Here is a 115,343-nt window from a genome sequence, read left to right on the forward strand (position 1 = left end):
CAGGTAAGAATATCGGCTTTGGGGCAACTTCAGCCGATGTGGTAGTCCCTAAGAAAATCGGTTCGGCCTCAAGAGGAAACTACGATGTTTTAAATAAGGTTGTCTATCTCGATGCTGGTCATGGTGGCTATGATCCAGGAGCTTCTTACTTTGGTATCTCTGAAAAGAGCTTGACCTTGGCTATCCAAAGCCGCGTGAAAGCTAAACTAGAAGCAGAAGGTTATCAAGTTGTAACCACACGCACCAGCGATACCTATGTTGACTTGACGGATCGTTCCCGTGCAGCTAATGCCTCTGAATCAGATATCTTCGTAAGTATTCACATCAATGCTTCAGGAAGTTCTGCAGCACAGGGAATCGAGACTTACTATTACCAACCTTATGCAGAATACCCATCACGCATTAATGCTACCTACCACGCTAATCCAACTCGTTTGAGCATGAGTGATACCTTGGCCAATGCCATCCAGTCTAGCTTGATTAATGCGACTGGAGCCCAGAATCAAGGTGTGAAACGTCAAACCTTTGCGGTCTTGCGTGAGACAACAGCTCCGGCAGTCCTTCTTGAACTTGGTTTCTTGTCAAATCCACAAGAAGCAGCTCGTTTGAATACCTCTGCTTATCAGGAGACTTTAGCTAATGCAATTGTGGCAGGGATTAAGCGTTACTATTCTATTTATAATTAATAGATTGAGAGAATCTTATGGTTCTCTCTTTTTTAATTTTTAAAGAGAGAAAACGCTTGCATAAATGAAAGCTAAATGGTATATTAAAAAACATGAAAACGTTAACAAAAGGAGTTTTTATGAAAAGAAATACTCAAGCTAATGATGAAAAAGTTCTTCGTTATAGTCTTCGCAAGTACAAGTTAGGGTTGGCTTCTGTAACCATTGGAGCTGTTTTTTTGAGCTTTGCTGCTACTAATGGAGTCAAGGCAGAAGATGTAGTGTCAACACCTGCCTCAAGTACACAGGTAGAGTCAGCTGATTCTAGTCTTACCACCAGTGGTCTAGTAACTGAATCGCCAACAGCTCCTCTAACAGCTGAGAATGGCACAGTGTCCAAGGAAAATGAGCCAGTTTCTCTTCCAGCAGAAAATACTAGCCGTACTGAGCCTTCCAAGCTAACTGAAACTAGCGAAAACACGCCAAAAACAGTAGGTACTAATAATAGTCAAACTCTTACGAATGCGTCTGAGGATCCTATTGCTGAGGGGACTATTCGCTTGCATTTCCAAGAGTTGCCAAGTCAGGATAAGGCATCACTTGGGCTTTGGACTTGGGATGATGTGGAGACGCCATCATCTCAGAAAGGTGCTTGGCCAACAGGGGCAACCTCATTTGCAGAAGCGAAACAAGATGATTATGGTGTTTACCTGGATGTGAAGTTGTCTTCAACACCTAAAAAACTTAGCTTCCTTATTAATAATGCCGCTGGAACGAACCTTTCAGGGGATAAAGCAGTAGAAATTCTTAGTCCTCAAATGAATGAGGCTTGGATTGACAAGGATTTTCAAGTTTACAGTTATCAACCTATCCCTCAAGATCACATTCGTATCAATTATTTCCGTACGGATGGCGACTATGGCAATAAGTCTGTATGGTATTGGGGAGATGTAAAGGATGCCCCAAGTAATTGGCCTGATGGTGTCAATTTCCAACCAAATGGTAAGTATGGTGCCTATTTAGACATTCCGCTAACCGAGGCTGCTAAATCTATAGGATTTTTACTTTTAGATGAGAGTAAAACAGGAGATGATGTGAAAATTCAACCAAATGATTATAAATTTAGTGACTTGAAAAAAACTCGTCAGCTTTTCGTACGAGATACTGATACGACAGTCTACACCAACCCTTACTTTGTCAAGGATGTGCGTTTGACTGGGGCTCAGCAACTTAGTCCAAGCCAAATCGAACTTAGCTTCACCAATTTAGAAGATATTTCATCTGAAGATATTCTCAAAGACCTAAAGGTGACAGACAAGGATGGTAACAGTGCAACTCTTAAACAGCTTGAGTTGGATGCTAAACTAAAAAAAGCTACATTAACAGGTGATTTTGCTGCGAAAAATCTGCCTTACAAGGTCACTTTGGGCAATGATAGTTTTAAAACGTCTGAGAGTTGGCAATTGAAGGATGCGCTCTACAGTTACGATGGTGAATTGGGTGCCCGTCTTCAAGAGAATGGTACTAAGGCACATGTGACACTTTGGTCACCAAGTGCAGATCAAGTAGATATCATTGTCTATGATAAGAATAATCAAGACATGGTTCTTGCTGAACATGCCCTAAGCAAAGGACCTCGAGGGACTTGGCAAGCTGACTTGATTGCGACTGATCTTGGTTTGGAAAACTTAACAGGTTATTTCTATCAGTACCGCATTAAACGTGGTGATCAGTCTGTAATCGTTTTGGATCCTTATGCTAAGTCTTTGGCTGCTTGGAATAGTGACGATGCCAGCAAGGGACCTGAACACAAGATTGCCAAGGCTGCCTTTGTAGATCCTGCTAATTATGGACCAAAAGATCTTGACTACGCTAAGATTCCAAACTTTAAATCTCGAGAAGATGCCATCATTTATGAGGCTCATGTCCGAGATTTCACCTCTGATAAGGCTATCTCAGCTGAATTGAAACACCAGTTTGGGACTTTCGCAGCCTTTGCAGAGCGTTTGGATTATCTTAAAGATCTCGGTGTTACCCATATTCAGCTTTTACCAGTATTAAGCTACTATTTTGTCAATGAAATGCAAAATGGGAAGCGTTTGGATGCCTATGCATCAAGTGATAGTAACTACAACTGGGGCTATGATCCACAAAACTATTTCTCTTTGACGGGTATGTATTCTGAAAAGCCAAGTGAACCAGCTAAACGTATCGAAGAATTCAAGAATTTAGTTGCTGCTATTCATGCCCACGGTATGGGCGTTATCTTGGATGTGGTCTATAATCATACAGCCAAGGCAGCTATTTTTGAAGACCTTGAGCCAAATTATTATCACTTTATGGATGCTGATGGTACTCCTCGTTCGAGTTTTGGAGGGGGGCGTCTAGGCACGACTCACTATATGAGTCGTCGTGTCTTGGTTGATTCGATTGCTTATCTTACTAAGGAATACAAGGTGGATGGTTTCCGTTTTGATATGATGGGTGACCATGATGCTGAAAGTATCGAGCAAGCTTATCATGCTGCACGTGCCCTTAATCCAAACCTTATTATGCTTGGTGAGGGCTGGGTGACTTATACTGGCGATGAAAATAGCCCTGTTCAGCCTGCCGATCAGTCTTGGATGAAAGACACAGATACCGTAGCTGTATTTTCAGACGATATTCGAAACACCCTCAAATCAGGTTATCCAAACGAGGGGACACCTGCCTTTATCACAGGTGGCAAACGTGATATTAATAAGGTCTTTGACAATATCAAGGCACAACCAACTAACTTCGAGGCTGATTCTCCAGGTGATGTGATTCATTATATTGCTGCTCACGATAATTTGACCCTTTTTGATATCATCGCCCAATCAATCAAGAAGGATCCAAGCAAGCCTGAGAATAATGCTGAAATTCATCGTCGCTTGCGTCTAGGAAACCTCATGGTATTGACTGCTCAGGGAACACCATTTATTCACTCTGGTCAGGAATACGGCCGCACCAAACAGTTCCGTGATCCTGTCTACCGTTATCCTGTGTCTGAGGACAAGGTGCCGAATAAGTCACATCTCTTAGTGGATGAAAAGGGCAATCCATTTGACTATCCTTACTTTATCCATGATTCTTATGATTCTAGTGATGCCGTCAATCATTTTGATTGGACTAAAGCAACTGATAGTCAGGCATTTCCAGAAAATACGAAAACTCGCGCCTTTACCAAAGGGTTAATCGCCTTACGTAAGTCGACAGATGCCTTCAATTTCAAATCAAAAGCAGATGTAGATGCACGTCTAACGCTATTGACAGTTCCTGGTCAGGACAATGTCGCTCAAGAAGATTTGGTATTGGGATACCAAACTGTTGCTTCGAATGGAGACCGTTACCTTGTCTATGTCAATGCTGATAGCAAGGCTCGTCAGTTTGATTTGAGCAAGATTACAAATGGCCTATCTTATCTGGTTTTGGCAGATGGCAGTCAAGTCAATTTATCTGGAATTAGTGAGTTATCAGGTGTTGCAATCAACAATCATATCTTGACCTTGGACCCACTAACAGCGACTATTATTCGTTTGACTAATGCTCAGACGCCAACTGAGGCAGTAGATCAGCCTTCTGAGAAGACTGAGTCATTTGGTGGAAAAGAGACTGAGGTAACTAAAACAAGAGTCCAGACCTCAAGTCAAGAGGACCTTGTCGGAGATGCTGAGCTTGTTAACCATGGCAATGGTCAGGCTAAGACTGAAGCTAGTCGTCAAACTGATAAGCAACTGCCATCTACTGGTGAAAAGACAAATCGTGGACTCTTTGTAGCAGGTCTGCTAAGTATTCTTAGCCTAGGATTCCTTCGAAAACGTCGTCCAAAATAATAAGTAACAACAGGTTATTTCCTGTTGTTTTTCTTTTATTTAGAATCATTCTTATCTGCTCTTTAGAATAGTTCTTAAATAGCCTAAAACCGTTGACAGTGCTGGTTTCTTCTGTTAGTTTAGAATATGTTCTCTTACATATGAGAGACCATTATTGACTTATCATCGTTCGTTTTTCATATCGAAATAACAAACGATTCACATATATAACGACAAATGTCGAACACTATCTTGAAAATAGGAGACATTCATGAAAAAACTTAACAAACTTGGTGTTGTTCTTTTGGCATCAGGACTTTTATTGACGGCTTGTGCCAAATCTGGTAATTCAAGTAATTCTAGCTCATCTAGCTCATCTAGCTCAAAACTCACAGCTAGTGAGCAAAAACAATTGAAGCAGGCTACAAGTGATTACAAGACTTTCGTTGAAGGCGAAATCGATCAGCTTTTGAAAGATACTGAAGGATTCAGTGAAACCCTCAAGTCAGGAAATCTTGAAGAAGCCAAGAAACAATACCCATTGGTTCGTATGGCTTACGAACGTTCAGAACCAATTGCCGAAAGCTTCGGTGAGTCTGATGTGAAAATCGACTACCGTTTGGTTGATTACATGGACGAAAATAAATCAGAAGATGGCTGGTCAGGTTTCCACCGTATTGAACGTATCATGTGGCAAGACAACACGACTGATGGAACAGCTGCCTATGCAGATCAATTGGTCAACGATATCAAGGAACTCAAGGCTAAAATTGCAACTGTTAAAGTCACTCCAGATATCATGTTGACTGGAGCTGTAGACCTTCTTAACGAAGTTGCCACTCAAAAGATTACAGGTGAAGAAGAAGTCTTCTCGCACACTGATCTTTACGACTTCCGTGCCAATATTGAAGGGGCAGAAAAAATCTTTGAACTCTTCAAGCCGTTGATCCAAAAGAAAGATGCTAAGCTTGTTAAGACTTTGGAAACAGAATTCAAGAATGTCAATGGTCTTTTGGACAAACACATGACTGATGAGAAAAACTATAAATCTTATACAGATTTGAGTGAGGCAGATACTAAGGAATTGGCCGAAGCTGTAACTAAACTTGGTGAACCATTATCACAAATGGGTGTTATCCTAGATGGGAAATAAGAAAAATGACTGACGAAAAATTTTTGGATAAAAAAATGGACCGTCGTGAATTTCTTAAAAAAGCAGGTATTGGAGGGGCTGGGCTTGCGCTTGGTCTTTCTGGTGCATCTGCTTTTTTCGCTAATCAGGATAGTTCAACAAAAAAAGCCCTTGATGGGGATGAAGATATTAGCTTCTATGGTAAGCATCAGGCTGGGATTACGACTCCCATGCAGAAGGCTTGCTACTTGGTGGTTCTAGATCTTCATACAACTGATAAAAAAGAAGTGATTCAGCTTTTTAAAGACTGGACAGATTATAGTAGTAAATTGGTCGAAGGGGAGCTAGTCAAAAAAGATGGCTCCAATGCCCTCTTACCTCCAACAGATACAGGTGAAACAGTGGGACTCAACCCCTATCGCTTGAGCCTGACTTTTGGCGTTTCGGCTGATTTTCTTAAAAAACTTGGCTTGGAATCTAAGCGTCCTAAGCTCTTTCGTGATTTGCCTCCATTTCCAAAGGAGCAGTTGCAGGACAAGTATACTGGTGGAGATATCGTCATCCAAGCCTGTGCGGATGATGAACAGGTAGCCTTTCATGCTGTTCGAAATCTGATCCGCAAAGGTCGTAATAAAATCACCATGAAGTGGAGCAAATCTGGTTTTGCAGCTATCGGAGACCGTAAGGAGACGCCGCGAAATCTCTTTGGTTTCAAGGACGGTACTGCCAATGTTACGACGGAAAAGGAATTCGACAAGGTTGTCTGGACTGATAGTAAAGATTGGATGAAGGGTGGTTCTTATATGGCTCTTCGTCTGGTACAGATGCACTTGGAGACTTGGGATCGTACCAATTTGCAGGAGCAGGAAAACACCTTTGGTCGCTATAAAGAATCAGGTGCTCCCTTTGGTAAGAAAGATGAGTTTGACGAAGTAGATCTCTCAAAACTACCAGTCGATTCGCATGTCCGTTTGGCTAAAGAAGTAGATCTTCCTATCTTACGTCGTTCCTATTCTTATTCTGATGGCATTGATGAGAGAACTGGTCAGTTTGATGCAGGCTTGATATTCATTGCCTACCAGAAGGATCCAGACCGTTTTGTCAAAATACAGACCAACCTTGGTGCTGTAGACAAGATGAATGAGTACATCACTCATATCGGAAGCGGGCTCTTTGCTTGCTTTGCTGGGGTGGAGAAAGGAGGCTACCTTGGTCAAGCACTCTTTGAATAAACTCATCGTTTTACTTGGGCTTTTAGCCTTATTCTGGACCTATCCAGTAGCTGCTGAATCATACAGTGACCTCTATATCAAAATTACAGATGCGACAACAGCTGTTCAAAATAAAGATCAAGCTAAAGCTAAGGAATTGGTTGCTGAGATTAAGACTGATTTCGAAACAAAAGAAAATCACGATTCCAAGGGGGGTAAAAAAGTTAGCAAGGCTCTTGATATTAAGGGTGACGTGACAGAAGAGGACCTAACCTCTATTTCGTCAGCCCTTCTTAAATTTGAGAAAGAGCAAAATCCTGTTGATTTAGATGCCGAAAAGGAAAAACTTGAAACACGCCTAGAGCCTTATTTCAAAAACTTACAGGATGCCATTACGGCCAAAGACCTGGCTGCAACACGCAAAACTTACAGTGAATTAAATAATGCTTGGACGAGAAATGAAGCTGTTGTCCGTGACCACAGTACTGCCTACTACGGCAAGATTGAGACGGCCATTTCACTTTTGCGAAGTAGCATTGAGACGGAGCCTACTGATTTCACCAGCATCCAGTCATCTTATGATGATCTCAAGAGTGGGATTGATGACTTTATCAAGGGTGTCCCTCTTGATAGCACAAGCTCAAGTTTAACCCTAAAAGATGGTATTAAGCTCTTGGAAAAGGCTCTCGGTCAATTCCAAGCAGGTGATGAAAAAACGGCTGCGGCAACTATGAAGAAGTTCATCACTATCTGGCCAACCATTGAAGGCGATGTAAGCACAACTAATCCAAGCCTTTATACGCGTGTGGAAAGTGAAACACCTGTTATCATGGTTAAGGGAAAAGAAAAAGCTTATCAGGACAAACTGCAAGCCTTGATCACAGACTTATCTGCTATTGATACAAGTGCTTCTTATAATGCCTTTGATGCCATGTTGATTCTCTTACGTGAAGGGGTTGAAGCCCTCCTCATTGTTATGGCACTTGTGACAACTCTTAAGGCAGCCAAGATGCGTAAGGGACTCAAATGGGTTTATGGCGGAGCCATTGCTGGTGTTCTTGCTAGCGCAGTTATAGCTGTTATCTTACAAGTTGTCTTTCCAGCTGTGACCTCGGGGGCTAACCGTGAAATTATTGAAGGTGGCGTTGGTATCTTTGCAGTTGCGATGATGATTCTGATTGGAATTTGGCTCCATAGCAAGTCTTCAGTCAAACAGTGGAATGACTTTATGGATCGCCAGATGAAGACGGTGACGGCTACTGGAAGCTTTGTGTCCATGTTTGCACTCAGTTTCTTGGCTGTCTTCCGTGAAGGTGCCGAGACTATTCTTTTCTATGTCGGTATTGTCCCACGTATCACGACAGCTAATTTCTTGATTGGTATTGCTTCAGCCATTGCAGTTCTTGTTATCATTGCTGTGGCTATGACTAAAGCGAGTCACTATATTAAACCGCACCGCATTTTCTTTATTTTGACTTGGTTGATTTATGCCTTGGCCTTCAAGATGCTCGGTGTCAGTCTTCATGCCCTTCAGTTAACTAATATGATGTCTAATCATTTGATTAGTGGTTTCCCAACAATTGATTGGGCTGGTATCTATCCAAGCTGGGAAGTCTTGATTCCACAACTTATCTTTATTGCTATTATTGCCTTTGTGACGGTGAAACAGCATGGCAAGAAATAAAGATGAGATGACTATTGTTGAGCATCTGGTGGAATTTCGGAGACGTTTCATTGCAGTAGTGTTATGCTTTTTCCTAGTTTTTTGTATTACTCTGTTGTTTGCTGGGCAACTCTATGCTTATCTAACCAGAGGATTTGACAAGCCTTTATTAGTTCTAGGGCCTAACGATATTCTTTGGATTTACATTAACCTAGCAAGTCTTATGGCTTTTACGGTGACGCTGCCTTTTACCACTTACCAGATTTGGCAGTTTGTGAAACCAGGTTTAAGGGACAATGAAGCGCGTGCTATCTTTGCTTATATCCCAGCAACTTTTGTCTGTTTTGTATTGGGCTTGGCTTTTGGTTATTATTTTGTGAGTCCAGCTATCTTAGAAGTGCTTTTAAAACTAGGCGAAGGGCTCTTTGATACACAAATTACAGCACAGAACTACCTTAGTTTTTTACTGCATACGACAGTGCCTTTGGCTGTTCTCTTTGAACTTCCCGTAGTTGTGAGTTTTTTGACATCTATCGGCATAATAACACCAGTTTTTCTGACACACTATAGACGCTATGCTTACTTTATTCTCTTGGTTTTGGCGGTCATTCTAACACCAGCTGACTTTATCAGTGACCTGGCCATGACGGCACCCTTAATCTTGCTTTATGAAGTTAGCGTAACTCTAAGTAAGCTCATTTATAAACGTAAACAAAGAAAATATAAAGATAAATAGAAAGGAAATCTCATGGGAATTCTACGTGATATCGGAGCCCCAGGACTTATCATTATTGTTCTAGGAGCCCTCCTCATATTTGGTCCTAAACGCTTGCCAGAACTCGGGCAATCCATCGGTAAAATGCTAGCCGAATTTAAAGCAGCTGTAAATAAGACTGATGAAGATAAAAAGGATCAAGAGACTGGGAAGAAAGACTAGTTTCTAGATACTCTATTTTCTTGACAATTCTAAGCTTTTGTGACATAATACACTTGTATTGAATAGTAAGTCTATATCATAGGCAAGAAAAGACCCCAAGCTAACTTCCACATAAGCTCGGGGTCTTTTTTAGCACTATCTATCCTTGTTTAACCACTTGTCGATCAGACGAAGGATAACACCGACCACAATAGGTCCGATGATAGTTTTGAATAGTAAATCCATCATAGGCAAACTCACCTCCCTTCGTAGGCGGTGTCGAGGTGCCAAGGGATATTATATCATAGATTGAGAGAGTTGTTTAGTGAGTGTCAGGAAGTAAAAGTTAAAAGGTAGTTTGATCATGCCATACAAAAAAATCAGCCTTCTTGAGCTGATTTTTTTATTTTACAAACTGATACGTTTTTCTGTCTCAGCGTCGAAGAAATGACCTTTTGCAACACTGAAAGTAAGATTTACTTTTTCACCTGGATTGTGGAAGTCACGCGCATCAACACGGGCAGCAAATTCAGTTTCTCCAAGTTTTAGGTAAAGCATTGTTTCTGCACCAAGGAGCTCTGAAACGACGACTTCAGCATCTACATTGGCATCTGGATATACTTCTTGAACGATTGGACGGCTTGAAACATCTTCAGGACGGATACCAAAGATAACTTCTTTGCCTTGATAACCTGTTTCTTTCAAGATTTTAGCTTGACCTTCAGAAATTGCAATATCCAAGCCTTCAGAGTTAGTGATACGGTTGCCATCAACCTTAACATTGAAGAAGTTCATAGCAGGACTTCCGATAAATCCAGCAACAAATTTGTTGGCTGGTTCATTGTAAAGTTCCTGAGGTGTACCAATTTGTTCGATACGACCGATAGTACCAGAACCATCAGGGTTTTTAGTAGAACTCATGATAACGATACGGTCAGCAAGAGTCATGGCTTCTGTTTGGTCGTGAGTAACATAGATAGTTGTTGCGCCAATATTACGAGTAATTTTAGCAATTTCAGCACGCATAGTGACACGAAGTTTAGCATCCAAGTTTGAGAGAGGTTCATCCATGAGGAAGACTTTAGCATCACGAACGATGGCACGTCCCATAGCTACACGCTGACGTTGACCACCAGAAAGATCTGCCGGCTTACGATCTAAGAACTCAGTCAACCCAAGGCTAGCAGCAGCTTCACGCACACGTTTGTCGATATCGTCTTTTTTATATTTACGAAGTTTAAGACCAAAGGCCATATTTTCATAGACAGTCATGTGTGGGTAAAGTGCGTAGTTTTGGAATACCATGGCAATGTCACGGTCTTTTGGTGATTTGTCATTAACCACTTCACCATCAATATAGAGTTTACCTTCAGTGATTTCTTCAAGACCAGCAACCATACGGAGAGTTGTTGATTTACCACATCCTGAAGGACCTACGAAAACGATGAATTCCTTGTCTTTGATGTCGATACTGAAATCTTCAACAGAGTAGTGAGTTGCATTTGGGTATTTTTTGTAAATTTTATCCAGTTTAAGAGTTGTCATATCATTTATCCTTTATTATTTAACTGATCCGCCGGTTACACCTTCAACATAGTATTTCTGCATGAAGATAAAGAGAAGGGTGATTGGGATGGCGATGATAATAGCACCTGAGGTAAATGGAAGGAACCATTCATTGATAGCGTCTTGGTTAAGCATTTGGTAGAGTCCAAGGGCAACGGTATATTTATCTTTAACGTCACCAAGGATAACAGATGCAAAGATGAAGTCTACCCAAGGTCCCATGAAGGCCATGAGGGCAGTGTAGACGATGATTGGTTTAGAAAGTGGCAAGGTAATCTTAGTGAAGATTTGAAGACGAGTTGCCCCATCAATCATTGCTGATTCATCCAAAGAGTAAGGAATGGTATCAAAGAAACCTTTCGCAATGTAGAAACCAAGAGCTGCCCCAGCAGAATATACCAAGACCAAAGATGTCAGGGTTTGTGTCAAATTGAGGGCCTTCAAAATGTAGTAGACCGCAATCATTGACATGAATCCAGGGAACATGTTAAGTACAAGTGCCAATTTCAAGAAGCCATTTCTGTGTTTGAATTTAATACGGCTAAGTGAGTAGGCCATACCTACGGTAATCAAAGTTGAGAGGATACATGTACATGTGGCAACGATGAAAGTATTGATGAACCATTTTCCAAATGGATAAGCATCGCTGGTAAACAGTTTAATGTAGTTATTAAAAGTGTAAGTCTTAGGGAAGAAGTAAGGCACCGCATTAGCTCCTTCACCACGGAAACTTGTAAGGAAGATCCAGATAATAGGGATCAACCAGATAACAGCTAGAACTGTCAATAGAATATAAGTACCAGTTAGGTAAAGATTTTTCTTACGTTTCATTATTTAGCAGCCCCTTCCTTGAATGAAGATGATCTTGTGTAGGCCAAGAGACTGAATGTTGCAGAGATGGCGAAAATCAAGATACCGATAACAGATGCCAAGTTATAGTCTTTAGCGCTAACAGTCAGTTTGTAGAGCCAAGTTACCAAGAGGTCAGTTGAACCCGCTTGATAGTATTCAGAATTTTTAGGTCCACCACCAGTAAGGAAGTAGATAACGTTGAAGTTATTGATATTACCGATGAATTGTTGAATCAATGATGGTGCCATAATCAAGAGAATTTGTGGGAAAGTGATACTCTTGAAAATTTGGAATTTACTTGCTCCATCAATTTCAGCTGCTTCAATCTGCTCAGTTGGCAAGTTCATGATGATACCAGTTGCAACCAACATTGTGAACGGAATACCAATCCACATATTAACAAAGATAATAGAGAACTTAGCCCAGAGAGGGTCAGTCAAGAATGGAATTGGTCCATTAGTGAGATGCAAGGTTTGAAGCAAACCATTCAAAGGACCATGGTCATTAAGGAAGTTACGCATCAAAAGAAGGGATACGAACTGAGGAACGGCGATAGTGATAACAAAGAGTGTACGCCAAACTTTCTTGAATTTAAGCCCCTTAGTGTTGAGCAAGAGAGCAAGGACAATACCGAAGAAGAAAGTTGTTGCTGTTGCAGCAACTGCCCAAATCAAGGTCCATGTCAAAAGTGGGAAGAAAGTACCAGCCATACGACCTTGTAAAACTTCACCAAAACTTGAGAAACCAACCCAGTCAAAGAGTGATTTAGGTGCTGGGTGATTGTGGTCAAAGTTAGTAAAGGCCAAACAGATCATGTAGATCAAAGGCAAGATTGTGAAGAGCAAAACTCCAATCAATGGTACAGTCATAAGTCCCATGTGGAAACGACCATCAGCCAAGGTCTTGAAGTCTTCGACAAAGTTGGGAACTTTACGTCCAGACTGTTTGAGAGCCATGAGATGACGAGCACTCTTAAGATTACACCAGTAAATATAAGCGAAAACTGCACAGAAGATTAATGATGCAAGTCCAAAAATCAACAAGAGCATAGAGTTATCTCCAGCGACCTGAACAGTAAGCTTAACCCCATTAACCTCTTTAATAGCTTCACCCTGTTCTTGAGTCCCCAAGGTAATCATCCCTTTAAGTGCAGGAATAATTTGGATAACGAAGGCTACTAAGAAGGCAATCTCAGAAAGGAGGAAGAGCAAGCCCTTAGTGAACTGTTTGTTGACCAAGTTTGCCAATCCCATTACCAGAAAGGATAATTTGACATCCCATGTACCTTCTTTGAAGACCTGGCGCATAGGAGTTGTGTCGTAGATTGTTTGTGACATAGATATCTCCTCAGATAAATGTTTAATTAGTGATAGATAAAGAGGCTAGGAACTTGACCTGCCTCTTTACCTTCTCATAGTTAGGATTCTTATTTAGCTGCTGCCAAATCTTTATCAAATTGTTGTAATTTAGTAAGGAATTGGTCTTCCTTGATTTTACCGTTATATGCATCACTCATAAGAGCAGCACTTTCAGTCCAGAAGACTGACATTTGACTAAGTTTAGGCATAACAGTTGTGTACTGATCAGATGAACCCATAGTAATTACAGCTTGTGCAAGTGCATCCTTTTGAACAGCTTCAGAAGCTTGAACTTCTTTGTTAGCTGGGATGATGTGACGGTCTTCATTAGTGAATTGGTTATTTTGACTGTCTTTGCTTGTCAAAGCTTGTGCCAATTGGTAAGAAGCAGCGATACGTTCTGCGTTACCTTTAGATGGTGTTTGGTTAACTGCGTAAAGTTTAACACCCATGAAGGCTTTTTGTTGAACGTCTTGACCACCGATATTAACTGTTGGGTAAACAGCAACACCAAGATTGTCTTTACCAACAGCTTTAGCAGCTGCAGCGTAGTCCCATGGTCCTGATTGGAAAGCATCAACAGAACCATCTTCGAATTTAGCCATCATATTAGCTGAATCGACATTAACAAATCCTTTATTGTCTTTTTGAGCTGCGATGAATTTAAGAACATTCACACCAGCTTCGTTACCCCAGTTAGTACCTTTCACATCTTCACCGTTAGGACCAAAGAGTGTGTCACCAACTGAAAGGAAGAGAGGAGCAGTTACATAAGCGTTAACTTCTTTCAAGTTGCTACCAAATTTAGCTTTAGAAGTGATTGTTTCATATGATTTCACATCTTCTTCATTAAGTTTAGATTTGTTGTAGTATGTAACTTGTGTTTCGATACCGTATGGGAAGGCGTAAGTTTTACCTTTGTATTGAGCACCTACAGCAGCTTGTTCAGTATCTTGCTCAGCAATTTCTTTTGAGTATTGCTCTGGAATTTCTTGGATAGCTCCAGCGTCTACCAATTTACCGAGTTGGTCATGTGGAAGTGAGAAGACATCTGCAGCAGTAGAAGCGTCCTTAGTCAAGTTTTCTTGAGCATTTGGATCTTCCATTTCAACCATATCAACTTTGTAACCAGATTTCTTTTCAAACTGTGCTACTGTATCTGAGTATGATTTCTTAGCACCAGTTGGTACCCAAAGTTTCAAAGTCTTGCTATCTGAGCTTGAGCTCTTGCTTGAGTTTGAGCCACAAGCTACCAAGAGCGATCCAGCCACAAGTAATCCAGCACTACCAAGTAATACCTTTTGCCATTTTTTCATTTCTATTTCCTCCAGAAATTTAGTTTACGATAAACATTATGCAACCGTTTCCACAATCTGTCAAGTATTTTATAAAAAAATTTTTAACTTTGTGCAAACGATTGCAAAACTAAATTGTTTCGGTTATAATTGTTCTTGTATTTTACGACTATAAATATTTATGAGAATGAGAGGAAAATAATGGCTACAATTAAGGATGTTGCCCAAAAAGCAGGAGTAAGTCCTTCAACGGTTAGTAGGACCTTAAAAGATAATCCAGCCATTTCTGAAGAAACAAAAAACAAGGTGCGGGCGGCTATGGATGAATTAGGTTATGTCCCCAATCTTGCAGCTCAGATGTTGGCAACTGGCTTAACTCATAGTTTAGGTGTGATTCTTCCTCCTTTGGCGAATAGAGAAAATATCAGTCAACCCTTCTATATGGAAATTCTAACGGCTATCAATGAAGAAGCAAGTCGCAATTCTCAGGTCGTCAGTATTGCCACAGGTGCTAGTTTGGATGAATTGGTTAAACAAGTCGAACTCATGCATCGCCAAAAACGAGCTGATGGTTTCATTATTCTCTACTCTGAGAAGAATGATCCTGTTAAATCCTATCTCCTAAAAGAAAAAGTTCCTTTTGTCGTCATTGGAGCTGCAGGTGATACAAAAGATAAGGTTACCTACATCGATAATGACAATAAGGCCTTAGGTAAGGAAGCAGTGACTTATTTATCATCTCATGGTCATAAAAAAATAGGTTTTATTACGGATGACCTTTTTGGTCAAGTAGGACAGGAACGTTATCGAGGTTATAAAGAAGCAGCAGATGAACTAGAATTAGAAATCTTACCTGAACTTGTATTTTCATCTAAAACAATCGATAAGCTAAAGAAGGAATTAGATAGATTTTCTCCGACAGCTTTGATTGTCAAGGATGACCTTATCGCCCTTCGTCTCATTCAATGGCTAAACAATCAAGGGATTAGAGTACCTGAAGATTATGCTATCATTTCCTTCAATAATTCTACTTTTGCAGAAATCATGCATCCGTTCTTGACCACTTTTGATATTAATATCCAAGAACTTGCTAAAGAAAGTGTACAAAGTCTTATGGGACTCCTTAAGTCAACTAAGAACAAGTCACAGAAAGTCATCATTCCATTTAAACTTATAGAAAGAGAAAGCGTCTTAACGCATTCATAATATCTTAAGGAGAATCTAAGTAGTTGGTTAGTAAATTAGCCGGCTACTTTTTTATTTTATGTAAGATGACTATTTTCCGGAATTCACTAGAAGCCTCGGCTTAAAAACACTCTCTCAAATTGTAAGCGTTTGTTTTGCGAACAATTATTCCAGAAAAAATAAAAAAAATTTCTATTTTTTTGCTAAAAATTCTTGACTTGTGCAAACGTTTGCATTATAATCATAAGTGTAAAAAATAATTTGAGGTAAACTTTATGAACAAACGAGCAAGCGGTGTATTGATGCACATCACATCACTTCCAGGTGACTACGGGATCGGATCTTTCGGTCAAGCAGCCTATGACTTTGTTGATTTCTTGAAAGAAACAAAACAAACTTACTGGCAGATCTTGCCACTTACTACAACAAGTTATGGGGACTCACCTTATCAATCATTCTCTGCGGTAGCGGGGAATACACACTTCATCGATTTGGATTTCCTTATTCGTGACAAGTTTCTAACTAAAGCTGATGTTAAAGGCGCTGACTTTGGATCAGATCCAGAGTTTATCGACTATGCTAAAGTTTATGAAGCACGTCGCCCAATCCTTGAAAAAGCAGTAAAAGCTATCTTGGCAGATAAAAAAGAAGCTAAAAAATTCGAAGCTTTTAAAACTAAAAATGCTAACTGGTTAGCAGATTATGCTGATTTCATGGCTATCAAAGAACACTTTGATAACAAAGCGCTTCAAGATTGGGATGATAAAAAAGCGGTTAAACGCGATGAGGCGACTCTTGAAAAACTTCGCAAAGAACTTGCTGATGTCATCACTTACCACCAAGTAGTGCAATACCTCTTCTTTAGCCAATGGGCAGAACTTAAAGCCTATGCTAACAAAAATGGTATTCAAATCATTGGTGACATGCCAATTTACATCTCAGCTGATAGTGTTGAAGTTTGGACTCAACCACACCTCTTCAAACTAGATGCCGAATGTAAACCACGTTACATTGCCGGAGTTCCACCAGATAACTTCTCAGCTACTGGTCAACTTTGGGGTAACCCAATCTACGCTTGGGATAAACACAAAGCTGAAAATTATGCTTGGTGGGTATTCCGTATTCAAGAATCATTCAAACTTTATGATTACTTGCGTATTGACCACTTCAAAGGTTTCTCTGACTTCTGGGAAATTCCTGGTGGAGATGAAACTGCTGAAAATGGTGAGTGGGTTCCAGGACCTGGTTACGATCTTTTCAAAGTGGTTAAGAAAGAATTGGGTGACCTTAACATCATCGCCGAAGACCTTGGAAACATTGATGATAAGACACGTAAACTTCTTTCAGACTGTGGTTACCCTGGAATGAAGATTGTTCAATTTGGTTTCTACGATACTACTGGAAACAGCATTGATATTCCACATGTATACACACAACATTCAGTTGCTTACACAGGTACACATGATAACGAAGTAATCAACGGTTGGTACGACAACTTGACGCAAGAGCAACGTGATTACACTGATGCTTACATTAACCGTCGTCAAGGTGAGCCAATTACACGTGCTCTCCTTCGCACACTCTTTGCTACAGTAAGCAACACAGCTATTGCGACTATGCAGGATATCCTTGATAAACCTGAAAATAGCCGTACAAACTTCCCTAACACAGTTGGTGAAAACTGGAAATGGCGTATGCTCCCAGGTGAAATCACTGTAGACAAGAAAGAATTTTTGACAGACATTACAGAAAGATATAATCGAGGTAATAACTAAAATGGCTACATTTACACAATATGTTGAAGCAAAAAACAAAAATCTTAAGGACCTTTCAAACGAAGAAATCTACTACCTTTTGTTGGAATTCGTAAAAGAAGCAGCTGCTCCAAAACCTAAAAACGATAGCAAACGTAAAGTTTACTACATCTCAGCTGAGTTCTTGATTGGTAAACTTTTGTCTAACAACTTGATCAACCTTGGCATCTACAAAGATGTTAAAGCTGAATTGGCTGCTGCTGGTAAATCAATCAGCGAAGTTGAAGACGTTGAACCAGAACCATCTCTTGGTAACGGTGGTTTGGGTCGTTTGGCTTCATGTTTCATCGACTCTATGGCAACACTTGGCATCAACGGTGAAGGTGTTGGGCTTAACTACCACTGTGGTCTTTTCAAACAAGTCTTCAAAGATAACAAACAAGATGCAGAACCAAACTACTGGATTGAAGATCAATCATGGTTGGTACCAACTGATATCTCTTATGATGTTCCATTCAAAAACTTCACATTGAAATCACGTTTGGACCGCTTGGATATCTTGGGTTACAAGAAAGAAACTAAGAACTACCTTAACCTCTTCGATATCAACGGTTTGGATTACGATTTGATTGAAAAAGGAATCACTTTTGATCAAGACGAAATCCAAAAGAACTTGACACTTTTCCTTTACCCAGACGACTCAACTCGTAAAGGTGAGCTCTTGCGTATTTACCAACAATACTTCATGGTATCAAACGCTGCTCAACTTTTGATTGACGAAGCTATCGAACGTGGTTCTAACCTTCACGACCTTCCAGATTACGCTTATGTACAAATCAACGATACTCACCCATCAATGGTAATTCCAGAATTGATCCGTCTTTTGACAGAAAAACATGGATTTGAATTTGATGAAGCAGTAGCTATCGTAAGCAAAATGGTTGGTTACACAAACCACACTATCTTGGCTGAAGCCCTTGAAAAATGGCCTCTTGACTACCTTGAAGAAGTCGTTCCACACCTTGTTGTTATCATCAAGAAATTGGATGCTATCATTCGTGAAAAATACGAAGATCCACGTGTTCAAATCATTGACGAACACAACCGTGTTCACATGGCTCACATGGACATCCACTTCTCTACAAGCGTTAACGGTGTAGCAGCACTTCACACAGAAATCCTTAAAGCTTCTGAGTTGAAACCATTCTACGACCTTTACCCAGAACGATTCAACAACAAAACAAACGGTATTACATTCCGTCGTTGGTTGGAATTCTCAAACCAAGAACTTGCTGACTACATCAAAGAATTGATTGGTGATGGTTACCTTACTGACGCAACTCAATTGGAAAAATTAGCTGCCTTTGCTGATGATCCAGCAGTTCACAAACGTTTGGCTGAAATCAAATATGATAACAAGTTGTCACTTAAACGTTATCTTAAAGCCAACAAAGGTATTGAGCTTGATGAAAACTCAATCGTTGATACACAAATCAAACGTTTCCACGAATACAAACGTCAACAAATGAACGCTTTGTATGTCATCCACAAATACTTGGAAATCAAAAAAGGAAACCTTCCAAAACGTAAAATCACTATCATCTTTGGTGGTAAAGCAGCTCCTGCCTACGTTATTGCTCAAGACATCATCCACTTGATCTTGTCACTTTCTGAACTCATCAACAATGATCCAGAAGTAAGCAAATACCTCAACGTTCACTTGGTTGAAAACTACAACGTAACAGTTGCTGAACACCTCATCCCAGCAACAGATATCTCAGAACAAATCTCATTGGCTTCTAAAGAAGCTTCAGGTACAGGTAACATGAAATTCATGCTTAACGGTGCCCTTACACTTGGTACAATGGACGGTGCCAACGTTGAGATTGCTGAATTGGTAGGACCAGAAAACATCTTCACATTTGGTAAAGATTCTGATACAATCATCGACCTTTATGAAAAAGAAGGTTATGTACCACGTGATTACTACGAAAAAGATGCTAACATCAAAGCAGCTGTTGACTTTATCGTAAGCGAAGACCTCGTTAAAGTTGGAGATAAAGAACGCTTGGAACGTCTCCACAAAGAACTTATCTCTAAAGACTGGTTCATGACGTTGATTGACTTGGCTGAATACATCGACAAGAAAGAAGAAGTATACGCAGCTTACGAAGATCAAGATGCATGGAACAAAAAAGTTGTTTACAACATTGCTGAAGCAGGATTCTTCTCATCTGACCGTACAATCGAACAGTATGACAAAGACATCTGGCACACAAAATAATATTCTAGTTGCATAGAAGGAAAACAAGATCAGAAATGGTCTTGTTTTTTTGTATGAAAAAAACAGCCAATAGATAAATTAGCTGTATTTACATAAATAATGTTATGTTACCTATGAGTGATAATTCAGTATATCATTCATATAGGCTTCTTTATTTGATGAATCATAAGTTTTAGATGTTGAGTATTTTAGATAATGGATTTCATTTTTTGCATTTCTGGATTCTTCTTGTAAGTAAGAATCTGTAATGGTAATCTTAAAATCCTCGCTCTTACCTGTTAGATCAAGGCTTAGCGGGAAATTTGTAAATTCATCTGAGTAAAAGGCCATTTTATAAAAGTTGTACCTGTCACCTCTAAATGAATTTAAGTGAGGGAATTGTATATGGTAGATGCCATTCCAATAATTTCCATACTCTCTAATTTCGTAGTCATCGAAGAATTCCTGAATTCTTTCTTTGTTAGCAAAATCCTTATCAAAGGTAACAAAGGGAGCCTGCCAATCCCAGAGTGGGATGTCTCCTTCATTTCCGTAGATAATATAGCTTTGCATTTTTCCTGATTTAGGATTTTTCAACTGAAAGTGGTATTCACTGACACCATCTTTCACAGCCCCAGTTTGATAAAGGGTATCGCCAGGAACTATCATAAACAGGAAGTCCCTTAGATATAACTCGAAGTCGGCATCCATTGTTTTATCATGTAATCCAGGGAAACGTCGAATCATTTGTCTGTAATTCTCTGCATTCGAAAACCATTCTTCATCAAAACCCGGACCAACCTCAAAAACTTTACGGTCAAAATAGCGTTCATAACGGTCGAAAAAGTTTTCAGTAGAAGTCACCTGTCCAAATGGTAAAATGATTTTGGTCTTATCAGTAAAAGTGATATGCAATAAAAGTCTGCGGGGATCAATTCCTTTATCAATATAATGGCCGACCTTATATGTAGACAGATTATCAGGGAAATCGTCTTTTCCGAAGTGTAGGACCTCAATCTCAATATCTTTGACAACTTTTCTTCGAGGTATTATCTTCTTGACGCTGTAATTATAGGCTTTGTAATAGTAATTGTTTTTATCGTAGAGATAAGGCTTATAAGCTCTTTGGTAGGCATTATAGAGAAACATTCCAAGAGCAACAAAAAGAAGCAGAGCAAATGCTATTTTGACCTTTTTATTTATTTTACTGGTTACCCTCGAGAAAAAGAGACTTAATTTACTAGGATTTTGTATCATTCCAAAACTCCCCATATATTTTTTACTATTATATCATGAAAATCCTTATACCTAAGGCGTCTTCGTGTACTTTGTCACCGTTTTCCTTTATAATATAAGTATCACATTACAAGAGGAGACCTCATGAAATATATTGTAAACACATCAAATGATCCTGCCTATAATATTGCTTTGGAAGCCTATGCCTTTCGTGAATTGGTGAATGAAGATGAACTGTTCATTCTTTGGATTAACCGTCCAGCTATCATTGTTGGTAAACACCAAAATACCATTCAAGAGATTAACAAAGAATATACAGATGCTCATGGTATTAAGGTCGTTCGTCGTTTGTCTGGTGGTGGCGCTGTTTATCACGATTTGAATAACCTCAACTATACTATCATCTCTAATAAGGCAGATGAAGGGGCATTTGACTTTAAGACTTTCTCTCAACCTGTAATCGCAACACTTGCTGATTTGGGAGTTAAGGCTGAGTTTACTGGCCGTAATGACCTTGAAATCGATGGTAAAAAGTTCTGTGGAAATGCTCAAGCATACTATAAAGGTCGTATGATGCACCATGGTTGCTTGCTCTTTGACGTTGATATGTCAGTTCTTGGCCAAGCCCTCAAAGTCAGCAAAGACAAAATTGAATCAAAAGGTGTTAAATCTGTACGTGCTCGTGTGACAAACATCGTAGACGAATTGCCAGAAAAAATCACTGTAAATGAATTCTCAGATAAGATCTTGGAAAAAATGAAGGAATTTTACCCTGATATGACTGAATACGTCCTTTCTGAGGATGAATTAGCTAAAATCCAAGAGTCTTATGAGAAGCAATTCAATACTTGGGACTGGACATACGGTCAATCACCAGAATACACAGTAGAGCGTAACGTTCGTTACCCAGCTGGTAAGATCTCAACTTACGCCAATGTTGAGAATTCAATTATTAAATCTGTTAAGATTTACGGAGATTTCTTTGGTATCGGGGATGTATCTGATATTGAAGAGTTGCTGGTCGGTGTACCTTACGAGTACGAAGATGTCTTGGCTAAACTTAAAACCATTGACACAACACATTATTTCTCACGTATGACAACTGAGGAGGTTGCAAAAGCTATCGTAGCTTAATCATTGTTTGAACAATCTGGAAAACTCCAGGTTGTTTTTTCTTGGGAAAAATTCTATAAGTAAATAATACGTTATAAAGATTTTTAAAAATCAAAGAACGATAAAGATATTTTCAAAAGTTGGTTTAGGATTGATTTAGTGTGGTTTTTATATATTCGGACATTAAACCTAAAACTAAAAGTTTATGTACAATTGACTAAACAAGACTTAAACCATTGATATAACTGAATTAGAAGCATAAAGTACATTATTTAAAAAGTGTACTTTATTTTTGTTTTGTACATTATTTTGGAGTGGTATTTTGTATGTTTTGTAGTACGTAATATTCTCTAATCTAAGAAATTGATTTGTACATTTTTTACTCTAATTGGTGTAGAAGAAGTGGTGGTTCAATTGTACATTTTATTTAAAATATTTATGGTTATAAGATTAGTATTTGAAGCATAAATAAAGTAGATACAGTGGTATAATAGTGTCAAAAGACTTTCAGGAGAAATGAGATGAGATCGCATACAGTTATTCTAGGCGCTGGTGCTACTATTGCAGCAATACCAGATGGTGATAAAAACGGCAAAAGTTCTTCAGTTATGAATGGATTGCTAAAAAAACTAAATTTAGAAGAAATTCTTGCTGGTGTTGAATTACAGACAAAGAGCGAAAATTTAGAGGATATCTACTCAGAATTATTTGAGAGAGAAGAGTGCTCCGAAATAGTTAGAAAGCTAGAAGAAAGACTCTATGATTATTTTGCTTCGTTGGAGTTACCTGATGAACCAACAATTTATGATTTTTTAATATTAAGTTTAACTAATAAAGATTGTATAGCTACGTTTAATTGGGACCCTTTACTTATACAGGCTTATATTCGCTGCTCAAAAATTACTCTGAACTTGCCAAAAATTCTTTGTTTACATGGGAATGTAGCTGTTGGGTTTTGTGAAGAACATATTGAGTTTGGAGGAGTAGATTGCTACTGCCCAACATGTTATAAAAAATTAAATCCAACAAAATTATTGTATCCCGTAAAAAACAAAGACTATTCTTCCGATGGATACATAAATTGGTGTTGGAAAGCATTAGATTACTTTGTCGATCATTCATATATGTTAACTATTTTTGGATACAGTGCTCCTAAGAGCGATGTAGATGCTGTTAATTTAATGAAAAAAGCATGGGGAAATATTGAAGACCGACCACTTGAAGAAGTTTCCGTAATAGATATTATAGACGAAGAGACTATGCTAAATACATGGAAAGACTTTATTCATAGCCATCATTATAGGTATTCAAATTCATTTTTTGATTCTTACTTAGCAAAATTTCCAAGAAGAACTTGTGAAACCGTATTTGCAACATTTTCATTAAATGTTCCTTCTGATGGTAGTAGAGGATTTAAAGAGAATTTTAATTGGGACATGATAAAAGAGTTTTTATCTGATATGTTAGTTGAAGAACAGGAAAATAAAGGAAAATCAAATTTAAAATCGAAATATTTAGTTTGGGGTGAAGATGTTAACAAATAATCCAATTAATCATAGTGTACTTAAATTGTCAATGGATTTCGATAATGCTTTTAAACATAAAAATATAAAGGAAATCCATAGACTAATAGAATTTGGAAAAAATATGGAAAACACTATTGATGATATTTCCAAAATTCAATTATTTTATTCTATTGGGACAGCATACGCTGATATATTTGAACTAAGTGATAACTTAGTTTTCAACATAGATACCGATTTTACAGTTCAACAAATTTATTACTTTAGAAAAGCTATAGAAATTTCAAATAAAGTTGATATAAATTCTGAGAACAGTAGGTTTGTTTTCCCATTATTATGTTCACTTTACACTAATTACGCAAATTTATTAGATGCTTGTGGTAGAAAGCAGTTAGCTATTAAGATGTATTGTAAATGTATACAAATCAATCCAAGATTCACAATGGCTAGTGGTAACTTAGCTATTTGTCTAGATCATTATCGTAATTTTTTGAATGATAACGAACACCTCCACTTTATTAAAAAAATTAAAAATTTAACAGAAACAAGCATAACTGTTTCAGATCCAAACAGAGTTGATTATGCAGAAAAGCGATTTATTGAACTTTACGAACAATATCTTGATTATAAAGATATAGATGAATGTTCTTGTAAAACAATCGATTATAATCCTAATTCACAAAAGTATCGTGAATGGTGTTGGAACAACGGGCTGTATCTTAATCCACTTAATGACTTACAAGCTGACGATATAAATAGATATGATGATAATCTTTTACTACCAAGTTTATTATTTCAATCGGATAAAGATTTAAACAAATATATTTCTATGTTTAATCAAATTAAGCAAGAATATGTTTATGCCCGTTATCTCTGTTTTAATAGCATTGAGAGTGATTCGGTTCATTATGCTGACGAGAATGTTGATCTTATTGATTGTCTAGACTACGTACAATACTCTATCCGAGTTGAAGGATTAAAAGCATCTTTTAAAACACTATATTCATTATTAGATAAAGTAGCTATGTTTATAAATGAATATTATTCTTTAAAAATTGAAACTCGAAAAGTAAATTTCCATTCAATTTGGAGATCAAATAGTGATTTAAATAAAATGTTGGATAAGAATATTGGTCTGTCATCTATATTTTGGATAGAGAAAGATTTTGATAATGGTGATAATTCTTTAACAGCTAATCCAAACTCAAAGCGATTGAAAATTATTAGAAATTATTTAGAGCATAGATTTACTAATATAACATTGAATATTTTTAATGGAAGTGAAGATAATGAAGATAATAATGAAACCAGACTGTATCTAACTGAATCTGAACTTCAAGAGTTTGCATTAGATTTATTAAATCTTGTAAGAGAAGTTATTTTTTCACTCAAAAATGCCATTCAAATAAGTGAAAATGAAAAACAATCTACTCTAAGCAGTGAAGTTGCTTTAATTCCGATAAATTATGAAGAAGTAGATTTGGAAGATAAATTATAGCATTGAGCATACAATTTATAGTCGTTATAAAAAGCAATAGTCTAAATTCATTTAACTAATCGACTTAACTAGAGTTAAACCATTGATAAAACTGAATTAGAAGGATAAAGTACACTCATTAAGCAGTGTACTTTATTTTTGTTTTGTACATTATTTGTTGATTGTTTAATCAATACTACATCTCTATCAGGCAATTCAGACTCCATTTAGTCCTCTAAAACCCATGTTGAGGCGGTAAGTTTGCTAGTCAAGGAGTAAAACGACGAAGATTAGCATTTACTTCCGCCCATGCGATAGCTGTCCGTGATTGACAAGTGCTAGCACGCAGACAGAACGGAGATAGCGAACCGCTGAGTGTGTCGCTCTGCTCGTAAAAGCTTAGAAACCTTTGAACGAAAGGGATAATGAAAGCCTTGATTGCAAGGCTTTTTGCTTTATGGTGGGGAAGTATCAGAGTGAGAAAATTTTTGGAATGAGTAGAAGTGATAGCTAGAAATTATCAGTTTCTATTTCCATTTACCCTGTGGGTACGTGTTTGTTTCCATTGACAAGGAGTTTGTGGGAATAGAAATGTACCCACCTTGTTTGAATCAAGTGAAGTGTAGTTGAAGGAAATCTGTTGAAAGCAATACTTCATTTTACCGAATAAGTAATAATTTAGGCAACTTCAAATCGATTAAAAAAAACTATTTTAAAGGTTAAGAGTAGACAAAAATTGTCAACTCTTTTTTGCAAACTCAATTTATCAATAAATGAAATGAGGGAATGTAAAATGAAATATTTTGAGGTTGAGTTAGAAAATCCTGATGAATTTTTAAAACTACAAACAGAAGATTTTGTGAAAGCTAATCGCTTGCTACTAAGGAAGATAATCCAGAGCGTTACAGTCTATGAAGAAAACTTCGTCATATCCTTTAAATCTGGCATCGAATTGGAAGTATGAGTCTCATTCCATAACTTTTATATTGAACATATCATCTTGTTGTGTTATACTATAAATTGATATAAACAAAGATGTAGGAGGAACCGAAACTATGACAGCCTCAATGCGTTTAAGATAAGCTGGCAATAAAAAAAGCAGAATCTATACCCGATGATAGGCTTTTTTGTTGTGCTTATTTATACGATATTGAGCATTCATTAGTTACGGTGAGGATATTGGTTATTTAACTATACCTTTATTTAACTATGTCTTTAATATGAATGTTTCCAAATTGTATGTATGCAGACCAAAAGCCACATTGTGGGGTTTGGCCTGCATTTTTTATTGCCTAGAATGCTATTCAAAATAGAAATTCAAGCAAAATAATATGCAGGAGATAATATAAATGGAAAAATACAACAATTGGAAACGAAAATTTTATGCAATATGGGCAGGGCAAGCAGTATCATTAATCACTAGTGCCATCCTGCAAATGGCGATTATTTTTTACCTTACAGAAAAAACAGGATCTGCGATGGTCTTGTCTATGGCTTCATTAGTAGGTTTTTTACCCTATGCGATTTTGGGACCTGCCATTGGTGTGCTAGTGGATCGTCATGATAGGAAGAAGATAATGATTGGTGCCGATTTAATTATCGCAGCAGCTGGTGCAGTGCTTGCTATTGTTGCATTCTGTATGGAGCTACCTGTCTGGATGATTATGATAGTATTGTTTATCCGTAGCATTGGAACAGCTTTTCATACCCCAGCACTCAATGCGGTTACACCACTTTTAGTACCAGAAGAACAGCTAACGAAATGCGCAGGCTATAGTCAGTCTTTGCAGTCTATAAGCTATATTGTTAGTCCGGCAGTTGCAGCACTCTTATACTCCGTTTGGGATTTAAATGCTATTATTGCCATCGACGTATTGGGTGCTGTGATTGCATCTATTACGGTAGCAATTGTACGTATACCTAAGCTGGGTAATCAAGTGCAAAGTTTAGAACCAAATTTCATAAGGGAGATGAAAGAAGGAGTTGTGGTTCTGAGACAAAACAAAGGATTGTTTGCCTTATTACTCTTAGGAACACTATATACTTTTGTTTATATGCCAATCAATGCACTATTTCCTTTAATAAGCATGGAACACTTTAATGGAACGCCTGTGCATATTTCTATTACGGAAATTTCCTTTGCATTTGGGATGCTAGCAGGAGGCTTATTATTAGGAAGATTAGGGGGCTTCGAAAAGCATGTATTACTAATAACAAGTTCATTTTTTATAATGGGGACCAGTTTAGCCGTTTCGGGAATACTTCCTCCAAATGGATTTGTAATATTCGTAGTTTGCTGTGCAATAATGGGGCTTTCGGTGCCATTTTATAGCGGTGTGCAAACAGCTCTTTTTCAGGAGAAAATTAAGCCTGAATATTTAGGACGTGTATTTTCTTTGATCGGAAGTATCATGTCACTTGCTATGCCAATTGGGTTAATTCTTTCTGGATTCTTTGCTGATAAAATCGGTGTAAATCATTGGTTTTTACTATCAGGTATTTTAATTATTGGCATTGCTATAGTTTGCCAAATGATAACTGAGGTTAGAAAATTAGATTTAAAATAAACAATATTGGAGGAATATTTATGTATCTTATTTTCATGTAACTCTTCCTGCTAAAATCGCAGGGTTTTCCCTGCATACAAGCAAATGAAAGCATGCGATTATAGACAGGAGGAAATGTTATGGAATTAATATTAAAAGCAAAAGACATTCGTGTGGAATTCAAAGGACGCGATGTTTTAGATATAAATGAATTAGAAGTATATGATTATGACCGTATTGGTTTAGTAGGAGCAAATGGTGCTGGAAAAAGCACTTTACTCAGGGTACTTTTAGGAGAATTAACTCCCCCAGGATGTAAAATGAATCGTCTGGGTGAACTTGCCTATATTCCCCAGTTGGACGAAGTAACTCTGCAGGAGGAAAAAGATTTTGCACTTGTAGGCAAGCTAGGTGTTGAGCAATTAAATATACAGACTATGAGCGGTGGTGAAGAAACAAGGCTTAAAATAGCACAGGCCTTATCGGCACAGGTTCATGGTATTTTAGCGGATGAACCTACGAGCCATTTAGACCGTGAAGGAATTGATTTTCTAATAGGACAGCTAAAATATTTTACAGGTGCACTGTTAGTTATTAGCCATGACCGCTATTTTCTTGATGAAATAGTAGATAAAATATGGGAACTGAAAGATGGCAAAATCACTGAGTATTGGGGAAACTATTCTGATTATCTTCGTCAGAAAGAGGAAGAACGTAAGAGCCAAGCTGCAGAATACGAACAATTTATTGCGGAACGTGCCCGATTGGAAAGGGCTGCGGAGGAAAAGCGAAAACAGGCTCGTAAAATAGAACAGAAGGCAAAAGGTTCTTCAAAGAAAAAAAGTACTGAAGACGGAGGGCGTTTAGCTCATCAAAAATCAATAGGAAGTAAGGAAAAAAAGATGTATAATGCTGCTAAAACCCTAGAGCACAGGATTGCGGCCTTAGGAAAAGTAGAAGCTCCGGAAGGCATTCGCAGAATTCGTTTCAGGCAAAGTAAAGCATTGGAGCTCCATAATCCATACCCTATAGTCGGTGCAGAAATTAATAAAGTATTTGGGGATAAGGCTCTGTTTGAAAATGCATCTTTTCAAATTCCGTTAGGAGCAAAAGTGGCGTTAACTGGTGGTAATGGAATCGGAAAAACAACTTTAATCCAAATGATCTTAAACCATGAAGAAGGAATTTCTATTTCGCCTAAGGCAAAAATAGGTTACTTTGCACAGAATGGTTACAAGTACAACAGTAATCAGAATGTTATGGAGTTTATGCAGAAGGATTGTGACTACAATATATCAGAAATTCGTTCAGTGCTAGCATCTATGGGGTTCAAACAGAACGATATTGGAAAAAGTTTATCTGTTTTAAGCGGTGGAGAAATTATAAAATTGTTGCTTGCTAAAATGCTCATGGGTAGATATAACATCCTAATAATGGATGAACCCAGTAACTTCCTTGACATACCAAGTTTAGAGGCTTTGGAAATACTAATGAAGGAGTACACCGGAACTATCGTGTTTATCACCCACGATAAACGATTACTCGAAAATGTAGCAGATGTAGTTTATGAAATTAGAGATAAGAAAATAAATCTGAAACATTAAATTTAAGGTAGTCGCTGGTCAGTATAGTCTGTTCTGGTTGGCGACTCCATTGTTAAAGAGTATAAAGACTTTAGATTTTATGAATATTAAAAATAGGAACAGTCAATTGAACTGCTCCTATTTTTCTGCTAAATATATTGTAGTTTTCTTATATGTATAATGATAGATTAGCGGATTCTCATCTACGGTACTTACTTCAAATATGAAGAAGTGATCGCGGTTATCTCTGGACTTTTCCTTATTGAGGACAAAGTAATTCTTACGTGAAGTCGCCATTGTTTTTAGGATATCATCAGTTAGGAAGGTCAATGGAATATTCATGTTAGAGTAGCGGTAGAAGTCACGTTCAAAATCTTGGTAGCTCTCGCTATAATAGTCCATTTGTAGGTGATTACGCTGAAACTCAAGCTGATTCATAGAGCACCTCCTCGACAAGTTCAATACTAATAATGTCTTTTAATTTCAAATTGATGTGACCTGTTGTAGTTTTTATCAAAATGAAATCTTTGGTCAGACTTGGTATTGTTCCAGTGTAGGAAACACGCTTGTTTTTTTCAATCACTTGAATGCGTGTGCGTAGCTGCCCGGCGTATACTTGACTGAGGAGTAATAATTTCTTCTCTAGTGATAAGTCAGACATGTACGTTACTTTGTTTGTATCATCAGAGAGTGCTGATGCATGTTCAGATAGGAAAAAGCCCATCCATTTTTGCATCTTTGTATCCTGGTACTCTCTTGCTGATTGAAATGGTAAATATGAACGGTCAATCATATCAAATCCTTTCTATGCAGAGGCAAGGGTATTTTTATCAAATTGAATCGTAAAACCTTGAATTCCCCCACCTGTGTAACATTCTTTAAAGCGATTGATTACCTCAGTATAGATTATCACAGATGAGCTTGTTGGCTTAATGCTAAATGTAAATTCCAATGGTAATCGGTTTTCAGATTTAGCATGTACTAGTCGTATCGATATTTCAGTTGTTTTGAGTTTTCTCTGACGAAGTTTTGAAGTTGCTGTTTCAACGATTCCATGTAAAAATCTTTCAAGCATTTCAATATCATTACATCCTTTGCTACGGATTTCTGAAAATTGTACTGTATTTTTTTCTTGTTTCATTTTAATCCCTCCAATCCACCCGCGGAATGACCACCGATAAGTTTACTGCGTTCAATATTTCTGGAACCTTCAGTTAGGACGGTTCCTTTTTGTATGGCTAAAAAACCAAACTGTTCTCTGACAACATCAATAGCTGTCTGAAGTCTATTATCTTTTTCAATTTGTTCTACATCATCAAAGAGTGATAGTAGAGTATAGCTTTCATCTACGAAGCCACTATAAGATACACCAATTTGTCTCACTGCACCAGAGGTGTATTTTTTCGGAATAATACAAGTACATGACTCACCATTGTTTTGGGGAGATTTGCGGGTTCAATTTTATTCTGAGCATTTATAGATTTTTTCATCTCAGTCCTAGAATAGCCAATATGAATAGAAACGACAGTAGTCAATACTAGGGCTACTGTTCCGTTCCACAGTATCATTTAAAAATCATTTTCACACCCTTTCGTCTATTAGTATAGAAGAAAGCTCTCAGCACATGTTGAGGCAGCATCACTGCTTGTACGAGCTTAGAAAAAATGTTAACGAAAAAGCCTTAGTGTCAAGGTTTTTTTGGTATCCTCAAAAAGGTAATTTTATAATTGACAATTTGTCAGTAGAGTAGTATAATTTATAAGCAGGAGGAATAAAATGCGAGATGTAAAAGATCCGGAAATTCGACGGGCTGAGATTATGGACGCTGCTATGCTCCTCTTTATGGAGAAAGGATATGCGAACACAACAACTCAGGATATAGTCGATAAGGTAAATATATCACGAGGTTTGCTATACTATCACTTTAAGAATAAAGAAGATATTCTGTATTGTCTCGTGGAACGTTATTCAGAGAAATTATTGAGTGTTATTCACGTGATTGTCTATGATGATGACAAAACTGCTATTGAAAAAATAAGAGCCTTTATAGATGCCACAATAATCTCTACAGATAACGTTTCAGCGGAAGGAACTGAGTTACAAAAGACGGTTGATCTTGAAGAAAATCGTTATATGTTAGATAAGTTATCTCATAAGCTCATTGAAAAACTGACTATATATTTTGAGAGGATAATAAATCAAGGCATCTCAGAAAAAGTATTTTCTGTAAAATATCCATCAGAAACAGCAGAATTTCTGATGACAGCCTATGTTTTTGTTTCAAATAACATAGGTATAAAAACTTCAAAGAAAGAAACTGTCAAAGATTACTTGAATGCATTTAAGATAATGCTGGAACAAAATCTAAATACAAAAGGACTCTTTAGCAATTAAAAAAGATAGAATGTTTGTAAAGAGAACTATGTACCGATAGCTAAATCAAAACAAGCTATCGGTATTATTTCAAAATATGACTGACAAATTGTCAATAGAGGTGAAAATATGTTAGAGATAAAGAATTTTAGTAAAAGTTATGGGGACAAGAAGGTTGTGGATAACCTATCTATTTCAGTACAGCCTGGAGATATTTATGGTTTTATTGGAGCAAATGGTGCAGGCAAAACGACAACGATAAAGGCAGTTGTCGGTATCCATGATTTTGAAGACGGAAGTATAATTATCAACGGTCATTCTATTAAAGAAGAACCTGTTATTTGTAAAAAAATGATGGCGTATATCCCAGATAATCCAGATTTGTATGAACATATGACAGGACTTCAATATATTAATTTTATTGCTGACTTGTTTGAAATTCCTACAAAAATACGCAAGGAGAGAATACAAAAATACGGTGATTTATTTGATATGACTGATCATCTTTCGGGGATAATTTCTTCATATTCACATGGAATGAAGCAACGAACAGCCATTATTTCTGCACTTGTACATTCTCCCAAACTGTTGATTTTAGATGAACCTTTTGTTGGGCTAGATCCCAAAGCAACTTTCCTACTAAAGAAAATTATGCATGAGTGTGTTTCAGATGGAGGTGCTATTTTCTTTTCAACCCATGTATTGGATGTTGCGGAAAAATTATGTAATAAGATTGCCATTATCAAAAATGGAAAGTTAATTGCAAGTGGCAATACAGGAGACGTCAAAGGTGATGAATCATTGGAGGCATTTTTCATGGAGGTGCAGAACAATGAGTAACATTTGGATACTGCTTAAAGCGCAATTGATTAATTTCTTTCCTATTAACGTGATTAGAGATTCACGAAATAAAAAACAAAGTTCAATGGCTATTGCGAGTTTTGGCATAATAACTCTTTCCTTATTTTGCTTTGTTTATAATATAATAACAGCGAAAACATTGGTACACGTCGGACAGCAGAACTTGATTCCAGCATATATGGTCTCTGTCTCAAGTTTTTCAATATTATTTTTGACAGTATTTTATTCGAATGGCATTTTATTTGGCAGTCGAGATATGGAAATTCTCCAATCCTTACCTGTTAAAAGTTCGTATATTATCACCAGCAAGTTCATGTTTATGTACTTATTGAATTTTTTAATAGGCTTGATGTTTATGCTTCCGGGTGGAATTATATGGGGCTTGAACGGAAGTTTAAACCTCCTACAGATTATATTGTATTTTACTTCTATAATTTTTGCCCCTTTGATCCCCATGTGTATAGCGGCATGCATGGGACTCGTTATTGTTGTCGCTTCATCTTTTTTTAAAAGAAAAAATGTTATCTCTCTTATTTTTTCATTTGCGATGCTAGGTATAATTGGATATTTTGCATTATCAGCTTTGCAATCAGGTGATGAAAGTAGTATTGGGGTTACTCTGGCTAAGCAAATTACTGGACTGTATCCAATTTCTAGACTATTTATGTCATACTACAATTTTCCAATGTACTATGGGATGGGATTTTATATAGTTCTTTCAATAGTCGTCTTTTATCTATTTGTCAAAATTGCTTCGTTGAAGTATGGACTACTTAATACACTTGCCAATACAAAATCAAGTTATGCTAATGACAAAGTATCTTATGAAAGAAAATCGGTATTTTTTTCCTTGTATCAAAAAGAGCTTGGACGATTTTTAAGTTCTTATATGGCAGTCTTGAATGCTGGGCTTGGAGTGATTCTTTTATGTGTCTTTAGTATATGTTTCCTGTTTAATTCTGTAGGTCAAATAGGAAATTCTGCAGGAATTGAAAATATAAATGAGTATCTTTCAAACTTAGCTCCCGTCTTTATTGCATCTATGCTTTCACTCAGTTGTCCAGCAGCTTCATCTATATCTTTAGAAGGTAAAAATATTTGGATTTTGAAAAGTTCTCCAGTTGAAGTGAAAACGATTTTAAATGCTAAGATAGCTGTCAACCTTACACTTCATTTGATTGGATATATGATTTCTGTATCTGTATTTATGCTGAAACTTGATATGAATCCTATTCAAGTTATGAATCTAGTTATTGTTCCTATATGTTACTCCCTTTTTATAATGGTAATCGGAATTTCATTAAATAAAAAATATCCTAACTATGATTGGGACAGTGAGATGATAGTTGTCAAACAAAGTCTTCCTGTTATTGTAACTGGAATTATTAGTATGATTACGCTTATTACGCCTATTTTGCTTAATTGGTTTTTTAATCTTCCGATTATATTTGTTTTGCAAGCAGTATCAGTAATTTTACTGGCTATTTCGTTTAGAGTTTATATAAAAATGACCAAGTTAAATTTTATCTAGTTAAAGGAGGAAAATAAGATGAAAAATAGACTGTTAAAAGATATTTTGGTTTTGTTGGGAATGATGGTCATCATAGTCATTATTTGTGGGTTTCTCCCTGAGACAGTTCCTATTCATTTCAATGCAAAAGGAGTAGCAGATATGTTTGCAAATAAATACTATCTTCTACTAGCTACAGTCATCCCTTATTCTGCATATTGGAAGTTTGTTAGGGAAAGTGATAATAAAAAGATTAAATGAAACACCATCTATATTTACAAATTGCATCAAAATTAAGAACGACTATTTTAAGAGGTGATTATGCACCTGAACAACAAATTACTTCAATAAGGAGATTAGCAGAAAACGAGAAGTGTAATCCGGCAACTGTCCAAAAAGCAATGAAAGTTCTCGAAGAACAGAATTTGGTTACTAGCTGTGGAACATTAGGATATTTTGTCATAGCAAGCGAGCAAGAAATAAAAGAGATAAGATATCAAGAATCTAACAAGCTAGTTAAAATTTTGTTTGAAAAACTTAGTGAGCTAGGCTTTTCAGAAGATGAGATTGTCAATTTATTTTTTAGAAAAGATGCTTAGAAGAAGTTGAATGGAAATTTATTAGGATTATTTGTGAAAGTATAGAAAAGCCTTGATTTTAAGGCTTTTTTCATTTTCCAATAAAGAACTTGACATTATTAGTTACTTCCACTTCTTCAAGTAATCCTGAAGAATAGACGACAACTTTAAAATCAAATAAGCTAAAAATGCTCTAAAATCATTAAATTGATATTAAAGTATTTTTTTGTCAAAATAAACAATTGAAAAAATTTCCAGTTTTTTTAAAATCACTGTCTCAGATGACAATTCAATCAAAATATGATATAATACAGAAAAAGTAAAAATAACAAAAGTAACTTACCAAAGTAAAAGAAAAAAAGTAAATAGATAGCCACGGTGGATATTCCTTTCATTGTTTAGAAGGAGTTGCTGTGGTTATCGTTGTTGCTGAGCTAATTAATTGCTCTTATTACTTAGATGAAGTTACTTTTATTATTGAATTAATTTAAATAATAATAACGATCAATGAAAGTACTCATCGATATTCCCTTTATGCAGTTTAGAGCACAAAGGAAAATGGTACTGATTTGATCGTTTTTTTGTGTATTGACATCATAAAACACAGTCAGAACCTTCAGTCATAATAAACAAGGAGATAACATGAGATTTGTTGTATATAAACATTCGCTAATTCTAGGCGATAATAATATCGTTACAAAGCAATTGATTGCACTCAAACATGATGATGGTACATTACAATTCACTGATTTTCATAGATATGTAAAATCTGCCACAAAGATTAAATCTATTTCAGACGATGGAAACAAACGATTTTCATACGTTGTTAAGTTTTTGAATTTTATATACGGAACAGTTGGGGTTAACAATCTTGATCAACTAACTTTAGAAATGGTCAAGGAGTTTTTTATGCTTTATGGTTTAGGACAACTTCCAGAAGATAGAAAAAATAGAAAGAAAAGTACAGTCGAAAAATGTGTAAATGCAGTTCTTGATTTTTTAACTCTATACTTGAATGAACGAAAAGGAAAGGTTAAATTGAAGCCAAAAGACCTTTATTCTATCAATACGTTTACCAATAGACGAGGCAGAGTCATCAAAAGAAAAGAGTTGAATTTTGAGGTATTTGTTGATGGAAGCAACACACAGAAGTCAATTTTTAGGGATATGCCAAACAGCGCCTTTGAAATGCTTTTTGCTCACATTGCTCAATATCACAAGGATTTACTTATGGTTGTTGCTTTGGGAGCATTTGTTGGTTTAAGACCATCAGAAGCTTGTAATGTAAGGCGTGAAGATAGCCCTTTGGGGGCAGGTATCATATTTCACCAAAGTGATAATCAAGTATTTAAAATTGAGATTGATCTGCGAAAAGAAATGCCCCTTAGAAGCGATTTAAAGCCAACTGGACGAATTAAAAAGGAAAGACTTCAAGCTGTACCTTATATCTTCTTAGAGGTCTTTTTAGACACCTACAATGACTATATGAGCTACCTAGAAGGTAAAAGGTATGAGAGAGATTATGGTCCATTAAGCCTTAACAAGCAAGGGAAAGCATTGTCATACGATGTGTACTATCAACGATTTCGTAAGATTATTCGCGAAGAAATGATTCCAATATTTCTTAAATCTGATGACCCAGAGGTTGTCTTTTTTGGTCAACTCTTGCAAGAAAATAATATTTCACCCCATATCTTTAGGCACTGGTACACCACACAATTGGTTTTGTCAGGTGTTAATGAAGTTAGTGAACTGATGTCTGCTAGAGGGGACAATTCACCAGAAAGTGCTTGGGTTTATTTACAAAATAAAGGAGAAATTGCAAAACAATATGGTCAGGTTAATAATGGTGTTTTTGAATATATGAACTGGCAAGCAGAAAAATTGTTTGGAGAAGATTAAAAGGAGTAGCTATTGGTAGTAGATTTAAAAAATTATCTTGAAAGAATATTAGTCGAGTTAGGTGCTGCTACAATAAAACACCGTGAGAAAGTCAGTGGATTCTTACTAGACAATGAATGGTTTGGTGTGTCTATAAATCTTGATGATTATACTATTTCTGAAAAAGATGCTGAAGTTCTTAAAAATCACATCAAAGACTATCTAACAACACCTCCTGGAATTAAGAGTATGGAAGGAATCTTTTCAAAAAAATTTCCTTCTACAAGTGAATTATTCGTACAATTTGCTGAAGAAGAAAAGCTGAGTGAAACAAATCGTTTCTATCTACTTGATTTTTTAGCATACTACTTAACAAAAGATTTGTTTCTATATAGTGATGCTGAAGTAGAGACCTTAGTAGAAGTAGCAACAGAAGTTCTTACGAAGTCACAAGGCAATATCCTCATTCAATTTATTAAATGGCTACTCAATAAAGGCGTTACTCGTTATCGAGTAAGTTTTGAAATGACAAAGCGTTACACGATTGAGAGTGCAAATGGAGCGTATGAATTAGATGAATACCTTGAATTAATGTACTACCTATTCAACGAAAACTACATCATAAAAAATGATATGTTGTGTAAAGCAGCAAATTCAAAAAACTATGCAGATACATGGTTGTATCTAGGGTTACATTTTATTTGCGCACTAAGATCAACAGACTTAGAAAGATTAGGACATCCTAAATTAACAAGAGAACCATTAGAAGTTTTAGAAGCAGTAGTAGATGGAACTTGGAGTAGTAGTGAAGCTAGAAGGACTTTACTAAGTATTACAACAAGATTGACTTATTTAAACTTAACACCTAATAAAACCAAAAACGCTTCTAATGTTGCTCAGTTAAAGTTTCATGTCCCAGAAAGTTGTCAGGTTCTTATTGGAACGTTATTGGCTATCTGTGAGGCACATTTCCAACTTCAAATACCATACAATGCAGAAAATCCATTGATCAGACAAATTAAAACTTATGAAAAGATTACTAGTTATATGGGGGAGGAAATCGGAAATTTATTTTTAGAGCGTAACTTTAGTAGTCGTTCTGCAAACAAGTCCTACTTACAATCTGTCGCAATGTTAGCAGATGATGTTCTTGAAGAAAAGTCAGAACTGAATATTAAAGGTTATTTTCTAGCAGCATTAGCTCGTAGCCATAAAGGAGATTTTAATGAATTTGCACAAACTACAACAACGTATCTAAAAGATGCCCAACTCGGACAACTAAAACCTGAAATGGTTGCAAAAGAGCTATTTGAACGAGGCGTATTATCCATGATTCCGTCTATGCTCTTGACCATTGTAACTAGAGGAAAGTATAAAAAATTAAGTCCAAGCCAACAAACTCAAATGATTAAAAGTTTAGATTTAACGCCAATTGAAATTGAAAAAACGTTGGAATTGAGTATTAGGGCTGATTCACGTTCGCAACAAGCATTAAAAACTCTAGTTGAAAATAATGTTGATCCTGAACAATTACTGACGATCTGTCATCGAATTGGTAACGGAGAAGCTTTTTCTAAGCAAGGAGAGAGTATGTGTCTTTTATCTGCACTAGGGAAACTATGTTCCTATGATGACCGTCAGCATTGCGTCGGCTGTCAGTATGAATTACAAACAAAATCTACCTTGCTTTTGTTAATTGGTGAGTTTAATCGACTCAATAAACAATATCAAAAATTAAAGAATGAACTTGAACGAGGAAAGGTTCGAGCCATTCTTGAGAAGCAGATTAAACCATGTCTTACAGAAATGTTGCAAGCTTTATCAGAACAGTATGGCGAAGCTGTATTGTCTGATTATGAGGATATTATTAAGGAGTTAGTCAGTTGAATAATCAATCAAAATTATTTCGTAAAGTAAATGAAATTATCCTGTTTGATGACAATATGATTGAGAGCGCAAAAGAATGTTTTCAAGACTATGTTGAAAAAGGGATTATTCTAACCACCAATTTTGAAGAAAATAAATGGGAAACGACTAATGAATATTCTAACGTTAGCTTCATTTTTAACTTGAATAAATTCCAATATAAAAGGTTTTATGAACAAGTATTTCAATTATCTTTTGATGATTTTGTTACCTACTTAAAGAGTTTTATAGTGCTATCTATGGAACATCATGTTTTAATCACTCTCCAAGCCTTTTTAAGAGATATAAAGAAATTAGTCAAAGAACTAAAAGTGAACGAAGTCTTCTCATTAGCAAATATGAAGATTTCCAACCCCTCAGTATGTATAGATTTTCTTTCTACACTACCATGTTTAGAGAGTAACGAATTAACCCAACTGATTGAGCAACTAGATGAACTTTTAAATGTTAGTTATCAACTGAACACTAAAAAACAGCGAAAGTTAGCCCAATTTCAATCCTATTTTTTATTTAATGATATTTTAAACGACTATTGGGTTAAATCATTATCAGATGAGGAAAGATTGTTTTACTACCCTCTTTACTTATGGTGGCAAATAACAGCAGTAGTACCACTTAGACCAAGGGAGTTTTTGCTCACTCAGAGAAATTGTCTCACAGAAAAAGACGGAAAATATTACTTAACTCTCAGACGAAATAACTTAAAAGGAAAAGACAAGGGAGTATCCCATAAAATTTCAGAGGATTATTATTTAACAACTTACGAAGTACCATTTAAGCTTGCGAGTGAGATTTTAAATTATTTAGAGCTAACCAAAGACTTATCATCTACACAGTTAGATACCCTATTTGTGACAGACTCTCATTATCGGAAATGGAAACGTATTGCTAGTACTAAAAACCGTTTCTTGACGTACAGTAACTTAAATACAATTTTAAAATATTTCTTTAATGAGATTGTATCTCAACAGTATGGGTATTTTGTCCATCATATCAATTCCCCAAATCAATTAGACGATCATGAGATTAATTTCATTCATATTGGAGATACTAGACACATTGCAATGATCAATCTGATAGCAGAAGGAGCTAGTCCAGTAACAGCAATGCTCTTAGCTGGACATGATAGTATCACAACATCTTCACATTATTTTTCAAATCTGAGTCAGTTTATTGAATGTAGGAGCTATCAGCTTTATCGTAAATTAACAAACTCTCAAACGTCTTACGCTATAAGTAAAACTCAACATAAATACACCATTAATAAAAACTATGTTCCTCTTGATAATAAGGGCAGATGTTATTCACCTCGATTTGCGGAAGGTGATTATTCAGACTGTCTTAAAGTCATTAGCTCACATGCAGAGCTTGGTGCTTGTACTAGTTGTCCATTTTACAGAAAAGCTGGAAAAGATTATTTCTCTATGGATAAATCCTTTAAGAAATCAATCGACGAGGAAGCTTTAATTGTAGATGAGGCTATAAAAAGAGTTCGACAAGGAAAGGGGAATATAGAAGATATTGGTGAGGCGTTATTAAAACTTAAAACAGTTAGTCATTCTTATCAAGAATATCTAACTGAAAAACATTTATCCTTACAGGAGTTCTCAAATGGCGAGAAAGAAATATATTGATAATCAAGAATTGCTATTATTATTTGAACATTATTTACTGGAACATTGTTCGAATAATCCTAGACTATTCAAAATTCCACAGTTTGGAAATTACCTTAGAAGCAACGGATTTCCGCAGGTTGCAGACACAACGATTAGAAGAAACAAAGAATTTAGACAAACCCTTAATGATAGATTGGAACTATTTGAAGACGACACTTATCAAACAGTTATAACGTATAAAACTCTAGATGTAGAACGTTTCTTAATAACCAATAGAACCCCTAAAGCAATCAAAGCAGCATTGATGGAACTTAACAATTATTATAAAAGAGTTGTTGATGCAGCAATAGAATATAAGGAAGAAGCCAGTAAGCTCAAAACAAGAGTTTCAGAGTTGAAAAATGAGGTAGCACAACTTAATGAAAAGAATGCTGAAATAAAGGAGCAGACAGCGTTAAACAAAGAATTATTAGAGGAAAACAAAAAGTTAAGGAATCTTCTTAAAACTAGTTTGTATCCTGATATTGCGAATGAATTGTTAAAAGAAGAGGGCTTGTTAAAATCTGATCAGCAACTAGTAACTAAGAAGTATCTTAGTGAGAATGTTATTACTTCAGACACAAAAATATCTTTTGAAAAACATACTCATACTGAAAAGCAAACAAGCAAAAGTAAGATTTTGGAAATAAAAGACTTACTGGATAATAAGACTAAGTATTAGGAGGAGAAAATGTCAGACTTAATCACTGATTTTCCAGCCTTATTGAACTATTGGGACTTTGACAAGAATATCAAAATAGATGTAGAAAAAATAACAATTACCAGTAAAAAACACATTAACTGGAAATGTCCTACCTGTTCTTATGAATGGAAAGCAAGTACATCAAAATCTTATAAGAATATTCAAAATCATTCAAAAATCTGTCCAGTATGTGAGCTTGGAAAAGTGTTCATAAAAGGGGAAAACTCTATATCTGCAAGGATTCCTAACTTTCTAAGGTACATAAACTTTCATTATGAAAATATAGAAACCATTCAGGAAGAGATTGATAATTTATCTTTTTCTTCAAAGAGGTTATTTCACTTCAAATGTCCTACCTGTCATGTTGGTTGGAAAGATGTAGCAAACACTTCTAAATTAATCAATAAACATAATCAAGAGCTTGTTCATGTTGGATGTAATGAAAGTACACATTTTGTACCTTACACTAAAGCATACCCTAATCTTCGGAAAATTTATCTTCCAGGGGAGCAAAACAATGTAGAGTTTAATGATTTGAAGTTAAATGACAATGTTACAATCCCTAGAAATTGGAAATGCGACAAATGTGACCATATCTTTAAGTTGTCTATTGATCGGCTAATTTCAAGAATCAAAAGAGATGGTTTCTATTGTAATAACTGTAAAGCAACATTTGATACCGTAATTAAAGTGAAAGCCAACCCCCTATTGCATACAGATAGAAATCTTTTTAAGCAATTTATTCCAACTCTTGTAAAAAGTAATATGATTGATAGCTTATCCGACATCTTAGTAAGATGGCAGTGTTTTAAGTGTTATGGTCAATATGACTGTAGTGTTGTTAAAAGGCATCTCGAAGGCTGCCCTTATTGTGATGATAAGTTGATGTTAAAAGGGTATAATACTTTACAAGAAACTCATCCTTATTTAGAGAAATTTTGGGATAAAAGTAATGATAAATCTATTTCTGAATACTGGCATAAGTCTTCTGAATGTATAAATTGGATATGTCCTTGTTGCAATGTCAATTTTCATTGCAGTCCTAATGAAATGATTTCAAGAACCGACTTAGAGAATAGTAATTTTCAAACTTGTCCTAATCATTGTGATTGGGATACACTTGTTTTTAACAATGATATACTCTATAATTTCCCAAAATTACAGGAAGAATGGAGCGATAAAAATGGATTGCCTGTTCATTTAGCATTGAGCCACATTGAAACAAAAAAATATTGGTGGAAGTGTTCTGTTTGTCAAGGTGAATACCTTTGTTCAATTCCAATAAGAAAAGAAGTTATAGATAGCTGTCCATATTGTAATGATGAACAAGCATTAAAAGGTTATAATACAATTGCAGATACTTATCCTGAGTTGTGTGACCTTTGGAGTAGCAAGAATGTAGAAAAACCTGATGAGGTGACGAAATCGTCAGAAACCGAGAATAAAATATTTAATTGGATTTGTGATTGTTGTGATTTAGAATTTCAGGAGAGATTAGGGATTGTTCTAGGTGTGTTTACAAACAATAATTCTAATAGTCTCAATTCTATATGTCCTTACTGTAATAAAAAAATTCCTAAACCAAATGAAACACTAAGCTATGTTAAACCGTACTTAAACAATGAATGGGTAAAAGAACTGAATGGTGATATTGATACCTTCTTTTATGATTCAAATGCTTTAACCAATTGGATTTGTCGAAAATGTCACAGAAGTTTTAAAGCAAAAATTTCTGATCGCCACAAAAACGACCAATGTTGTCCATATTGTTCTTTTAAGAAGACTGCAAAAGGTTATAATGATCTTGAAACAACACATCCTTGGTTAATTAAAGAATGGTCATCATTAAATAAACAAGAAATGTCTTCAGTAAGGGCAAATTCAACATATAATGCATGGTGGAAATGCCCTGTATGTACTGGAGAATATCAGAAAATTATTAAAGAAAAATTTTACAGAGAAAATTCTTGTCCATACTGTAGAAATCAAAAAGTATTAAAAGGATTTAACGATTTAGCAACAACGCAACAAAGTCTAATGAATGAGTGGGATTATCTAAATAACTCCTTGATAGTAAGTCCAACTGAAATTACAGAGTTGAGTATTCTGCCTGTATGGTGGATATGTCAAGAAAATCTTAATCACCGTTACAAAATTCAAGTAAAAGAAAGAATGGCATACAAAAAACGCAAGAAAAGGTCGTGTTCCATTTGCAAAGGCCACAGAAGAAAGCAAGAACACTTTGTACAGTTTGAAAAAATATAGATAAATAAAAACACTCTAAATTTCATTAAATTGATATTAGAGTGTTTTTTTATTGTCAAAATGTACATTTGAAAATTTTTTAGTTTTCACTTAAATAAAGTACATTTTCAACTGAATTGAGAGTAGTAAAAAATTCCAGTGTTCACTTAAATAAAGTACATAATTGAGTATAATTGGCTTAAAAAATTTTTTTGGTTATGAAAGAGTAAAGCCTTTAAGTGAAAAACAGCTTATAACATCTTTCCGAAAAACTGTAATTTTCTTGAAAGAAAAATAAGGGTATGATATACTTCTATTAAGTAACATTGGAGAAAAAACAAATGAAACGTGAACTCTTGCTCGAAAAAATTGAAGAATACAAAGCTCTTATGCCCTGGTTTGTCTTGGAGTATTATCAGTCTAAACTTTCGGTACCGTATTCTTTTACAACCTTATACGAATACCTTAAGGAATATAAACGCTTTTTTGACTGGTTGATTGACTCAGGTATTTCAGATGCTGATGATATTGCCTCAATTGACATCAAAACCTTGGAAAATCTAACTAAAAAAGATATGGAGTCATTTGTGCTTTATCTACGTGAACGTCCATCTTTGAATACCTATTCAAAGAAACAGGGTGTCTCTCAAACGACCATTAATCGTACACTTTCAGCTCTATCTAGTCTCTATAAGTATTTAACCGAGGAGGTCGAGGGTCCTGACGGTGAGCCATATTTCTATCGAAACGTCATGAAAAAAGTTTCGACTAAGAAAAAGAAAGAAACCTTGGCTGCACGTGCTGAGAATATCAAACAGAAACTCTTTCTTGGCGATGAAACCATGGAATTTCTTGATTATGTAGAAAATGAATACGAAGTCAAGCTCTCAAATCGCGCAAAATCTTCGTTTTATAAGAATAAAGAACGTGATTTGGCTATCATTGCCCTGCTGCTGGCTTCAGGTGTTCGACTTTCCGAGGCTGTTAATTTAGACCTTAAAGATATCAATCTAAAAATGATGGTCATTGATGTTACTCGAAAAGGTGGCAAACGAGACTCAGTTAATGTAGCAAGTTTTGCAAAACCTTATCTTGAAACTTATCTCAGTATACGTGATAAACGCTATAAGGCTGAAAAGCAAGATGTTGCTCTCTTTTTAACGGAATATCGAGGGGTTCCCAACCGTATTGATGCTTCGAGTATCGAAAAGATGGTTGCCAAATATTCTCAGGATTTCAAGATACGTGTGACTCCTCACAAGCTTCGACATACTCTGGCAACACGACTTTATGATGCTACCAAGTCTCAAGTTTTAGTGAGTCATCAACTTGGCCATGCTTCCACTCAGGTTACTGATCTATATACGCATATTGTTAATGATGAACAAAAAAATGCTCTAGACAATTTATAATTGGCTATCCCAACCATTCCTATTTGGAGTGGTTGTTTTTAGTTTACATAAATTTAATTATGCCAAAACCTTTTCTTATTCTTTTAAATACATAACTATATTTATGTAAAATATCGTACACAAAAACAAACTCTCCTTCATGGAAAGCTTGTTTTTTTCTTATTAATAATCTTTAAGAGCAGATTCGACAGCTGCTTTTTCTTTTTTAATCAAGTTTACTCGAGCAGCAATGGTCTTAATTCCCATCAAGATATTACGTTCCAGGGCTTTATCACTCGTTTGTGGCTCAAAGAATGCAATATATTGATCAAGACGTTCTTGTGTTTTAAAGATTCCTGCTGGGATATTAACAAAGCTATCAAAGCTCATATCGCCACCAAGAGCTGCCTTAATCCAATCCCAATTATCTTTTGCCCAGTTCCAAACGCTTTCTTGAGCAAATGATTTGTTGAGGAAGTTCATATACCAGAGATACAAGTCTTGAGGTTTAACAACATGTTTGTCTTTAAGCTGACCTAGCACGTAGTCGAGGCCTTCTTGGTTTTTAAGATATGAAACTGCTTGAGTCAATTGACGACGGAAGTTACTATCGTTTGTTGCTACGTAAGCATTGACATAATCTTCAACAAGAGTAAGACTGTTTTCTTGTTTCATTTGATTAATGAGAACGAGTCCACGGACACTTGCTGGGATGCTTTCGATGTTTTCTTTATGAGCTTGGAAAACACTTACAGCTGCTAGGACCGCTGGTTGATAGTCTGCTTGGATCAAGTAGCTGAGGGCTGTTTGGCGAACCATTTCATCTTCATCAGACTCACCATCTTTGGCATCGAAACCAAGGCGTTCAAAGTCGTTTTGGAATTGACGGCGTACCAAGGCATTGTAATGCACTTCTGCTTCTGTGTCTTCATCAATAAAGCGTTTCAAACCAGCTAGAATTTGAGACTTAGCTTGTGCAATCAAGAAGCTTTCTTCTTTTTCGACAAGATCAAGAAGAGCCACTAGGCTTGCGTAGGAGATACGGCCACTTTCAGCAAGAAGACGACGTTCTTGTAAGATTTGAAGTTTACTTACCGTATCAAGGTTAGCAAATTCCTCTAAGAGTTGGTCCAAGAGTTGTCCTTGGTAGTCTGTGATGTAATGTGCCGTATTTGCTGTATTAAGGCGAAGAGCTCCTTTATTTTCAGCAGCAAGCTGGCTATAATTTGGAATCTCAATACGCTCTTCTGAGAGTGTGTCTGGGAGTCCTTTCCAATTTGTGTTCAATGGAATTTCCCAAAGACGCCCTTTATCTTCATGTTCACCAATGAAGAATTGTTTTTGACTAAGAATAAGAGTGTCATCAACAACTTCTGCACTAACAACAGGGTAACCTGGTTGCTCCAACCAAGTATCCATGAAACTAGAGACATCTTTACCAGAAGCATCAGAGAGTGCATTCCAGAGGTCACGTCCAATAGTGTTGTTGTACTGGTGTTTTTCGAAGTAAGCTTTAAGTCCTTTGGCAAAGGCTTCATCGCCTAACCAACGGCGAAGCATATGCATGAGACGGCTACCCTTAGCATAAACGATAGCACTATCAAAGAGGGTATTAATCTCATCTGGGTGATTAACTTCCATGTGGACTGACTGAACACCATCTGTAGCATCACGCTGGAGGGCATGAGGCACACCAGTTGTTTGGAAATCTTCAAAGATGTTCCAGCTAGGTTCAATGGCATCTACTGAAACATACTCCATCATATTGGCAAAGCTCTCGTTAAGCCAGAGATCATCCCACCATTTCATCGTTACAAGGTTACCGAACCATTGGTGAGCCAATTCGTGGGCAACCACGAGAGCTACTTGTTGACGACTTGCAGCTGAGCTATTTTCGTCTACTAGTAGGTAAACTTCACGATAGGTAACAAGTCCCCAGTTTTCCATGGCACCTGCTGAGAAGTCAGGAAGAGCCAGATGGTATGACAATGGGATAGGATATTTGACTTGGAAGTAGTCTTCGTAGAAATCAATGACACGAACGGCAATATCAAGGGCAAAGTCAACGCTGTTTTCAGCTTGTGCAACTGTAGCGAAGACACCAACTTCAGTTCCGTTTTGCGTTTTCGCTGTCTTACCTTGAAGAGCTCCAAAACCAAAGGCAAGGAGGTATGTTGACATACGAGGGGTTGTCTCAAATGTCCAAACCCCAGTTTCTTCACGCAAATGGCTATTGATTTCAGGCATGTTTGACAAAGCGATATCGCCTTCTTCAGCATCAAATTTCAATGAGAAATCAAAAGTAGCTTTGGCTTCTGGTTCATCAACAGATGGGAAGGCTTCACGCGCAAAATGAGATTCAAACTGCGTTGAAATAATCTCTTTCTTCTCACCATTGTAGGTGTAATATGATGGGTAAATCCCTGTCATATTATCTGTAATACGACCAGAGAATTCAATGACAAGCGTCAAAACACCGGTCTCTGGAAGTTCAATATGGAAGGCTTCGTTAGCATCATCCATTTGGAAGTTCAATGATTCATTATCCAAGAGAACGGAACTAATGGTAAGGTCTTTTTGGTGAAGGGAGATATGGTTATCAAGGGCTTCACCTGTGATGGCAACATTCCCTGTAAAGGTCTTTTCAGAACGATTAATGTCCAAGAAAAGATTGTAGTTTTCAGGGATGAAACTTTCGATAAAACGAGCAACAGATGCTGTCATACGTATATACTCCTAATCTAACTTTTCGTATCGAAACAGACTGACATATGTTTCGATATCAGACTCTTTTGCAAAAGAAAAGGGTCTGAATTATTCAATACAGACCCATTATAACATAGATTGGAAGCTTTGCCTACAGTTCTATGATTTTCCCAGACTTGAGGTAGACAACCCACTCACAGAGATTGCGGGCATAGTCACCAATACGTTCCAAATACATAAGTACTTGGAAATATTCTTTGGCAGCGAAGGCAGCATCAGGATTCTTGCGAACACCTTCTACTGTCATGGCTTGAATATCACGGAAATAGTTATCAATGATTTCATCTGAAGCTGCGATTTCATAAGCGCGTTTTTCGTCACTGTTCAAGTAAACATCTAGAGCATCTTCGACCATGTGGCGAACTGCTTTCCCCATTTTCTTGATTTCAGCTTCAATTTCAGTTAGGCGTTCTTCACCTTTAATGCGGATAGTTGCTTGAGCAATAGCAACGGCATGGTCACCCATGCGTTCAACGTCACTAGATGCTTTGAGCGCTGTGATAACTGTTCGCAAATCACTTGATACAGGTTGCTGAAGAGCGATAATTTCAAGCGATTTTTTCTCAAGTTTGGTTTCGTAGTTATTGACGATTTCGTCATTTTCAATGACTTCCTTAGCCAAATCACGATCATGGCTGATAAAGGCACGTACAGCTTTCTTAAGCTGAGCTGCAACCTCTGTACCCATAGCGTAAAATTGGTTGTGGAGTTTTTCTAATTCTTCTTCGAAGGGTGTTCGTAACATCATAATTGTTTTAGTAATCTGTCCTTTCTTAACCGAATTTACCGGTAATATAATCTTCTGTTTCTTTATGTTGTGGATTTAGGAACATGTCTTTCGTTGATGAATACTCAATGAGTTCTCCATCGAGGAAAAAGGCTGTTCGTTGTGAGATACGGCTTGCCTGTTGCATAGAACGTGTGACGAGCAACAAGGTATATTGGTCCTTAAGGTTATATAGGGTTTCCTCAATCTTACCAGCGGAGATAGGGTCGAGGGCAGACGTTGGTTCGTCAAGAAGGATAACCTTTGGAGACGTGGCAAGAACCCGTGCAATACAGACACGTTGTTGTTGCCCTCCTGAAAGTCCAAGTGCTGAGTCATGGAGACGGTCTTTGACTTCTTCCCAGATTGAAGCACCTTTTAGTGACTCTTCTACTGCTTTGTCAAGGACAGCCTTATCTTTGATACCATTGATACGAAGCCCATAAACCACGTTTTCATAGATAGACATAGGAAAAGGATTGGGTTGTTGGAAGACCATTCCGATTTCTTTACGGAGCTCAACGGTGTCTGTTCGAGGACTGTAGACATTGTGACCATTGTAGGAAACAGCACCAGTAAGTGTCCACTCGGGATTTAAATCTCCCATTCGGTTGATAGAACGGAGCAAGGTTGATTTTCCCGATCCTGAAGGTCCGATAAGGGCCGTGATTTCATTTGGATAGAAATCCATTGTCACGTTATTGAGGGCTTTTTTCTTATTGAAATACACCGATAAATCATTGATTGAAATGATAGGTTCAGTCATAAGTGCTCCTTTCTATCCAAAGCGTCCTGATACATAGTCATTAGTTGACTGTAGGGCAGCATCTTGGAAGATTTTCTTGGTCTCATCATATTCGATAAGATCACCAAGGTAGAAGAATGCTGTATAATCACTGGCACGCGCTGCCTGCTGCATATTGTGCGTCACGATGATAATAGAGTAATCTTCCTTAAGTTCGAACATGGTCTCTTCTAGTTGCATAGTAGCTACAGGATCCAAAGAAGCTGCAGGTTCATCCATGAGAAGAATCTGCGGTTTCACGGCAATAGCTCTAGCAATACAAAGACGTTGCTGCTGACCACCTGAGAGGGTAAAGGCAGATTTATGAAGATCATCTTTAACCTGATCCCAAAGACCTGCTTGCTTAAGCGATGTCTCAACAATCTCGTCCAAAGTTTGCTTATCTCTGACACCTTTACGTTCGTGAGCAAAGGTAATGTTTCTGTAGATAGACTTGGCAAATGGATTTGGACGTTGGAAAACCATTCCAATATGTTTACGCATTTCATAAACATTGATATTACTTGCATTGACATCGACGCCTTGATAAAGGATTTGTCCAGTAACCTTAGCAATATCAATCGTATCATTCATTCGGTTTAGGCTACGAAGAAAGGTTGACTTTCCGCATCCTGAAGGCCCAATAAGAGCCGTAATTTTATTTTTTTCGAATTGCATGTCGATACCTTTGATGGCTTCTTTTTGACCATAATAGACATGCAAGTCCTTTGTTTCAAGAGCGAGCTCCTTCTCTGGGAAGGTGATAATATGACGCTCGTCCCAATTGTATTTTGTCATGATAACTCCTTTAAGCGGATGTTAATTTCTTATGGAGGTATGCTCCCAAACGACGTGCACCAAAGTTGAAAATCAAAATGAAAATCAAGAGTACTGCTGCTGAACCAGCAGATACTGCAGTGGCGTCAGGTGTCGTACCTTCTGAGTTGACCTTCCAGATGTGAACAGCAAGTGTTTCTGCTTGGCGGAAAATCGAGATTGGACTAGAGATACTAAGCGGATTCCAGTCGCTCCAGTTAAGTGCTGGTGCAGATTGACCTGCTGTATAGATAAGCGCTGCTGCTTCCCCGAAAATACGGCCAGAAGCGAGAACGATACCAGTAACAATACCAGGTAAGGCCTCTGGAACAACAACGTGTAAGATCGTTTCCCATCGAGACAAGCCTAGAGCTAGCCCAGCTTCACGTTGGGTATGGTGGACTGTTCGCAAACTATCTTCAACCGTACGAGTCATTTGTGGTAGGTTAAAGACCGTTAAAGCCAAGGCACCAGATAGGATTGAAAATCCATACTGGAATTGGACAACGAAAATCAAATAACCAAAGAGTCCGACAACCACTGAAGGTAGTGAAGAAAGGATTTCAATACAGGTACGAACAAAGTTGGTAAGACGTCCTTTTTTTGCATATTCTGATAAGAAAATTCCAGCTCCCATAGAAAGAGGCACAGAAATAATCAGGGTAATAACCAAAAGGAAGAATGAATTGTAGAGTTGAACCCCAATTCCTCCACCAGCTTTGTAAGATGATGATCGACTAGTCAAGAATGACCAGCTGATGTGTGGTATTCCGCGAACCAAGATATAGAGAATCAAGGCTGCCAGGATTGTTACAATAATGCCAGCAATCACATAGAGTGTGCTGATGGCAATTTTATCAATTTTTTTAGCGTTCATAATTTCTCTTTCTCTCACGGGTAATGAATTTCACCAACATATTGAAACCAAGACTCATCAATAAGAGAACCAAGGCGAGAGACCAAAGGACATTGTTTGAAACAGTACCCATGACTGTATTCCCGATTCCCATAGTCAAGACAGATGTCAATGTTGCTGCTGGTGTCGTTAAAGAAGTTGGAATCACTGCGGAATTTCCGACAACCATTTGGATGGCAAGAGCCTCACCAAAGGCACGGGCCATACCAAAGATAACGGCCGTGAAAATACCTGGTTTAGCCGCGTTAAGTGTCACACGCCAAATCGTTTGCCAGCGTGTAGCTCCCATGGCAAGACTAGCTTCACGATAGTGACGAGGCACTGCACGAAGCGTATCTGTTGTCATAAAGGTTACGGTTGGTAGAATCATAACAAACAAGACGAAGGTACCTGAAAGGATACCAAAACCTGTTCCACCAAAAATTAAGCGAACAAACGGAACCACGACTTGGAGACCAATGAATCCATAAACAACAGATGGAATCCCAACCAAAAGTTCAATAGCTGGTTGTAAGAATTTAGCCCCTTTCGGAGAAATTTCAGTCATAAAGATGGCTGCTCCAATGGCAAATGGCGTTGCTACCAAGGCTGAGAGCAAGGTAACTACGAATGACCCTAAAATCATTGGAAGAGCTCCGAACTTGCCTTCAGACGGTGACCAATCGCCACTAAAAAGGAACTCGACCAAGCTGACTTTATTAACAAAGAAAGTCGCCAGCCCCTTTTGAGCAACGAAAAGCAAAATCATGGCTACGATAAAAACAATCAAAGCAAGGCAAAGGAAAGTGATTGTTTTACCAAACTTCTCGAGGCGTGAATTTTTAGAGGGTGATGTTAATTGTTTCACCAATTCTTCATTTTTCATGCTTACTCCTCACTCTTCTTTGAGACTTTACCATCAGCATCCTTTGTAACTTTCATGCTATGGATGGAAATGTAACCCATTTTTGCGACGACGTTTTCTTGGACTTCGTCGCTCATCATGTAATCTAAGAATTGTTTGGTATAGCTATCTGGTTTTCCCTTGGTATACATATGCTCGTAAGACCAAATAGGCCAATCGTTAGTTGCAACATTTTCAGCTTTTGGTTCAAATCCATTTAACTTCAATGTTTTAACAGAATCATCAAGGTAAGCAAATGACAGGTATGAAATAGCACCTGGTGTCTGAGCAACGATTGACTTAACCATACCATTAGAATCTTGCTCTTGGGTACGGATTGGCAATTTGCCGTCCATAATCACTGCATCGAAAGTTGCGCGTGATCCTGAGCTAGCTGCACGGTTAATAATAGTAATCTCTAGGTCTTTACCACCAAGCTGTTTCCAGTTTGTGATTTCCCCAGTGAAAATCTTGCGAAGTTGTTCGCTTGTCAAGTTATCTACGGAAACTTCCTTGTTTGTAATCACTGCAATTCCAGCAACGGCAACTTGATAGTCAACAAGCTTACTGGCATCGATTCCAGATTTTTCCTCGGCAAAAAGGTCACTGTTACCAATTTGAACGGCACCGGATTGTACCTGAGAAAGTCCAGTACCAGAACCGCCACCTTGGACGTTAACGATATTCTCAGGGTTCTTTTCAGCGAACCCATCTGCTGCCGCCTCCACTAAGGGTTGAAGGGCCGTAGAACCAACTGCTGTAATGGACTGGCCACGGTCAATCCAAGAGGCACAGCCAGTTAAGACTAGCATGGCCATTGCCAGTGACATAATCACTGCAAGGACTTTTGTTTTTTTCATTTTTGTCCTCCGACATTTTGTAACTTAAGTAAGAAAGTGTCTTATATATATGCTGTAAAAAGACATCTATCTAATTATACCAAGTATAAGATAATTAAGTCATATTAAAGTTTGATTACAGGCCCTTATACATGGAATCTCAATCCCTTAGGATAGTAGTTTTTAACCGTGTTTCCAACGATTTTGGCAAATCCAAATCCATTGCCATCCACTAAAAGCTGATACCAACCGTTTGGTTGCGCTTGATCTAGAGTGACCACATTACCAGAAACGTATTGGGCAAACTGGTCTTGAATTAGCTCTATACTTGAAACAACTTCATCTGAGGTTAACGCAATTCCAAGAGCAAAACTTGGTTCAAAACGTTTTTTCTTAAAGACACCAAGATGCAGTCCATTACGAGCGATTTTAACTTTAGATAGGTCTGGAAGTCCCTTAGGAAGCAGATAGAGATTGTCCCCAAAAACTTGGAGTAAACCATCTAGACGAGTCTTAAGGTGTTTTTTTGCAAAATCTTCCCAGAGTTGCTTCTGCTCCTTGTTTAGGTTAGATTTTCCCTCTTTGATACGTGCCTGCTCAGCCACGCGCTTATCCTGGAATTTTGCCACAAACTGACCTTCACCTTTGAAATGGTGCGGATACATTCGAGCTGTTTCTGGAAAATCAATCCCACCTTTCATGCCGTTCCATTTAGGGATTTCCACCAATTCGAGATCAGGATAATTTTCTAAAATCCAAGCGACAACCCCTTCGTTTTCCTCAGGAGACCAGGTACAAGTTGAGTAGATCAATTGACCACCAGGAGCGAGCATCTTCAAACCGTCTGACAAGATATCCTTCTGCAATTGTGCCAGTTCACTAGGGTACTCCTTGTGCCAATATTGGATGGCATCAGGATCCTTGCGGAACATTCCTTCTCCAGAACAAGGTCCATCAAAGACAATCGTATCAAAGTAATTTTTGAAAACTTTGGCTAGTTTATCAGCTGATGTGTTAGTCACAACAACATTTCTAGCTCCAAAACGTTCAATGTTTTCAACCAGAATTTTGCTACGCTTTGGATTGATTTCATTACTGACGAGCAGACCTGTATTATCTAAGTAGCTTAGAAGATGAGTAGATTTTCCACCTGGAGCAGCTGCCAAGTCTAAGACTCGACTTCCCTTGGCCGGAGCTGCCACTTGAGCAACCATTTGAGCAGCTGGTTCCTGAGAATAAACTAAACCAGTTGCATGATCGGCAGATTTTCCAGAAATTTTACCGTAATGGCCCCACGGTGTTTCAGGAATGGCATCAGGAAAGTCCTTCTGTTGCTTTTTCAAAGGGTTGGTACGGTAGGCGGACACGGCTTCTTGATCAAAAGATGCAAAGAATTCCTCTGCTTCATCTCCAAGGAGCTTATTATATTTTTCTATAAAGTCTGATGGAAATTGCATAGTTTCCTTTCTATCAAAAAACTGGACTAACCAAGAGAACTTACTGTTCTGATTTGTCCAGTATGGTTTTTTGTTTTAAATTAATTTTCTGAGCCCATAATATCCTTGATTTCTTCAAGTCTATCTTTAGGCACAAGCATCACAGCTTGACGACTAGAATAATCCAGTGGTTCTCCGGTAATGGTCTCAAGGTGATAACCCAATTTTTCTCCCATAATACTTGCTGCAGCATAGTCCCATGGGTAAATAACTGAAAAGTAAGCTAAAATTTGACCAGATAGGACTTTTGACATGCTTAAACCGGCACCACCGTAGACACGAACACCCAAGGTCTTATCAATAAGGTCTTTTAAGCCGTGAAAATTTTTAGCATACATGGCTCCATTGCTAGCGACTAGGCACCGGTCTAATGGTCGATTTTTATAGGCAGGAAGCAATTTGTCATTGCAATACACATCAAACTGGCCACCACCATAGAAAAGTTGATCAGCCATGACGTTATAAATGAGACCAAATTTTCCTTGCCCCTCTTCATAGTAGGCAATCATCACACAAAAATTATCTTGTTGGACAATAAAATTGACCGTTCCATCAATAGGATCCAAGACCCAGACGTTTCCATCCTTGATATTATGCACCAAGCCATTTTCTTCAGCGAAAATATTGTCTGATGGAAAGGCAGATTTAATACGTGCCACGAGTAAATCTTGTGTTTGTTTATCAATATTAGTGACTAAATCATCAAAAGCTGTCTTTTCTTCGACCGTGATTGTTTTACTTAAACTTTCTTTAATAAAAGCACCAGCTTCTTTGATGATTTCTTTGGCGAAAATCAGTTTATTTTCCAAGTGATACAAATCCTTTATCTTTTGCTTTAGCAGCTTTGACAGCTTGGTAGGTTGAAAAACCGCTAGCTTCTTCAAAGGCCTTGTCTAGTTGCTTTTCAGGTGCTTTGCCTGGGACAACTGTTTTATATGCCTTATAGGCTTGCAAGAGTTGGTCACGGTCAACCTTGCTCTCGTATGCTTTTTCTACCTGACTCAAAAAATGAAGCACTGTGGTGATTTCCTCAGTGCTCCATGATGGATTGAGTGGGTAGGAATAATTTCCTTTAGTCATTGTTACCCTCAATTTCAGCTCGAATGGTCGCTTGACGCAATTCTTGCTTTCTATAATCACGAGGCAAAAAGGCACGAATTTCATCTTCGTTGAAACCGATTTGCATGCGTTTGTTGTCCATAATGATAGGTCGACGAAGAAGATTTGGATATTCAGAAATCAATTGAATGAGTTCCTTGATGGTCAAATCATCCACATCGATATTCAGCTTCTGAAAGACTTTTGAACGGGTTGAAATGATATCTTCGGTACCATTTTCCGTGTAAGACAAAATCTTCATCAACTCATCGTGAGTTAATGGGCTCGTGATAATATTGTGTTCGTCAAAAGCAACTTCATGATTTGTCAACCAGGCTCGTGCTTTCCTACAGCTGGTGCAGCTAGGTGATAAAAATAAAGTTACCATGCAAACACCCCTTTCACTTTAACATTCCTAATCATTATACATTATTTGATTAGTTTTGGCTACGCTTTCTTAAAATTTTTCTGCGATTTTTTTATCGGCCTCCAGTTGAGCGCAAAGTTCCTCTATATTATTGAACTTAATCATATCACGGATATAATCTAGCCAAAAAACTTCAATTGTTTTACCATAAATATCGCCTTCAAAATCAAAGATATTGGCTTCAAGACGGAGTTCTGTTCCCCCAAAGGTAACGTTTTTTCCTAAGCTGGTCATGGAACGATAACGTTTGCCATCAATCACCACATCGGCAACATAGACACCATCAGCAGGTAGAAAGGTTCTGTCGATTGGTGCTAAATTAGCAGTTGGAAAACCAATGGTACGTCCACGTGCATCACCATGTACCACGATTCCACGTGTCGAGAATTCGTGGCCAAGAAGTTTATTGGCTTCTTTAACCTTACCTTCTCGTATCAATTGACGTACACGTGTTGACGAAATCTTTTCACCATCGCTTTGTTGTTCCTCAATAACATGAACATTACCAGAAAAATTACGGGCTAAATAGTCCGCATCCGTTCGATGGTGTCCAAACTTGTAATCAAAGCCCACAACAACCTCTTGAGCTTTTAACCGATTAATATAGTGGGCAATGAAATCATCTGAACTCGTTCGGGCAAAATCACTATTAAAATCTGTCAAATAAAGCTGATCTGTACCATAGGCTTCAAAAAGTTCACACCGTCTCTGAGGTGCTGTGATATGAAGAAGTAAATCATCCGTAAAGCGTTGGAAAGTTAGCTGAGGACTCTCATTAAAGGTAAGAACAGCTACTTCAAGCTCTTCCTCATCAGCAATCTGACGAGCCTTATCAAAAAGAACCTTGTGACCACGATGAAGCGCATCGAAATAGCCTAAGACAAGGACTGTATCCTTTTCTTGATGGATATCTTTATAATCGTTAATAGAAGTTATTTTCATTGACTTAATACTTTTCTAGGTTTATAAACTTGATTTCGCTTTTCCATGATGGCTAGAACTTTGTATCCTAAAAAGGCCGCAACCAAGGGTTCTTGGCTATCAATAGCAATAAAGCGACCAAATGAGATTTCTTTAGCATCATCTTCAGTGACCTGTACTGCTGGCAGATCCTGAACACCAAATTCGATGGGAAGGAGGAAGGATGTATCCCCTGCTTCTACCATTTCTGAAATTTGTGAGAGAGTTAGTGCCTTATCTAAGGTTAAACCAGCTGAGGCTGTTCGACGAAGAGCAGACATATGACTCGCGTAGCCGAGTTTAGCACCCAAATCAACAGATAAGGTACGGACATAAGTTCCCTTGCTACAAGCAACACGGAAGCTGAATCTCGCAGTGTCGTTTTCTAGCTCGATGGGTGAGGTACGGACAAATTCGGTAATGGTCACTTGACGTTGTGGACGTTCTACTTCTTCTCCAGCGCGTGCGTACTCATAAAGTTTCTTTCCGTTGACCTTAACTGCTGAGTACATAGGGGGAATTTGTGTGATTTCTCCCTCAAAACTAGCCATTGCTTTGTCAACGGTTTCTTCGTCTAGCTCCCTTATCGGAGTAGTTTGGACGACTTCACCACTTGCATCCTCGGTCGTTGTTGAAAAACCAATGGTAATTTCGCCTTCATAGACCTTTCCTGCTTCTGTCATGTATTCAATGACACGAGTCGCTTTTCCGACTGCAATAGGTAATACGCCGGTCACATCAGGATCGAGAGTGCCACCATGTCCTATTTTTTTCTCTTGTAATATTTTACGTAGCTTAAATACAGCATCATGACTGGTCATACCAGCCTCTTTTTTTAGATTAATAATTCCTGAAATCATAATTCTAATTATATCAAAAGCAATCATAAAGAGCTAGATGGAAACATAAAGAGGCAGAGAACAAAGACTCTAACCTCTCACGGATTATAGTCATAAGCAGTCGCAGGACTGCTAGCTTTTTAATCAATATCTCTTTTAAGATCGCTTTCTAGTTCAAAGAAAGGTTTAATATCTTGCACATACTCTAGGACACCTTGAAAGTCTCCCTTGTCATCTCTAACAGCTGCATAGGTAACATAGACGAATTTTCCTAAACGTTCAGATTTGAACCACATTGGAACTTGGTCACGCTCTCCACTTCTTAGTAATTCAAAGATTTTATTGACCTTATCAAGCACTTTGGGCGGATGACAAAGTTCAACGTTTCGTCCAATTTGGCTAGGTGTTCGTTTAAAAACCATTTCACTAGCAGGAACATTATCATTATAGTATTGGAAAATATCGTCTTTATTGACGAAAGTGATTTCCAAAGGGAGATGGTTAAGAATGAGATTGGCCTGCTCCACAGAAAGATAACCATTGCCAAAAGGTTGCGTTGTTTCTCTATCTACGACAGTTTCAGTTTTTGGTTTTGGGGTGAAGCTGATGGTAAATTGTCCTTCCGGGGTATCAATAATTCGGGTATTGCCCGTATGTTCGTCAGTGCTCAGACCAGACTGTTCTTGCAATGTCTCCGTATTGTCTTCCTCAAAACGCTCACGCTTAGGTTTCCAAACGGCTGTAGGTTTTATAATTGCATAGCCATAGGCATCACTTTCTTCGGCAATTGAAAGCCAATCATCCTGCGTGAAGGTTTCAAGCAGAATCATAAGTAAGATAGCTTCTTCCTTGAAAATCATAGCTTCAAATTCTTCTGAAAAAGCTTCGAAGGACTTTGAAAATTCTTCTAAATCAGCATCTGGAAGTTCTTTTAGTTTAGCTTCTGCCGCTCTAAAAAGTTTTCGGATGTCATCGTCTACACCCCACATAACCTTTGGAGGAGAATCATGACCATAACGCTCCATTATTGGAAAGAAGAGCTTTTCTTTACGTGTGTAATGGTTATGAAATTGTCCCAATAAAGACATCTGATGTCTAAGCCCATTGAGTAGGTCAGATTTGAAATCTTCATTTTCAGGCTTACTAATGTTTTCGATGATACGTCGAATACGTAGGATAGCTGAACGTAGGGCTAAATTCTCTTGTTTAAACACATAGACAGGGTGGCCCTCTTGATCAGCGTCCGCCACTTCCACATCTGCAATAGCTCCTTTAAAGAGGTTAGCGTGGACATTACAAAGGCTCATAACATCTTCAAAGGTAACTCCATCTTCAGAAGACATCAATTCATGCTCCATCATAGAGATTTCAAGGGCAGATACTCCCCTGAAGTGTTGATTGAAGCGCTCTTGAACACTTTCGGGACTAGCTCCATGATGTAAATCTAGGAGAATTTCTTTGAGTATTTGAATACGATTGTTTTCCATATTAGTCTCCGATGACATCATAACCATTGAACAGTAAAGTTTGCTTGATTTTATCTAGGGGAATATTAGCTAACTTAGAACCAGCTTTTAGACTGGTTACCTTACCGACAGTATTTAGCATAGCTGGGTTAGACAAGGGCTTAAAACCAAGGTCAATCAGTAAATCCTTAACCTCTGGATGCTCTTTTATGATTGTTGCGACTGGTTGTGATAAATCTATGGTGTTGGTAGTCATAATGACCTCCTAATAACATATTTACTACTACCATTATACACGAGAATAATAAAAAAAGACCAACAAATCCAAGTTTGCTGGCTTTTGATTAATTTCCAAATAGAGCTTCTGTAACATTATGCTGGATATTTTCCCACTCTTGCTCTGCACGAACCATCTTACGGTGGAAATCGGCACGCCCACGTAGGTAGGCCGCAATTTGGTAATCTTGCTTAACAATCGGTATCTCAGGAATTTTGATGTCCAAGAGGTCAGCTGTCGATAAATTGAGGACAGCCTTTCCCTTATCAGCATAGTCCAAATAGGCACGACCAATTTCGGTCTCAAGAAAGAACTTGATGTAGAAACCACGGAGTTTTTCCTTAGGTCGTAATACTGTGATATTTGATGAGGCAACAACTTCACGCTTGCCCTGATTTTCGAAAACAGCAACTTTTTGAACAGTTCCCTTAGAGGCAATAAGCACATCTCCATCTTCTAAGAGAAAGCGTAAAAGTTTGCGGCGTTCCTCAGAAAATGTTTTTAGGTCATCGTAGGCAATGCCGTTGGGTGTCATATCCGATAGATTAATGACAGCAAATTCACCGGGTTCTGCCTTAGCTGGAACAGCTTTTCCTTTAAATTGATCGACAACATCGCCTAAACGAACAAGTTTGTCTGTGTTAGCTTCGTAATCGATAATCAGTTGAGGTCTTTCTTTTTCAGACATTGAATCTCCTTTTTTATATTTCACTATCCACATTGAGTATTGCTATACAATAATAGCAAGAAGCTAATACTTTTGCAAGTAAAAACTGTAAGAAAGGCAAAATAAAAAAGAGACCTGGGCCCCTTTTTATAAGCTTTTAGCTGCTGCTACTGCTGCTTCATAGTTTGGATCAGTATTGATATTGTCCAAATATTCGACATAAGTAATCTTGTTGTCAGCGTCTGCCACTAAAACGGCACGCGCTAACAAGTGCCATTCTTCAATAAGGACACCATAGTCTTTACCGAAACTATTATCATAGTAGTCAGAGAGCATGATGGCATTTTCAAGGCCTTCAGCACCACACCAACGAGCTTGCGCAAATGGTAGGTCCACTGAAATAGTAATAACTACAGTATCATCTAGTTCTGACAATTCCTTGTTAAAGGTACGTGTTTGAGTTGAACAAATACCAGTATCGATTGATGGAACGATAGAGATAACTTTTTTCTTTCCATCGAATTCTGAAAGTGATTTTTTCGTCAAATCTGTTGTGGTCAAGTTAAAGTCACGCAAGGTATCTCCAACTTGAAGTTGTTTGTCTTCTGCTACTGTAACTGGTTTTCCAATAAATGTTGGCATGTTAGTCGTCCTCCAATACTTTTTTTACTATTGTACTGTAAATATAGCAATAAGCCTAAACATTTGTTTAGAACTTTTCAAACAGAAGTTTAATTTTTTCAGCAATAACTGCATTAATTGCAGGAATAACCTCATCCGCAAAGTTTTTTAGGTAGGGATAATCACCAATTTGCACTCCATATATAGCATTTTTGAAAAGAGAAATATCATTTTGATCATTTCCAAAAGCTACAAAGTCTTTACCAAAGTGGTTTAAAACAGTACTAGCCTTGGTCACACCTTTAGGATTAATGTAAAGGCACCTTTCGATATCATGATAACTAAGGTCTAAACATTCCAGTTTGTTTAGATTAAAGATAAGGTCTTCACGTATATCTTCATGCTCTACAAGTGGAATAACAACTTTGATAGGCTCATTAAGTTCATGAACAGGCAAAATCCTTGCTTTGTTTAATGGATCAACATTTGAAAGAAAAGGGATTTGCTCAGGATTTTGAATAGCATAATTAAAGGTATCATCAATAAAATAAGGGAGATTATAAGTATCACAGTAGCTAACAATCGTTCTGAGATCATGAGAAGGTATTGTGTATTGCGATACTAAGTGTTCATCTTGAAAGACTTCACCACCGTTTAAGCCAACTACTGTCAGCTTTCTCAATTCTCCTTCTAAAATACTAAGACAGTCTCTGTAAGAGCGTGCTGTTGCAAAAATAATTTCATGCCCGTATTTTGGTGCAGTTAAAAGAACCTTTTGTAGGTCTTTTGACATGGTCATACCATCAAAACATAGGGTTCCATCCAAATCAAAAACAAATTTCATAGGGATAGTATAACAAAAAACCAGCTAAAGAGCTGGTTAAATAAGTTAGTATCGGAATACTTAAATTTTATCAAGGGCTAGTTTTAAATCTTCAATCAAATCCTCTGCGTTTTCCAAACCAACTGAGATACGAATTTGATTTGGAGTGACACCACAAGCTAGTAAATCAGTTTCTGCCAATTGTTGGTGAGTTGTTGTTGCAGGGTGCACCACCAAAGATTTTGCATCAGCAACGTTAGCTAAATCTGAGAAGATTTCAAGATTATCAATTACGGTACGTGCTTCGTCTTGTCCACCTTTAACATGGAAAGTGAAAATAGAACCTGGACCTTTAGGGAAGTATTTTTGTGCCAAATCATAGTAAGGACTTGATGGTAATCCAGGATAGTTAACTTTTTCAACTTTTGGATGATTTTCCAAAAAGTCTACGATTTTTTTAGTATTTTCGACGTGGCGTTCGACACGAAGTGAAAGTGTTTCAAGTCCTTGCAAGAGCAAGAAAGCATTGAAAGGTGCCAAGGCAGCCCCTGTGTCACGCAAAAGTTGTGTACGAAGGGCAGTTACAAATGCTGCTGGACCAACATCACGCGTATAGCTGATATTGTGGTAAGATGGGTCCTCGTCAACCAACTGTGGGAATTTGCCTGAAGCTTCCCAGTCAAATTTACCAGAATCGACGATAAGACCTCCAATAGTTGTTCCATGTCCACCGATAAACTTAGTTGCAGAATGAACCACGATATCTACACCATGGGAGATAACATTGATGAGATATGGAGTTCCAAAAGTATTGTCAGCAACCAATGGAATCTTATGGCTGTGAGCAATTTCAGCAATTTTTTCAAAATCAGGAATGTTGATAAGCGGATTACCCAAAGACTCAATCAAGACTAGTTTGGTATTATCTTTGATAGCAGCTTCAATTTCTTCAGGATTGTCAACATCCACAAAAGTTGTTGTGACACCATAGCGTGGAAGAGTTTCTTTTAAGAGATTAAATGTTCCACCGTAGAGGGTTGTCGCAGCAACAACATGATCGCCAGCATGTGCCAAACCAAGGACCGCATAGGTGATTGCAGCCATACCTGAAGCCGTAGCCAAGGCACCAACACCACCTTCGAGGGCTGCGATACGTTCTTCAAGTACTGCTACTGTTGGATTGGTAATACGTGTGTAAATATTACCGGGTTTTCTAAGGGCAAAGAGATCTTCACCTTCTTGAGCATCGTCAAAGACATATGAAGTCGTTTGGTAAATTGGAACCGCACGTGATTTTGTTTCCTTATCAGGTGTTTGTCCAGCGTGTAATTGTAAGGTTTCAAATGAAAATTCTCGTGACATATGGGTGTCCTCCAAAACAAAAGTTGTCTTCATTCTACACCCATAAAAGCTAACTGTCTAATAGAAATTTTTTATCAATGTGATAGGGAAGGCTTATAAAAAGGACCTTTCGGTCTCTTTCTATTTCTTCTCAATAGGTGCTACGCTTGCCAAAACCTTTTTAAGTCCAACTTCTGGGAATTTTATCTTAAGTTCTTGTGTTTTGCCACTTCCAGTTACTTCTAGGACAGTCCCATCTCCCCACTTCTTGTGGTGAGCAATATCTCCGATTTCCCAGTCAGTAGCTGAATTGCCAGAGTCTGAAGTCTTGCCAAAAGGTAATCCGCCAGTAGCTTTTGAAAATGGCTGAGCGCCCGTATGTCTTTGAGGTTGTGCATTTGCTTTTCTAGTCTGCAGTGCTTGTTGTAAACTCATGCCTTGACCAAATTGTGTTGGCTCTTCCTTTGTAAAACGAACACCAAATGATGAATTGGCTGGACGTGCCAGACCTTGATATTGTAATAAATCATCTGAAATTTCACGCAAGAAACGGCTAGGGCGATTATAGCTAGTCTTACCAAAAAGCGTACGTGTATTAGCGTTGGTAAGGAAAAGAATCTCTTCAGCCCGGGTAATACCTACGTAAGCTAAGCGACGCTCTTCTTCGAGTTCTTCTGGGTCTTCTGAAGCACGAGATAAGGGGAAGACTCCCTCTTCCATACCGATAAGAAAGACAACTGGGAATTCAAGTCCTTTGGCAGCATGGAGGGTCATCAAGGTTACTTCTGCTGCTTCCATATCACCATCGTCCGTATCAGCAATCAACGCTAGATCGTTCAAGAAACGGCCTAAACGGTCAATACCAGTCTCGTCTTCCGTACCATCGGTGTTGGTTTCATCAAAATTCTTAGTAACAGACATGAACTCTTCGATATTTTCAATGCGTGCTTGACTTTCAAGTGTTTGTTGCATAGAAAGAGCATCCAGATAACCAGACTTATCCAAAACAGCCTCTACAGCTTCAGTAATGCTTAGCCCATCTAGCTGGTCACGTAGGTTCAGAATCATGTTAGCGAAATCGTAAACGCCCTGAGCCGCTTTCCCCTTGATTGGTGACAACATAATATTAGCTGAAGCATCTAGGAGACTCATGTTTTGCTCATAGGCAAAGGTACGAATCTTTTCAAGCGTACCAGGTCCAACTCCACGTTTAGGTTCATTAACCACACGTTCAAAACTAATATTATCCGCAGGATTTGCAATCAAGTTCAAGTAAGAAATAACATCACGAATTTCTTTACGGCTATAGAACCTGGTCCCTCCAACCATGGTATAAGGAATATTAGACTTAAGCAAGGCTTCTTCAATGGTACGAGACTGAGCATTGGTACGGTAAAGTACAGCGAAATCCTTGAAGTTCTTACCTTCTTCACGAATGATGTTATCAATAGTTGAAGCAACAAAAACAGCTTCATCACGTTCGTCATTAGCACGGTAATAAACGATTTGTTCACCGTCGTCATTTTGAGTCCAAAGTTTCTTAGGACGGCGGTTGCGGTTGTTCTTGATAACTTCATTGGCTGCTTGGAGAATTTTCTTGGTTGAACGGTAGTTTTCTTCCAAGAGAACTACCTTGGCTTCAGGATAGTCCTTCTCAAAGTCAAGGATATTCTGCATATCAGCCCCACGCCAACCGTAGATTGATTGGTCCGCATCACCTACGACACAGATATTCTTGAAGCGAGAAGCCAAGAGTTTTACCAACTGATACTGAGCATGGTTGGTATCTTGGTACTCATCCACGTGAATGTACTGATAACGTTGCTGATAATAGGCGAGAACATCAGGATTTTTGTCAAAGAGACGCAAAGTCATCATAATTAAATCGTCGAAATCCATGGCCTCACTACGACGGAGCTCTTCCTGATAGGCCTTGTAACATTTAGAAACGATTTGGGTGTACATATCACCGGCCTGGTGCTCATAGGCCACTTCATCCAAGAGGTCGTTTTTGGCGTTGGAAATTGTCCCTAAGATGGCACGTTCATTCCACTTCTTAGGATCTAGGTTCAGATTCTTGAGAATACGTTTCATCAAAGTACGTTGCTCACCAGGATCTACGATAGTAAAGTTTCGGTTGTAGCCAATATGGTCGGCTTCACGACGAAGGATTCGCACACACATACTATGGAAGGTTGCAATTAAGGTTTCTGAAGTTGCTGGATTTAAAGCCATAGCACGTTCACGCATCTCACGAGCTGCCTTATTGGTAAAGGTAATGGCTAGGATATTCCAGGGATTAATCATTTTCTCGTCAATGAGGTAGGCAATACGGTGGGTAAGCACACGTGTCTTACCAGATCCTGCACCAGCCATAATCAATAAAGGACCTTCAGTTGTTTGGACGGCTTCGGCCTGTTTGTCATTCATACCAGTTAATAATGGGTTCATCATATTCTCCATTCTCAAAAATAAGCTCTACTATTTTATCATTTTTTGGATGAAAATGCAGACTCTATTCATAATGGATCTGAAATAACTTTAGAAGATAATTGTTTGTTTTTATTGGAAGTACTTTGCTTAAGATTACCCATATTCTTAGCTTTTTCTAGCTTTGGGGGAAGACATGCTAAAGAATAATATTCGGATTTTTATACTTTTGATGAAAATTAGTGTTGACACTGTTCGGTTTTTTCGATAAGATATAATCACAATAAAATAAGAACCGAGTGATGTCATCAGGATGACTGGTGATTGACGGACTTCTGGAGAGATCTTGAAGCAGCCTTAGCTGTAAACAAGACACCGAAGGGGCAAGGGGTAACAACCGAAACTCTCAGGTAAAAGGACAGAAAGCATCGTAAGTTTTTTAACTTGTAGTAATAGCTTTGTATTCTCAGAGGTCTGGTTAAGCCAAACCTCTTTTTTGACGTCTCGGTTAAAGGAGATTGTAAATTTATGTTAGACTTTTTTACTACCATTGATGATTTTGTCTGGGGTCCACCCCTTCTGGTCCTTCTTGTAGGAACTGGGATTTACCTTACAATTCGTCTTGGTCTTTTGCAAGTTCTTCGTCTTCCTAAAGCTTTTAAACTTATCTTTGCTGAAGATAAAGGGGAAGGTGATATTTCTAGTTTTGCAGCCCTCGCAACGGCTCTTGCTGCAACTGTCGGTACAGGTAACATTGTCGGTGTAGCTACTGCCATCAAGACTGGTGGACCTGGTGCCCTTTTCTGGATGTGGATTGCCGCTTTCTTTGGTATGGCAACCAAATATTCCGAAGGTCTTTTGGCTATTAAATTCCGTACATTTGACGACCAAGGTAATGTTTCTGGTGGTCCAATGTATTACATTACACACGGTTTTTCTGGGAAATGGCAAACAATTGCTAAACCTTTGGCCTACTTCTTTGCCTTTGCAGGTGTGCTTGTTGCATGGTTGGGGATTGGTACTTTCTCTCAAGTTAACTCAATCACCGCTTCACTTCAAAATAGCTTTGACTGGTCACCAAAAATTGTAAGTATCTTACTTGCACTTATCACTGCGGCCATCATTTTTGGTGGTATCCAATCTATCTCTAAAGTTTCTGAAAAAGTCGTACCGTTTATGGCTGGACTTTATATCCTAGCAGCTCTTGTAGTTATCTTTACTAACTTTAATCAACTTCTTCCAGTCCTTGAAACGGTTTTCCAATCTGCCTTTACTGGTAAAGCAGCCGTTGGTGGTTTTGCTGGTGCGACAGTCATGGTTGCAATGCGTCTTGGTATTGCGCGTGGTGTCTTCTCAAATGAGTCAGGTCTTGGATCAGCTCCTATCGCTGCAGCTGCTGCTAAGACCGAAGAACCTGTTGAACAAGGTTTGATTTCAATGACAGGTACTTTCATTGATACGATCATCATCTGTACGCTTACTGGTCTTGCTATCCTTGTAACGGGTCAATGGTCAGGTAGCCTGGAAGGTGCCCCAATGACACAAGCAGCCTTCTCTTCTGTTTTTGGTACATTTGGTGAAATTGCCTTAACACTTTCTTTGGTTCTCTTTGCCTTTACAACAATCTTGGGTTGGTCTTACTACGGTGAACGTTGTTTCGAATTCATTTTCAAATCAACGAAATTCCTTCCACTCTACCGCCTCATTTTTGTAGTCATGGTTGCTCTTGGTGGTTACCTCACTCTTGATGTTGTTTGGAAAATTGCGGATATCGTAAACGGTTTGATGGCATTGCCTAACTTGATTGCCCTACTTGTCCTCTCACCAATCATCTTCAAAGAAACTAAATCATACTTTGAACGTCACAAATAAACAAAAAGAGCCTAGGCTCTTTTTTCTTGACTTTATCGGCACCAATCCTTGCTACTACTGGTCTTTTGCGTTACAATGAAATTAAATCATTTTACAACTAATACAGAAAAAATCCAAAGGAATAACTATGTCAATTACCAAAGAATTTGATACGATTACTGCAATTTCAACACCTTTAGGTGAAGGTGCTATCGGTATTGTTCGCCTATCTGGAACCGATGCAGTTGCTATTGCTAATAAGGTTTTCAAAGGAAAAAATTTAGAAACGGTCGCTTCACATACTATCAATTACGGTCATATCGTGGAAAATGATGAAACCATTGATGAAGTCATGGTCAGTGTTATGCGTGCACCAAAGACCTTTACACGTGAGGATGTCGTAGAAATCAACACCCATGGTGGTGTCGCTGTAACCAATGAAATCCTTCAACTCCTTATCCGTTCTGGTGCTCGTATGGCCGAACCTGGAGAATTTACCAAGCGTGCCTTCTTGAATGGTCGTGTGGACTTGACCCAGGCCGAAGCTGTCATGGATTTGATTCGTGCTAAGACTGATAAGGCTATGGCCGTTGCCGTTTCTCAACTTGATGGCTCGCTCAAGGATCTCATTAATAACACGCGCCAAGAAATCCTTAACACTTTGGCTCAAGTCGAGGTGAATATTGATTACCCAGAGTATGATGATGTTGAAGAAGTTACTACAAATCTAGTCCGTGAAAAAACGCAAGAGTTCCAAGTACTTCTAGAAAATCTTCTGGCTACTGCCAAACGAGGAAAAATCCTTCGAGAAGGTCTTTCAACGGCAATCATTGGTCGTCCAAATGTCGGAAAATCTAGTCTTCTTAATAATCTCCTACGTGAGGAGAAGGCTATCGTTACAGACATTGAGGGTACAACACGTGATGTCATTGAAGAATACGTTAATATCAAAGGCGTTCCCCTTAAGTTAATTGATACCGCTGGTATCCGTGATACAGATGATGTTGTTGAAAAAATTGGTGTGGAACGTTCTAAGAAAGCTCTCGAAGAGGCTGACCTGGTTCTTCTTGTCCTTAATAGCTCTGAACCGTTAACTGAGCAAGACCGTACATTACTCGAAATTAGCCAAAATAGCAATCGTATCATTCTCCTAAATAAGACAGACCTTCCACAAGCAATCCAATTGGAAGAGCTTCCTGAAGACGTCATTCCAATTTCAGTCCTCAAAAATGAAAATATTGACAAAATTGAAGACCGCATTAATCAACTCTTCTTTGATAATGCTGGTCTAGTGGAGAAAGATGCTACTTATCTCTCAAATGCCCGTCACATTTCACTCATTGAAAAAGCCCTCGAAAGCCTTGAAGCAGTCAATCAAGGTCTTGAATTAGGCATGCCTGTTGATCTCCTACAGGTTGATATGACACGTACTTGGGAGATTCTTGGTGAAATTACTGGTGATGCTGCTCCAGATGAACTCATTACGCAACTATTTAGTCAGTTCTGTCTAGGGAAATAAACATAACTAAATTTATGTAAAAAGATGCTTTGTCATCTTTTTGTTTTGCCAGTAGTTAATACAGAAATATAATTATGTAAACAACTTATCAATACCATCAGACGATTTACTCATGCTTTTTAAGAAAGAAAATGCTATCATGGTACTATCCTATGATTTTGAAAGGTTTGCCATGAGACAAGCAGCTACTGATACAGATTTTAAACATTTGATAGATTTTGACGATAATCTGCTTCCATTTCGATTGACGGAAACTAAGGTTGAAAATGGACGCCCTGATATCCTTTTTCATTGGCATCCAGAGCTTGAGATTCAGTATGTTTATGAGGGGACAGCTCGTTATCACATTGATTATGACTATTTTGACAGTCAAGCTGGAGATATCTTTTTAATTCGTCCGAATGGCCTTCATTCGATTCACCCCGTAGATAATCAGTCTCATCATACGGACACCCTACATTTTCATTTGGATATGCTGGGACAATCGCTGGTGGACCCGCTTAGTCTACGTTACCTACAGCCCCTACAGAATTCTATTTTCAAGTTTAAACAATGCCTGAGACCATCAGACGAGGGGTATAGGGAAATTAGAGCTCTCCTCTTTGAGATTTTTAAGATGATTCGTCAGAAGGATCGTCACTATGAACTTCTTCTCAAGTCAAAACTAGAAGAATTAATCTACCTCCTCTACTTCTATCGTTTGGTAGAGCGAAAAACTTCTGATGATCATTATCGTAAGAATGAGAAGATTCGGGAAATCATTGATTACATTAACCAACATTATGCCGAAAATCTCACTATTGAAAAGTTGTCAGAGCTCATGGGATATAGTAAGACCCACTTTATGACGATTTTTAAGCAACATACAGGTACCTCTTGTACAGAATTTATCATCCAAGCAAGACTCAATGCTGCTTGCGAGGAGCTTCGTAATAGCGTTAAACCAGTTTTGGAAATTGCTACTAATGTTGGTTTTAATAACCTATCCAATTTCAACCGCCAATTTAAACACTATTACGATCAAACACCAAGCCAGTATCGAAAGACACATAGTAACAAGAAGAAAACAAAAAAGAGTTAGCCAAATGGTTAACTCTTTTTATATCTGCAGACTTCTTAGTTTTTCTCTTTACCTTTGTGTTTTCCACTAAGTCCAAAGAGAGTGAGCAACATACCAAGTCCGAGGAGACCAGCGTGTGACCCCTTGTCACCTGTTGTAGGAAGAACTTCAGTTTGAGCAGATGTTTCTGTCACTTTTTCAGTTTCTTTAAGTGCTTCGCTTCTTGTTGAAATGAAGAATACTTTTCCATTAGGAGTCGTCACTACTTTAGATACCACTGGTTTAGTTGTTTCAAGATCTTTAGCAATAGTTGATGGAGTAACAGGTTCCAAAGGATTAAGTGTAGGGTCTGCTGCATTTTCTTTTTTGTTCAAGGCAGCAAAATCAGCACTTGAAATTGAAATGGTACGTGAATTTGGATTGATAACGGCATACTTAGAAAGGTTTGCACGTGTCAAGTAATCCGCAAAGACGGTATCCATTGATGGACCTTCTTCACGAGGACCACCCAACATTGTGAAGCCATCACCACCAGCAGCCAAGAAGTCGTTGGTTACAAGGTAGTAAGTTCCGTTTGTGTTGAGTGGTTTATAGACACCAGTTTCTGGATCCAAAATGTCAATTGACAAGATACGTTTTTCAGCTGGAAGAGTTGTGTCATAATAAACACGAGCTCCTGAGACTTGAAGGAAGCCACCAGATGGTTCAAGGAGAGGTTGACCATTTTCATCCAGAACAGTTTTACCACTTTCGTCAACTTGGAGAATAGAACCAAGAGATTTGACAAACATATCATGGATATTTTGACCTGTTACTTGAATTTGAGCAACTGAGTTACCAAATGGAAGAACGGCAATGATATCACCTTTAGTAATTGGTTTGTCTTTGGCAATTGTTTCACGAAGACCACCACCGTTTGTTACGGCAAGGTTAGACTTGTGTGTGAAGGCTGATTGTCCGTAATCTAAGAGAGCATCAGCGACCACATTACCAAGGTTAGTTTCGCGAACACGAACGTCCATACGGTCACCGCTAAGTTTAACAGGGCTATTTTCAATAACGACTTTTGAAGAATCTGCCTTGTACTTAGCTTGGATATCATCAATCATAGCTTTAACCGTTGGGTTAACTTGATAATTTTTCTTAGCTTCGTCGTGTGAAATCACGCCATGTGACAAGACACGGTCAGAATTATAAACGACGCGGCCGACATTATTAAGGTAGCTACCAGTTTGGTTGTAAGTAACGTTATCGCCGTATGTCGCTGTGTGAAGAGTGTGTGAGTGACCATCAAGGACAAGAACACGTTTTCCTTTCAAAGGTGCATAGTTTGAAAGAGCTTCTGCCAAAGTTGATCCACGCCATTCAACTGGAGTTGTTGTATCAATCCCCAAGTGACTAAGGACAACATAAGTCTTGTATTCCTTACCTTCGGCACGGGCATTTGATTCCACTTGGTCAACAACAGCCTTAACTTCACTAATAGGATCAGTGAAAGAGACACCAGGGATATTACGTGGGTGTGTCTTAGTAGCTGTCTCAGGTGTAGTGACACCAATAACGACTACTTCATCTCCATCAACACCAGGTGTTTTGTCAACGATTGTAGATGGTTGGAAAAGACGTACGCCATTTACATATACGTTAGATGTGATGATTGGGAAATTGATTTGTTTGCTCAAACGACGCAATTGATCAAGACCAAAGTCAAACTCATGGTTACCCACTGTCATGGCATCAAAACCAACAGCATTCATGACGCTTGCCATGTCTTCACCTTTAGAACTGTTTGAGATTGGAAGTCCTTGGAATGAGTCCCCGGAGTCAAAGACAAGGGTTGTTCCTTTTGAACGAGAATCATTTACGATACCAGACAAAAGGGCATCACCAATAACTCCGTTACGATCATCTTCAACCATACGACCGTGAACATCGTTGGTGTGAAGGACAGTTACAGTGTCGTTGCTGGCACTTGTGCTAGCATTTGTCACGACTTCTGTTGTAGGAGTTGCGGCTGCAGTTGCTGTTTCACTTGCTGTAGCAGCAGGTGTTTCGCTTGTTTCAGCTGTTGAAGCAGTAACAACTGATGTTGAACTAGCTACTGGTGCTGCAGACTCGCTAGATGCAGTTGTTGCTGCAGTAGATGTCGCATTGGTAGTTGCCTCTGTAGCTACTACTTCAGTGCTTGGCGCTGTAACAGCTGCATGAGTTTCTACCTCGTCAGCTTGGACAGCATTGGCCAAGATGGCAGTTGAGACAAGTAGGGTTGATAGAGTCGTTGCAACGACTGTTTTCTTCTTCATTCCAAAAGACCTTTCTGATTTTTAAATCGCTTTTATTATACCACATTTATAAGATTAGAATTAAATAATTTTCAAGATTTTATTAGATATTCAAACAATTTTTTCAAAAATCAATAGGTGGCTAAACGTTTTTCAAGATAGCCTTGAAGTAACTCTAGAGTAAAGCTCAAAGTCCAGTAAATAAGGGCGATTAGGATATACATAGACATGTAGTCATACTCACGCCCACCGATTATCTTAGCATTTTGGAAAATGTCAGGCACTGTAATCATAGCCGCCAATGAGGAACTCTTTACCATATCAATGATGACATTACCAAGAGGTGCTACTGCTATACGCATGGCCTGAGGTAAGATAATTCGACGGATAATAGACTTCTGAGGAAGACCAAGAGAACGAGCGGCTTCCCACTGCCCCCTATCTACGGCAGCTATGGATGAACGGAAAATCTCTGCCATATAAGCGGCACTAACACAGGAGAAGCCAATAAAGGCACAAAGAAGGGCAGGCAGCTGAACACCAACGTAAGGCAGACCAAAGTAAAGAATGAAGAGCACGACCAACATAGGAACCCCACGCATGATGGAAATATAAATACGTGCTGGATACTTCAACCAAGGTTTTTGCGACATCCGCATAAAGGCAAGGATGATGGCAAATACATTCCCAACCATAAAGCTTAAAAGGGAAATCCCCAACGTATAAGGCAGACCTGATAGAACATAGGGAATGCTTTTTAGAATCAGTGAAAAATCAATAATCATAAGTCTTTCTTTCTAAACATTTCTTTAGCAAATAAGCGATCCAATTGGATCGCTCATATTATTCAACATCAGAGATGTCAATCTCAGTGTAGTCAACTTTCGTTTTCTTTGTAACGTCTTGACCAGCAAAGAACTTCTCTGAAATTTTGGTAAGGGTACCATCTTTCTTCATGTCTTTGATAGCTTTATTAACTTTTTCTTGAAGGGTTTTATTCTTCAATGAGAAAGTAAAGCTTGTTGAGTAAGGGTTACTGTAGATACCATCGTTGATCTTAACAGGGTACCTGTCTTTGATAGCGGCTACTGCCATCTTTTGCAAATAGTAATCATTGACGATAACGTCTGTACGACCATTTACCAAGTCTTGCATATAAACGTCATTGGTAACATTGTCATATACGACAAGTTCAGCACCCATTTTTTTGGCAATCTTCATGTACTTTGTACTTGCAGCACCAGCTGCTTTCTTACCTTTGAGGTCCTTCCATGAAGAAATTCCTGAATTATCTGATTCACGAACTACCATTGAAGTAAATGAATACTTGTATGGTTCAGAACGCAAGAATTTTTTAACGTTCTTGTTGTCATCTTCGAGTGAGTAGTTAGCAATATCTACTTGACCACTATTTACAGCAGTAAGCATGCCATCCACGCCCATCTCCGTGAAGTCAATTTTCAACTTAAGACGTTTTCCAACTTCTTTGAGAATCTCAACGTCATAACCAGTCAAATTGTTCTTATCATCGTGGTAGCTTTGTGGGTAAAGAGTTCCAGCGGTCGCAACCTTGATGCTTCCACGTTTCTTAATCTTTTCCCAGTTCTTCTCACCTGTACTCTGTGACGAGCAGGCAACCAAAAAGACCGCAGCCAAAATTAGGCTAAATACGGCGAAAAATCTCTTTTTCATCTATGTGTGTCTCCTTAAAAAATGAAGTTAAGTTAAAAACTTATAATCTTAGCCTATACTATTTGAAAGGGTTTCACAAAATATTGAACTGAAAAAAAGAATGTTTAGCTAAAAAGCGAACGTTCTTCCATTTGTTGGGCCAAGTGTAAGAGGAGGTCCTCTCTTCCCTTGGCGGCTGTCAGTTGAACACCAAGTGAGAGACCTTGCTCATCCCGATAGACAGGTAAAGAAATCGAAGGTTGTCCAGTCAGGTTAGCTTGTTGCGTGAAAGGTGTCCAATCTAAGCTATCCGCAAACATTTCCCAAATAAGTTCCTGTTGCTTTGGCCAATCAAAATCTGCCATATGTTTGAGTTGATTTTGTAAGTTTTCAGAGAGGGCAAACTGTCCATGCTTAGGTGCCACATTTGCAACTGTTGGTGTCAGAAGAATATCGTAAGACTCATGAAAATTCGCCATCTGATGGCTATACTGATCCCACTGGGCAAGGATTTTAGAGTAAATTTTAGCAGGAATCTTTTGCCCAGATTGGAAAATAGCCCAAGTCATCAACTCCATATCTTCAAAGGTCATCTTCCGTTCTAAACCAGCCTCTATGGAATCAAACATGGCTGCTGTCTCCACACTATTCATGATGTAATAAGACTGCATGGCTTCAATCCCATTCAAGGGCTGCTCGCTAATTTCATGCACATGATGTCCTAGGCTTTCCAAGGCTCTAGCAGCCTTTTTTGTCGCCGCAATAGCAGATTCAGACACCTTACCACCAATAGGAGAGAGAGTCGAAAAAGCAATCTTCAAAGGTTTAACTGGTTCTTCTAAAGACACTTTGCTAAGCTTCGGTATAATAAAGGGACTTTCCATCTGACACGTCTGCATGTGATAGAGCAAGCGTTTTGTATCTCGTACAGTCTTAGTCAAGGCAAACTGGACAGATGCACCCTGCCAGCCACGGAAAGAACTAGGACCGACAGGAATCCGTCCTCTGCTAGGCTTAAGACCAATAAGTCCGTTAAAGGAGGCTGGAATACGGATAGAACCTCCACCGTCACTAGCTGGTGCCAAGGGAGAAATGCCAGAACTTATAAGAGCTGCCGCACCACCACTTGACCCGCCAGCATTACGTGTCACATCGTCGGGCAGGTTAACAGGACCATGAATCTGAGCATCACTGATATTTTTGAAGCCAAACTCAGGAGTGCTAGAACGCCCTAAAATAATAAATCCCAGTTTCTCAAGTTTCTTAACATAATTATCCGTCTCCGTTGCACGATAACTTGTAAATAGTCGAGAACCTGCAGTTGACGGCTCACCAGCTTGCTCCTGCCCCAAATCCTTTAGGAAAATTGGAACTCCAGCAAAAGGCCTTTCTGAAAAGTCTCTAGTTTCTGCTTCTTTCAATGCTTTTTCGTAGCGTTGACTGACGATAGCATTGATTTTAGGATTCGTCCTCTCTGCTTCACGAATGGTAGCCTCCACTAGTTCTCGGGGACTGACCATCTTATTTTGCACGGCTTCAGCCATTGCCGTTGCATCTGACCACTCATTAATTGTCATCTTATACTCTCCCTGCTTATCTTTTCCTAAATTATACTAAAAAAAGCGAAACGCCTAAAACGTTCCGCCTTAAATCTTGATAATTAGTCTTGCCAAGTCTCTTGATTTTCTTTGAATTTCTTCAAAAGTTGAAGTCCATCTGCTGTGATGTAGCCTTGAACTTTAGCGACTTTGATCAACTCAGTGTAGTTTGAAAGAGTAACCAATTTCACACCAGCATCCGCAAAGTTTTTCTCAGCTTTTGGCAATTCGTAAGTGAAGATAGCCACAACACCGATAACATCAGCCCCTTCACGCTCTGCAGCTGCTACAGCATCAAGTACTGAACCACCAGTTGAAATCAAGTCTTCAACAACAACCATTTTTTCGCCTTTAACCACACGACCTTCGATTTGGTTACCAGCACCGTGATCTTTTGGTTTGCTACGGATGTAGGCAAATGGAAGGTTCATCTTGTCAGCGATAATCGCACCATGAGGAATACCAGCAGTTGCAGTACCTGCAATCACTTCTACTTCAGGGAATTCTTCCTTAATCTTTTCCACAAAACCATTTTCAATAAGTGTACGAGTTTCTGGATAAGACAATGTAATACGGTTGTCTGTGTAGATTGGTGATTTGATTCCTGATGCCCATGTAAATGGTTCTTCGGGTTTAAGGTAAACAGCCTTGATATCGAGCAAGTCAGATGCGATTTGTGATGCTAATGTCATAATTATTATCCTCCGTAAAGCGTTTTCTATTCTTTATTATAACCTAATTCCATCTATTTTCCTATGAAATAAGGTCTTTTTGAAAATTTATTGACCGTTCCATTGGGCCTTGATGTCGTGATAAGCTGCTACTGGATCGTCAACTTGTGTAATTGGACGACCAACAACAATGTAATCTGAACCAATTTGACGGGCATCGGCAGGTGTCATAACACGTTTTTGGTCACCAACTGCTGCTCCTGCTGGACGAATACCAGGTGTCAAACAAACGAAATCTTCATTTGTTGCTTCTTTGATTTTTGCTACTTCATGTGCTGAGCAGACAACACCATCAAGACCTGCTTCAGCAGTCTTTTTAGCATAATGAACCACAGATTCTTGAAGTGTGGTTTGGATATTTTGGAAATCACGCATCTGCTCTTCAGAGGTAGAGGTCAACTGTGTTACAGCAATCAAGATTGGACCATCTCCCAAGCCTTCACGCGCAGCCTTCATCATTTCCACACCACCAGCCGCATGCACATTAGTCATATCAACGCCAAGGTTAGACAAGACACGCATGGCTGATTTCACAGTATTTGGAATATCGTGAAGCTTAAGGTCAAGGAAAACACTATGGCCAAGCTCTTTAACGTAGCGTACAATCTCAGGCCCAGCAGCATAGTAGAGTTCCATACCAATCTTCACATAGAGCTTTTCATCAGCAGGAAACTTAGTAAGGAAAGCCTTCACATCCTCAAAGGTCGGGAAATCAAGGGCAATAACAGGACGATTTTCTCTCATTTCTTATATCCTTTCACACAAAAAACCTCCGCCAGTCAGCGAAGGTTGCACGAAAATAGGGCAGTCCCTACCCTTTAGTGATGCCGTAGCATCTCAGTACACCTTTCTCGCCTCTCTGGACTCGATTAAAGGTTCAGTTCAATTTGTTCCATTATAGCGCTTTTATGAGGGAATGTCAAAGGGGGTATCTTTAATCTCTATCCTGTAGTACATTAATGAAATTTTTAAAACTTATTTCAAAGTCTTTAGAAACCTATATATTCATATTTCATTCTTAATTCTTGGTAGATATAATATCTTAAAACTTCTCGAAGAAGCAATGTTGTTTCGTACATCTCACTGATATCTGTTATCAATTTTGGATATTTATCCTTCGAATCACCGTGAGTATAATAATTGCGTGTTTGAGTTAATTTTTTTATCAGCAATTCTCTCTCTACATTTGAAAAAATTTTAGACTGATTAAGCTCATCTATTGAATCAAATAAATTTTTCAACCGTTCAGAAAGACTTGGTTCTTTCTTATTAAATTTCAATCTATTTCTAAACTTACCTCTAACCTCCTCTAAGAGATTTGTATTTATAAAATTGAGCAAACATCGTTTTTGTTCTTCTTCAATATCAGATAAACGTTGCGGTATTTTAAAATTCTTAAAATTTCTTGAATATACTTCTAGATTTCTGATTGCATCAACCAACTGATTTTCCAAGAATAAGTTACCATGAAGATTTTTTGAAAATTGTTTAACTATAAAATCAAGTTCCTCAGATTTATCAAACCAATGATTTAAAATAGCTTCAAAATTATTCTCTAATCTCTTTAAAGAGATATCTTGCTGAGAATTTGATTTCCATTTTTTAGACTTTCTAGCATGTTGCACAAAGAATTTTCCTTTTGTCAGTGGCAAACGTTTATCATCTACCATTTTATAATCAACTAGAAATTCAATATTAGTAAAAGACAAAGGTATATTTGATAAAATTTCAATAAGGTCCTTAATCTTGCATGAAGCATGATAAAAATCATTAAAAAGTCTTTTTTTTGAATCAGCTGAAGTAAGTTTAATAAAATAATCACTTGTAAATGATATGTTTGTAAACGAAGAATGTAGTATTGCTGAATCCTCAAAGTTCATTCCTACTGATTTTATTAACGCTTTTGTTGATTGATATTTATGTACTGCACTCTTAAAAATAGTTTGATTCTTATCACGCTTAATGGTCACCAGTGATTTGGCAATCCATTCCTCAATGTGTTCGAAACTAAATTTAAATTCTTTTACTTTTTCAGAATCTAATTCATTTATTAATTTCTTAAAGGCTTCTGAATTATAGTCAAAGTTTTCTACTTCATTATAAAATACACTGTAGATTTTAAAGTCTTTAACTCTATATTTAGTTATTGAAAAACCAGGATATGATAAATATACCATCGGTTCTCCATAAGTGTTTAAAATTAAAATATTGCCATCACTAGTGAATCCATATATTTTTTCCAAATGCTTGCCAAGATTAAAAGAAATACCTAGGTCCTCTTCAAATTCGCCAAATAATTCTAATACAATTTCTCTTGAAGAATAATGTAAAATACCGCTCAAATTATTCTTACTATTGAAATTATCTGGACATTCTGAAAAATAACCTTTTATATCAAACTCTTTGTCCCAAGTATAATCTTTAAATTTCATAATGCTCCTTTTATTTTTTTAAACGTTTTTCTGAGTTTCTAAATTTAAAAAATCAAATACATAGCTTCAAGAAATTACAATACAAAAAATCTTTTATCTATCAATAATGATATTATACTCCAAGAATACTTAGTATTTCTAGAAAAAATAGTTCACCCATTCGAGGTAGAATACTAACTAATATATAGATATAATCTGGCATTAACTGAACTTCGATTATTTAAACGCCTTTATAATGATATATTTTATTCACAACGCTAGAGAAAGAATTGAACATAAAGTCACCAATAAAAAAGATGGAAGTTTTAGTTTCCATCTTTTTACTTTTAAACCAATTATTCTATTTCCCCAACAACTCTCTTCTAACTTCCTTACGCAAGTCTTCAAGTGTTGTGATGTCGTACTTATCCATGACTTCAGGGAGGCGGTCGATGATTTTAGGGCAGGCATAGGGATCTGCGAAGTTTGCTGTTCCGACACCGATGGCTGAGGCACCAGAGATAAACATTTCGATAGCTGCTTCGGCACTGTCGACTCCCCCCATACCGATGATTGGAAGGTCTGAAGCTAGAGCAACTTGGCGGATAAGTTTAAGGGCTACTGAAAAGACAGCTGGTCCTGACATACCACCTTGTCCATTGGCAATGATAGGTTTGCGAGTCGCCAAATCATAGCGTGTACCAACCAAGGTGTTAATCATGGTGAAACCTGTCGCACCGGCATCTTCGACTGCTTTGGCGACACTTGTGATGTCAGCGACGCTTGGAGTCAGTTTGACATAGACAGGCACATCAGAGTGAGAGACACTGGCTTTTACTGCCGCATAGGCAAGTTCTGGGACTTGTCCGATGAGGAGGCCGTTATTACCATGGTCCACATTTGGACATGAGATATTAAGCTCGATTGCCTTGACATTGCTGGCTTTGGAAATCTTGTGAGAGACTTCCGCATATTCTTCGTTTGAAAATCCAGCTACATTGGCAATGATTGGAAGCTCAGGATAATGCTCCTGCAACCAAGGGAGTTTTTCAGACAAGACAGCATCAACACCAGGGTTTTGCAAGCCAATGGCATTAAGCATGCCTGATGGTGTCTCAGCCACACGGGGTGTTGGATTACCAAAACGAGGGTTGGCGGTCGTAGCCTTAATCATGATTGACCCTAGTTTGTCCAAATCATAATACTTGGCATACTCTTGACCAAAACCGAAGCAACCTGAAGCTGGGATAATAGGATTTTTCAAATCAAGCCCTGGAAGGCTAATAGCTAAACGATTTTCTGATTTAATCTCTGACATGGTAACCTCCTAGACGATGACTTTTCCGGTAGGGAAGACCGGCCCTTCCTCGCAAACACGAAGATTTTTGGCATCTGATTCTCCTTTAACGTGAACTACACAGGCATAGCAAGCACCCATACCGCAAGCCATACGAGCTTCCATAGAAACATAGGCATGAGGATGGTTTTCAAACTTGCTGTCGACATATTTAAGCATGCCTGGAGCTCCACAACTGTAAACGGCATCTGGAGTCCAGTCGAAACCATCAATAACCGTCGAAACGTAACCCTTGATACCATATGAACCGTCATCAGTCGTCACGTAGACTTCACCACAAGCTCTGAGTTTATCCTCCAAGATGACGGCATCCTTATTGGCAAAACCAATGACTGATATAACTTCAACTCCCTTAGCCTTCAACTGCTTGGCCGTCTCAACCAAAGGCGGTACACCAATACCTCCACCAACGAGAAGGGCTTTCTGCCCAGCCTCAATAACGGAAATATCAAAGCCATTACCCTGAGGGCCCATGGTATCAATAGTTTGACCGGCTACCATCTTAGAAAGGATAGCAGTTCCCTCGCGTTCCACTCGATAGACTATGGTTGCCTCTTTCTTGTCGTAGTCGATCTCTGAAATGGAAATCGGACGACGAAGGAGCTTACTTGGGTCTGGCACTTTGAGGTGGACGAACTGACCAACCTTCATATCTGCAACCATCTCTCCCCTAAGCACCATCTCGAAAATACGAGGTGCAATCTCACGCTGACTCACAATGGTTAAATCTTCAACTAAAATCATGACAACCCTTTCTAAACTGCAAAATGTCATCAAAAAAACCTCGCCACATGGCAAGGTCGCACAAAAAATCACAGGAGAACCCTGTTTTTTCACCTGTCCGACCTTTCAAGCCTCTCTGGACTCATTTAAAGGTTATTTTGTGATTATTATAACTGTTTTCAAGACGGATGTCAAAGGAGAAAAGAAAAAACCAAAGCTTATAAAATTAAGCTAAGGTCTCTCCAGCCTATAACTAGGTCCTCTGTTTGATACGTTTTCAATCATCTCATAGGGGAACATGAATTATCAACATTCCTAACAAGGAGTGTTAGATTTTTTGAGCTAGAGTTTTAAATAAGATTATTTAAACAATCTGTCGTAAACCATGGTATGAGCCAATTGCTGACCATCGCCACCCAACAAATCAACCAAGGCGTAAGCAAAGGCTAGTGCTGTTCCGGCACCACGGCTAGTGACAATATTGCCGTCAACAACAACCAAGTCAGTTTGATGCTCGCCAGATGCAATTTGTTCTTCAACACCAGGGAAACATGTGAATTTACGCCCTTCAAGCAAGCCGGCACGTTCGAGAACAATAGGTGCCGCACAAATGGCAGCAACATATTTTCCGGCTTTTGCAGCGTCTTGAAGAGAGACAATCAAGGCCTGATTGTCGCGTAGATTAGTTGAGCCAGGCATACCTCCAGGAAGAACTACCAAGTCGTAATCCGTAAAATTGCCATCAAATACACCATCCATAGCGACTTGAATCCCATGTGAGCCAGTTACTGACGCACTTTCAAGTCCTAGCATGTTACAGTCAAATCCTGCTCGGCGGAAGACATCCACTGGGCTCAAGGCTTCGATTTCTTCAAAACCTTCCGCAAATACTACTGCTACTTTTGTCATGATATACCTCCAATTTGCTTATCACAAGATTCTATTACGCCTTAAATTATAGCAGTTTTAGAAGCAGGAAACAAACCATAAAAATGGCCTTTAAGCACGAAAAAAGACAGTACAAGGACTGTCTTTGTCATCTTATCTAATTAAACTTGCTAGGATCCACAAGAGATAAATATGGGCTGGGTAGAAAATATAGAAGAAATTCTTGTTACCACTACCACGTTCACCATTATAGAAATACATAGGAATCGCAGCAAAGACCATCATCCACTGCACACCTGTCGGATCAAAGAGATGGGCAATCACTGAAATAACAGCTAAGACAATGATTTGAGCAATGCGATTGGTACGGAAAATATAGAATAGCAACCCAAGAATAACCATGACAAAGCCACCCTCAACCATGATAATACTTGGCACAAGTGACAAGATAAAGGCAACAATCTGCACAAAGAGTGGGTTTGCATTTGGCGTTTCAAATATGCCTGAAAGGATTACAACCGGTATGGATGATAGAATCGGTAAGAGAAAGACACCAATCCCTTGAATCAACTCCTTGTTCGATTTATCGCGAAGCCCCTTAGCCAACAAATCCCAAGAGCAAATAAAAATCCCAGTGATAAAGAAGGTTGAAAAGGCATTGTTGGTTAAACCGATACTACCATTATGAAAAATACTACCAATGATGGCGTTGCCAATGATCATAAACCAACTCATGTAAAGCAGACGCCTGAGAAAAGCCATACGATCATGAGTGTAGTGAAAACTATCAGCAGCAAGAAAGAGGAAAATTGGGAAAGACAGACGTCCCAACATCGTCAACCATATAGGTGCCCCCATACTCCCGAACATCTGATAGATTTGGTCTAAAAACATAAGTGCAACAGCCAGGTATTTCAAATTAGTCGCATTGCATATCTTTTTAATATCGTTCATTTAATGCTCCTTTAATTTTCAGCATATTAAATGATACCACAAGTCAGATGTAAATTCAAAGGTATTCAGGGAAATAAAAGACATAACTTTTTAACTATTTTAGCGGAACAATTTCTGTAATAAAAATGGTTCATAATAATAACAAACTCAATTCCGACTACCCATCCAAAGCATTTTTACTCTCTTTGTGCTATAATAGTTAGGCAATATTTACGTTTATAACGTATGCAATTATTTAAAAAAACTAACAAAGCCCATAAACTCTGCAAGTTTTTGAAATATCTTTTTTTTTGCGAGCAGAGCGAGCAATTAACCGAGACTTTCCGCCGTGTTAAAAGCGCCTGAAACTAAAAGGTTTCAGGCGCTCGGAATTTTTGAGACGTTAGGTAGGCTCAAAAATTAGTCATGGAACTTTGTAAAAGTTCGCTGACGTCCGCCAACACCTAAGGAAAGTCTCACAGAAAATTTTATTTTTAAAATAAAACAATTATTATCAATAACAAGAAAGGAAGTACATCATGTCTTTTGACGGCTTTTTTCTTCATCATATGACGGCTGAGTTGCGTGAGCAAGTGCTTTACGGGCGTATTCAGAAGGTTAATCAGCCTTTTGAGCGTGAGTTGGTCCTAACCATTCGTAACAATCGTCAGAATTACAAGCTTCTGCTTTCGGCTCACCCTGTTTTTGGGCGTATTCAGACGACCAAGGCTGACTTGCCAAATCCACAGAATCCAAACACTTATACCATGATTATGCGGAAATACCTTCAGGGAGCGGTTATCGAGGATATCCAGCAACTGGAAAATGACCGTGTCCTTGAGATTTCCGTATCAAACAAAAACGAAATTGGTGATAGCGTTAAGGTTACTCTTGTCATGGAAATTATGGGGAAACACTCCAACATTATCCTGATTGACAAGAACGAGAGCAAAATCATTGAGTCTATCAAGCATGTTGGTTTCTCACAAAATAGTTACCGCACTATTCTGCCTGGGTCTACCTATATTGCTCCTCCTAAGACCGACGCCAAGAATCCTTTCGACATTCCAGACGAAAAACTCTTTGAGATCCTACAGACTGAGGATTTGTCAGCTAGAAACCTTCAAAAACTCTTCCAAGGCTTGGGGCGTGACACGGCCAATGAATTATCAGCCTTACTGGAGACTGATAAACTCAAGAATTTCCGTGCCTTCTTCAATCGTGAAGTAAAGCCAAACTTAACGGCTAAGGCATTTTCAGCTGTAAGATTCTCTGATAGTCAGGACCAACCTGAGTTTGAAACCCTGTCAGCCCTTTTGGACTACTACTACTTGGACAAGGCGGCGCGTGACCGTGTGGCTCAACAAGCGAGTGATTTGATCCATCGTGTGCAAAATGAACTGGAAAAAAACAAGAAAAAGCTTGTTAAACAGGAAAAAGAGCTTGCGGCGACTGAAAATGCTGAGGAGTTCCGTCAAAAAGGTGAGCTTTTGACCACCTACCTCAGCATGGTTCCAAATGATAAGGATAGTGTCGAGCTAGACAACTACTACACTGGTGAAAAGATTACCATTCCCCTAAATGTGGCTCTGACTCCTAACCAAAATGCTCAGCGTTACTTCAAGAAATACCAGAAACTCAAGGAAGCTGTTAAGCACTTGACTGGTTTGATTGAGGAAACCAAGCAGACTATTGATTATCTGGAGAGTGTAGAGTTCAGTCTATCTCAAGCCAACATGGATGAAATCGAGGATATTCGTGAGGAGCTCGTTCAGGCCGGCTTTATGAAGCGTCGTTCAACTGACAAACGTCACAAACGTAAGAAACCTGAACAGTATCTAGCTTCTGATGGTAAGACCATTATCATGGTTGGTCGTAACAACCTGCAAAATGAGGAGTTAACCTTCAAGATGGCTAAAAAAGGTGAGCTCTGGTTCCACGCCAAGGATATCCCAGGGAGTCACGTGGTTATCAAGGACAATCTTAACCCTACTGATGAGGTCAAGACTGATGCGGCTGAATTGGCAGCCTACTACTCTAAGGCACGTCTGTCAAACTTGGTTCAAGTCGATATGATTGATGTTAAGAAACTCAATAAACCAACGGCAGGTAAGCCTGGATTTGTAACTTATACGGGACAAAAGACCTTACGTGTCACACCGACTGAAGAAAAAATTGATAGTATGCGGATGAAGTAGTCTGCTTTACAAAATCAAACTCTCTTGTTATAGAAACGAGAGAGTTTTTCTATGTCTTCATTAGAGCAATTTCTTTTGTTGATGAATGAGATTTTCTTCTGGTTTTCATTACATTTTTCCGACGACTGTGCTAAACTATAAGGGTAATTACCTATATTAAAGGAGACTTTCAGGATGAAGGCTCTTATGTCATATACGAGTTCTGTTTTAGAATGGTTAGGGCGCTATGTGGGGCTCTTAGTCTTTGGACTATTATTTGTAACTGCTTTGTTCATTCGCACGACCATGATGACAGGGTACTTTGAGTGGGCAGAGATTAGTAGCGTTACTTGGTACGTTTATGTTTCAGGTGGGGTCATCCTGCTTTTGACGCTTCTCTGGCCTAAAATCTTAAAGGAACTGACAACAAAGCAGATTTTCATCTTTTTTTCCGTTTGCTTTGTGAGTTTTGGCCTACTTTTGATTTTTCTGACTAGTTTTGCTGGTCGAGACGATGCAGGTACTGTCTTTAAAGGAGCTGTCCAGTTCAATGCTGGAAACTTCTCCTTAATAAAACCAGGAGCCTACTTCTTCCGCTATCCTCATCAGTTGGGATTGCTTAGTTTTGAACGCTTGGTTCTCTATCTAATTCCTTTACCAGTTATCTCTGTTTTCTATGTATTGAATCTTGGCATGGTCATTGGTATGAACTATGCTACTTGGAAAATCACGGAAGAACTGTTTCAGAGACCTTTAGTCAGTCGTACGGCTGTCATCATGAGTTTTGGTTTCTTGCCCTTAGTCTTTAACATTATGTTTGCCTATGGGCTTATGTATGGATTGTTCTTTGGTAGTTTTGCCATTCTCTTCTTTCTCCGTTACTTGAGACGAGGTAAGGTTAGAAATGCCATTCTTTCGGTGCTTATGCTGACCTTGGCCTACTGGGTGCGAAGCAATAACATCATTCTCATTATTGCTCTATCTGGTATTCTAATACTCTTAACACTTAGAGAGAAACGTTACCGCTATTTGCTTTTGGTTTTGGCTTTCTTTGCCTTTCCTATGAGCTTGCATAAGGCGACGACCAGTTACTATGAGATTACCACCCATCAAAAAATTCCTGGAACGCCTCAGATTGCTTGGCTGGCTATGGGCTTACAGGACAAGCCAGATTCTAAACGCATGCCAGGATGGTATACCGGCTATGTCCGTGACATTTACGCCAAGAAAAAGGGAAATATCGAAAAGATTGAAAAAAGTGCCAATCACCTTTTTGATAAGCGTGTTCAATATCTTCTAGCACATCCCGATGAGGCCAGTTGGTTCTTCAGCACCAAGTTTATCAGTTCTTGGACAGAGGGAAGCTTCCAGTCCATCTGGAATGGCCCAAGTAAAGACAAGTTTCAGCCTTTGTGGAATAGGTTTGCGACTTCCATCTATCACGATGGGACCCTGCATCTCTTTTTCGTAACCTATATGCAAGGCTATCTCCTAGTCCTATATCTTGGTGGTGTGTTCTACTACGCTTTCACTTATAAACGAATGGGGGACGGAGCAACGTTGGGACTTTATGCCTTTCTCTATCTCTTTGGAGGTATCCTCTTCCACCTCATATCTGAGACTAAAAGCCAGTACACCCTACCTTATATTTACTTACAAATTCCAATGATTGCGGCGGGCTACAACCATGTGACACAAATACTTAGCCGCTATCTAAAAAATAGTCGAAAGTCATCCTAGGATGGCTTTTTAACATTGTTTCACAATTACAATCTTGCTATAATAAGTCTATGAAAAATGCGTCAGTTGATCTTTTACGAGGCCCAATTCTGAGGTCTCTTTTAATCTTTGCTCTACCAATTCTGATATCCAATATTTTCCAGCAACTCTACAATACTGCTGATGTCATGATTGTGGGTCGCTTTCTAGGTCCAGATGCCTTGGCTGCAGTAGGTGCTTCTTCTGCTATTTTTGATTTGGTTATCGGATTTGCTCTTGGCGTTGGAAATGGTATGGGTGTTGTTATCGCACGTTACTATGGTGCCAAAGACTTTAGGAAACTTCGTCAGTCTGTGGCGGCCACCGTCGTGATTGGTTTAGGCTTAAGTGCCTTGGTTATGATTCTAGGACATTTTGGTCTTTATCCTTTGCTGACTTTTTTAGGAACCCCTAATTCTATTATTGGGCAATCTTACCAGTATATTTCTATGATTGTCTCCTGTGTTGGAGTAACTTTGGGTTATAATCTGTGTGCAGGACTCCTCAGAGCGGTTGGGGATAGTCTTACCGCCCTCTATTTTCTGATTTTTTCAGCACTAGTCAATATCGTTTTAGACCTTTTCTTTATTACACAACTTCATCTTGGTGTTCAATCAGCAGGCTTAGCGACAATTATCTCACAGGGACTTTCAGCTATCCTCTGTCTGTACTATATTAAGAAAAAAGTGACCTTCCTTCTACCAAGCAAGTCAGACTTTGTTCTTGATTCAAGCCTTTATTTGGACCTTTTTGGACAAGGGATGGCCATGGGACTTATGAATTCTATTGTTTCAATTGGGACTGTGACCTTACAATATGCCATTAACGGCTTTGGACCTCTTATTATCAGTGCTCAGGTTGCAGCAAGGCGTATCATGTCTTTCGCAGTTCTCCCTTTGACCTCACTTGCTGCTGGGGTGACCACCTTCACCTCACAAAACTTCGGGGCCAAACAGTTTAAACGCATTGTAGCTGGGTTAAAGCAATCTTGTCTTGTTTCTATTGCTTGGTCTGTCATTGCTTGTGTCCTTCTCTACATAGCAATTCCCTTCCTGGCTGGTCTTATCTCTGGTTCAGATAATACTGTGATTATTGATAATGCCAGTCGCTACCTTCGTATCAGTTCTCTCTTTTATCCTATTTTAGGAATGCTCTTCATCTTTAGAAATAGCCTACAAGGTCTAGGTAAGAAACTGACACCTTTAACCTCAAGTTTTATTGAGCTTTTTGGAAAAATTCTTTTTGTTCTTTTGGTCATTCCTTCTATGGGCTATCTTGGCGTTATCCTATGCGAGCCCTTGATTTGGATTCCAATGACCATTCAGCTCTATTTTGCCTTAAGAAAACATATTAAACGCTTGTTTGTCAGGTAAACTTTTTTGAACATAAAAAAACGACCGTCATGGTCGTTTTTAGTTTAATTTAATCCCCATTCATCAGAAATTTGTTTCATAATAGCTTCTTGAGAGACAATCCCAAAGCCCAGCATGTAGGTTGAGTAATCAGCATAGATAACCTTGTTATTTTGAACAGCCTTAAGGCTAGTCCAGACAGGGGTATTTTTAAGTTTGTTATCTAGGAGTTCTTGAGAATCCGCTTGAACAATCAGGAGGTCCGGATTAATGTCTTTTAATTTATCTGGATCGATAACTTGGAACATATCATCTGGATTGAAGGTTTCCGCTCGATTGAAATGATAAGTATCATAGAGATAACCAAAATGCCCGTAAGCATAATAACGGACGTCATTGTCAGTCACGCGAAGATACATCAGTTTCTGGTCGCCAAACTTGGCTTTAACATTCTCCGCGAAAACGGCCTCCCTAGCATCCAATCTATCGAGGTCCTTCTTCATCTCATCACGTTTATCAAAGATTTCTGCCACCTTAAGAGAGGTTTCATGATAGTCCCAATTTTCATCGGTATTGATTTGGTAGCCAACAGTCGGTGCAATTTCAGACAGCTCCTCGTAGAGGTCTTCCTGCTCGCCTGTCATAAGGATTAAATCAGGTTTTAACTCAGCAATCTTATCCAAATCTGGACTTCCCTGCCAACCAACTGAAACTACTTTTGCATCCTTGTATTGTTTCTTAAAGAGGGTTGAAAATTCTTGACTATCCGATTGACCAGTTGTCGCACCTACAGGAGTGATATCTAGAGGATCCAAGATTTCACCATAGAGGTTGTCGAGGATAACGATACGTTTTGGAGCTTTTTTCAACTCTGTCGTACCAAAATCATGGACAATCGTCTTCTCCTTAAAAGTCTGACTTGTTTGATTTGACTCTGCATTATGTCCAGACGTCATGTCTGGCAGGTAATACAGTAAAAGACCAGAAATGATGGCCAGAATAGCTAATAAATAAAGAAGATTTATTTTTTTCATGGCAACTCCTCGATAAGATCGGATTAAATCGTTACTTTAAAGTTATCTTAAAACTTCTTTAATGTCAATCACTTACTGATTCGTTCAAACCTATATTTTTGATTCTTTTGTTTTAATGGTTAAAACAATCCTTCATTAGGATTGTTCAGCCCTAATAACAACCTTTTAGTTATCTGAACTGTGTTATAATGATAGATAACATTGGAGGGAAATTATGTTAGATCAGCTTTCATTTAAGGGACAATGGCGACAGTATCAACAACGTGTTCTTGATAAATCCGAAAGTTTTATGGATGATGGAAAGATTCACTTGGTCGCTGCTCCTGGCTCTGGAAAAACGACCTTAGGAATTGAATTCATACGGCGTTTTGGTAATCCAACTTTAATTCTAGTTCCGACAGTTACTATCCGCCAACAATGGGTAGACCGGATCAAACAAGCTTTTTTAAGTAATGCTAACCAAGCAGAACAACTCATTTCACAAGACTTAAAGAGGCCTAAAATGATTACGGTTGCGACTTATCAGGCATTACATAGTGCCATGAACCAAGTTGTTGGTGATGGTCTTATCGAAGACACAGATGATACAGCTCAACAAGAGCATTTTAATTTTCAAGATTTCGATATCCGAAAAACATTTGAGGATAAAGATTTAGGGACTCTTTGTTTGGATGAGTGCCATCATTTAAGAAATGAATGGTGGAAGAGTTTAGAGATTTTTCGTAAATCCTTTCCTAAAATTAAGATGATTTCCTTGACAGCGACCCCTCCATACGAGGGAGAACCTGCTCTTTGGGAGCGTTACATCAGCATGTGTGGTGAGATTGATGAAGAAATTACAGTGCCTGAACTGGTTAAGGAAGGGACGCTCTGTCCTCACCAGGACTATGTCTACTTCGCCTTTCCAACTAAGGAAGAACGAACACAATTAGATCAGTTTGAAAAGCAGAAACTTAACTTTCTAACTAAACTGTCTACAGATATAAACTTCTCAAACACCATTCAGTCTAGTCCGGCACTAAGTAACCAAATTAGCGATGATGACCTATTGGCTAATCCTAAATATCTTTCTGCTATCCTGATTTTTTTACGGTCTAAAGAATTACCTTTTCCTCAACGTTTTCAAGAACTTCTCGCTACAAAAACCTTGCCAACTTTTACGCTTGAGTGGTTTGAAACCTTGCTTAATGGCATTATTTTTCAGGTTCCAAATTGGTTTGGATTTACTGAGGAATCCTTTAACCAACTGAAAAGTGATTTGAAAGCAAACGGTCTTATCGAAAGAAATCAAGTTAAACTTATCCGGAATAAGAAACAAGATGTTCTGCTCAATCAATCATTGGGAAAACTCAATGCCGTTAGAGATATTTTTAAGGCAGAATACCAGGCTCTAGGAAGTAATCTTCGTCAACTTGTTTTGACAGACTTTATACGTAAGGATTTTCAAATTCATCTAGGTGATAACAATGCAGAGTTTGCCCAACTAGGCGTTCTCTCTTACTTTGAATCTATTCGTAGAGAAATAATTAAACAGTCTTGGTCTGTCCCTATGGCTATCTTAACTGGAAGTCTTGTGATTCTCCCGACTTCGGCAAAAGAATCTTTGGAAGCACTAATTCCGAAGGATCGTTTATCTTATGATACTATTGGTAAGTTGAATAAGAATGATTATCTCAAGGTCAATGTTTCTGGTTCTCATCATGACCTAGTGACTGCCCTTACCCAGCTTTTCCAAGATGGGTATATCCAAGTGATTATTGGGACAAAGTCTTTATTGGGCGAAGGTTGGGATGCACCTTGTGTTAACTCACTTATTTTAGCTAGTTTTGTTGGAAGTTTCATGCTAAGCAATCAGATGCGAGGTCGTGCCATCCGTGTTTGGTCTGACAATCCTAATAAAACAAGTAATATCTGGCATTTGGTTTCTATTAATTTATCACCAAAGAAATGGATTGAGATTCAAAATGCCGAAGAAAAATATGACGAGACATTAGAGCTACAGTTATATGGACTTAGTCCTGACCTAGACTTGTTAGATAGGCGTATGACACAGTTTCTTGGTCTCCATTATACAGAGCTCACTATCGAATCAGGCATTGATCGCCTTGACCTCAATCAAATAACTTTTAGCCGAAAGGGTCTAGAAAAACTTAATCAAAATGCCATTACACTATCTCAAAAACGTCAGGAGCTTAAGGATCGTTGGCAAGAAGCTCTACCGCTTAACGAAGAAATGGAAGTTGCTAATCAGGTCGAAGTCGACAAACAATTTTTACCATTAGCATACCTTAATGATTGGATGAAGGCATTTCTTATTTTCCAAGCCTTTGCTGCCACTTATTTTATCATTGATGTGGGAAGATATCTGACTGTTGGGAAGCCGTTTGAACAAAGTCTACCAATACTCCTACTTGCGCTGCTTATACTGGCTGTCTTTTGGGGAAGATACTTTATCTATAAGAGTCCCTATAAACGTTTGGAAACTTTTGGCAAAGCTATCCACCAAGCCCTGCTAGATTCAGGTCAGATTGAGACTAAAGAATCTGCTCCTAGAGTGGCAAAAGATAGTAAACGGGCGATTTATAACGCCATCTATCTCAAGGGTGCTAGTATGAGGGAAAAAGAAATCTTTGCTCAGGCTATGACTGAATTTTTCGCTCCTATCGAAAATCAACGCTATATTTTAAAATCTTGTCACAAAGTGAAAGACCAAACCGAATTTTTCGCCGTTCCAAGTATGTTTGAAAAGCGTAAGACAGATGCAGAATCTTTCCTCCGACACATACAAAAAAGTGTCGGAAAATATAACCTCATTTATACGCGAAGTGTTCAAGGACGTCCTATTCTCCTAGAAGCCCGCATCAAGGCACTTGGAAATAAGCAAGAACGAACAGTTACACATAAAAAAGTCATGTCAACTTTAGAATGAAAAATAGCCCTAACCACTTTAACCGTTTTTATCATGATATAATAAACCAAAGACACTATATTGGAGAATTCTATGACACTCACACATATTTTTTTCGACCTAGATGGTACCCTCGTTGATAGTTCTGAAGGTATTCACAATGGTTTTGTTCAAACTTTTGAAAGACTAGGCCTTCCTGTTCCTAGTGATCAGAAAATTCGTACCTTTATGGGACCACCTCTCGAGGTAACCTTTAAAGAAGAGGTTAGTGAAGAAGGTGCTGCCAAAGCTGTCAAGATTTATCGTGACTATTATGAGACCAAAGGACAATTGGAAGCTCACCTCTATGATGGCATTAAGGAAGTTCTTGAACAACTTAGTAAAGACTCTAACAAGAAAATCTTTATCACAACTTCAAAAAATGAACCTATTGCCCTAGAAATGTGCAAACACCTTGGAATTACTGAATATTTTGATGGCATTTATGGATCTACTCCTAGTGCCTTTCACAAGGCTGATGTCTTGCAGCGTGCCATTACTGAAAATCAAGCACCTAAAGAGCAGTCGGTCATTGTTGGTGATACCAAGTTTGATTTGATTGGTGGAAAAACAGTTGGCATCAAAACAATAGCGGTGACCTGGGGATTCGGGGCTAACGAAACCCTATTAGCAGAAAATCCAGATTTTTTAACTGAGACTCCCCAAAAACTTTGGGATATTTTGAAATAAAGATTGGAAAACGAAAAGAGCAAGATTCTTTAATCACGCTCTTTTTTCTATTGAATCTGGATTACATCTGAACAATGATATCCAGACAAAGCTCCAAAGCCTTATCAAAAGCCTCTGAGCCCCAATCTCTTTGATCATAATTGTCAATGTCTGCAAGGGAATCTGCTGTAAAGAGTAGTAATCCCCAAATAGCTCCTCGAAATTGAGCAACTGCTGCGAGTGCAGAACATTCCATCTCTACAACACTACAGCCCTCTTCAATGCGATAGGAAACCTTATCTGGTGTTTCTCTATAAAAACCATCTGTCGACCAGGTCATGACCTCTTCATAGGGGAGTTTCTTTTGTTTTAAAGTTTTCTCAATAGCTTCCAAAGCTTGTTTATTCATGTCTATATAGCGGGATGGAGCTACATAGTGGTAACTCGCTCCTTCATCTCTCAACGCTCTAGTAGGAATCAAAAAAACATTTTCCTTCATGTTTACCAAAACGCCACAAGTTCCAGTTGAAATGATTTGTTTTACGCCATAACCAATCAACCAATCAAGAAATTGTGCAGCTGCAGCTGAACCAACTGGAGCTTGAGCCAAGCAAATCTCCTCCCCATTGTAAGTCGTAACAAATATAGGATAAGTTTTGGTCGCAGAGACAAACTCTCCAACTTTTTCAGCACCAACAGCATTCGCATAGCGTTCGATTTCTTCCTCTAAAAAGGCGTAGACGCACCTAGCCGGCAAGTTCAAGTCTAAATCCTCATGGGTCGGCATAATCACAGCCTGAGAATTGTCATCAAACTCTAAAATTGGGATTTCATGTTTATGTATCATCTGTTGCCTCCTAAGTTTTAAGAATTATTATATCAAAAATTCAAACTGATTATATGATTTCATAAAATCTATTAGCTTATAATCAAGAAAAATAGATGATTTAATCATAACACCTAAAAAAGACATGAATCTGTTTTAGTCAGAAACATGTCTTATTTGTGTTCTATTCAAGAAAGGTTATTTCAATCATCTTTTATTGTCTCACGAAAACTTCTGATGTTAAGAATCTATGCACGATACTCTGAAATAATCTCTCCTATCCACTTTTTAAAGGCTCGTGAGAAGGAAGATTCTTGATAATAACAAATAAATAGAATTTATAACTTTTCTTCATCTCCTCACCTTTAATCATCATCTTCTAGTACTAGATTCTCATCCTCATAAAAGACGACTTTCCCATCTTTTACTTTAAAAGAATAACTGATTGAATCATGATTCTCATCCTTGGTATTGGAATAATAGAAATTATATTTACCATTCGGAAGGTCACTAGCATCTAACTTTTTAGCAGCATCTTTCATATCTTGTTCTTTGACTGATGCATTATCATCAATAAAAATAGTCATATAAACCAACTCTTGATCAATCAAGGTTTGGTATGGAATTTGATAATAGCCAGCAAAGTCCTTCTTACCTTCCTTAAGATTTTCGGAGGCAATAGTATCCAATATTTTTCCCTTTTCATCATGACTGAAATAAGATAAAAAACTAAAAAACCTAATAGGAAGACCGAGATTTTGTTTCTTCAATTGTTTATCAATTTTCTTCTCAACTTTTTTGACAGATTTCTGTTCCACAAATACTTCCTTATAGTGTAAAAATTGAATACTGTCATGAGAATCAGATGACCTATTTTCAGGAATAGCCCTATTATTCTCTTCCAATTTTATTGTTTGCCCATCGTAGGTGTTCTCAGAATAGGTATAAGATACGTAGTAAGTTGGACTTTCTAGTGGAGTCCAATGTAAGTCAGTGATGGTAACTTTACCATGAAGACCCACTTTATTACAATCTTCGATGATGATTCGCTTAATTTTTATGTAATCACTAGGCATCATCACCTTACAACCCGTCAAAACCAAAACTGATAGCAGCAAGGGAACCAAGAATAGAATGCGATAGATTTTCTTTTTCATAGCACTACCTCCTATAATCTAAAGTAAACAAAAGAGAGACAAGCGACTGTTAAAATCCATTTTCTGAATATATGTATAACATTACTCAATTGATGTAAACGATTACAATTCTTTATCTTTATTTTATCACTCTTTGAAAGAAATGTCCGATAAAATTGGATTGGTTCTCCCCCTTCCTTTCTCAGTCCACCCAACCTCCGTACTCACCTAAGGAAAGATTCAAAGAAGATTTTGTCTTTAATCAAAAAGACCGGATTACTCCGATCTTTTCACTTTTCTCTCTAAGAAAATCAAAGAATAAACAAGGCGGAACCAAGTTTGATGGCAAATCCTTGCTCATCAAACTACGAAAAATCCTTTCGGACTTTTTCTAGGCTCCGCACTAGATTCCATCATTGAAAATTAAGGTTTCAATGATGGAATCGTCGGCAGTAACCTAATAAAGAAGTCTACAAATTTATTTTTGATTTTCGACGAGAGGAATTATTTTATTGCGCGTGATTGCAATCCTTCTTCTTCCAAGAAGAGGCGGAATGGTACGAGTTCTTCTGCTTCGTATTTTTCCTTGAATGCTTTGATTACTTCTTCTGAGTGTTGTTTTGGATCCAACTCAAGTACTTCTACTGGAAGTGGACGGTGTTGAGTGATGCGAGAATCGATGACAACTGTCTTACCTTCTTTGTTCAATTTAACAGCTTCTGCAACGACTGCATCGATATCTTCGATACGGTTTACAGTGAACCCTACAGCACCTTGCGCTTCAGCGATTTTCGCATAGTCAGCATTAGGGAAGTCACAACCAAACAAGTGTTTGTTTGTATCTTCGTATTTGTCCTTGATGAAGGCATATTTACCATTTGAGAAGACAACGTTGATAACTGGAAGGTCGTATTGAACGTTTGTGATAACGTCTGGGTAGCACATGTTGAATGCACCGTCACCCATGATGTTCCATACTTGGCGATTTGGATTGTCTTTCTTAGCAGCGATACCACCAGGAAGGGCAATACCCATTGTCGCAAAGAGTGGAGATGTACGCCACATGTTCTTAGGTGTCATGTGAAGGTGACGAGTAGATGTTTGAGTAGTGTCACCTACGTCGATTGAGTAGATAGCGTCTTGATCAGCATGTTTGTTGATTGCATTGTAAACTTGATACAATTGCAATTCACCCTCAGTTTTACCTTCGAGTTTGTTCATGTAATCGCGCCAGTTTTGGTTGTTCTTCACGTTTGCACGCCACCATGGAGTAGACTCAACTGGGTTTACTTTATCAAGGATAGCTTTAGCTGCTTGACCTGCATCACCAAGGATTGAAGCGTCAAGGGCGTGACGTTTACCAAGTTTGTAAGGGTCAATATCCACTTGGATGAATTTTTCAGTGTTTTTGAATGCTTCGTATACTTCAGCAAATGGGAAGTTTGAACCAAGGAAAAGAACTGTGTCTGCTTCAAAGACCACTTCGTTAGCTGGCTTCCAACCAACACGGTAAGCAGAACCCGTCAAACCTTCGTAGTTCCATTCGAAAGCTTCGAAGTTTTTACCAGTTGTGATGATTGGTGCTTTGATTTTACGTGACAATTCAGTAATCACTTCACCAGCTTTAACACCACCATAACCAGCGTAGATTACTGGGCGTTCAGCATTGTTCAAGATTTCAACAGCTTTGTCGATTTCAACTTCGTTCAAAGCAGGAGCGATGAATGAACGCTCGTAAGAACCTGATCCGTAGTATGAGTTTTCGTCGATTTCTTGGAAACCAAAGTTAACTGGAATTTCAACAACGGCTGGACCTTTTTTAGAAACGGCAGCACGGCAAGCTTCGTCAATCACTTTTGGCAATTGTTCTGCGTAAGCTACACGTTTGTTGTAAACAGCGATACCGTTGTACATTGGGTTTTGGTTCAATTCTTGGAAGGCATCCATGTTCAATTCGTTAACTGGACGTGATCCAAGGATAGCAAGGAATGGAGTGTTATCCATAGCTGCATCGTAAACACCGTTGATCAAGTGAGTTGCACCAGGTCCACCTGAACCAACTGCAACACCGATAGATCCGCCAAATTTAGCCTGCATAACCGCTGCAAGAGCACCTGTTTCTTCATGGCGAACTTGCAAGAAACGGATATCTTTGTCTTCAGCCAAAGCGTCCATCAATGAGCTAAGTGTTCCTGATGGGATCCCGTAGATCGTGTCTACGCCCCATGTTTTCAATACGTTAAGCATTGCTGCAGATGCAGTAATTTTCCCTTGAGTCATTCTAACTCTCCTTTAAATCTATTTTGATCCTTTAAAAATGTAGCATAGCGCTTCTACTCCATCTTTGCGATCAGGTTTCGTTTTGAAAATGAGTTTTTTCTGACATTTCTCATGAAAACGATTTACAAAACGATTACAGTATTAATTTATCACAAAGAGATTCACATGTATAAGAATCTGCTCAGAGATGCTCAATCCCTATTACATAACAGATGCTGATTTTGAGAAAATTTCACAAACTATAGTAGAATAGGATATTTTATTATAATTTGAATGCACCTCTAAGACTTGCAGCTGTAGAAAATCGAACAAAAAGAGGCTGGGACAAAAGTCCTAGCCTCTTAATTGTTTTTGGATTGTCGAGCAAGACGCAGTGGTTGAGTGGGCTCTACTACGCTGATTTCATCAGCTTTTACTGCCCTACTCAACTGTGCGGAGGTGGGACGACGAAATCGAATTCTAACGAATTACCGATTTCTGTCCCACTCTCTTTTTATTTCATTTAATCAATTTTCGCAACATTGAGAAGCAGCGAGCTAGTCAAAACAGACAAAGAACTAAGGGCCATAGCAAGACCTGCTAGTTCTGGATTGAGGGTCAATCCCAGTCCTACAAAGACTCCAGCAGCAATTGGAATCCCAAGGATATTGTAGATAGAGGCCCAGAAGAGATTGAGTAAGATCCTGCGGAAGGTCTTTTGACTCATGTCAAAAGCGCGCACAACTCCAAGCAAATCATTTTGCGTGAGCACGATGCCACCGGACTCGATCGCAATATCCGTTCCAGATCCCATAGCAATTCCGACATCGGCGATCGAAAGAGCTGGAGCATCATTGATCCCATCTCCCACAAAGGCTACCTTACTGCTTTCTTGCAGTTTTTGGATGGCGCTGGCTTTTTCTTGAGGGAGCACATCAGCGATCACGGTATCAATGCCCACTTGCTTAGCAATAGCTTGGGCCACCCGTTCATTATCCCCTGTTAACATGACCGTTTTCAAGCCCCGTTCTTTGAGCTTTTTGATCGCTTCTTTTGAGCTGGCCTTCGGAGCATCTTGAATGGCAATCAAGCCAATCACTTGCCCATCCACAGACAAACTGATCACTGTTTTGGCCTGCTCTTGCAAGTCTACCATCCGTTTTTCAAGCTCCGGATCCATCGCTGTCCCGTCATGAAGTTTGCCATTTCCCAAGGTCACCAACTGCTGGTCGATCTGACCTTGGACCCCTTTTCCTTCAATCGCTTGGAAGTTTTCCACAGGGGATAACACCAAACCTTTTTCTTCTGCTCGTGATAAGACCGCTTGCGCAAGGGGATGTTCTGAAAAAGTTTCAAGGCTAGCTGCCAGTGTCAAGACACGCGCTTCATCTCCTACCACATCGGTTACAAGGGGTTGGCCAATGGTGATGGTCCCTGTCTTATCAAACACAACAGTTTGAATTTTTTGAACTTCTTGAAGGACGGTTCCGTTTTTGATCAAAACCCCCATCTTAGCACTGCGACCAGTTCCGACCATAAGGGCAGTCGGCGTCGCCAAACCAAGGGCACACGGACAGGCAATAATGAGGACAGAGACTGCATAGAGCATGGCCTCTTGAAGCGACGCGCCCAGAAGCACGGACCAAACCCAGAAAGTCGCAATGGCCAAAATCGTCACCACTGGAACAAAGATACCTGAAATCTTATCCGTCAAATCTTGAATAGGAGCACGACTGGATTGGGCCATTTTGACAAAGTCCACAATTTGAGATAAGAGGGTCTCACTACCGACTTTTTCAGCCTTAAAGAGAATGGTCCCATTGCTGTTGATAGTGGAGCCGATAACTGCATCACCAACTGATTTTTCCACAGGCAAGCTTTCACCTGTCACCATCGACTCATCAATGGTCGTACTTCCTTCTACAATCGTCCCATCAACCGCAATCTTTTCCCCAGGACGGACCCGAATCAAGTCATCAATTTGGATATCTTCTGCCGCCACCTCGACATAGTTCCCATCACGGAGAACTTGAGCCGTTTTTGCCTGCAAATCCAACAACTTTTCCACAGCCTCGGAGGCATTGTTACGCATCCGTTCCTCAAAGACTTGTCCTAAGAGGATAAAGAAGATGATAAAACCCGCAGCCTCAAAGTATACTGGCTGACCAGTAAAAAGGGCAAATACACTATAGACATAGGCTACCAGGGTTCCAAGAGCTACCAAGGTATCCATATTGGAATGGTGCTTCTTAAATGAGGCCCAGGCACTCTTGATAAAAGGAACTCCTGCTACCAACATGATCGGTGTTGTCGCTAGAAAAGTCCCCCAGTGACTGACTGAATGGGATACAAATCCTGCCATCATCCCGATCATCAAGATCAATAAAGGAAGAGTAAAGATACTAGTAATCCAAAAGCGACCCAGTAAACCTAAGACACGACGGCGTTTTTCCACAACCGTGTAGGAACCCTTTTGCATCTTCATTCCACATGAAAACTCGAAGTCCCCTGTTTCTGTCGGGGTAAAGGATATCACCTTATCCACACCGACTTCCAAAGGCTCTAAAATCCCCTGATCTTCAAACAAAATTTCCTTGTAACAGCCGGAAGGATTGACCCGATGGAAGGTGATTTCAGCAGGGATCCCTTTTTGAAGTTGAAATTCTTTGGGACTATAGCCCTTTTCTGCTGTAATACGGATCTTTTGCACTCCGTTTTCCACAACTGCTTTTTGTTTTTCTACCATACCTACTCCTTTATTCCACAATCATTTGACCATGCATCATGTTCATTCCACATGAATACCCATATTCGCCCGCTTTTTCTGGCGTAATTTCAATGACATGTTTTTCACCTAAAGGCAAATCTTCATGAACGCCAAAATCTGGAAAGATCACTTGAGCCAGACATGAAGATGGATCCTTGCGATTAAAGATGATCCGGGCTGGAACATTTTTTTTCAGGACAATGGTTTCAGGCGAATAGCCCCCCATGACTTCGACTTCAATTTCTTGATAACCTGATTTCTGACGAGCGTGGCCGCTTACCTTTTCATGCTCTGCAAAGAACCACCAAGCAATAAAAGCAACCAAAAGTAAACAAACAATACTAATTAACAATCCAAACATGGAATTTCCTTCTTTCTATTACATACAATTGCAAGGGACTGTTTCGACAGCCTCTGCTTTCTTTTCTTCCAGGACCTGCTGCAGCTGATTAAGATCTGCAAGCGTAAAGTCACTCTCCTGAATCAAGTTTTCAAGCACCTGGACAATTCTTTTTGAGCAAACCTTGTCTTTCACCTCCTCAACCACCAAGTCTAAACTCTGGTCCTGCTTCAACAAAGCCGAGTAGACAAAGGCTTTGCCAGATTTTTCTCTGGTCAGACAGCCCTTTTCAACCAAGCGGGTCAAGAGGGTCTTGATGGTCGACTTCGACCAGTCAAAGCGCTCGGACAAGACGGCGATCAAATCCCTGCTGGTCTGCTTGCCTTCCATCCAGATAATTTTCATGATGCGCCATTCCGCATTGGAAATTTGCATGGCTTCTCCTTTCTAAATCTACATTTGTAAACCTTATGATGTTATTTTACACCTAAGATTTACACTTGTCAACCAAAAGTTTTTAAAAAAAACAAATCTTCCTTTGAAGATTTGTCTGGTTGGGCTTTTTTCACTCCCTATTTTTATCTCCCTAAATTGTCAAATTAAGTTAGATTTTTCATGTAACTCAGAAAAACTTGGGATGGTGCTTGATAATTCAAAGACTTCCTAGGAATTCTATTTCTTTTATCAGCTGTAGCTGATAAATAATTTTGAGAAATATTCGTAAAATCCATTTGTTTAGGTAGTCCATTTCGTCTTAATAAGCCATTAGAATGTTCAATGAGACCTCGTTGCCCAGGACATCCTGGATCCGCAAAGAAAATATCAATGTCATGTGCATTCGAAATAGATTTCCAATTAGAAAATTCTTTTCCGCAATCAAAAGTGATCGACTTAATTCGTTACTCTATCACAATCATAGATTTAATAGACTTGCGTTCATCCATATCTTTATAGGCCTGATTAATCTCTTCCAATTTATAACTTGTCGTAAAGACTCGACCTGGATTGATGTCGCCATCAAGAACAGCTTTTAACAAAACTTGTTTATCATAGGTTGTGACAGAGGCTGGTCCGCCACCAATCGTTGTATTTTGTCCAAAGGTTGAGCCAATGGCACGGTTTTCATAGTGTGGAACACCAACAAATCCCATACGGCCACCATTATGAAGGACTCCAAGAGCTTGATCTACTGCCGCTTCTGTACCGACACATTCGAGAGCTGCATCTGCTCCTCCCCCGAGGATTTCACGGACTTTAGCAATGCCTTTTTCGCCACGTTCAGCAACAACTGCTGTCGCTCCTGACTCCAAAGCCATTTTTTGACGATCTTCGTGACGACTCATAAGGACAATTTGTGAAGCACCACGCATCTTAGCTGCGATGACAGCACATTGACCAACAGCCCCATCTCCGATAACGACCACCTTGTCACCTTTTTGCACATTAGCCACACGCGCTGCATGGTAACCCGTCGGCATGACATCAGCCAGTGTCAAAAGTGACTTGAGCATACCTTCACTATAATCTGAAGGTTGCCCAGGAATTTTGACAAGGGCCCAGTTGGCAAAGTGGAAACGGATATACTCAGCCTGCACGCCCCCAGACCAGTTATTACCTGGGTGGTTGTCACAAGAGCCATCAAATCCAGCACGACAGGCATCACACTGTCCACAACCATGTGTGAAAGGGGCAATGACAAAGTCACCTGGTTTTACTGTAGTAACTTCCTCGCCAACTTCTTCGACAATTCCGATAGCCTCATGACCGCTATTTCTATGTCCTTCTTCCATTTCCGGATTACGGTAACTCCAAAGGTCCGATCCACAAACGCAAGTACGTACTATCTTGATAATGGCATCATCTGCTGCCACGATTTGTGGGCGATCAATTTCTGCTAGACCAACCTGCCCAGCTTTGGTATAAACTGCTGATTTCATTTAATAACCTCTATTCTTTCGTTTCTGATAGTATACACTTTTTAACAAGAAATCACTCACATCAAACACTCCCTATTACGGATCATATTTAGTTACTTAATCATATTTTTTTCCATACTTCTTTTCAAGCATTTTCTTAACTAGATATGGCATCTTGACATTCTCTCGACCTTTTTTAGCAATCAATTTTTTGACGAAATCAGGCATCTGAATATCTGCTTCCTCTTCTAAAATCTGTCCTGTGTTTGAAGGAGCTTCCAACTCATCAAAAGTCTCTAGTTGAGGTTGATAGTAACGATAGTCACCGTCTATATGAGACTGAATGGTTGAAAGAAGGGCTTTAATCAAACGAGAATCGCTATTTGGCATAGGAGGACGGTGATAGGCCACACCAAGCTCATGACAAAGCTCCTTACACTCCACATCATTATCAAAAAGAACCTCAATATGCTCACTAATAAAAGCTATCGGGGCAAAAATATAGTGGTCAGGGTGTTCCTTCTCATCATGAAGGTATTCTAAGACATCAGGTTTAATCCAAGGAATACCAATATCACTTTCACTCTGCCATGTATTGGTATACTGGTCTTCTTCAAGGCCTAAAAATTCCACAATCAAGCGAGTATTGTCATAAATCTGATCGATATAAGGATCGCCAAAATCAAGGGCCAAAACTGGTACACTGTGAGCTGAAAAAATCACCTTATAGCTATCGTCTCCAATCTGATCCAAAATATTTCGAATCTCATCAGCCCAATAGTGAAGAAGAGAAGGTTCGCGGTACCAGTCCTTGATAATTTGGAACTTAATCTGCTCACTTTCTAAAAATTTCTCATAGCCCATGACTGAATAGTATGAATAATGGGGCTCTAGAATCAAACACAAACATTCTTCAATTCCATCATTCTCCATCTCTTCAATCACATCTGTGATAAACGGTCGGGAAAATTTATTAGCAAAGTAAACCGACACTTGTTCTCCAAGAGCGGAAGCAACCAAGTCAACTTCTTTCTTTGTTATCCTTTGGAGCGGCGTTCCACCGATTCGTAGGTAATGGTCATATAAGGTCTGAATTTCATGTGGTTCGGGACGAACTCCACGTCGTATATTTGTGAAAAATTCTGCCACTCCTTCATAGGTAATCTCTTCTGGGGACCCAAAAGTCATCATCAACACAGCTCGTTTACTCATAATTACTCCTTGTTCCACGTTTGTTCTATTTTATCATGAAAAGGCTTACTTTAGTTAACTTAGTATCAAAAAAACTCCTAGACACAAACTCTAAGAGTTTAAATAACCTTTCTTAATGATGGTGACCATGTCCTTGATTTTGACCCACTTCCAACTCCTCAATATTACGTTTATGGGCTCGGTGGGTGGCTAGGTCTTCATCAACCTCAATGGTAACGTTTTGAAAACCACAATCTTTGAGCAAGGTACGAATCGCTTCTTTACAAACCTCCATGTGGTTGACATGCTCTAGACAAACATGGACAATGGCGTTTTTTTCCAGGCCATCCATGGTCCAAAGATTAAGCTGATTGATACTAGCCACATAGTCCAACTGCTCCAAATCACTCTTCACTTGCTGGATATCTACTCCTTCTGGCACAGCATCGAGAAAAATCTTGAGCGTGCTCCAAAAACGTGGAATTGCTTTTGACAGAATAAAGATGGAAATGGCAAGAGATAAGAGCGGATCCAGAATATACCAGTCGGTAAATCGTAGAACAATGGCCATTAGGATAACAGCCACCCAACCCAAGGTATCTTCCAGAAAATGCAGGCTGAGAATGGATTCGTTCTTGGTTTGTCCTTTGCGAATGACGAGACTCGCTAGCACATTGATGCTGACGGCTATGATTCCAAGCCAGAGGATGCCCTCATCATTGACAGGTTGTGGGTGAACCAATTTCGTTATATTTTCCAAAATAACCAGAACGGACCCTGTCATGAGAATCACAGCTGTTACCATGGCCCCTAAAAGGCTAAAGCGCTTGTAGCCCAAGGTATAGTGGCTATCTTCTTCACGATTGGAAATACTCTCCAAAAAAGCGGAGATCCCAATAGCGATCGCATCCCCCAAGTCATGGACCGAATCCGCAAGGACCGCACTGGACCCAAAAATTCCTCCTGCAATAAACTCAACAATGGCATAACTCAAATTCAAGAAAAAAGCGATCCAGACCGCATGTTTTGTCTTCATAATCCTAAATCCTCTGATATAATAGATTCATGAACATCATGTTCATTATCATTATCTAACATTCACAACAGAAAGGATAGGGGCAAACCGTTTAGGGTGTACGTTACTGAACAGTTTGTTCAAAGTGTCCATATGACTGCTCAGGATCGTCGTATTACTAAGACTCGAAAAGCCATCTATAATGCTTTTTTACACTTACTCAATCAAAAAGACTACGAGGCCATCACGGTTCAAGAAATCATTGACTTAGCCGATGTGGGGCGTTCGACCTTTTATAGCCATTACGAGAGTAAGGAACTATTGCTAGATGAACTCTGTCAAAAGCTCTTTCACCATCTCTTTGAGCGTGCTGAACACCTATCCCCACAAGACTACCTGGCCCATATCTTCCAGCATTTCAAAAAAAATCAAGACCACGTAACCAGTCTTTTGCTCTCTAAAAACGATTATTTTATCCGTCAGCTACAAAAAGAACTAGAACACGATGTCTACCCAATGGTAGCCGAAGAACTCATCCAATCGTACCCTAACATTCCTCACTCCTATCTCAAACATCTAGTCGTCAGCTATTTCATCGAAACCCTCAGCTGGTGGTTGAAAAAAGGCAAGTTCTACACCGAACAAGAAGTGATCCAATTTTATTTGGAGATTTTAAAAGTGGGGTCGAACTAGAAGGGAGTATTTTCAATGACCAGCGTGCAATTTTACTTTCTATTTCCATCACTCTTCATGCTTCACGAACTGGAAGAAATCGTTTGGATGCCATCCTTTATCAAAAAAATATCAATCCAGTATCCAAACAATCGAATCCTATCTTATTACACTCCTTTTGCTTTCAACTTTATTGTCTTGGAGCAATTTCTCATCCTTATGACGTCGCTATATCTTAGTTACCAGTTTGATAACTATACCATTTACGCAACCATCATAATCGCTTATATCTACCATGTATTAGGACATCTGATTCAGACAATCGTTATTCGAAAATATGTGCCTGGATTGTTGACGGGGATTCTGACGAGTTTGCTTACTCTATACAATCTCAAAAATGAATTTCCAATCATACTTTATGGTTACTCTCTATTTACCTTATTGGTTATCGTTTTAAATCTTGTAGTGTCATTTATGATTCTTAATAAAATCAGTCATAAAAAATAGCTCTCAGTCAATTATAGCTAAGAAAGGAAACATCTATGTCACTTTATCTCATCTTTAGCATCATCACAGTCTTCTTAGCCCTTACTTTTGTCCTGCTTCATCTTGTTGCTGCACTATCAGCTATTCTAAAAGGCAAAAAAAGCTTAGGAATCGGATTTATTATCGTTGGTGCCATTGCTTGTATCTCAGCCCTTCTTCTTGTTATGGTTAATCGTACCTTAGCATTTTATATATGGCTATTTGCTAGCTCGACAATTTGCGGGGGCGCTCTCCTGAATGGTCAAAATAACAAAAACTTCAACAAATCACACCACCAAATTCGTTTTGTGATTGACTTGATTATTACTTTTTTGCTATATGTTTGGCTCTATCTATTCCAATAACATGTAATTCTCATTTCTATAATACAATACAAAAAGGCCTAGAGTACCAATCTAGGTCTTTTTAAGGATTTAGGTAAACGTACATTACTATCTTTATTCTAAATGTGATAAGCATCGTCACTAGCTTCTACATAAGAGAAATAAACTCAAAAAGAGGACCCTACTGGATCCTCTTTTTAATTGATAAACATAAGTACTAAGCTTTCTTAGCTGCCTTACTCCATTGGTACCAACCAACGAGACTGTTGATAAGGTAAATGAAACCAAAGGTTAACCACCAAAGTATACTAATTGATAGGTACTTGGTCCATCCAACCGTATCCAATTTACGAGCAACAAATTCCTGCTGTTCTTTTTTGAATTGGGCTTGATAAATCCAAACCAAGAGACCAATCGGCTGCATGATGGTGAAATAGAGTGTTGTCAAAACCTCACCGTAGAAGCCTTTTTGAAGGGCAAGCAAAAGATAAATGACGGAATTGATCAGACCAAAGGGATAGTTACTGGCACGACCTTCAGCTTCTCAAGGAGCAGAAAAAAGGTTAGTAGGGCTTGAGAGATGAATCATTTTAAAGGCAAACAATTCCAACAAGACGTCATCATTGTCGCTGTTGGTTATTACCTACGTTACAATCTGAGCTATCGTGAAGTTCAGGAATTGCTTGATGACCGTGGAATAAATGTTTGTCACACTACGATTTATCGGTGGGTTCAAGAATACAGTAAAATCCTCTATCATCTCTGGAAAAAGAAAAATAAACAGTCCTTCTATTCGTGGAAAATGGATGAAACCTATATTAAAATTAAGGGGCGTTGGCATTATCTCTATCGAGCGATTGATGCGGACGGTTTAACATCGGATATCTGGTTACGAAAGAAACGAGATACTCAGGCGGCGTATGCTTTCTTAAAGCGATTCCATAAACAATTTGGACAACCTAGAGTCATCGTAACAGATAAAGCACCCTCTATAGGATCTGCATTTAGAAAGTTACAGAGAAACGGATTATACACCTAAACAGAACATCGAACTGTGAAGTATCTGAACAATTTAATAGAACAAGATCATAGGCCAATTAAGCGACGGAATAAATTTTATCGAAGTCTCCGGACTGCCTCATCCACGATTAAGGGGATGGAGACCATTCGAGGAATATATAAAAAGAACCGAAGAAATGGTATATGATTATGACCATGAAACAAAGTAAAATCAAACCGAGTGATCTGAGGAAGCACCCGATGATCATGAAACGATATTAAACATAAAAGTCACCCATGTGAGTTCTTGCCAGAAGCTGAAGTTAATCCTTCAACCTGGAAAACCCGCAGAGGTGACTTTTTCTATACATCTCGATTTTTCTGGCAATAATCATCAACCGATAAATATGTCTGTGAATCACCCAGCGACTCCGCTATGTCCATAATCCGCGGTGGTAGTAATCCCACTCGCTGGACAAGTTCGTGATCGCTGAACAATTCCCGTGGACTGCCGGCGAAGCCAAACTTCCCGTGTTCCATAACATACACCGACTCAAACTCGGCGGCGACCCAATCCATGTCATGGGTGATGGTCACAACTTGGTGGCCCGAATCAGCCAACTGATGGAAAATTGCGGTCAACTTGCGCCGGCTTTCCCAATCAAGCGACATCATCGGCTCATCAAATAAATAAATCGCCGGATCCACTGCCAAAACTGTGGCAACGCTCAACAGCTTGCGTTCCGACAATGACAGGTCATATGGACTTTCAGCTATTTTATCATCCAAGCCAACTCTTTTTAGAGCCGCTAAAGCCCGCCTCGTAATCGTGTCGTGGTCATCCATGACCTGCGCGACACTCCACTCCACCTCTCGTTGAACGGTCGGGTTGAAAAGCTGATCGTCAGGATTCTGAAAAGTAATCCCAACCTTCAGTAACTTTTCGACTGGTTTAAGATCATTAAAATTTTCTCCATCGATCTTAATCACACCGGTTTGTGGTGTCAGCAAGCCCGTCAACAATTTGAAGAGCGTTGATTTGCCGGCACCATTTTGGCCGACAATCGCCACCATCGGATCGGCGAAGTGTTTGTCTTCAACATCCAAGCTAAAGGACCGTTCCGGATAAGTGAACGTCAGGTTGTTCAGTTCAATTGTGGACATAACGAACCTCCTTCAGATCAGCGTCATTCACCGGATACCGGCCATCAGCCAAGTGCCAATCCATTTTTTGAGCAAGTTGCTGGATTGTCGGGGCTGGAATCTGCCAGTCAGCTGCCAAATGATTAAACACCTCACCCGGCCTGCCCTGGGCTACCATTTGACCCTCGTGCAGCACCCACACAACGTCGGCGACTTCGCACAAATCGTCAATTTCACTGGTGACAATGAAGACAGTCGTCTCTTTGACTTGGGCCAGCCATTGGAAAAATTGTCGGCGGCCAAGGGGATCCATCTGACTGGTCGGATCATCCATAATCAAAACAGCCGGGTTAGCCGCAATCGCCGTGGCAATTGCCAACCGCTGGCTCTGACCACCGGAAAGGCTCTCGGGACGCAAATTCAGCTGTTCAATCAGCCCCATTTGCGTGGCAACTTCTTCAACCCGTTTTTGAATCAGTCCTTCAGCCATTCCCTGATTAATCAAGTCAAAGGCGATTTCATCGGCAACCGTGTCTGCCAACCCGCTTAGTTGGCCAGCTGGATTTTGCAGTACAACTCCATTCATGGCATTATAAACGGGCCAATTGTCGGACACTCGCTGGCCAAACATGTGCCAGTCGCCCTCAATCTCAGCAGACATAATTTTGGGAATGACCCCTGCTAGCACATGGCACAAAGTCGATTTGCCGGAGTGGCTATTCCCGATAATCCCAACCACCTGGCCGGTATGAACCTCCGCGTTAATCTGACGCAGTTGTGGTTGCTCAGTACCCGGATAACGGGTAGTCAAATTTTCAATTACAATCCGTTTATCTTCGTCCATATCTTCCACCCAATCAATAAAATTGCCAATCCAGTCAGACCAATGTGCAGCGTCCGCGACAGGCGATACACGCGCTGGGAGGTTCTGACAGTCCGGTTGAGATTATCAAAACCTCTCAGTTGTAGAGAAATCGACCGCGCCATCGATTGATCCAAGGTCTTAATCACCAATGGAATTAGAACCGGCAGGACTGACTTTAATTTCTGAATCAACGTTTTTTGCGGATTGGTTCCGCGAACTTTTTGAGCCTGCTGGATTTTCCGCATATTGCGCATCATTTCCGGTAAAATATAACACACCGACATCAGAACGTAGACAGTTTTATAAGACAATCCGGACAGTTCCAAATAGGCCGCGTTTTCTGAAATACTCGTGGTCACCATAAAAAAGCCACTGGTCAAAATAATCACCAATACTCGACAACCCAGAGTGGTGGCGTAAATCAGGCCTTCTTTGTAGAACGACACCCCAAGCACAGAAAACAGCACAGTTTGATTCCGACTGTAAAATAACCCTTGGATGATCAGCATGGTGCAAATCAGAAACAGGCTGAATCCCAGCGCCTTAAAGATGGTAGAACTCAATTTGGAAAATAACAATAGCAGTGTTGCGACAAGAATTAATCCGGCCTGAAGCAATAAATTCATACTGGTAAAGCTCAACAACGTCATGTCCAAGATGAACAAGAGCTTAGTAATCGGATCGATCACCTGGTACCACTTGAGCTTGACCCGTGGCGCTCCAGAAATCAATGTTTGATCAGTCATCATTTATCACCGCTAAAGAAGTGCACCATCCGCTTCGGCAGCTGACGATAGATGAAGAATGCCAGGTAGGCCACGCAGACTTTATCCAAAATATCCAAGACAAACTCATCGGTAAATGAGGCCAGCCACACTGGTACATGATTGGCGACCATTACCGCAAACAATGAGTCACCCCAAGCGATACCGGTCTGACCACCCCAAAAGATGACGTTGAGTGGCGTTGAAATGACAGCTGAAACGAAGGCAATAATAATAGCAGAAACAAATACTCGTCGCGCTGACGAGAACCACCCATTGGCGTGCAAAACTCCGACAGCAATCCCAATTCCGATGCTGGTAATCGCATACACGGTTGAAATTGGCGATAAGGTCAGCCCATAGATCACGTTGTTGATGAAACCACTGATGGCACCGGCAACCGGCCCAGCCAACATGCTGGCAAGAAAGGTTCCCAAAGACCCCAGCCAAACGGGCAACTTTAACCCCTCCGCCAAGGCTTTGGCAACATAGTTAATCCCCACGGCAGCGGGAATCAAAGTCATGGTGGCAGCACTTAACTTAAATTTCCACATACTGGTACGATGAATCGGTTCTGTTTTCATAATCTTCTCCTTTTGTTTTTAAAGAGCCGTGTCAGGAATGACTTTCGGACGCAACGCTCTATAGAATAGTTATTAGAACCATATAGTCACTTTACCATACCATCCGTAGTCGACATGAGTTAATATAGTAAAATTACTATTTTTAAAAGTTCATAATCTTATCATACGCTTATTTTCAAAATTGTCAAGTCTTTTCTGAAAATTCTTTAAAAAATGTTGTGAAATTTAAAATGCCTAGCTGAGCTAGACATCTTTCGACTGGGATTTTGTTTTCATTACTGTCACTAATACTTCTACGTTTTCGTAATCGACAGAAATTTAGTCCATGACATAAATTTCTCCACGACTATAGAGGGCAGCCTTTCCTGCAAGATAAATCCGATTGCCCTCCAAACGACAAATGAGAAGTCCACTTCTCTCAGAAGCTTGGTAGGCCCTAAAATCTTCTTGTGCCAACTTATTAGCCCACAAAGGAATGACATGACAGTGTCCTGAGCCACAGACTGGATCTTCCTTGACTGATAATTTTGGAGCGAAACTTCGTGTCACAGTATCATACTTGCTTCCTTTGGCAGTGATATTCAGGAGGAGCCCATCTAAAGCTTTTACTTTATCAAAATCTGGACTTGCATTAATGACATCATTTTCATGAGGTAAGACACAGACTAGATCTCTTCCAAGCCATGCTTCAAGCGGATGGACACCGATTGCTTCTTCCATCTCACTTGTGACCGCAACCTGTTGCATGGAATATGCTGGAAAATTCAGCTCAAAGTACTCACCTTTTTTGGTAACTAAAAGTTCCCCACTCTGTGTTGCAAAAGTTAAACTTTCAACATCCTTTTCAATAAATCGAAAGAGAACAAAGGCTGTTGCCAAGGTAGCATGACCACACAAATCGATTTCCCCACCGGGAGTAAACCAACGTAATTCATAGTGGTCACCATTTTTAACCGTAAAAGCTGTCTCTGAAAGATTATTTTCTTTAGCAATATTCTGTAAAGTATCATCTGACAACCATTTATCTAGAAGACAAACAGCCGCCGGGTTCCCTTTGAAAACAGAATCTGTAAAAGCATCGACGATAAATTGTTGGATGGTATATTGACTCATTGACATAGACAGCTCCTTAAATTGTTAACCTTGTTTTAAAACTACAAGTGAGTGTAGAAAATTTAGTAAATAATCAAATTAAATTATTTCTTGTCCATCTACACCTTACCCCTTAAACCACTCCATCCCTGGAGAATCCAGTATAATTTTGGTCAATTGTTGTGGGCTTTCTTGAGTCCCATTGATAATCCAGTCGACAATAAGTCCTGTCAAACCAGAAACATACATGGTAATAGCATAGCGCTCTGGCATTTGATAAGCTGCCACAATGACTGGTCGAGAACGTTGTGTTGACTCAATCATTCCCAAAATAAAAGAACGAATATTGTCTGCAAAACGAAAGCTTGGATTTTTTGCAATTTCAGCAAAAAAAGCACTGTTCTCTTGGAAATAAGACAAGATGGCTTCTAAGGCTTCTTTGGGATAAAAGGTTTCTTTCCTTAAAATCATACGAACCGTCGTTATGGTTTCTTCTTTTAATTGCTCTAAAAAATCCTGTTTATCTAGGTAGTGCAGATAAAATGTCGAGCGGTTAACACCCGCTTTTTTGGTTAACTGACTAATCGTAATATCCTCTAAGTTTCTTGTCGCTAAAAGCTGAATGAAGGCTTCTTTAATATCTGACTTAGTTGTCGTTTGTCTCTGCTGCATACAAACCCCTTGTTTCTACATATTGTTGATTAAAGTATATCTTGATTTTTGTAATTGTCAACCATCATCAAGGATTTTCATTTATTAATATCACTTTCGTATCCTTATTTCAACACATTGTTGTTTTTTGTTGTAGCAATCGTATTTAAAAAATCATAAAATAACCTTCGTAATTATTCAACAGGTTGTTGTTTTAGCAGCTGATAATTTTTAAAGGAGACAAATACACATGGCTTATATTGAAATGAAACATAGTTACAAACGTTATAAAACAGGTGATGTAGAAATCATCGCAAACAATGATATCACATTCGAGATTGAAAAAGGGGAGTTAGTGATTATACTCGGTTCTTCTGGGGCAGGAAAATCAACTGTTCTCAATATTCTTGGTGGTATGGATACCAATGATGAAGGAAAGGTCATCATCGATGGGAAAGACATCTCCAATTATAATGCGAAACAATTAACAGCTTATCGCAGAGACGATGTCGGATTCGTCTTTCAATTCTATAACTTGGTCTCAAACTTAACGGCCAAAGAAAATGTAGAGTTGGCTTCTGAAATTGTCGCGGATGCTAAAGATGCGGAACAAACTTTGATTGATGTTGGTCTTGGGAAACGCATCAACAACTTCCCTGCACAATTGTCTGGTGGTGAACAACAACGAGTAGCTATTGCTCGCGCCGTCGCAAAAAATCCTAAAATACTCCTCTGTGACGAACCTACAGGAGCCCTGGATTACAATACTGGAAAACAGGTCTTGAAGATTCTCCAAGATAAGGCTCGCAATGAAGGAGCTACCGTTATCATTGTTACTCATAATGGGGCGCTTGCACCTATTGCAGATCGTGTGATTCGTATGCATGATGCGCGTGTTCAAAGTATTGAACTCAATGCAACTCCACAAGATATTGATAGCCTCGAGTACTAGAAAGGATGTCTCATGAATCGTAAAACTTATTGGAAAGATGTCAGAAAGTCTTTCTCTAGTTCTAAAGGACGGGTGGTTTCTATTGCTTCACTCATGGCCTTGGGTTCTTTCGCTCTTGTGGGTCTAAAGGTGACGACACCTGATATGCAACACACGGGAACAAGCTATTTCACTAAACACCAAACTGCTGACCTCACAGTTACTGGTAGCTATGGACTTAACCAGTCGGATCAAGACCTCCTAAATCAAGTCTCTTCAGAGGCAAACATTGAGTACGGTTACTTTAAAGATGTCGTTCTGAAAGACTCCACTGATGCCTTTCGACTATTTTCAAAACCAAAAGATATCTCAACTTATGAGGTTGTAAAAGGAAAACTTCCAAGTAAGCAAGGTGAAATTGCTCTTTCTTCAGTCTATCAAGACAAATATAAGATAGGTGACAAGTTCTCGTTTTCTGAAAAAGAGGGTGACAATGGTAAGGATGTCTTAAAAGAACACACCTTTACCATCACTGGCTTTATTCAGTCATCTGAAATCTTATCAAGTGTTGACCTCGGTTCATCGACAGCTGGTAGTGGGGAACTCAAAGGTTATGCGGTAGTTCCTGAATCTAGTTTTGATTCCGACGTCTACATGATTGCACGCTTAGCTTACAAAGACGTCCATAGTGCTAACCCCTATACCCAGGATTACACTGACAAGGTTTCCAAACACGAAAATGAGCTCGAAAAATTAGTAAAAAATCAACCTGCTAACCGTTTGAAAGAATTAAAAGCTGATCCACAGGCTAAGATTGACCAACAAACAAGTCAACTTCAAACGGCAGAGACTGAACTTAACAAGAAACTAGAACAAGCAAAAGCGAGCGGTCAGGATAAGAATCCTCTTGTCCAGGGACAATTGACACAAGCACAAGATGAAATCGCTGAAAAGAAGGAGCAAATAAAGGAAGCTCAAGAAAAAATCGATAGCATTACTGAACCAAGCTACGATGTCTACACACGTCGTGAAGCTCCTTGGTCAGAAGGGTACGTTTCCTACGAGACCAACGCTTCTGTTTTTCAGAACCTCAGTAATATCTTCCCTGTTATCCTCTACTTTATTGCTGCCTTGGTAACCTTCGTCACGATGGGACGCTTCGTCGAGGAAGAACGGATTAAGGCAGGGACATTCAAAGCTCTTGGTTACCAAAACAAGGACATCATCCGTAAATTTATTATTTATGGATTTGTAACCAGCATGATTGGTACTGCTATTGGGGTTGCTGCAGGTCACATTCTCCTTCCAACTATCATATACAATAGTTATAAAGAGCGGATCCTCCTCGCACCGATTGAGTTACACTTTTATCCATTTAAGACTCTTTTAGCTATTGTCCTTGGTCTTTTGTCCACAGTTCTTCCTGCCTTTATGGTAGCCAAGCGCGAATTAGGAGAAAAGCCAGCCCAACTTCGTCTTCCAAAACCTCCAACATCTGGTTCTAAGATTCTTCTGGAGCGCATCACCCCGCTTTGGAACCGGATGAACTTTACACAAAAAGTCACTGCCCGAAATATTTTCCGCTACAAGCAACGGATGTTCATGACTATTTTTGGTGTCTGCGGTTCCATCGCACTTCTCTTTGCTGGACTCGGTATTCGTTCTTCTATTGGAGACCTTAACACACGCCAATTCCCTAACATCATTCGCTATGATATGATTGTCGCAAACAAGGATCATCTGGATGAACAGGAAAAGGAAAATATCCAAAAATTAATTAACGATAGCAAGGTCAAGGAACATCTTTCTATTCATTACGAAATGCTTTCAAAAGAGGCAGGAACTAATAACGATCATCAAGATATCACAACCCTTGTGGTCAAAGACAAGGATCAAGAAACTCTACAACATTACATCAAGCTCAATAATCGTGAAACTGGTCAAAAACTCGAATTGACCGACAAAGGGATTATTATTTCTGAGAAATTGGCAGACTTAGCTGGCGTTTCTGTAGGAGATGAGTTAACCGTTCAAAATAGTCAAGACAAAGATATCAAACTCAAAGTTGCTGGTATTTCTGAAATGTATATGGGCCACTTCATCTTTATGAATGAAACTACTTACAGAAATGCTTTTGGTAAAGAGGCGAGCCAAAACGCTACTATTCTAACACTGAAGAATCACTCAGACAAAAACGTTGAGCAAACAGCCAGTCAATTTATGGAGCTTGATGGTGTCAAAGGTGTTGTTCAAAATACTACTCTAAAGGCACAAATCAAGACCATCGTCAACTCCCTTAGCCGTGTTATGGCAGTATTGATTGGGATTTCTGTTCTTCTTGCTTTAGTTGTTCTCTTTAATTTGACAAATATCAATGTGGCAGAACGTATCCGTGAGTTATCAACCATTAAGGTTCTAGGCTTCTTTAATAGAGAAGTGACACTCTACATCTATCGAGAAACCATTTATCTCTCTATCATTGGTATCTTGGTTGGATTCGGACTTGGTTGGGGATTGCATCAATACATGGTAGAGGTTATCCCTCCTGAAAATATCATGTTCAATCCAGGTCTGAGCTGGCTCATCTATGCTATTCCAACACTTGTAGTTATTGTCATTCTGACAGGTCTCGGTATTTTTGTGAACCAACACCTTAAGAAAGTCAATATGCTCGAAGCCCTAAAATCTGTTGAGTAACATACGATTTAAGCTAATAAAGTAGAGCTAAAGTACAAGGATAACTTCCCTGTTCTAGACAAACGTCATTGTGGGCGTTTGTTTTTTTATTTTTTAAATGATTTACTTTATCATCTGGTATTTCCATCCAAAAATCTGATTTGGAGCAAAATAAAAAGGGATATTCGCTATTCATTTCACCAATTTTTTGATAGTGAACAAGGAGACACATTCTTTTGGATGACTCTTATACTCCAGTCATCTATGTCATGTAAATACAATAGTCCAGACAAGGGCATGATGGAATCCTTCTTTAGTATTTAAAAATCGGAAATGTTTTATGGTTATGAGAAGACGTTTAAGTCAATTGAGCATTTGGAACAAGCTATTGTAGACTATATTAATTATGACAACAACAAACGCATTAAGATAAAACTAAAAGGACTTAGTCCTGTGCAATACAGAACTAAATCCTTTGCTTAAATAAATTGTCTAACTTTAGGTTAGTACAAAATCAGTTTCTTTTGTGGAGTCAAAGGACTACTGTCCTAGGCTCTTTTTATCGTAACCAACTTTCGTCTAACTGGCCTTTACTTTTGCCAAAAGCTTTCCCATGTTCATCAATGACAGCATGAATCTCTTGGCATTGTTTAAGAGTGAGGCCTTCCAAAACGTTACCATAAACAGCATGCATTTCATTATAGGTATCAAAGTTTCCAAATCCTAAGCGTCGAAAGAGTCTTCTCGCATATTCATCAGAAATAAAAACTGGACGATCAAAAAGATAAAGTAAAAGTGCATCTGCAGTCTCTGGTCCAATCCCTTTTAACTCAAAAAGTTGCTTCCGTAACTCTTCTGTTCCAATCTTGGACAGAACCTCAAAACCACCAACTTCTCTTAACCAGATCAAAAGTCCCCTAATCGTTTGAGATTTTTGCTTAAAAAATCCGGCAGGTCGAATACGTTCCTGTAACTCTTCTAGCGGTAAAGCCAGGATACCCTCTACTGTCATGACATCCATTAGACCAGCTAAAGCCAACTTAGCATTCTTCTCTGTTGTTCGCTGGATCAGAATGGTCGATACCAAATCTTCAATCTTGTTATCCGATTGCCACCAATTTTGTTCTCCATAGTGCTTGCAGAGTCGCAAAAGAGTTTCTTGTATTTCTTCTTGCTTA

Annotated in this window: 98 protein-coding genes, 4 pseudogenes and 1 riboswitch (1 of these 103 running past the window's edge); of the genes and pseudogenes, 42 read left to right on the plus strand and 60 right to left on the minus strand. The window is 38.9% G+C overall.

The window, feature by feature from the left end; genetic code table 11:
• The 7 genes from HMPREF2607_RS03600 to HMPREF2607_RS03630 form a co-directional block, all read left to right on the plus strand.
• A partial coding sequence (locus HMPREF2607_RS03600; protein WP_148130147.1) for an N-acetylmuramoyl-L-alanine amidase family protein occupies positions 1 to 686 on the plus strand: 686 nt, incomplete at its 5' end.
• Positions 687 to 805: 119 nt separating this feature from the next.
• Positions 806 to 4,519 carry a pullulanase gene (locus HMPREF2607_RS03605; RefSeq protein WP_070475930.1) on the plus strand — a complete coding sequence of 1,238 codons (3,714 nt, stop codon included), beginning with the start codon at positions 806 to 808 and terminating at the stop codon, positions 4,517 to 4,519.
• Between the two features lie 250 nt (positions 4,520 to 4,769).
• Positions 4,770 to 5,651 (plus strand): iron uptake system protein EfeO, encoded by an 882-nt coding sequence (efeO, locus tag HMPREF2607_RS03610; protein WP_070475933.1) that lies wholly within the window; start codon positions 4,770 to 4,772, stop codon positions 5,649 to 5,651.
• A 5-nt stretch (positions 5,652 to 5,656) separates the two neighbouring features.
• Complete coding sequence (gene efeB / locus HMPREF2607_RS03615) at positions 5,657 to 6,862, plus strand: iron uptake transporter deferrochelatase/peroxidase subunit (RefSeq protein ID WP_070475936.1); 1,206 nt, start codon at positions 5,657 to 5,659, stop codon at positions 6,860 to 6,862.
• Positions 6,840 to 8,525 (plus strand): FTR1 family iron permease, encoded by a 1,686-nt coding sequence (locus tag HMPREF2607_RS03620; protein ID WP_070475939.1) that lies wholly within the window; start codon positions 6,840 to 6,842, stop codon positions 8,523 to 8,525. The genes efeB and HMPREF2607_RS03620 overlap by 23 nt, the downstream gene beginning before the upstream one ends.
• Positions 8,512 to 9,240: a twin-arginine translocase subunit TatC gene (gene tatC / locus HMPREF2607_RS03625; RefSeq protein ID WP_060973271.1), complete on the plus strand. Its 729-nt coding sequence runs from the start codon at positions 8,512 to 8,514 to the stop codon at positions 9,238 to 9,240. Before HMPREF2607_RS03620 ends, tatC begins: the two co-directional genes overlap by 14 nt.
• A 12-nt stretch (positions 9,241 to 9,252) precedes the next feature.
• A complete protein-coding gene (locus HMPREF2607_RS03630; protein WP_002890941.1) occupies positions 9,253 to 9,441 on the plus strand; it encodes a twin-arginine translocase TatA/TatE family subunit in 189 nt (62 codons plus the stop codon).
• A gap of 135 nt (positions 9,442 to 9,576) precedes the next feature.
• Here the strand turns inward: HMPREF2607_RS03630 and HMPREF2607_RS10105 are convergent, their stop codons facing one another.
• From HMPREF2607_RS10105 to HMPREF2607_RS03650, 5 genes are all read right to left on the minus strand, one after another.
• On the minus strand, positions 9,577 to 9,669 hold the full coding sequence (locus HMPREF2607_RS10105; protein ID WP_004182539.1) for a type I toxin-antitoxin system Fst family toxin: 93 nt from the start codon (positions 9,667 to 9,669) through the stop codon (positions 9,577 to 9,579).
• 159 nt (positions 9,670 to 9,828) lie between these two features.
• Positions 9,829 to 10,965: an ABC transporter ATP-binding protein gene (locus HMPREF2607_RS03635; protein WP_002890942.1), complete on the minus strand. Its 1,137-nt coding sequence runs from the start codon at positions 10,963 to 10,965 to the stop codon at positions 9,829 to 9,831.
• A gap of 15 nt (positions 10,966 to 10,980) precedes the next feature.
• Complete coding sequence (locus tag HMPREF2607_RS03640) at positions 10,981 to 11,817, minus strand: sugar ABC transporter permease (RefSeq protein WP_021144180.1); 837 nt, start codon at positions 11,815 to 11,817, stop codon at positions 10,981 to 10,983.
• Positions 11,817 to 13,175: a carbohydrate ABC transporter permease gene (locus HMPREF2607_RS03645; protein ID WP_070475942.1), complete on the minus strand. Its 1,359-nt coding sequence runs from the start codon at positions 13,173 to 13,175 to the stop codon at positions 11,817 to 11,819. The genes HMPREF2607_RS03640 and HMPREF2607_RS03645 overlap by 1 nt, the downstream gene beginning before the upstream one ends.
• Positions 13,176 to 13,264: 89 nt before the next feature.
• Positions 13,265 to 14,512 (minus strand): extracellular solute-binding protein, encoded by a 1,248-nt coding sequence (locus HMPREF2607_RS03650; RefSeq protein ID WP_002884898.1) that lies wholly within the window; start codon positions 14,510 to 14,512, stop codon positions 13,265 to 13,267.
• A gap of 180 nt (positions 14,513 to 14,692) precedes the next feature.
• On the opposite strand from HMPREF2607_RS03650, the gene HMPREF2607_RS03655 reads away from it, so the two are divergent.
• From HMPREF2607_RS03655 to glgP, 3 genes are all read left to right on the plus strand, one after another.
• The gene (locus HMPREF2607_RS03655; protein WP_002885097.1) at positions 14,693 to 15,697 is read left to right on the plus strand and encodes a LacI family DNA-binding transcriptional regulator; all 1,005 of its coding nucleotides are present in this window, start codon (positions 14,693 to 14,695) and stop codon (positions 15,695 to 15,697) included.
• A 254-nt stretch (positions 15,698 to 15,951) separates the two neighbouring features.
• On the plus strand, positions 15,952 to 17,451 hold the full coding sequence (gene malQ, locus HMPREF2607_RS03660; protein ID WP_070475944.1) for a 4-alpha-glucanotransferase: 1,500 nt from the start codon (positions 15,952 to 15,954) through the stop codon (positions 17,449 to 17,451).
• Between the two features lies 1 nt (position 17,452).
• Complete coding sequence (gene glgP, locus HMPREF2607_RS03665) at positions 17,453 to 19,714, plus strand: glycogen/starch/alpha-glucan family phosphorylase (protein ID WP_022496654.1); 2,262 nt, start codon at positions 17,453 to 17,455, stop codon at positions 19,712 to 19,714.
• A gap of 111 nt (positions 19,715 to 19,825) precedes the next feature.
• Here the strand turns inward: glgP and HMPREF2607_RS10110 are convergent, their stop codons facing one another.
• Positions 19,826 to 20,965: a hypothetical protein gene (locus tag HMPREF2607_RS10110; protein ID WP_229103920.1), complete on the minus strand. Its 1,140-nt coding sequence runs from the start codon at positions 20,963 to 20,965 to the stop codon at positions 19,826 to 19,828.
• A gap of 108 nt (positions 20,966 to 21,073) precedes the next feature.
• On the opposite strand from HMPREF2607_RS10110, the gene HMPREF2607_RS03680 reads away from it, so the two are divergent.
• The 6 genes from HMPREF2607_RS03680 to msr(D) all read left to right on the plus strand — a co-directional run bounded on the left by HMPREF2607_RS03680 (position 21,074) and on the right by msr(D) (position 29,192).
• A complete protein-coding gene (locus HMPREF2607_RS03680; protein ID WP_048675812.1) occupies positions 21,074 to 22,063 on the plus strand; it encodes a lipoate--protein ligase in 990 nt (329 codons plus the stop codon).
• A 500-nt stretch (positions 22,064 to 22,563) separates the two neighbouring features.
• On the plus strand, positions 22,564 to 23,586 hold the full coding sequence (locus HMPREF2607_RS03685; protein WP_049422415.1) for a hypothetical protein: 1,023 nt from the start codon (positions 22,564 to 22,566) through the stop codon (positions 23,584 to 23,586).
• Complete coding sequence (locus HMPREF2607_RS03690; RefSeq protein WP_070475947.1) at positions 23,573 to 25,063, plus strand: LA2681 family HEPN domain-containing protein; 1,491 nt, start codon at positions 23,573 to 23,575, stop codon at positions 25,061 to 25,063. Before HMPREF2607_RS03685 ends, HMPREF2607_RS03690 begins: the two co-directional genes overlap by 14 nt.
• Positions 25,064 to 25,835: 772 nt before the next feature.
• Positions 25,836 to 26,006, plus strand: coding sequence for a hypothetical protein (locus tag HMPREF2607_RS03695; protein WP_000873143.1), 171 nt, complete (start codon positions 25,836 to 25,838; stop codon positions 26,004 to 26,006).
• A gap of 385 nt (positions 26,007 to 26,391) precedes the next feature.
• Positions 26,392 to 27,609, plus strand: coding sequence for a macrolide efflux MFS transporter Mef(A) (gene mef(A) / locus HMPREF2607_RS03700; protein ID WP_000417519.1), 1,218 nt, complete (start codon positions 26,392 to 26,394; stop codon positions 27,607 to 27,609).
• 119 nt (positions 27,610 to 27,728) lie between these two features.
• Entirely contained in the window at positions 27,729 to 29,192 is a 1,464-nt protein-coding gene (msr(D), locus tag HMPREF2607_RS03705) for an ABC-F type ribosomal protection protein Msr(D) (RefSeq protein WP_000420313.1), read from the plus strand.
• 117 nt (positions 29,193 to 29,309) lie between these two features.
• On the opposite strand, the gene HMPREF2607_RS03710 is transcribed toward msr(D), so the two are convergent.
• Genes HMPREF2607_RS03710 through HMPREF2607_RS03725 form a run of 4 tightly spaced genes read right to left on the minus strand, consistent with a single transcriptional unit; the run spans position 29,310 to position 30,554 of the window.
• A complete protein-coding gene (locus HMPREF2607_RS03710) occupies positions 29,310 to 29,609 on the minus strand; it encodes a DUF5960 family protein (RefSeq protein ID WP_001072467.1) in 300 nt (99 codons plus the stop codon).
• On the minus strand, positions 29,596 to 29,964 hold the full coding sequence (locus HMPREF2607_RS03715) for a hypothetical protein (protein WP_000567222.1): 369 nt from the start codon (positions 29,962 to 29,964) through the stop codon (positions 29,596 to 29,598). The genes HMPREF2607_RS03710 and HMPREF2607_RS03715 overlap by 14 nt, the downstream gene beginning before the upstream one ends.
• A 12-nt stretch (positions 29,965 to 29,976) precedes the next feature.
• The gene (locus HMPREF2607_RS03720) at positions 29,977 to 30,312 is read right to left on the minus strand and encodes a DinB/UmuC family translesion DNA polymerase (RefSeq protein WP_000806926.1); all 336 of its coding nucleotides are present in this window, start codon (positions 30,310 to 30,312) and stop codon (positions 29,977 to 29,979) included.
• Positions 30,309 to 30,554, minus strand: coding sequence for a hypothetical protein (locus tag HMPREF2607_RS03725; protein WP_001813542.1), 246 nt, complete (start codon positions 30,552 to 30,554; stop codon positions 30,309 to 30,311). Before HMPREF2607_RS03725 ends, HMPREF2607_RS03720 begins: the two co-directional genes overlap by 4 nt.
• 393 nt (positions 30,555 to 30,947) lie before the next feature.
• On the opposite strand from HMPREF2607_RS03725, the gene HMPREF2607_RS03735 reads away from it, so the two are divergent.
• The 11 genes from HMPREF2607_RS03735 (at position 30,948) to xerS (ending at position 44,314) form a co-directional block, all read left to right on the plus strand.
• Positions 30,948 to 31,565: a TetR/AcrR family transcriptional regulator gene (locus HMPREF2607_RS03735; protein WP_049422424.1), complete on the plus strand. Its 618-nt coding sequence runs from the start codon at positions 30,948 to 30,950 to the stop codon at positions 31,563 to 31,565.
• 108 nt (positions 31,566 to 31,673) lie between these two features.
• Positions 31,674 to 32,384, plus strand: a complete 711-nt coding sequence (locus tag HMPREF2607_RS03740) for an ABC transporter ATP-binding protein (RefSeq protein ID WP_002890485.1) — start codon at positions 31,674 to 31,676, stop codon at positions 32,382 to 32,384.
• Positions 32,377 to 33,936 carry a putative ABC transporter permease subunit gene (locus HMPREF2607_RS03745; RefSeq protein ID WP_049422427.1) on the plus strand — a complete coding sequence of 520 codons (1,560 nt, stop codon included), beginning with the start codon at positions 32,377 to 32,379 and terminating at the stop codon, positions 33,934 to 33,936. The genes HMPREF2607_RS03740 and HMPREF2607_RS03745 overlap by 8 nt, the downstream gene beginning before the upstream one ends.
• A gap of 18 nt (positions 33,937 to 33,954) precedes the next feature.
• The gene (locus tag HMPREF2607_RS03750; protein ID WP_049422429.1) at positions 33,955 to 34,176 is read left to right on the plus strand and encodes a DUF1648 domain-containing protein; all 222 of its coding nucleotides are present in this window, start codon (positions 33,955 to 33,957) and stop codon (positions 34,174 to 34,176) included.
• A complete protein-coding gene (locus tag HMPREF2607_RS03755) occupies positions 34,173 to 34,514 on the plus strand; it encodes a GntR family transcriptional regulator (protein WP_070475949.1) in 342 nt (113 codons plus the stop codon). Before HMPREF2607_RS03750 ends, HMPREF2607_RS03755 begins: the two co-directional genes overlap by 4 nt.
• Before the next feature lie 621 nt (positions 34,515 to 35,135).
• Positions 35,136 to 36,395 carry a site-specific integrase gene (locus HMPREF2607_RS03760; protein WP_049422432.1) on the plus strand — a complete coding sequence of 420 codons (1,260 nt, stop codon included), beginning with the start codon at positions 35,136 to 35,138 and terminating at the stop codon, positions 36,393 to 36,395.
• Between the two features lie 12 nt (positions 36,396 to 36,407).
• Positions 36,408 to 38,261, plus strand: coding sequence for a hypothetical protein (locus HMPREF2607_RS03765; RefSeq protein ID WP_049422433.1), 1,854 nt, complete (start codon positions 36,408 to 36,410; stop codon positions 38,259 to 38,261).
• Entirely contained in the window at positions 38,258 to 39,934 is a 1,677-nt protein-coding gene (locus HMPREF2607_RS03770; protein WP_049422435.1) for a hypothetical protein, read from the plus strand. The genes HMPREF2607_RS03765 and HMPREF2607_RS03770 overlap by 4 nt, the downstream gene beginning before the upstream one ends.
• Positions 39,912 to 40,637 carry an MreC domain-containing protein gene (locus HMPREF2607_RS03775; protein WP_070475951.1) on the plus strand — a complete coding sequence of 242 codons (726 nt, stop codon included), beginning with the start codon at positions 39,912 to 39,914 and terminating at the stop codon, positions 40,635 to 40,637. The genes HMPREF2607_RS03770 and HMPREF2607_RS03775 overlap by 23 nt, the downstream gene beginning before the upstream one ends.
• A gap of 9 nt (positions 40,638 to 40,646) precedes the next feature.
• Entirely contained in the window at positions 40,647 to 42,923 is a 2,277-nt protein-coding gene (locus HMPREF2607_RS03780; protein ID WP_049422437.1) for a zinc-ribbon domain-containing protein, read from the plus strand.
• Between the two features lie 320 nt (positions 42,924 to 43,243).
• Positions 43,244 to 44,314, plus strand: coding sequence for a tyrosine recombinase XerS (xerS, locus tag HMPREF2607_RS03785; RefSeq protein WP_048790303.1), 1,071 nt, complete (start codon positions 43,244 to 43,246; stop codon positions 44,312 to 44,314).
• Positions 44,315 to 44,476: 162 nt separating this feature from the next.
• Here xerS and HMPREF2607_RS03790 read toward each other — a convergent pair whose 3' ends face one another.
• The 20 genes from HMPREF2607_RS03790 to pcrA all read right to left on the minus strand — a co-directional run bounded on the left by HMPREF2607_RS03790 (position 44,477) and on the right by pcrA (position 64,529).
• Positions 44,477 to 47,017, minus strand: a complete 2,541-nt coding sequence (locus tag HMPREF2607_RS03790; protein WP_048790302.1) for a M1 family metallopeptidase — start codon at positions 47,015 to 47,017, stop codon at positions 44,477 to 44,479.
• Positions 47,018 to 47,150: 133 nt separating this feature from the next.
• The gene (phoU, locus tag HMPREF2607_RS03795; protein WP_021146873.1) at positions 47,151 to 47,804 is read right to left on the minus strand and encodes a phosphate signaling complex protein PhoU; all 654 of its coding nucleotides are present in this window, start codon (positions 47,802 to 47,804) and stop codon (positions 47,151 to 47,153) included.
• A 28-nt stretch (positions 47,805 to 47,832) separates the two neighbouring features.
• Positions 47,833 to 48,591: a phosphate ABC transporter ATP-binding protein PstB gene (gene pstB, locus HMPREF2607_RS03800; protein ID WP_002884992.1), complete on the minus strand. Its 759-nt coding sequence runs from the start codon at positions 48,589 to 48,591 to the stop codon at positions 47,833 to 47,835.
• A gap of 12 nt (positions 48,592 to 48,603) precedes the next feature.
• The gene (gene pstB / locus HMPREF2607_RS03805) at positions 48,604 to 49,407 is read right to left on the minus strand and encodes a phosphate ABC transporter ATP-binding protein PstB (RefSeq protein ID WP_003092580.1); all 804 of its coding nucleotides are present in this window, start codon (positions 49,405 to 49,407) and stop codon (positions 48,604 to 48,606) included.
• 10 nt (positions 49,408 to 49,417) lie between these two features.
• Entirely contained in the window at positions 49,418 to 50,302 is an 885-nt protein-coding gene (gene pstA / locus HMPREF2607_RS03810) for a phosphate ABC transporter permease PstA (RefSeq protein WP_002885007.1), read from the minus strand.
• The gene (gene pstC, locus HMPREF2607_RS03815) at positions 50,292 to 51,206 is read right to left on the minus strand and encodes a phosphate ABC transporter permease subunit PstC (protein ID WP_002890959.1); all 915 of its coding nucleotides are present in this window, start codon (positions 51,204 to 51,206) and stop codon (positions 50,292 to 50,294) included. Before pstC ends, pstA begins: the two co-directional genes overlap by 11 nt.
• Before the next feature lie 2 nt (positions 51,207 to 51,208).
• Positions 51,209 to 52,084 carry a phosphate ABC transporter substrate-binding protein PstS family protein gene (locus tag HMPREF2607_RS03820; RefSeq protein ID WP_070475953.1) on the minus strand — a complete coding sequence of 292 codons (876 nt, stop codon included), beginning with the start codon at positions 52,082 to 52,084 and terminating at the stop codon, positions 51,209 to 51,211.
• Between the two features lie 125 nt (positions 52,085 to 52,209).
• Positions 52,210 to 53,520: an RsmF rRNA methyltransferase first C-terminal domain-containing protein gene (locus tag HMPREF2607_RS03825; RefSeq protein WP_059749162.1), complete on the minus strand. Its 1,311-nt coding sequence runs from the start codon at positions 53,518 to 53,520 to the stop codon at positions 52,210 to 52,212.
• Between the two features lie 80 nt (positions 53,521 to 53,600).
• Entirely contained in the window at positions 53,601 to 54,368 is a 768-nt protein-coding gene (locus tag HMPREF2607_RS03830) for an inositol monophosphatase family protein (RefSeq protein ID WP_021144169.1), read from the minus strand.
• Positions 54,358 to 54,639, minus strand: a complete 282-nt coding sequence (locus HMPREF2607_RS03835) for a UPF0223 family protein (RefSeq protein ID WP_021144168.1) — start codon at positions 54,637 to 54,639, stop codon at positions 54,358 to 54,360. The genes HMPREF2607_RS03830 and HMPREF2607_RS03835 overlap by 11 nt, the downstream gene beginning before the upstream one ends.
• Complete coding sequence (locus tag HMPREF2607_RS03840) at positions 54,632 to 55,045, minus strand: Spx/MgsR family RNA polymerase-binding regulatory protein (protein ID WP_004182520.1); 414 nt, start codon at positions 55,043 to 55,045, stop codon at positions 54,632 to 54,634. Before HMPREF2607_RS03840 ends, HMPREF2607_RS03835 begins: the two co-directional genes overlap by 8 nt.
• A gap of 69 nt (positions 55,046 to 55,114) precedes the next feature.
• A complete protein-coding gene (locus tag HMPREF2607_RS03845; RefSeq protein ID WP_021144166.1) occupies positions 55,115 to 56,026 on the minus strand; it encodes a bifunctional riboflavin kinase/FAD synthetase in 912 nt (303 codons plus the stop codon).
• Positions 56,023 to 56,904: a tRNA pseudouridine(55) synthase TruB gene (gene truB, locus HMPREF2607_RS03850; protein WP_070475955.1), complete on the minus strand. Its 882-nt coding sequence runs from the start codon at positions 56,902 to 56,904 to the stop codon at positions 56,023 to 56,025. The genes HMPREF2607_RS03845 and truB overlap by 4 nt, the downstream gene beginning before the upstream one ends.
• 119 nt (positions 56,905 to 57,023) lie before the next feature.
• Complete coding sequence (locus HMPREF2607_RS03855) at positions 57,024 to 58,370, minus strand: DUF438 domain-containing protein (RefSeq protein ID WP_070475958.1); 1,347 nt, start codon at positions 58,368 to 58,370, stop codon at positions 57,024 to 57,026.
• Position 58,371: 1 nt separating this feature from the next.
• On the minus strand, positions 58,372 to 58,605 hold the full coding sequence (locus tag HMPREF2607_RS03860; protein ID WP_004182516.1) for a DUF1858 domain-containing protein: 234 nt from the start codon (positions 58,603 to 58,605) through the stop codon (positions 58,372 to 58,374).
• An 88-nt stretch (positions 58,606 to 58,693) separates the two neighbouring features.
• Positions 58,694 to 59,314 carry a restriction endonuclease subunit S gene (locus tag HMPREF2607_RS03865; protein ID WP_021144162.1) on the minus strand — a complete coding sequence of 207 codons (621 nt, stop codon included), beginning with the start codon at positions 59,312 to 59,314 and terminating at the stop codon, positions 58,694 to 58,696.
• 126 nt (positions 59,315 to 59,440) lie between these two features.
• The gene (gene tpx, locus HMPREF2607_RS03870; protein WP_070475960.1) at positions 59,441 to 59,935 is read right to left on the minus strand and encodes a thiol peroxidase; all 495 of its coding nucleotides are present in this window, start codon (positions 59,933 to 59,935) and stop codon (positions 59,441 to 59,443) included.
• 67 nt (positions 59,936 to 60,002) lie between these two features.
• Positions 60,003 to 60,758: an HAD hydrolase family protein gene (locus tag HMPREF2607_RS03875; protein WP_070475963.1), complete on the minus strand. Its 756-nt coding sequence runs from the start codon at positions 60,756 to 60,758 to the stop codon at positions 60,003 to 60,005.
• A 60-nt stretch (positions 60,759 to 60,818) separates the two neighbouring features.
• A complete protein-coding gene (locus tag HMPREF2607_RS03880; RefSeq protein WP_261674274.1) occupies positions 60,819 to 62,099 on the minus strand; it encodes an O-acetylhomoserine aminocarboxypropyltransferase/cysteine synthase family protein in 1,281 nt (426 codons plus the stop codon).
• A gap of 120 nt (positions 62,100 to 62,219) precedes the next feature.
• Positions 62,220 to 64,529 (minus strand): DNA helicase PcrA, encoded by a 2,310-nt coding sequence (pcrA, locus tag HMPREF2607_RS03885; RefSeq protein ID WP_070475969.1) that lies wholly within the window; start codon positions 64,527 to 64,529, stop codon positions 62,220 to 62,222.
• A gap of 304 nt (positions 64,530 to 64,833) precedes the next feature.
• A riboswitch (glycine riboswitch) is annotated at positions 64,834 to 64,940 on the plus strand.
• Positions 64,941 to 65,036: 96 nt separating this feature from the next.
• Here pcrA and HMPREF2607_RS03890 point away from each other — a divergent pair.
• The 3 genes from HMPREF2607_RS03890 (at position 65,037) to HMPREF2607_RS03900 (ending at position 68,959) form a co-directional block, all read left to right on the plus strand.
• Positions 65,037 to 66,380 (plus strand): alanine/glycine:cation symporter family protein, encoded by a 1,344-nt coding sequence (locus tag HMPREF2607_RS03890; protein WP_014634502.1) that lies wholly within the window; start codon positions 65,037 to 65,039, stop codon positions 66,378 to 66,380.
• A gap of 127 nt (positions 66,381 to 66,507) precedes the next feature.
• Positions 66,508 to 67,878 carry a tRNA uridine-5-carboxymethylaminomethyl(34) synthesis GTPase MnmE gene (gene mnmE, locus HMPREF2607_RS03895; protein ID WP_014634503.1) on the plus strand — a complete coding sequence of 457 codons (1,371 nt, stop codon included), beginning with the start codon at positions 66,508 to 66,510 and terminating at the stop codon, positions 67,876 to 67,878.
• Positions 67,879 to 68,017: 139 nt separating this feature from the next.
• Complete coding sequence (locus HMPREF2607_RS03900; protein WP_083278655.1) at positions 68,018 to 68,959, plus strand: AraC family transcriptional regulator; 942 nt, start codon at positions 68,018 to 68,020, stop codon at positions 68,957 to 68,959.
• Positions 68,960 to 68,994: 35 nt separating this feature from the next.
• Here the strand turns inward: HMPREF2607_RS03900 and nt5e are convergent, their stop codons facing one another.
• The 11 genes from nt5e to HMPREF2607_RS03955 all read right to left on the minus strand — a co-directional run bounded on the left by nt5e (position 68,995) and on the right by HMPREF2607_RS03955 (position 81,553).
• Positions 68,995 to 71,241, minus strand: a complete 2,247-nt coding sequence (gene nt5e, locus HMPREF2607_RS03905; RefSeq protein WP_064520837.1) for a cell surface ecto-5'-nucleotidase Nt5e — start codon at positions 71,239 to 71,241, stop codon at positions 68,995 to 68,997.
• A gap of 110 nt (positions 71,242 to 71,351) precedes the next feature.
• Complete coding sequence (locus tag HMPREF2607_RS03910; protein WP_070475972.1) at positions 71,352 to 72,005, minus strand: amino acid ABC transporter permease; 654 nt, start codon at positions 72,003 to 72,005, stop codon at positions 71,352 to 71,354.
• 58 nt (positions 72,006 to 72,063) lie between these two features.
• Positions 72,064 to 72,912, minus strand: a complete 849-nt coding sequence (locus HMPREF2607_RS03915; RefSeq protein WP_070475974.1) for a transporter substrate-binding domain-containing protein — start codon at positions 72,910 to 72,912, stop codon at positions 72,064 to 72,066.
• Positions 72,913 to 73,016: 104 nt separating this feature from the next.
• Complete coding sequence (locus HMPREF2607_RS03920) at positions 73,017 to 74,468, minus strand: amidase (RefSeq protein WP_070475977.1); 1,452 nt, start codon at positions 74,466 to 74,468, stop codon at positions 73,017 to 73,019.
• An 83-nt stretch (positions 74,469 to 74,551) separates the two neighbouring features.
• A complete protein-coding gene (pyrE, locus tag HMPREF2607_RS03925) occupies positions 74,552 to 75,181 on the minus strand; it encodes an orotate phosphoribosyltransferase (RefSeq protein ID WP_004182503.1) in 630 nt (209 codons plus the stop codon).
• An 87-nt stretch (positions 75,182 to 75,268) separates the two neighbouring features.
• Positions 75,269 to 75,964, minus strand: coding sequence for an orotidine-5'-phosphate decarboxylase (pyrF, locus tag HMPREF2607_RS03930; RefSeq protein WP_070475980.1), 696 nt, complete (start codon positions 75,962 to 75,964; stop codon positions 75,269 to 75,271).
• 245 nt (positions 75,965 to 76,209) lie between these two features.
• Positions 76,210 to 77,652 (minus strand): HEPN domain-containing protein, encoded by a 1,443-nt coding sequence (locus tag HMPREF2607_RS03935; protein ID WP_070475982.1) that lies wholly within the window; start codon positions 77,650 to 77,652, stop codon positions 76,210 to 76,212.
• 340 nt (positions 77,653 to 77,992) lie between these two features.
• Complete coding sequence (locus HMPREF2607_RS03940; RefSeq protein WP_014634512.1) at positions 77,993 to 78,949, minus strand: dihydroorotate dehydrogenase; 957 nt, start codon at positions 78,947 to 78,949, stop codon at positions 77,993 to 77,995.
• A 9-nt stretch (positions 78,950 to 78,958) separates the two neighbouring features.
• A complete protein-coding gene (locus HMPREF2607_RS03945; protein ID WP_014634513.1) occupies positions 78,959 to 79,732 on the minus strand; it encodes a dihydroorotate dehydrogenase electron transfer subunit in 774 nt (257 codons plus the stop codon).
• A gap of 339 nt (positions 79,733 to 80,071) precedes the next feature.
• Positions 80,072 to 80,620, minus strand: a complete 549-nt coding sequence (locus HMPREF2607_RS03950) for a DJ-1 family glyoxalase III (RefSeq protein ID WP_014634514.1) — start codon at positions 80,618 to 80,620, stop codon at positions 80,072 to 80,074.
• Positions 80,621 to 80,752: 132 nt separating this feature from the next.
• Entirely contained in the window at positions 80,753 to 81,553 is an 801-nt protein-coding gene (locus HMPREF2607_RS03955; RefSeq protein WP_014634515.1) for a TraX family protein, read from the minus strand.
• Between the two features lie 518 nt (positions 81,554 to 82,071).
• On the opposite strand from HMPREF2607_RS03955, the gene HMPREF2607_RS03960 reads away from it, so the two are divergent.
• The 3 genes from HMPREF2607_RS03960 to HMPREF2607_RS03970 all read left to right on the plus strand — a co-directional run bounded on the left by HMPREF2607_RS03960 (position 82,072) and on the right by HMPREF2607_RS03970 (position 86,840).
• Positions 82,072 to 83,730, plus strand: coding sequence for an Rqc2 family fibronectin-binding protein (locus tag HMPREF2607_RS03960; RefSeq protein ID WP_014634516.1), 1,659 nt, complete (start codon positions 82,072 to 82,074; stop codon positions 83,728 to 83,730).
• Between the two features lie 186 nt (positions 83,731 to 83,916).
• Positions 83,917 to 85,449, plus strand: coding sequence for a glycosyltransferase family 39 protein (locus HMPREF2607_RS03965; protein ID WP_261674275.1), 1,533 nt, complete (start codon positions 83,917 to 83,919; stop codon positions 85,447 to 85,449).
• 50 nt (positions 85,450 to 85,499) lie between these two features.
• Positions 85,500 to 86,840, plus strand: coding sequence for an MATE family efflux transporter (locus tag HMPREF2607_RS03970; protein WP_070475988.1), 1,341 nt, complete (start codon positions 85,500 to 85,502; stop codon positions 86,838 to 86,840).
• A 44-nt stretch (positions 86,841 to 86,884) separates the two neighbouring features.
• Here HMPREF2607_RS03970 and HMPREF2607_RS03975 read toward each other — a convergent pair whose 3' ends face one another.
• Entirely contained in the window at positions 86,885 to 87,853 is a 969-nt protein-coding gene (locus HMPREF2607_RS03975) for an ABC transporter substrate-binding protein (protein WP_070475992.1), read from the minus strand.
• 214 nt (positions 87,854 to 88,067) lie between these two features.
• Between HMPREF2607_RS03975 and HMPREF2607_RS03980 the strand changes: the two genes are divergently transcribed.
• A complete protein-coding gene (locus HMPREF2607_RS03980) occupies positions 88,068 to 90,782 on the plus strand; it encodes a DEAD/DEAH box helicase family protein (protein ID WP_070475995.1) in 2,715 nt (904 codons plus the stop codon).
• A gap of 72 nt (positions 90,783 to 90,854) precedes the next feature.
• Positions 90,855 to 91,490 carry an HAD hydrolase-like protein gene (locus tag HMPREF2607_RS03985; protein WP_070475998.1) on the plus strand — a complete coding sequence of 212 codons (636 nt, stop codon included), beginning with the start codon at positions 90,855 to 90,857 and terminating at the stop codon, positions 91,488 to 91,490.
• Positions 91,491 to 91,551: 61 nt separating this feature from the next.
• On the opposite strand, the gene HMPREF2607_RS03990 is transcribed toward HMPREF2607_RS03985, so the two are convergent.
• The 10 genes and pseudogenes from HMPREF2607_RS03990 to HMPREF2607_RS04030 all read right to left on the minus strand — a co-directional run bounded on the left by HMPREF2607_RS03990 (position 91,552) and on the right by HMPREF2607_RS04030 (position 102,940).
• Positions 91,552 to 92,316 (minus strand): nucleoside phosphorylase, encoded by a 765-nt coding sequence (locus tag HMPREF2607_RS03990; RefSeq protein WP_070476002.1) that lies wholly within the window; start codon positions 92,314 to 92,316, stop codon positions 91,552 to 91,554.
• A gap of 344 nt (positions 92,317 to 92,660) precedes the next feature.
• Entirely contained in the window at positions 92,661 to 93,452 is a 792-nt protein-coding gene (locus tag HMPREF2607_RS10600; protein WP_230318791.1) for a hypothetical protein, read from the minus strand.
• A gap of 483 nt (positions 93,453 to 93,935) precedes the next feature.
• Positions 93,936 to 95,711 (minus strand): pyruvate oxidase, encoded by a 1,776-nt coding sequence (gene spxB / locus HMPREF2607_RS04000; protein WP_070476005.1) that lies wholly within the window; start codon positions 95,709 to 95,711, stop codon positions 93,936 to 93,938.
• A gap of 502 nt (positions 95,712 to 96,213) precedes the next feature.
• A complete protein-coding gene (locus HMPREF2607_RS04005) occupies positions 96,214 to 98,436 on the minus strand; it encodes a heavy metal translocating P-type ATPase (protein ID WP_049522549.1) in 2,223 nt (740 codons plus the stop codon).
• Between the two features lie 10 nt (positions 98,437 to 98,446).
• Positions 98,447 to 98,818, minus strand: a complete 372-nt coding sequence (locus HMPREF2607_RS04010; RefSeq protein WP_024056338.1) for a cupredoxin domain-containing protein — start codon at positions 98,816 to 98,818, stop codon at positions 98,447 to 98,449.
• Between the two features lie 18 nt (positions 98,819 to 98,836).
• Complete coding sequence (locus HMPREF2607_RS04015) at positions 98,837 to 99,232, minus strand: CopY/TcrY family copper transport repressor (RefSeq protein WP_049506522.1); 396 nt, start codon at positions 99,230 to 99,232, stop codon at positions 98,837 to 98,839.
• A 164-nt stretch (positions 99,233 to 99,396) separates the two neighbouring features.
• Positions 99,397 to 99,690 (minus strand): annotated as a pseudogene (locus tag HMPREF2607_RS10130) (IS30 family transposase); the annotation flags it as partial.
• Between the two features lie 6 nt (positions 99,691 to 99,696).
• Positions 99,697 to 100,734, minus strand: coding sequence for an alcohol dehydrogenase catalytic domain-containing protein (locus HMPREF2607_RS04020; RefSeq protein ID WP_070476008.1), 1,038 nt, complete (start codon positions 100,732 to 100,734; stop codon positions 99,697 to 99,699).
• Between the two features lie 96 nt (positions 100,735 to 100,830).
• Positions 100,831 to 101,925 carry a ferrochelatase gene (gene hemH, locus HMPREF2607_RS04025; protein ID WP_070476010.1) on the minus strand — a complete coding sequence of 365 codons (1,095 nt, stop codon included), beginning with the start codon at positions 101,923 to 101,925 and terminating at the stop codon, positions 100,831 to 100,833.
• A 112-nt stretch (positions 101,926 to 102,037) separates the two neighbouring features.
• Positions 102,038 to 102,940 carry a cation diffusion facilitator family transporter gene (locus HMPREF2607_RS04030; RefSeq protein WP_070476013.1) on the minus strand — a complete coding sequence of 301 codons (903 nt, stop codon included), beginning with the start codon at positions 102,938 to 102,940 and terminating at the stop codon, positions 102,038 to 102,040.
• Positions 102,941 to 103,072: 132 nt separating this feature from the next.
• Between HMPREF2607_RS04030 and HMPREF2607_RS04035 the strand changes: the two genes are divergently transcribed.
• The 3 genes from HMPREF2607_RS04035 to HMPREF2607_RS04045 are packed head-to-tail and all read left to right on the plus strand — an operon-like array spanning position 103,073 to position 104,481.
• Complete coding sequence (locus HMPREF2607_RS04035) at positions 103,073 to 103,612, plus strand: TetR/AcrR family transcriptional regulator (RefSeq protein ID WP_070476017.1); 540 nt, start codon at positions 103,073 to 103,075, stop codon at positions 103,610 to 103,612.
• Between the two features lie 15 nt (positions 103,613 to 103,627).
• Positions 103,628 to 104,098: an HXXEE domain-containing protein gene (locus HMPREF2607_RS04040; RefSeq protein WP_070476020.1), complete on the plus strand. Its 471-nt coding sequence runs from the start codon at positions 103,628 to 103,630 to the stop codon at positions 104,096 to 104,098.
• Between the two features lie 35 nt (positions 104,099 to 104,133).
• Positions 104,134 to 104,481 carry a hypothetical protein gene (locus HMPREF2607_RS04045; protein WP_060933793.1) on the plus strand — a complete coding sequence of 116 codons (348 nt, stop codon included), beginning with the start codon at positions 104,134 to 104,136 and terminating at the stop codon, positions 104,479 to 104,481.
• A 196-nt stretch (positions 104,482 to 104,677) separates the two neighbouring features.
• Here HMPREF2607_RS04045 and pnuC read toward each other — a convergent pair.
• Positions 104,678 to 105,001, minus strand: a pseudogene (gene pnuC / locus HMPREF2607_RS10135) (nicotinamide riboside transporter PnuC); the annotation flags it as partial.
• A gap of 39 nt (positions 105,002 to 105,040) precedes the next feature.
• Here pnuC and HMPREF2607_RS04055 point away from each other — a divergent pair.
• Positions 105,041 to 105,667, plus strand: a pseudogene (locus HMPREF2607_RS04055) (IS6 family transposase).
• Positions 105,668 to 105,822: 155 nt separating this feature from the next.
• Here HMPREF2607_RS04055 and HMPREF2607_RS04060 read toward each other — a convergent pair.
• From HMPREF2607_RS04060 to HMPREF2607_RS04085, 6 genes are all read right to left on the minus strand, one after another.
• On the minus strand, positions 105,823 to 106,623 hold the full coding sequence (locus HMPREF2607_RS04060) for an energy-coupling factor ABC transporter ATP-binding protein (RefSeq protein WP_070476023.1): 801 nt from the start codon (positions 106,621 to 106,623) through the stop codon (positions 105,823 to 105,825).
• Positions 106,610 to 107,446, minus strand: coding sequence for an ABC transporter ATP-binding protein (locus tag HMPREF2607_RS04065; RefSeq protein ID WP_070476026.1), 837 nt, complete (start codon positions 107,444 to 107,446; stop codon positions 106,610 to 106,612). Before HMPREF2607_RS04065 ends, HMPREF2607_RS04060 begins: the two co-directional genes overlap by 14 nt.
• Positions 107,422 to 108,213 (minus strand): energy-coupling factor transporter transmembrane component T, encoded by a 792-nt coding sequence (locus HMPREF2607_RS04070; RefSeq protein WP_173014509.1) that lies wholly within the window; start codon positions 108,211 to 108,213, stop codon positions 107,422 to 107,424. The genes HMPREF2607_RS04065 and HMPREF2607_RS04070 overlap by 25 nt, the downstream gene beginning before the upstream one ends.
• Positions 108,213 to 108,815, minus strand: a complete 603-nt coding sequence (locus tag HMPREF2607_RS04075; protein ID WP_037603208.1) for a membrane protein — start codon at positions 108,813 to 108,815, stop codon at positions 108,213 to 108,215. Before HMPREF2607_RS04075 ends, HMPREF2607_RS04070 begins: the two co-directional genes overlap by 1 nt.
• Before the next feature lie 318 nt (positions 108,816 to 109,133).
• Complete coding sequence (locus HMPREF2607_RS04080) at positions 109,134 to 109,934, minus strand: PhzF family phenazine biosynthesis protein (RefSeq protein WP_070476029.1); 801 nt, start codon at positions 109,932 to 109,934, stop codon at positions 109,134 to 109,136.
• Positions 109,935 to 110,033: 99 nt separating this feature from the next.
• Positions 110,034 to 110,579: a TetR/AcrR family transcriptional regulator gene (locus HMPREF2607_RS04085; RefSeq protein ID WP_070476032.1), complete on the minus strand. Its 546-nt coding sequence runs from the start codon at positions 110,577 to 110,579 to the stop codon at positions 110,034 to 110,036.
• Between the two features lie 229 nt (positions 110,580 to 110,808).
• Between HMPREF2607_RS04085 and HMPREF2607_RS04090 the strand changes: the two genes are divergently transcribed.
• The 3 genes and pseudogenes from HMPREF2607_RS04090 to HMPREF2607_RS04105 all read left to right on the plus strand — a co-directional run.
• Positions 110,809 to 111,510 (plus strand): ABC transporter ATP-binding protein, encoded by a 702-nt coding sequence (locus HMPREF2607_RS04090; protein WP_048675699.1) that lies wholly within the window; start codon positions 110,809 to 110,811, stop codon positions 111,508 to 111,510.
• 12 nt (positions 111,511 to 111,522) lie between these two features.
• Positions 111,523 to 114,186, plus strand: coding sequence for an FtsX-like permease family protein (locus tag HMPREF2607_RS04095; protein WP_070476035.1), 2,664 nt, complete (start codon positions 111,523 to 111,525; stop codon positions 114,184 to 114,186).
• 234 nt (positions 114,187 to 114,420) lie between these two features.
• Positions 114,421 to 114,648 (plus strand): annotated as a pseudogene (locus tag HMPREF2607_RS04105) (IS3 family transposase); the annotation flags it as partial.
• 76 nt (positions 114,649 to 114,724) lie between these two features.
• Here the strand turns inward: HMPREF2607_RS04105 and HMPREF2607_RS04110 are convergent.
• Positions 114,725 to 115,343 carry the 3' portion of an endonuclease III domain-containing protein gene (locus HMPREF2607_RS04110; RefSeq protein WP_021144101.1) on the minus strand. Its footprint extends 5 nt past the window's final position, so only the last 619 of its 624 coding nucleotides appear in the window; its start codon lies beyond the right edge, outside the window; the stop codon is at positions 114,725 to 114,727.

The sequence above is a fragment of the Streptococcus sp. HMSC078H03 genome (assembly GCF_001808655.1).
Lineage (GTDB): Bacteria > Bacillota > Bacilli > Lactobacillales > Streptococcaceae > Streptococcus > Streptococcus salivarius_G.

Excerpts from the sequence above, each read along its gene's own strand:
- malQ (WP_070475944.1), top strand. The coding sequence starts at position 15,952 with ATGAACAAACGAGCAAGCGGTGTATTGATGCACATCACATCACTTCCA.
- HMPREF2607_RS03735 (WP_049422424.1), top strand. The coding sequence starts at position 30,948 with ATGCGAGATGTAAAAGATCCGGAAATTCGACGGGCTGAGATTATGGAC.
- HMPREF2607_RS04095 (WP_070476035.1), top strand. The coding sequence starts at position 111,523 with ATGAATCGTAAAACTTATTGGAAAGATGTCAGAAAGTCTTTCTCTAGT.
- HMPREF2607_RS03720 (WP_000806926.1), bottom strand. The coding sequence starts at position 30,312 with ATGAAACAAGAAAAAAATACAGTACAATTTTCAGAAATCCGTAGCAAA.
- HMPREF2607_RS03695 (WP_000873143.1), top strand. The coding sequence starts at position 25,836 with ATGAAATATTTTGAGGTTGAGTTAGAAAATCCTGATGAATTTTTAAAA.
- HMPREF2607_RS04030 (WP_070476013.1), bottom strand. The coding sequence starts at position 102,940 with ATGAAGACAAAACATGCGGTCTGGATCGCTTTTTTCTTGAATTTGAGT.
- efeB (WP_070475936.1), top strand. The coding sequence starts at position 5,657 with ATGACTGACGAAAAATTTTTGGATAAAAAAATGGACCGTCGTGAATTT.
- HMPREF2607_RS03960 (WP_014634516.1), top strand. The coding sequence starts at position 82,072 with ATGTCTTTTGACGGCTTTTTTCTTCATCATATGACGGCTGAGTTGCGT.
- HMPREF2607_RS03605 (WP_070475930.1), top strand. The coding sequence starts at position 806 with ATGAAAAGAAATACTCAAGCTAATGATGAAAAAGTTCTTCGTTATAGT.
- HMPREF2607_RS03955 (WP_014634515.1), bottom strand. The coding sequence starts at position 81,553 with ATGAACGATATTAAAAAGATATGCAATGCGACTAATTTGAAATACCTG.
- HMPREF2607_RS03975 (WP_070475992.1), bottom strand. The coding sequence starts at position 87,853 with ATGAAAAAAATAAATCTTCTTTATTTATTAGCTATTCTGGCCATCATT.
- HMPREF2607_RS03880 (WP_261674274.1), bottom strand. The coding sequence starts at position 62,099 with ATGTCACGAGAATTTTCATTTGAAACCTTACAATTACACGCTGGACAA.
- HMPREF2607_RS03855 (WP_070475958.1), bottom strand. The coding sequence starts at position 58,370 with ATGGAAAACAATCGTATTCAAATACTCAAAGAAATTCTCCTAGATTTA.
- HMPREF2607_RS03825 (WP_059749162.1), bottom strand. The coding sequence starts at position 53,520 with ATGCAATTTCCATCAGACTTTATAGAAAAATATAATAAGCTCCTTGGA.
- HMPREF2607_RS03790 (WP_048790302.1), bottom strand. The coding sequence starts at position 47,017 with ATGACAGCATCTGTTGCTCGTTTTATCGAAAGTTTCATCCCTGAAAAC.
- HMPREF2607_RS04065 (WP_070476026.1), bottom strand. The coding sequence starts at position 107,446 with ATGGACGAAGATAAACGGATTGTAATTGAAAATTTGACTACCCGTTAT.
- HMPREF2607_RS03780 (WP_049422437.1), top strand. The coding sequence starts at position 40,647 with ATGTCAGACTTAATCACTGATTTTCCAGCCTTATTGAACTATTGGGAC.
- HMPREF2607_RS03875 (WP_070475963.1), bottom strand. The coding sequence starts at position 60,758 with ATGAAATTTGTTTTTGATTTGGATGGAACCCTATGTTTTGATGGTATG.
- pstA (WP_002885007.1), bottom strand. The coding sequence starts at position 50,302 with ATGAACGCTAAAAAAATTGATAAAATTGCCATCAGCACACTCTATGTG.
- HMPREF2607_RS03865 (WP_021144162.1), bottom strand. The coding sequence starts at position 59,314 with ATGTCTGAAAAAGAAAGACCTCAACTGATTATCGATTACGAAGCTAAC.
- HMPREF2607_RS03900 (WP_083278655.1), top strand. The coding sequence starts at position 68,018 with ATGGTACTATCCTATGATTTTGAAAGGTTTGCCATGAGACAAGCAGCT.
- HMPREF2607_RS04060 (WP_070476023.1), bottom strand. The coding sequence starts at position 106,623 with ATGTCCACAATTGAACTGAACAACCTGACGTTCACTTATCCGGAACGG.
- HMPREF2607_RS04020 (WP_070476008.1), bottom strand. The coding sequence starts at position 100,734 with ATGAAATCAGCAGTTTATACCAAAGCTGGGCAGGTTGGTCTAGCAGAA.
- pyrE (WP_004182503.1), bottom strand. The coding sequence starts at position 75,181 with ATGACATTAGCATCACAAATCGCATCTGACTTGCTCGATATCAAGGCT.
- HMPREF2607_RS03990 (WP_070476002.1), bottom strand. The coding sequence starts at position 92,316 with ATGATACATAAACATGAAATCCCAATTTTAGAGTTTGATGACAATTCT.
- HMPREF2607_RS03775 (WP_070475951.1), top strand. The coding sequence starts at position 39,912 with ATGGCGAGAAAGAAATATATTGATAATCAAGAATTGCTATTATTATTT.
- HMPREF2607_RS03940 (WP_014634512.1), bottom strand. The coding sequence starts at position 78,949 with ATGTCAGAGATTAAATCAGAAAATCGTTTAGCTATTAGCCTTCCAGGG.
- HMPREF2607_RS03750 (WP_049422429.1), top strand. The coding sequence starts at position 33,955 with ATGAAAAATAGACTGTTAAAAGATATTTTGGTTTTGTTGGGAATGATG.
- HMPREF2607_RS03970 (WP_070475988.1), top strand. The coding sequence starts at position 85,500 with ATGAAAAATGCGTCAGTTGATCTTTTACGAGGCCCAATTCTGAGGTCT.
- pstC (WP_002890959.1), bottom strand. The coding sequence starts at position 51,206 with ATGAAAAATGAAGAATTGGTGAAACAATTAACATCACCCTCTAAAAAT.
- HMPREF2607_RS04080 (WP_070476029.1), bottom strand. The coding sequence starts at position 109,934 with ATGTCAATGAGTCAATATACCATCCAACAATTTATCGTCGATGCTTTT.
- HMPREF2607_RS03685 (WP_049422415.1), top strand. The coding sequence starts at position 22,564 with ATGAGATCGCATACAGTTATTCTAGGCGCTGGTGCTACTATTGCAGCA.
- HMPREF2607_RS03980 (WP_070475995.1), top strand. The coding sequence starts at position 88,068 with ATGTTAGATCAGCTTTCATTTAAGGGACAATGGCGACAGTATCAACAA.
- HMPREF2607_RS03645 (WP_070475942.1), bottom strand. The coding sequence starts at position 13,175 with ATGTCACAAACAATCTACGACACAACTCCTATGCGCCAGGTCTTCAAA.
- pcrA (WP_070475969.1), bottom strand. The coding sequence starts at position 64,529 with ATGAACCCATTATTAACTGGTATGAATGACAAACAGGCCGAAGCCGTC.
- HMPREF2607_RS04035 (WP_070476017.1), top strand. The coding sequence starts at position 103,073 with ATGACTGCTCAGGATCGTCGTATTACTAAGACTCGAAAAGCCATCTAT.
- efeO (WP_070475933.1), top strand. The coding sequence starts at position 4,770 with ATGAAAAAACTTAACAAACTTGGTGTTGTTCTTTTGGCATCAGGACTT.
- HMPREF2607_RS10600 (WP_230318791.1), bottom strand. The coding sequence starts at position 93,452 with ATGAAAAAGAAAATCTATCGCATTCTATTCTTGGTTCCCTTGCTGCTA.
- HMPREF2607_RS04085 (WP_070476032.1), bottom strand. The coding sequence starts at position 110,579 with ATGCAGCAGAGACAAACGACAACTAAGTCAGATATTAAAGAAGCCTTC.
- HMPREF2607_RS03740 (WP_002890485.1), top strand. The coding sequence starts at position 31,674 with ATGTTAGAGATAAAGAATTTTAGTAAAAGTTATGGGGACAAGAAGGTT.
- HMPREF2607_RS03945 (WP_014634513.1), bottom strand. The coding sequence starts at position 79,732 with ATGATTTTAGTTGAAGATTTAACCATTGTGAGTCAGCGTGAGATTGCA.
- HMPREF2607_RS04070 (WP_173014509.1), bottom strand. The coding sequence starts at position 108,213 with ATGACTGATCAAACATTGATTTCTGGAGCGCCACGGGTCAAGCTCAAG.
- HMPREF2607_RS03965 (WP_261674275.1), top strand. The coding sequence starts at position 83,917 with ATGTCATATACGAGTTCTGTTTTAGAATGGTTAGGGCGCTATGTGGGG.
- HMPREF2607_RS03690 (WP_070475947.1), top strand. The coding sequence starts at position 23,573 with ATGTTAACAAATAATCCAATTAATCATAGTGTACTTAAATTGTCAATG.
- HMPREF2607_RS03710 (WP_001072467.1), bottom strand. The coding sequence starts at position 29,609 with ATGAATCAGCTTGAGTTTCAGCGTAATCACCTACAAATGGACTATTAT.
- tatC (WP_060973271.1), top strand. The coding sequence starts at position 8,512 with ATGGCAAGAAATAAAGATGAGATGACTATTGTTGAGCATCTGGTGGAA.
- tpx (WP_070475960.1), bottom strand. The coding sequence starts at position 59,935 with ATGCCAACATTTATTGGAAAACCAGTTACAGTAGCAGAAGACAAACAA.
- HMPREF2607_RS03680 (WP_048675812.1), top strand. The coding sequence starts at position 21,074 with ATGAAATATATTGTAAACACATCAAATGATCCTGCCTATAATATTGCT.
- HMPREF2607_RS03635 (WP_002890942.1), bottom strand. The coding sequence starts at position 10,965 with ATGACAACTCTTAAACTGGATAAAATTTACAAAAAATACCCAAATGCA.
- HMPREF2607_RS03640 (WP_021144180.1), bottom strand. The coding sequence starts at position 11,817 with ATGAAACGTAAGAAAAATCTTTACCTAACTGGTACTTATATTCTATTG.
- HMPREF2607_RS03630 (WP_002890941.1), top strand. The coding sequence starts at position 9,253 with ATGGGAATTCTACGTGATATCGGAGCCCCAGGACTTATCATTATTGTT.
- HMPREF2607_RS03985 (WP_070475998.1), top strand. The coding sequence starts at position 90,855 with ATGACACTCACACATATTTTTTTCGACCTAGATGGTACCCTCGTTGAT.
- HMPREF2607_RS03755 (WP_070475949.1), top strand. The coding sequence starts at position 34,173 with ATGAAACACCATCTATATTTACAAATTGCATCAAAATTAAGAACGACT.
- HMPREF2607_RS04005 (WP_049522549.1), bottom strand. The coding sequence starts at position 98,436 with ATGGTAGAAAAACAAAAAGCAGTTGTGGAAAACGGAGTGCAAAAGATC.
- HMPREF2607_RS04045 (WP_060933793.1), top strand. The coding sequence starts at position 104,134 with ATGTCACTTTATCTCATCTTTAGCATCATCACAGTCTTCTTAGCCCTT.
- pstB (WP_003092580.1), bottom strand. The coding sequence starts at position 49,407 with ATGACAAAATACAATTGGGACGAGCGTCATATTATCACCTTCCCAGAG.
- HMPREF2607_RS10105 (WP_004182539.1), bottom strand. The coding sequence starts at position 9,669 with ATGATGGATTTACTATTCAAAACTATCATCGGACCTATTGTGGTCGGT.
- spxB (WP_070476005.1), bottom strand. The coding sequence starts at position 95,711 with ATGACTCAAGGGAAAATTACTGCATCTGCAGCAATGCTTAACGTATTG.
- xerS (WP_048790303.1), top strand. The coding sequence starts at position 43,244 with ATGAAACGTGAACTCTTGCTCGAAAAAATTGAAGAATACAAAGCTCTT.
- glgP (WP_022496654.1), top strand. The coding sequence starts at position 17,453 with ATGGCTACATTTACACAATATGTTGAAGCAAAAAACAAAAATCTTAAG.
- phoU (WP_021146873.1), bottom strand. The coding sequence starts at position 47,804 with ATGTTACGAACACCCTTCGAAGAAGAATTAGAAAAACTCCACAACCAA.
- HMPREF2607_RS04015 (WP_049506522.1), bottom strand. The coding sequence starts at position 99,232 with ATGCAAATTTCCAATGCGGAATGGCGCATCATGAAAATTATCTGGATG.
- HMPREF2607_RS03840 (WP_004182520.1), bottom strand. The coding sequence starts at position 55,045 with ATGGTAACTTTATTTTTATCACCTAGCTGCACCAGCTGTAGGAAAGCA.
- HMPREF2607_RS03655 (WP_002885097.1), top strand. The coding sequence starts at position 14,693 with ATGGCTACAATTAAGGATGTTGCCCAAAAAGCAGGAGTAAGTCCTTCA.
- truB (WP_070475955.1), bottom strand. The coding sequence starts at position 56,904 with ATGATTTCAGGAATTATTAATCTAAAAAAAGAGGCTGGTATGACCAGT.
- HMPREF2607_RS04075 (WP_037603208.1), bottom strand. The coding sequence starts at position 108,815 with ATGAAAACAGAACCGATTCATCGTACCAGTATGTGGAAATTTAAGTTA.
- pyrF (WP_070475980.1), bottom strand. The coding sequence starts at position 75,964 with ATGAGAGAAAATCGTCCTGTTATTGCCCTTGATTTCCCGACCTTTGAG.
- HMPREF2607_RS03890 (WP_014634502.1), top strand. The coding sequence starts at position 65,037 with ATGTTAGACTTTTTTACTACCATTGATGATTTTGTCTGGGGTCCACCC.
- HMPREF2607_RS03760 (WP_049422432.1), top strand. The coding sequence starts at position 35,136 with ATGAGATTTGTTGTATATAAACATTCGCTAATTCTAGGCGATAATAAT.
- HMPREF2607_RS04090 (WP_048675699.1), top strand. The coding sequence starts at position 110,809 with ATGGCTTATATTGAAATGAAACATAGTTACAAACGTTATAAAACAGGT.
- HMPREF2607_RS04010 (WP_024056338.1), bottom strand. The coding sequence starts at position 98,818 with ATGTTTGGATTGTTAATTAGTATTGTTTGTTTACTTTTGGTTGCTTTT.
- mnmE (WP_014634503.1), top strand. The coding sequence starts at position 66,508 with ATGTCAATTACCAAAGAATTTGATACGATTACTGCAATTTCAACACCT.
- HMPREF2607_RS03920 (WP_070475977.1), bottom strand. The coding sequence starts at position 74,468 with ATGACAATTAATGAGTGGTCAGATGCAACGGCAATGGCTGAAGCCGTG.
- HMPREF2607_RS03915 (WP_070475974.1), bottom strand. The coding sequence starts at position 72,912 with ATGAAAAAGAGATTTTTCGCCGTATTTAGCCTAATTTTGGCTGCGGTC.
- nt5e (WP_064520837.1), bottom strand. The coding sequence starts at position 71,241 with ATGAAGAAGAAAACAGTCGTTGCAACGACTCTATCAACCCTACTTGTC.
- hemH (WP_070476010.1), bottom strand. The coding sequence starts at position 101,925 with ATGAGTAAACGAGCTGTGTTGATGATGACTTTTGGGTCCCCAGAAGAG.
- pstB (WP_002884992.1), bottom strand. The coding sequence starts at position 48,591 with ATGACTGAACCTATCATTTCAATCAATGATTTATCGGTGTATTTCAAT.
- HMPREF2607_RS03715 (WP_000567222.1), bottom strand. The coding sequence starts at position 29,964 with ATGATTGACCGTTCATATTTACCATTTCAATCAGCAAGAGAGTACCAG.
- HMPREF2607_RS03835 (WP_021144168.1), bottom strand. The coding sequence starts at position 54,639 with ATGACTAAAGGAAATTATTCCTACCCACTCAATCCATCATGGAGCACT.
- HMPREF2607_RS03650 (WP_002884898.1), bottom strand. The coding sequence starts at position 14,512 with ATGAAAAAATGGCAAAAGGTATTACTTGGTAGTGCTGGATTACTTGTG.
- HMPREF2607_RS04040 (WP_070476020.1), top strand. The coding sequence starts at position 103,628 with ATGACCAGCGTGCAATTTTACTTTCTATTTCCATCACTCTTCATGCTT.
- HMPREF2607_RS03745 (WP_049422427.1), top strand. The coding sequence starts at position 32,377 with ATGAGTAACATTTGGATACTGCTTAAAGCGCAATTGATTAATTTCTTT.
- HMPREF2607_RS03845 (WP_021144166.1), bottom strand. The coding sequence starts at position 56,026 with ATGAAAATAACTTCTATTAACGATTATAAAGATATCCATCAAGAAAAG.
- HMPREF2607_RS03860 (WP_004182516.1), bottom strand. The coding sequence starts at position 58,605 with ATGACTACCAACACCATAGATTTATCACAACCAGTCGCAACAATCATA.
- HMPREF2607_RS03820 (WP_070475953.1), bottom strand. The coding sequence starts at position 52,084 with ATGAAAAAAACAAAAGTCCTTGCAGTGATTATGTCACTGGCAATGGCC.
- HMPREF2607_RS03950 (WP_014634514.1), bottom strand. The coding sequence starts at position 80,620 with ATGACAAAAGTAGCAGTAGTATTTGCGGAAGGTTTTGAAGAAATCGAA.
- HMPREF2607_RS03910 (WP_070475972.1), bottom strand. The coding sequence starts at position 72,005 with ATGATTATTGATTTTTCACTGATTCTAAAAAGCATTCCCTATGTTCTA.
- HMPREF2607_RS03935 (WP_070475982.1), bottom strand. The coding sequence starts at position 77,652 with ATGAAATTTAAAGATTATACTTGGGACAAAGAGTTTGATATAAAAGGT.
- HMPREF2607_RS10110 (WP_229103920.1), bottom strand. The coding sequence starts at position 20,965 with ATGGGGAGTTTTGGAATGATACAAAATCCTAGTAAATTAAGTCTCTTT.